Genomic DNA, 105,537 nt, shown 5'->3' with positions numbered 1-105,537 from the left:
GCAACCTCGCCGCCGCCGACCTCGACCAGCTCGCCCGGGCCGTCAGGCGCGGCCTGAAGCAGATCCAGTACCGCCCTCACCTCATCGACGGATGCCTCGCCGCCACCGGCCTGATCATGGACGGCTGAACCATCCTCAGGCCGACATCACGAATTCAAGTTCAGTAGCGGATCGGGTGCTCCTTCGTATTCCCGACCGGCTCGACACCAGCACCGACCGGGACTGCCCTGAGTTGTGAGCGCAGTCATGTTCACTCTCGTCAGCGAGCGAATGCCGAGTTGCTGGGTGGCCGGGCTGGGCAGCGGGACTCTGACGCTGGCGCCCCCAGAGTGGCGGTGCCCCGGGTTATGGGAAGACTACTTCGAAGCCGAGCTGGCAGCCGTCGCCGAGTACGACCGCAGGCGGGCGGAGATCATCGCTCAGGCATGACCGGGTGGGGCAGTTCGCTGTCGAGCCTGGCTGTCTCCTGGCCGGTCCCAAGACGCACAAACCGTGGGTGTGGTGAGCCAGTGCTGGCAGGAGAACCCAGTGGGGCGAGCGGGGGCCAGCGGCTCTGAGCCGACGGGTGAGGTGGTCGTCCACACCGCACACATCGGACCCGATCAAGGCCCCAGTCGAAGAAGCCACCCGCCCACAGCACCACAGCCACCTACCCGAGCGCCGCCAGAGACAGCACATGACCACTACTCAGCGTGACTCGACCGATCTCTGGGCCGCCGCTCACAAGCCACAGCTCGGAATCGCAATCTATCGATCGGAGTCACGCCGGGGTCGCCCGGTGCCGCGATTCCGTCGGACCATCTTATTAGACTCGATGTCGATAAGAATGCCCGAAACCCTTGTCGACGGCACTACCCGCGAGTAGGTTGCGGTTAGTCGCGCCGCCACCAGCAAGGTCAGGAGGCTCCCCATGCCCCGCGCCACCGAGCCCACCCCCGTCCACGACAGCCTCGTGCTGGAGCCCCGGGACGTCCGTTTCGACTGGTCGCGGCTGCCGCTGCACTGGATCCCCGACGAGCCGATGGCCACCCACACCATCAACGTGCTGCACCTGCTGCTGCCGGAGGGCGAGCGCTGGTTCGTCCGGGTCTTCAAGGAGGCCCTGCCGATGATCACGGACGAGCAGCTCCGCGAGGAGGTGCTCGGGTTCATCGGGCAGGAGGCCATCCACGCCGAGGCCCACCAGGAGGTGCTGGAACACCTGCTGGCCCAGGGGCTCGACCCGCAGCCGTACATCCGGCAGGTCAGCTGGTTCTTCCGGCGGGTGCTCGGCGACAAGCCGGGCCTGACGGCCACCCAGCGCCGCGAGAACATCATCGAGCGGGTGGCCGTCGTCGCCGCCGTCGAGCACTTCACCGCCTTCCTGGGCAACTGGGCGCTCAACTCGCCCGGCCTGGACCGCGCCCAGGCCGACCCGACCATGCTCGACCTGCTGCGCTGGCACGGCGCCGAGGAGGTCGAGCACCGCAGCGTCGCCTACGACCTGATGGTCCACCTCGACCCCGGGTACCTCCGCCGGGTCCGCGGCATGGCGGTCTCCGGGCCGCTGCTCGTCCACCTCTGGGTGCGCGGAGTCCGCTTCCTGCTCGCCGCCGACCCCACCCTGCACGGCCGGGTCAAGCCCACCTGGCGGGAGGCCCAGCAGATCGGCCGGCGCGGCCTGCTGCCCGAGTTCGGCCGGATGACCCGCTCGGCGGTCCGCTACTTCAAGCCCGGGTACCACCCGACCCAGGAGGGCTCGTCCAGCCAGGCCCTCAGCTACCTCGCCACCTCGCCGGCCGCCCGCGCCGCCGCTGCCCACTGATCCGGAGCCGTACGGATGGACCTCACCACCCCGCCCCCCGACCTGTACGGGCGTCCGGGCCCCGACCGCTTCCTGCAGCGGGTCACGGCCTTCGGCGACCGGTACCCGCGCGCGATGGGCCGGCCCCTGCTGCGCCGCCGTCCCGGCCTGGCCGCCCCCCGCCCGACCCCGCCGCTCCAACTCGCCGTCACCGGGCACCGGGTGATCGCCACCGAAGTGGTCGAACTGCGCCTCGCCGCCCCCTCCGGCGGCACACTCCCGGCGTGGCAGCCCGGCGCGCGGCTGCTGCTCACGCTCCCCTCGGGCCGCGAGCGCCACTACTCGCTCTGCGGCGACCCGGCCGACCGCGCCACCTACCGGATCGCCGTCCGGCGGGTGGCCGACGGCGGGGGAGGCTCGGCCGAGATCCACGACGACCTGCACGTCGGCGCCCGGCTCACCGCCCGCCACCCGCGCAACGGCTTCGCCTTCTGCGCCGAACCGGCCGTCCTGCTGCTGGCCGGCGGCATCGGCATCACCCCCCTGCTCCCGATGGCCTGCGAGGCCCACCGGCTGGGCCTGGACTGGCGGCTCGTGCACACCGGCCGCAGCGCCGACTCGATGCCCTTCACGGACGAGCTCCGCGCCCTCGACCCCGACCGCGTCACCGTCCTCCCGGACACCGACCGCCCAGGGGCGGAGCCCCCGAGCGCCGCCGACCTGCTCGGGTACGCCCCCGACGGCGCCGCCGTCTACTGCTGCGGCCCGGCCCCCATGCTCGCCGCCGTCCAGGCCGCCTTCGAGGCCTCCCCGGCCAGGGCGCTGCACTTCGAACGCTTCGGCGCCGCCCCGATCCTGGACGGCAGGCCCTTCACCGTCCAGCTCGGCGAGGACGGGCCCCGGCTCGACGTCCCCGCCGACCGCTCCGCGCTGGACGTGGTGCGCGAGCTGCGTCCCGACCTGCCGTACTCCTGCCACCAGGGCTTCTGCGGCACCTGCCGGGTGCAGCTGCGCTCCGGCACCCCCGAGCACCGCGACCGCCGCCTCACCGAGGAGGAACGCGCCGCCGGAGCCCTGCTGCCCTGCGTCTCGCGCGCCCCCGAAGGCGAGACACTGGTCCTCGACCTGTGAGGAGCCCTGACGTGGCATCCGTGAAGTCATTCCCCTTTACCGAGCACGACCTGGACCGCTTCCGGGAGACCCAGCAGCTCGCGTACCACTGCGCCGAGCAGGTGGCCGCCTGGATCGAACCCGGGGTGACGGAGCGCCAGGCCACCGCGAAGCTGCGCCACTGCCTGGTCGCGGCGGGCGTGCAGGACTTCTTCCACGTCCCGTTCGCCTGGTTCGGCGACCGGACGGCCTTCCGGCAGTTCCGCACCCCGCTGCAGTTCTTCGCCGGCGGCCGCAAGCTCGAAGAGGGCATGCCGTACGTGCTCGACTGCGCACCCGTGGTCGACGGCTACACCGCCGACATCGGCTACGGCGGCAAGGTGGGCGACAACCCGGTCTGGGACCGGCTCGCCGCCGACCTCCAGGTCTACCGCGAGCTGATCCTCCGTGAGGTGCGGGCCCGGAAGCCGCTGAACGAGGTGTACGCCGCCGTGGACGCCCAGATCGCCGCGCACGGCTACGACAACCGGCACCAGGTCTACCCGGGCCGGGTGATCGGCCACCAGGTGACCAGGACGACCGCGCGCGGCCCGGCCGGGGTCAACCTGTTCGGCTTCGGCGTCCGCACCCTGCAGACGCTGGGCCGCGAGCTGATCAGCGAGCGGATGCAGGGCCGCTCCCCGCTCTGGGCGGACGGGCGCTCGTCCCGCCACGCGCCGACCCCCGGCCTGTGGGCGGTGGAGCCGCACATCGGCTTCCGCGAGGTGGGGATCAAGTTCGAGGAACTGCTGGTGGTCACCGAGGACGACGCCTACTGGCTCGACGACGACCTGCCGCACGTACGCCGCTGGACGGCCGCCGCAGCGGCTGCCGCCACCACCGCTACCGCTACCACCGCCACCGCCACCGAGGAGGCAGCCCGATGACGATCCGCCGCCGTACCGTCCACTCCGGCGGACTGCCGCTCGCGGTGTTCGAGCAGGGCGACCCGGCCCACCCGACCGTCCTGCTGGTGCACGGCTACCCGGACACCCACGTGGTCTGGGACGACGTCGCCGCCGACCTCGCCGCCGACCACCACGTGGTCCGCTACGACGTCCGAGGGGCGGGCGCCTCGGGTGTCCCCGCCACCCGCGACGGGTACCGGCTGGAGCTCCTGGGAGCCGACCTGTCCGCCGTCGCGGACGCCGTCAGCCCGGACCGGCCGGTGCACGTGGTGGCGCACGACTGGGGCTCCGTGCAGTCCTGGGAGGCCGTCACCGAGCCCGGCGCCGAGCGGCGGATCGCCTCCTTCACCACCATGTCCGGCCCCTCGCTGGACCACCTGGGCTTCTGGCTGCGCCACCGGCTGCGCCGGCCCACCCCCAAGCACCTGCGGCAGCTGCTCGTCCAGGGCGCCCACTCCTGGTACATCACCGCCTTCCACCTGCCGGTGCTCGCCCCCGCCGCCTGGCGGCTCTGGCTGGCCCGTGCCTGGCCCCGGGTGCTGCGCGACCTGGAGGCCGTCAGCCCGCGCCCGGGCCACCCGCAGCCCACCCTCAAGCAGGACGCGGTGCGCGGCATCGAGCTGTACCGGGCCAACATGCGGCCGACGGTCCGCCACCCGCGCGAGCGGCCGACCGAGGTGCCCGTCCAGCTGGTCACGCTGAGCCGGGACCACTACGTGAACGAGTTCCTCTCCGAGGGCCTGGAGCGCTGGGTGCCGCACCTGACCCGGCGCACCGTCCACGCGACCCACTGGTCGGCCCTGCTGGAGAAGGGGCCGGTGGTGGCCGGGCTGGTCCGCGAGTTCACCGCGCGGATCGACGCCGGGCAGACCCAGTCCCCGCAGGACTCCGGGCAGCTGGTGGTCGTCACCGGCGCGGGCAGCGGCATCGGCCGGGCCACCGCGCTCGCCTTCGCCGAACAGGGCGCCCGGGTGGTCATCGCCGACCGCGACCTCCCCGCCGCCGAACGTACCGCCGAGCTCTGCACCCTGGTCGGCGGCCGGGCCCACGCCTACCCGCTGGACGTCAGCGACGGCGCGGCGTTCGACGCCTTCGCCCAGCAGGTCGCCGCCGAGCACGGCGTGCCGGACGTCCTGGTCAACAACGCGGGCGTCGGCCACTCGGGGACCTTCCTGCAGACCACCGAGAAGGAGTGGCAGCGGGTCCTGGACGTCAACCTCTGGGGCGTCATCCACGGCTGCCGGGCCTTCGGCACCATGATGGCCGAGCGCGGCGAGGGCGGACACATCGTCAACCTCGCCTCGGCCGCGGCCTACCTGCCGTCCAAGCTGCTCGCCGCGTACGCGACCAGCAAGGCCGCCGTCCTGATGCTCTCCGACTGCCTGCGCGCCGAGCTGGCCCCGGCCGGGATCGGCGTCTCGGCGATCTGCCCCGGCATCGTCAACACCAACATCACCCGCACCACCACCTTCTCCGGCCTCAGCGCGACCGAACAGTCCGCCAAGCAGCAGAAGGTCTCCAAGCTCTACGCCCGCCGGGGCTTCCCGCCCGAGAAGGTGGCCACCGAGATCCTGCGCGCCGTCCGCACCGGCAAGCCCGTCGTCCCGGTCACCTTCGAGGCCAAGGCCGCCCGCCTCCTCGGCCGCCTCTCCCCGGGGCTGCTCCGGCTGGCGGCCCGGTTCGACGTGGGGTGAGCGGCAGCGCCCGGCGGGGCCTGTGACGGCCTGCCCGGGACGCCCCGCCCGTGGCGGACCTGACCACGGGACCGCCGGAGGTGCTCCCGGCTCGACGGTCCGGGCCCGACTCGCGGGATTTCCTGGACAGGTGTCCATGTAGAGTGGACACCTGTCCAGAAACTCGGCGACGACGGAGTGGGAGCTTCACGGTGGAGACGACAGCTGCGGTCCTGGTCGGCCTGGTGGCCGCCCTGCACGCGTACATCCTGGTGCTGGAGATGTTCCTCTGGGAGAAGAAGCCGGGCCTTGAGCTGCACGGCTTCGACCCGGCACTGGCGCGGGCCACCGCGCCGCTGGCCGCCAACCAGGGCCTCTACAACGGCTTCCTGGCCGCCGGGCTGGTCTGGGGGCTGGTCGCCGCCGATCCGACGGGCTTCCGGGCGCAGGTGTTCTTCCTCGGCTGCGTGGTCGTCGCGGGTCTGTACGGCGCCGCCACCGCGAACCGGCGCATCCTGTTCGTCCAGGCGCTGCCCGGGGCACTGGCGCTCGCCGCCGTCCTGCTGGCCCACCAGTGACCACTGCACCACCGGCCGACCCCAGGGCCGCCCGGACCAGGGCCAAACTGCGCCGGGCACTGCTCGACGAGTGCGAGCAGCACCCGCTGGCGGAGGTCGGCGTCGCCGCCCTGGTGCGGCGGGCCGGGGTCGGCCGCGCGACCTTCTACCTCCACTACGCCGACCTGGAGGCGCTGGCCGTCGACGCCTGCGCCGACGTGGTCCGCGAGGCCGTGGACGCCCTGCACGCCTGGCGCGGCACACCCGACCCGGCCGCCCCGCCGCCCGCCCTGGCCGACTTCTTCGCCGGCCTGGCCCCGCACGCCGGCCTCTACCGCGCCCTGCTGAGCCCGGGCGGCGGCGGGCCGCTCGGCCAGGTGCTGCACCGGGATCTGCGCGCCCGCAGCCGCTCCGAACGCATCCTGGCCGGCGCCCCCGAGCCCGACCTGATCGCCTCGGCCGTGGCCGCCACCTTCGCGGGCGTCCTCGCCGACTGGCTGCACGGCCTCGTCGAGGGCAGCCCCGACCTGATCGCGCACCAGGTCTGGCGCCTGCTCGTCCATCTCCATCGCATCCCGCTGTCCTGACGGGCGGCACGGCTCCCCGCGCCCTGCCGTCGTCCCCCGGAGCCGTCCGCGGACGGTGCCGCACGCCCACCTTCCCGCGCGTCGGAGAGTAGTGGTGCGTGCATCGTTTGGTACTCCTGGTGATCGGAACCTGATCGATCGAGGGAGACAGTGATGGCCAGCGGCACGGTGAAGGTGTTCCACCACGACCACGGGTACGGGGCGATCACGCCGGACGACGGCGGGGCCGAGGTCGCGCTGTACTACGACGCGGTGCTCGGCGACCACGACGCGGTGCTGGTCGAAGGGCGGAAGGTCGAGTACGACCTGCTGGAGGAGGAGGGCCGGCCGGTTGCCGAGCGGGTGCGGGCCCTGTGAGGATGGCCGTCCATGGAGATATCGACTGCCCTGTGGTCCTTCGCCCTCGTCGTGGGGCTGCTCACGCTGACGCCCGGCCTGGACACCGCGCTGATCCTGCGGACGGCCGCGCTCGGTGAGCGGCGGCGGGCCTGGGGTGTGGTGCTCGGCATCCAGACCGGCACGCTGATCTGGGGCACCCTCAGCTCGCTCGGCGTGAGCGCCCTGCTGACGGCCTCCCACCTCGCGTACGAGACGCTGCGCTGGGCCGGGGTGGCGTACCTGCTGTGGATGGGTGCGCGGATGCTGCGCGGGAGCGGCGAGGCTGCGGCTGAGGCGGCCGGTCCGGCGGACTCGGGCGGGCTGTTCGCCGGGTGGCGGCGCGGCACGTTGACCAACCTGCTCAACCCGAAGGTGGGCGTCTTCTACGTCGCCGTGCTGCCGCAGTTCATCCCGGCGGGCGCGCCGCACCTGGCCGTGGGCGTGCTGCTGACCTGCGTGCACGTCGCGGAGGGGCTGCTCTGGTCGGCCGTCCTGGTCGGCTTCGCCCGTACGGTGCGCGGCTGGCTGGAGCGGCCGGCCGCGCGGAGGCTGCTGGACCGGGTGACGGGTGTGGTGATCGTCGGGTTCGGGCTCAGACTCGCCGTCTCGGACTGACCGCCTCGGACCGACCGGCCGTCAGCTCCCGTTCAGCCGGCTGAGGCCGGTGCGGAGTTCGTCGGCGTTCATGCAGGGGGTCATCGTCACGTCGGCGTTGAGGTTCAGCCAGGCCGGTTCGAGGGTGGGGACGATCGCGGCCTCGTCGGGCAGGTCTACCACCAGGAGGGCCGCCCGGCGGCCCATCCGCGCGAAGAAGTAGGCGGCCTCGGGCTTGAGCATCTCCATCATCTTGTCCATGCTGGCTTCGATCGTGCCGTCGGCGATCGCCTGGTTCGCGGTCGCGGTGTCCATCTCGATTTCGATCAGGGTGCGCATCGTGGTCACGCCGCCTCTCCGAGCAACGGTGACCGGCCCGGTGGCACATCCGTGCTGACGGACCGCCGTGAACCGGTCCTGCTACCCCAGCTTCCCGCCGACCGCCACCGCCCGCAATCGGATCACGCGCGCTGGCCCGGCCGGGTGACGGCGGCGCGCAGCGGTCAGGCGGCGTGCGACTTCGCGGCGGAAGCCTCGGGCTCTTCGGCGCGGGCGAGGTCGTGGTGGATCGGCCCCCGGCCGGCCGACAGCGGGAGGCAGCTGCCGCCCCGGCGGTGGGCGACGATCTCGGCGGCGACCGAGACGGCGGTCTCCTCCGGGGTGCGGGCGCCGAGGTCGAGGCCGATGGGGGAGCGGAGCCGGGAGATCTCGGCCTCGGTGAGGCCGACTTCGCGCAGCCGGGCGTTGCGGTCGCGGTGGGTGCGGCGGGAGCCCATCGCGCCGACGTAGCCGACGGGCAGGCGCAGGGCGCGCTCCAGCAGCGGGATGTCGAACTTGGCGTCGTGGGTCAGCACGCAGAGCACGGTGCGGCCGTCGATCCCGGAGGCCTCCGGTCCGGCGACCTGGGAGTCGAGGTAGCGGTGCGGCCAGTCGACCACGACCTCGTCGGCGTCCGGGAAGCGGCGCTCGGTGGCGAAGACCGGGCGGGCGTCGCAGACGGTGACGCGGTAGCCGAGGAACTTGCCGATCCTGACCACCGCCGCCGCGAAGTCGATCGCACCGAAGACGATCATGCGGGGCGCGGGGACGTACGACTCGACGAAGAAGGTGACGGTGCCCTGGCCGGCTTCGTCGCAGGGCCGCCCGTCCAGGCCGAGGACGAGCCGGCCGGTGCGGCCGGCGTCCAGCATGGCGCGGGCCTCGGCGACGGCGGCGCGCTCCAGGGCGCCGGTCGTGGTGGGCGCGGGGGAGAGCGAGCCGTGGTGGCTGTCGGCGGTGACGGCGACGGTCGCGCCGAGCAGGCCGGCCGGGCCGTCGATGACCCGGGCGAGGGCGACGGGCGTGCCGGAGGCGATGTAGGTGATCCCGGCGTCGAGCGCGGGGTCGGCGCCCGGGGTGATCGGCTGGACGAAGACGTCGAGGATGCCGCCGCAGGTCAGACCCACCGCGAAGGCGTCCTCGTCGCTGTAGCCGAAGCGTTCCAGCACCGGCTCGCCGGAGGCGATGGCCTCCTGGCAGAGCTCGTACACCGCGCCCTCGACACACCCGCCGGAGACCGAACCGATCGCCTCACCGGAGGCGTCGACGGCCAGGGCGGCCCCCGGGTCGCGCGGTGCGCTGCCGGAGACGCCGACGACCGTGGCGACCGCGAAGGAGCGCCCGGCCGCGTGCCAGCTCTGTAGCTGTTCGGCGATGTCCTGCATGTCGGGGGCTCCTTACGGGGTACGGAGTGCTGGTGGGTCCGCCGTGGTGCGGGAGCCGGGGCTCCCGCACCACGGCGGGTGGTGCTAGTGGACGCCGAGCAGTTCCTTCACCGGGGTGAGCGCGAAGTAGATCACGAAGACCGCACTCAGGATCCACATCAGCGGGCCGGGCTCGCGCCACTTGCCGGTGCCCGCCTTGATGACGGTGTAGGAGAGGACACCGGCCGCGACACCGGCGGTGATGCTGTAGGTGAACGGCATCAGGACGCAGGTGAGGAAGGCCGGGATGGCGACCTCGCGGTCCGACCAGTCGATGTGCCGGGCCTGGGCCATCATCATCGAGCCGATCACGACCAGGGCGGCGGAGGCGACCTCGACCGGGACGAGTCCGGCGATCGGGGAGAAGAACAGCATCAGGGTGAAGATGCTGCCCGTGACCACCGAGGCGAGGCCCGTCCGGGCGCCGTCGCCGACACCGGTGGCGGACTCGACGAAGACCGTCTGGCCGGACGCACCGGCCAGGCCGCCGATCGCGCCGCCCGCTCCGTCGACCAGCAGCGCCTTGCTCAGACCGGGCATCCGGCCCTGCTTGTCGGCGAGACCCGCCTCGGTGCCGACGCCGATGATGGTGGCCATCGCGTCGAAGAAGCCGGCCAGCACCAGGGTGAAGACCGCGACCGAGGCGCTGATCGCGCCCATGCCCTTGCCGCCGAAGGCGCCGAGGATGTCGACGTGCCCGAAGAGGCCGAAGTCGGGGGCGGCGACGGGGCTGCCCGGCCACTTCGGGACGGAGCTGCTCCAGGTGTGCGCGGGCAGGTTGCCCACGGCCTGGACGATGAACGCGACGACCGTGCCGCCGGTGATGCCGAGCAGGATCGCGCCCCGGACGTTGCGGGCCAGCAGGACGAAGATCGCGAGCAGCGTCAGGCAGAAGATCAGCACGGGCCAGCCGGCCAGGTTGCCGTCGGGGCCCATCGTCACGGGCGGGCCGAAGGGGTCCGGGCCGTGGTGCACGAAGCCGGCCTTGACCAGGCCGATCATCGCGATGAAGAGGCCGATGCCGATGGTGATCGCGTGCTTGATCGGCAGGGGTATGCCGTTCATGATCTTCTCGCGGAGTCCGGAGACCACCAGCAGCACGATCAGCAGCCCGTAGATCACACAGAGGCCCATGGCCTGGGGCCAGGTGGTGTGCGGGACGACGATCGCGGAGACCGCGCCGGACACCCCGAGCCCCGCGGCGGCGGCCAGCGGCACGTTGCCGACGACGCCGAGCAGGATGGTGGTGACGGCGGCGGCGAGGGCGGTCGCGGTGGTCAGCTCGCCGTGGCCGAGCTTGGCACCGGTGACGTCCGCGCCGTTCAGGATGATCGGGTTGAGCAGGATGATGTACGCCATGGCCATGAAGGTCGTGACGCCGCCACGCAGCTCGTTGCCGAACGTGGAACCACGTGCAGAGATCTTGAAGTAGGCGTCCAGCGCGTTCTTCGGCTGTACGGCCACCGGCGGCGTGGGGGCGCCTTCGGCAGCGGGTCTGTCGTCTTCAGTGGTGCCGGTCTCCGTAGAAGTCCGGGTCATGTCCACTCCCAAGGTTCAAAGGGGGTTGGGGTGGGCGAGCCGACCTGATTTGCCTACGTAGGAGTGGGCACAGGGGGACGAAATCGACTCACGTGGTGCACTCAGTGGTGCCGCGGTGCTGGGGGCACCCCCGGCCGAAGGCCGGGGGAGGGTGGTGCGCACCGCTGCAGAGCCCCGGCGTGGGAGAGGCAGCGGGCCTGGTGCACTTGTTTCACTGGCTGTTTTCTCTTGGTGCTGCCCCGGGGCGGCGGGGAAGACGGTCGCCGCCCCGGGGAGGTCTGGCGGGTGGCTAGAGCGTCCCGGTGAGGTGCTCCGGCCGGACGGGGATGCGGTTGAGCGCGATCCCGGTCGCCTGGCGGATGGCCGCGACGATCGAGGGGGTGGCGGACACCGTGGGGGCCTCGCCGACGCCGCGCAGCCCGTACGGGGCGTTCGGGTCGGGCAGCTCCAGGATGTCCACCGGGATCGGCGGGGTGTCCAGGATGGTGGGGATCAGGTAGTCGGTGAAGGACGCGTTGCGCACCTTCCCGTCCTTGACGATGATCTCCTCCATCACGGCCAGGCCGAGCGCCTGGGTGCAGCCGCCCTGGATCTGGCCGACCACCGAGAGCGGGTTGAGCGCCTTGCCGACGTCCTGCGCGGCCGTCAGCTCGACCACCTTGACCAGGCCCAGCTCGACGTCCACGTCGACCACCGCGCGGTTGGCGCAGAAGGTGTACTGGACGTGGCCGAAGCCCTGCCCGGTCTCCTTGTCGAAGGGGACGGTCGGGCGGTGGTGGTGCTCGCGGGTGAGGTCGATCGCCTCGTCGCCCAGCAGGTCGACGATGGAGACCAGCGGGCCACCGGCCTCGGAGATCACCTTGCCGCCGAGCAGGATGATGTCGGTCTGGGTCCAGCCGTAGCGACGGCGGCCCTTCTCGATCAGCGCCGCCTTGACCGCCTCGGCGGCGTACTTCACCGCGCCGCCCGTCATGTACGTCTGACGCGAGGCGGAGGTGGAGCCGGCCGAGCCGACCTCGGTGTTGGCCGGGTGGATGGTGACCTGCTCGACGCCGAGCTCGGTGCGGGCGATCTGGGCGTGCACGGTGATGCCGCCCTGGCCGACCTCGGCCATCGCGGTGTGCACCATGGCGACCGGCTCGCCGCCGATGACCTCCAGGCGGACCCGGGCGGTGGAGTAGTCGTCGAAGCCCTCGGAGAAGCCGACGTTCTTGATGCCGACCGAGTAGCCGACGCCGCGCACGATGCCCTCGCCGTGCGAGGTGTTGGACAGCGCGCCGGGCAGCGTACGGACGTCGAGGTTGTCCAGGTCCAGCGGCGGCGGGAGCGGCCGGTCCTTGACGATCTGCAGCAGCCGGGCGACGGGCGCCGGCGAGTCGATGACCTGGCCGGTGGGCATCGGGTCGCCCTCCGACATGGCGTTCAGCTGGCGCAGCTCGACCGGGTCCATCCCCAGCTCGGCGGCCAGCCGGTCCATCTGGGTCTCGTACCCGAAGCAGGCCTGCACCGCGCCGAAGCCGCGCATCGCGCCGCAGGACGGGTTGTTGCTGTAGAGGGCGATGGCCTCCATCCGCACGTTCGGGATGTTGTACGGGCCGTGGCCCAGCGAGGCGGCGTTGCCGACCACGGCGGGGGAGGCGGAGGCGTACGCGCCGCCGTCCAGCACCAGGCGGGCGTCGGCGTAGACCAGCTTGCCGTCGCGGGTGGCGCCGTGCTCGTAGTACATCTTGGCCGGGTGGCGGTGCACGTGGCCGAAGAAGGATTCGTCGCGGGCGTAGACGATCTTGACGGGCTTGCCGGTGCGCTGGGCGAGCAGGCAGGCGTGGATCTGCATCGACAGGTCCTCGCGGCCGCCGAAGGCGCCGCCGACACCGGCGAGGGTCAGCCGGAGCTTCTCCTCCGGGATGCCGAGCACGGGGGCGACCTGCTGGCGGTCCACGTGCAGCCACTGGGTGGCGACGTAGAGGTCCATGCCGCCGTCCTCGGCGGGCACGGCGAGACCGGACTCCGGGCCGAGGAAGGCCTGGTCCTGCATGCCGACCTCGTAGTGGCCCTTGACCACCACGTCCGCGAGGGCGCGGATCTCGTCGGTCACGCCGCCGCCGTGCACCAGCTTCTGGCTGTGGCAGATGTTGCCGTGGCCGTGCGACTTGAACTCGTGCGGCTCGTGGACGTAGCCGTACGTCTCGGGGTCGAGGCACTGCTCCTCGGTGACGATCGGGTTCAGTACCTCGTACTCGACCTTGATCTTCTTCACCGCGCGGCGGGCCGTCTCGGGGTGGTCGGCCGCGACGATCGCGATCGCCTCACCGTGGTAGCGGACCTTGTCGATGGCCAGGGCCGGCTGGTCCTGGATCTCCAGGCCGTAGAACTTCGTGCCCGGGATGTCCTCGTGCGTCAGCACCGCGTACACGCCGGGCAGCTTGAGCGCCTCGGAGATGTCGACGGAGAGGATGTTGGCGCGCGGGTGCGGCGAGCGCAGCGCCATGCCCCAGAGCATGTCCTCGTGCCACAGGTCGGAGGAGTACGCGAACTCGCCCTTGACCTTCAGCGTGCCGTCCGGGCGCAGCGGCGAGCCGCCGATGCCGTCCGGGCTGCCGGTGCGGATGTCCTGCAGGTTCTTCTGACCCTGGATGGTGCGCGTGCTCATTCGGAGGCACCTGCCTTCTGGCACTTGCGGGCGGAAGCGAGCCGCACCGCGTCCATGATCTTCTCGTAGCCCGTGCAGCGGCACAGGTTGCCCGACAGCGCCTCACGGATGTCCGTGTCGCTGGGCTGGGCGTCCTGCTCCAGCAGGGCGTCGGTCTGCACCAGCAGGCCGGGGGTGCAGAAGCCGCACTGGACGGCGCCGGCGTCGATGAACGCCTGCTGGACGAGGCCGAGCTCGCCGTTCTCGTCCAGGCCCTCGACGGTGCGGACCTCGCGGTCCTGCACCTGGCCGGCCGCGACCAGACAGGAACAGACCGGGGTGCCGTCCAGGTAGACCGTGCAGGAGCCGCACTCGCCCTGCTCGCAGGCGTTCTTGGAGCCCGGCAGGCCGACGCGCTCGCGCAGCACGTAGAGGAGGCTCTCGCCCTCCCAGACGTCGTCCGCCTCCACGGGCTTGCCGTTGGCGGTGAAAGTGACCCTCATGCCGCGCTCCTGATCTGCTTGCTGTAGTCGTTCCACGTCCAGGTGAGCGTGCGGCGGGCCATCACGGCCAGCGAGTGCCGCCGGTACTCGGCGGTGCCGCGGACGTCGTCGATCGGGGAGGCGGCGGCCTTCACCAGCTCGCCGAACTTCTGGATCACCTCGGTGCCCAGCAGGTCGCCCGACTGCCACAGGCCGCGCTCGGCGAGCACGCCCGCGAGGTACTCCTCCGCCTCGACGGCGCGGCGCGGCGTGGGCGCGGCGGAGCCGATGCCGGTGCCGACGGTGCCGTTCTTGGGGTGCAGCGCGAAGCCGAAGGCGCAGACCGCGATGACCATCGCGTTGCGGGTGCCGATCTTCGAGAACTGCTGCGGGCCGTCGGCGACGGGGATGTGGACGCGCCGGATCAGCTCGTCCTTCTCCATCGAGTTCCGCTTCACGCCGACGTAGAAGTCGTCGATGGCGATCAGCCGGGTACCACGGGCCTGGGAGGCGACCTCGACGAAGACGTCACGGCCGGCCGCCAGCAGCGCGGGGTGCGCGTCACCGGCGGGGGAGGCCCCGCCGAGGTTGCCGCCCACGCCGCCACGGTTGCGGATCTGCGGCGAGCCGACCGTGTGGGCCGCCAGCGCCAGGCCGGGCAGCGGTCCGGACAGCTCGTTGATGATCCGGGTGTACGGCACCGAGGCACCGAGCTGCACCACACCGTCGGCGATCTGCCACTCGGACAGCTCAGTGATGCGGTTCAGGTCGAGAATCGCGGATGGCCTGTGCACGTCGAAGTTCATCTCGACCATGACGTCCGTACCGCCCGAGATGGGCAGCGCGGCCGGGTACTCAGCCTTCGCCGCGAGTGCCTCGTCCCAGGTAGCGGGCCGAAGGAACTCCATGCGGGTGTCTCCTCAAGTCGTCGTGTGTCGCCCGGACCTCTGCGGGGCCGGCCCCGCGGGGCCGGGGTGAGAGAGTCCAAACCCTCGGTGTCTCGGACTTTCTCGCCCGTTCGTTGCCCTGGCGTTGAGTCCTGGTCACCGGGGTGTGTCCGGCGGCGTGTGGCCAGTGAACCGCTGTGACCCCGCCCACTGGCAGTCACCGATGGCATGAAGCCCTCACCTCGCTCCCGCCCGGCATCCTGTACGTTCCTCTAAGGCGGACAATTGCCCTGTACAGCGGTTCGTGAACTGCTACCTACGACCGTAATCCGGCCGTGATTCCCGAGCGATGACCCCGTGACCCGGGAGCGTGTTGAGACGTAACACCGAGTGCCTTTCCTCGGGCACACTGTGAGCCCCCCAGCTCACCCGAACCCCCACCAGACAAAGGAGTCTGCGGATGCGTGTCCGTGACCTGCTCGCCCCCGGTGCCCCGCAGCTTCGGCTGCTCGCCGCCGAGGACGAGCTCGACCGGCAGGTCAGCGGTGTCATGACCACGGACCTGCAGGAACCCGGCCGCTACCTGCACGGCGGTGAGCTGGTGCTCACCGGCATGCTGTGGCGGACCGGCCCCGCCGACTCCGAGCGGTTCGTCCGGACCCTGGTGGCGGGCGGGGCCGTCGCGCTGGCGGCCGGCGAGGCCGAGGTCGGCCCGGTGCCCGAGGACCTGGTCGACGCCTGCCGCCGCCACCGGCTGCCGCTGCTCGCCGTCCCCGACGACATCGCCTTCGGCACGGTGGTCGAGTTCATCGGCCGCCAGGTCTCCGCCGACCGGGCCGCCGACCTGGCCGCGCTGGTCGACCGGCACCGGCTGCTGGTCTCGGCGGCCGGCGGCGGCGGCCTGGACGCGGTGCTGGACCTGCTCGGCGGCGACCTGGACCTGGACTGCTGGGTGCTCGCCTCCACCGGCCGGGTGATCGCCGGCCCCGCCGACCGGCTCTCCGCCGAGGACCGCGACCAACTCGTCCGGGCCCACCTCGCCGCGCAGCGCCAGCGCCGCCGCCCGCCGCACCGGGCCCGGCTGGCCTCCGGCTCGTACTCGCTGCTGCCCGCGCCCGCCTCGACCGAGGCCGAGGCCTCGCTCGCCGACTGGATGCTCGCCGTCGCCGGGGACGTCACGGAGTGGACGGGCAAGCGCCAGCAGCTCGCCGAGAACCTGGCCCGCCTGGTCGCCGCCGAGCGGCTCCGCCGGGACGAGGGCCGCCGGCTGCGCCGCCGGATCGCCGAGGAGGTCCTGACGCTGCTTCAGCGGGACGCCGATCCGGCGGAGATCAGCCGCGCGCTGTACGCCTCCTCCGCGATGGCCGCCCGCTACGAGGGCGCCGAGCCGAAGCCGATGGTCACGGAGGGCAGCTGGCTGGTGCTCAGCGCCGAGGGCACCGGCCTGCCCGACGGCGCGGTGCGGATGATCCTGGAGGAAGCCCTCACCGACAGCGCCGACCGCGCGCTGGTGGCCGGCAGCGGTACCGGCGCGGTGGTGGTGCTGCCCGCACCGGACACCGCCGTCCCCGCCGACGCGCTGCGCGAGCTGCTCGCCCCGCTGGAGGCCGGCCTCGGCTCCGAGGGCCGGATCACGCTGGGCGTCTCCGCCCCCGCCCTGGAGGCCGGCGGACTGCGCGGCGCCCTGGAGGAGGCCCGGCATGCCCGCCGGATCGCCGCCGCCCGGGTCGGCCGGGTGTGCGTCGCGGGCCCGGAGGAGCTGGCCTCGCACGTCCTGCTGCTGGCCGCCGTCCCGGACGAGGTCCGCCGGGCCTTCCGCAGCCGGCTGCTGGACCGGGTCATCGGGTACGACATCGAGCACCAGGCCGACCTGGTCCGCACCCTGGAGGCGTTCCTGCGCTCGGACGGCTCCTGGACGCGCTGTGCCGCCCAACTGCATGTCCACGTCAACACCTTGCGGTACCGGATCGGCCGGATCGAGGAGCTGACCGGACGTGACCTCTCCCGGCTGGAGGACCGGGTCGATTTCTACCTCGCCCTTGAACTGGCCTGACAGTGAACTGCCCTGACCTGGGAATTCCCTGACAGTCGGGCCGTTCAAGGCACCGTCTCGCGACTGTTCCTACACGACTGTTGCCCAGTCGTTAGCGCCGCGAGGTTTCGGTGGCGGGTGGGTTTCGCTAGGTTAATCGGATTAGACCAATGTCAGGCATTCCTGCGCCTGAAGCGTCCGGTACCCGGCGGAGCCCAGCCCTGTGAACACGCTGCACCAAGTGCCGCCGCAACGTCCCGCGGCGAATTCCGGGGGGCGCCGCCGAGCGCCTCGCAAGCCGATGGCAGCGCCCCGCCGCAGCGGGCTGCTCCCGGCGCCGCCGGACGACCAGGAGAAGTACTCGTACGTCAAGCGCTACAGCGGTGTCCTGACCCTCTCCTCGCTGCTCGGCTTCGGCTCCGTCTTCTACAGCCAGATCGACACCGCGCGGCACAGCCTGTGGATCTGGGTCTTCTCACCGGTGCTGCTGCTCTCCGTGGTCGGCTTCCTGATCGGCCTCCGGCTGGAGGCCTTCACCCCCAGCTTCGACCTCAAGCGGCACCGCAAACTCGTCCGCGCCTGGCAGCCCGAGCAGTACCCGTCGGTGGACGTCTTCCTGCCGGTCTGCGGCGAGCCCGTCGAGGTGCTGCACAACACCTGGACGTACGTGCAGCTGCTGGCCGACGCCTACCAGGGCCCGCTCACCGCGATCGTCCTGGACGACTCGGACAGCCCCGAACTGGCCGCGATGGCAGCCGACTTCGGCTTCCGCTACCTCGTCCGCCCGAACCGGGGCTGGTTCAAGAAGGCCGGCAACCTGCGGCACGGCTTCGAGAACTCCGACGGCGACGTCGTCCTCATCCTGGACGCCGACTTCGCCCCCCGCCACGATCTGCTGGACGAGCTGCTGCCCTACCTCGACGACGACCCGCGCGCGGCCATCGTCCAGTCGCCCCAGTACTTCCGGGTGCTCGACCAGCAGAACTGGATCGAGCGCGGCGCCGGCGCCGTCCAGGAGCTGTTCTACCGCTCCGTCCAGGTCTCCCGGCAGCGCAGCGACGGCTCGATCTGCGTCGGCTCCTGCGCGGTCTACCGGCGCACCGCGCTGGCCGAGATCGGCGGCACCAGCCTGATCGAGCACTCCGAGGACATGCACACCGGCTTCGACCTGCGGGCCCGCGGCTGGGACCTGCGATACGTCCCGCTCGCGCTGTCCACCGGCGTCTGCCCGGACTCCATCGGCGCCTACTACAACCAGCAGTACCGCTGGTGCATGGCCTCGATGAGCATGCTCGGCAGCATGAAGGACTTCTGGCGGGTCCCGATGCGGTTCGTCAGCCGGCTCTGCTACATGTCCGGCTTCGTCTACTACATCGAGACGGCGCTGCTCACCTTCACCGGCCCGCTGATCGCGCTCGCCCTGCTGCTCTTCTTCCCGGAGCAGCTCCAGGCCACCAACATGTGGTACGTGCTGCCCAGCGTGCTCTACCTGACCGTGGTCTACCCGCTCTGGCACCGCAACCCGTACCGCCTGGAGGCCTGGGCGACCCGGGTGATGTACGGCTGGGCGCACACCTTCGCCATCTGGGACCTGCTGCGCCGCCGTCCGATGGGCTGGCAGCCGTCCGGCTCGTCCAACGCGAAGAACAACAAGACCCGCCGGTTCTGGATCGGCATGTGGGCCTGGAGCCTGCCGACCGCCGTGCTCTGGATCGCGGCGGCGGTGTGGCGGATGTCCACCATGGTCCCGGAGAACTTCGCCCTGATGCTCGGCTCCGGCGTCTTCTACGCCGTCACCGTCGGCCGGGTCCTGGTCCAGCCGCGTACCGACAGCCTCCCCGAGGTGGACCCGGCCGACGCGAGCGTCTACGTCGAGACCGCTCACTCGGTGAGCCGGCACGTCGCGGGCCCGTACCTCGGCAGCCCCTACCTCGCCGACCCCCGGCACGAGGAGCAGCGGCACGAGGAGCAGCGGATCGCCGTCCAGCGCAGCCAGGTGCATCCGGCCGGGGCCGTCCAGGGCGAGGCCCGCGCTGCCGAGGCCCGTGCCGCGGAGGCGCGTGCCGCCTGGGCCTTCCACACCGAGACCCCGTCCGCCGGTGCGACTTCCGCCGGCGCCCCATCCGCCGGGGTCCGTCCCACCGGCGTCCGTTCCGTCGAGACAGTCGAGACAGAGGAGGCGGGCGCGTGAGCCGACCGCAGATCAGTCGGCGTTCCGCCCTGCTGGGTGCGCTCGGCGCCCTCGCCTTCGGCAGCACCACGGCCGCCTGTGCGCCCAGCGCCACCGCGCCGATCGGCGCCGGGGGCAACGGCGCGGCCCCGGCCGGCGCCGCCGCGCCGGGCGGCGCTGCCTCGGCCTCGCCCGCCGCTCCGCGCGTCCCGTACGACATCACCTCGATGCTGATGCCCAAGAAGAAGTTCCTGGGTGCGACCTTCGACGGCGTGCCGCAGTCGCTGGCCCCCGTCGACGCCTTCAGAACCACCGTCGGCAAGGCGCCCAACCTGCTGGTCTACTACCTCGGCTGGGGAGACGAGTTCCAGACCGACCAGACCCAGGCCGTCTGGCAGCACGGGATGCTCCCCTACATCGCCTGGGAGCCGTTCAAGAAGACCCTGGCCGAGATCGGCGCGGGCGGCGAGGACGACTACATCCGCCGCACCGCGCTCGCGATCCGCGACCTGAACGTGCCGGTGGCGATCAGCTTCGGGCACGAGATGAACGGCGGCTGGTACCCCTGGGGCACCAAGGACAGCAACGCCGCCGACTTCGTCACGGCCTGGCGGCGCATCCACGACCGCTTCCAGGACGTCGGCTGCTCCAACGTCATCTGGGTGTGGAGCCCCAACGTGATCAACCCGGTGCCGACGGTCCGGCTGAAGCCGTACTACCCGGGCGACGGCTACGTCGACTGGCTCGGCGTGATCGGCTACTACGCCAAGACCGGGCCGCACACCTTCGGCACGCTCTTCGGGCCGACCCTCAAGGAGATCCGGGCGTTCAGCACCAAGCCCGTGGTGCTGGCCGAGACCGCCTCCGAGCCGACCCCGCGCAAGCCCGCCGACATCGCGGACCTGTTCGCGGGCGTGCTCGCCGACCCCGCCGTGCTCGGGTTCGTCTGGTTCAACCTGCGCAAGGAGACGGACTGGCGGGTCGACAGCGGCCCCGACGCCCTTGCCGCCTTCCGCAGCGCGGCCGCCGACCCGCGTATCGGTTTCGACGTGGAGCACCCCTGATGGACAGCCGTCCCCCGACGACCGAGCCCGCCCCGGGCTCCTGGTTCGTGCCCAAGCAGAAGCAGCAGGCCGCCGACCCCGCCGAGTCCGCCGAGCCCACGGCCGCCGAGCCGGACCCGGACCCGGCCCCGTCGCCGGTCCGGGCTGCGGTCCGGGCTGCGGTCCGGGACGTGGTGGAGCCGCCGGCGGAGTACGAGAACGAGCAGACCATGCAGCTGCGGGCGCTGCCCGAGCCCGTGGCGGAGCCCGACCCCGGCTACGCCTTCGCCGAGCCCGTCCGGCCCGGCTGGACGCTGCCGCCCGTCGCGGACGTCGCCTGGTCGGCCCGGGCCAGCCGGCGCCGCACCTGGATCAGCCGGGGAGTGCTGCTCGCGCTGCTGATCGTCCAGTCGGTGCTGACCCTGCGGCTGCGCAACTCCGCCTTCGAGGACGAGGCGCTCTATCTGTACGCCGGGCACGCCGAGATCGCCCAGCTCTTCCACGGCGCCCCCGACTACGGCGGCTTCGCCGGGTACTTCTCCGGCGCGCCCACGCTCTACCCCGTCCTGGCGGCCGCAGTGGACTCGCTCTGGGGCCTGACCGGCGTCCGCGCGATGAGCCTGCTCTTCATGCTCGTGGCCAACGGCCTGCTCTACTCCTTCACCCGCCGGCTCTTCAACGAGCGGGCCGGGCTCTGCGCGGCCGTCCTCTTCGCGTTCGCCCAGTCCACGCTGTTCCTCGGCAACCTGGCGACGTACGACGCCCTGGCCGTGCTGCTGCTGGCCGCGGCCACCTGGATCGTGGTCCGGGTCGGCCACGGCCACTGGGCCCTGCCGCTGCTCGCCGCCCCGGTGGCGGCGCTGGCGGTCGGCGTCAAGTACGCCGCCGCGCTCTACCTGCCGACCATCGCGCTGCTGCTCCTGCTGGTCGCGTACCAGCGGCACGGCGTGCTCCGGGCGCTGCTGCGCACGGCGCTGTTCACCCTCGGGACGGGCGGCCTGCTCGGCGCGGGCCTGTACGCCTCCGGCTACATGACGGCGATCAGCGGCACCACCACCGCCCGCGCCCACGGCGACACCCCGACGCTGGCGATGATCGAGGACAGCACGCGCTGGGGCGGGCTGCTCTTCGCGGTCGCCTGCGTCGGCACCGTGCTCTACGCCCGCCGGGCCCGGCTCAGCGAGATGCCCGGCTGGCGGCAGGCCGTGCCCGGCGCGCGCTGGCGGCTCGCGCTCGGCGTGCTGCTCAGCGCCACGGCGCTGCTCGCCCCGCTCTACCAGATCCACCTGTCGACCAGCACCTCGCTGCACAAGCACGTCGGCTTCGGCCTGCTCTTCGCCGCCCCGATGGCCGGGGTCGGGATGGCCCGGATGATGGGCGCGCACTTCAAGTTCCCGCAGCTGGCCATCGCGATCAGCGTGATCGCGCTGACCATGGGCATGTCCCAGTCGGCGAAGAACTTCGGCATCTGGCCGGACACCACGTACCTGATCCAGGACCTCTCGAACAAGGTCCAGCCCGGCCAGCGCTGGCTCGGCGAACCGCACGAGGGCCCGGTCTACTACCTCACCGACCTGCACCGCACCGAGTACCAGTACTGGACCTCGGTCTTCTACATCGACTACACCGGCCGCAAGGGCCAGCACCTCTCCGGCGTGGCCGGCTACCGGGCCGCCATCCAGGACGGCTGGTTCGACGGCGTCGTCCTCGACGTCGCCGACGGCATGGGCGACGTGCCCCGCGCCGTCCGCGACGAGATGCGCACCGGCGGCAAGTACCGCCTCTCCAGCGCCCTCCCGTACCGCACCTCGGCGGGCACCGGCCACTTCGAGGTCTGGCTCCGCAGCACCCCGGCCCCGGCACCCGCCCCGGCGCAGGCGGCGGCCGCCCCGGCCCCGGCGCCCGATCCGGCGCAGGCCCCGATGGCGACCCCCACCCCCACCCCCACCCCGGCCCCGACCCCGAAGGCGACCACGACCCGGAAGGCGGCCCCGGCCGCGACACGGCGCTGACGGCCTCGCAACGGCCGCCCCGAACGGGACGCGGCACCCCGAACCCCTACCCCGGACCCCCGGACAGCACCGCGCCCGCCCGGTCGGGACCGGGCGGGCGCGGTGGGTGTGGCCGGAGGGCCGTCAGTGCTGGGCCGGGATGACGCCCGTCAGCCACTTGAAGACGTCGGGGATCATCGGGGCCCAGGTGTCGCTGCTGTGGGCGCCGGTGGTCTCCTGGACGGTGACGGTGGTGGGGGCCTTGGCGGCCGCCTTGACGGCCATCGCGCCCTCGTAGCCGTCGCCCTTGTTGCCGCTCAGGTAGAGGGCGGTGGTCGGCGGGGTCTGGGCGGCCTTCAGGATGTTGAGGGGGTTGGAGATCTCCCGCAGGTGGGGGTCCTTCGCGGTCAGCGAGGCGGACTCGGCGGCGGGGTCGTTGTAGCCGGAGAGGCTGACGCCCGCGCGGTAGCGGTTCGGGTGCTCCACGGCGAGCTTCTCCGCGCAGTGGCCGCCGGCCGAGTAGCCCGCGACGGCCCAGCGGTCGGCGCCCGGGTCCGCCCGGAAGTTGTCGAGCACCATCTGCGGCACGTCACGGGAGAGCCAGGTGTCCGCGTTGACCTTGCCCGGGACGTCGGCGCAGCCGGTGTCCACGGTGTTGCCGAGCAGCTGGGTGCGCGGCGAGATCAGGATGAACGGCGAGACCGTGCCGGCCTGCATCAGCGGCTTCAGCTTCTCGGACACCTTCAGGGTGCCGTACCAGGTGCTGGAGGAGCCGGGCCAGCCCGGGAGCAGCTCGACCACCGGGAAGGTCTTGTCCTTGTACGCCGGGTCGTTGTACTGCGGCGGCAGCCAGACCAGCACCTCGCCGTCGACGCCGGAGAGCCGGCCGTTCAGCTCGGTCCGCTGGACGTCCTTGGGCACCTTGGGGTCGTCCACGCCGGTGAAGGACTGGAGGACCTTGGGCCGGCTGTTGGCGTCGCTGCTGCCCTTGCCCGGGGTGCCGTTGTCCGCCGCGACCACGGGCACCGACCGGATGTGGTTGCCGGTGCCGAGCAGGTCGTCCCAGCTCCCGTAGATCAGGTTGGCGTTGTTGACCATCACGAAGACCATCAGCACGGCGGTGATCTGGGCGAAGAGAATCATGACGAGCCTGGCCAGGAACTGCAGCGGCTTCGGTCCGCGGACCCGCCCCCACAGCAGCAGTGCCACCGCGATGGAGACGGGCACGAGGATCACCGTGCAGATGAGGAAGGGGGTGCCTGTCAGTTGCATCAAGTTCTCGTATCCGGGTTGCCAGCTGTCCGGGCCCCGCTTGCCCGGTACGCGTTTCAATAGGGTCAGACAGATTCGAACGGCAGATCAGTTGCTCTCCACGCTGAGGGGAAGCTGAGAGGAACATCACGTTTCGTGAGAATCGGCTGTACGGCCGGGTCCAGTCTGCCATCCGCCCGGGGGTGTCCGTCGAAGGCCCCCAGGGTCCTCTCGCGGAGCCGGTGAACGGACCCTGTGATTCCGGATCGCCTGTCGCGCCGTCAGGCCGCGCTCACCCGCCCGGCGGTGCGCGGCGGCGCCCCGGCCCCGGGCGTCCGACACTGGTACCACCGAGCGGGCGGACCAGGACGGCGGGTCGAGGACATGAGACGTACCGCACCTCCACGGCCGGTGCGGATCGCCGTCCTCCCGGCCGTCCTGCTGGCCGCGCTGCTGCTCGCGGCGGGGTGCAGCAGCACGGGCGGGCTCCGCGCCGAGCAGGCCCGCAACCGGGCCGCGGCGGGCGCGGGTGCGGGCGGCGCGGTGGACACCCCGCGCTGGAAGATCGCCATGGTGACCCACGCGGGTGCGGGCGACGCCTTCTGGGACACCGTCCGCAAGGGCGCCGAGCAGGCCGCCGCCAAGGACAACATCACCTTCCTGTACTCCAACGACGCGCAGACCCAGAACCAGGTCCAGCTGGTCCAGGCCGCGATCGACCAGCGGGTCGACGGCCTGCTGGTCTCGCTGGCCAAGGGCGACGCGCTGGGGCCGGTGCTGGCCAAGGCCAGGGCGGCGGGCATCCCGCTGATCAGCATCAACTCCGGCGCGGAGTTCTCGGCGGGGTTCGGCGCGCTGACCCACATCGGCCAGGACGAGACCACGGCCGGCCAGGCGGCGGGCACCACGCTGAGCGGCCGGGGCCGCCGGAACGTGCTCTGCGTCATCCACGAGCAGGGCAACGTCGGCCAGGAGCAGCGCTGCGCCGGGGCGAGGAGCGCCTTCGGCGGCCCGCTGCAGACGCTGTACGTGGACGGGGTCAACCTGCCCGACGCCCGGGCGTCGATCGCTGCCAAGCTCCAGGCCGACCCGGCGCTCGACACCGTCCTGACCCTCAGCGCGCCGCTCGCCGCGACCGGTCTGCAGGCGATCCGGGACGCCCGCCGGCCCGTCGAACTGGACACCTTCGACCTGGGCACCCAGGTGGTCACCGGTCTGCAGGCCGGTACGGTCGGCTTCGCCGTGGACCAGCAGCCCTACCTCCAGGGGTACGAGGGCGTCGACCTGCTCTGGCTGTACCGCTCCAACCTGGACGTGCTCGGCGGCGGCAAGCCCGTGCTGACCGGCCCGCAGGTGCTCACCAAGGACGATGCGGCGGCGCTCGCCACGTACGTCGCCCGGGGCACCCGGTGAACGCGCCCGCGGCGCCCGCCGCGCCGGGCCCGCCCGGCCCGCCGGCCTCGTCGGCCGAGCTGGTGACGGACGGCCGTCCGGTGCGAAGGCGCCCGCCCAGGCCCGAGCTGGGGGCGGTGCTGGCGGCGGTGGCCGTCTTCCTGTTCTTCTGCGTCGCCGCGAGCAGCTTCCTGCGGGCCTCCTCGATCGGGACGGTCCTCTACGCCGCGTCGACCATCGGGATCATGGCGGTGCCGGTCGCGCTGCTGATGATCGGCGGCGAGTTCGACCTGTCGGCCGGGGTGCTGGTGACCACCGCCGCGCTGACCTCCTCGATGGTCTCGTACCGGCTCACCGCCGTGACCTGGGTCGGGGTGCTGGTCTCGCTGGCGGTGGCGCTGGCGATCGGCGGGTTCAACGGCTGGGTGCTCGGCCGCACCCGGCTGCCCAGTTTCATCGTCACGCTCGGGACCTTCCTGATGCTGACCGGCGCCAACCTGGGCGTCACCAAGCTGGTGTCCGGCACGGTGAGCACCAAGCCGATCGGCGACATGCAGGGCTTCGCCTCCTGCCACTGGCTGTTCGCCTCGGAGTTCACGGTGGGCGGGCTGACCGTGAAGGCGACGGTCTGGTGGTGGCTCGGGCTGGTCGGGCTGGGCAGCTGGGTGCTGCTGCGGACCCGGTTCGGCAACTGGATCTTCGCGGTCGGCGGCGACCCGGCCGCCGCCCGGGCGGTGGGGGTGCCCGTCGCCCGGACCAAGACCTGCCTCTACCTGGGCGTCGGCTTCTGCGCCTGGGTGCTCGGCCAGCACCTGCTGTTCTCCTTCGACACCGTGCAGTCCGGCGAGGGGGTCGGCAACGAGTTGATCTACATCGTGGCGGCGGTGATCGGCGGCTGCCTGATCACCGGCGGGTACGGCTCGGTGGCCGGGTCGGCGCTCGGGGCGCTGATCTTCGGGATGACCAGCAAGGGCATCGTGTACGCGCAGTGGGACCCGGACTGGTTCAAGTTCTTCCTGGGGGCGATGCTGCTGCTCGCCGCGCTGCTGAACTCCTGGGTCAAGCGGCGGGCGGAGCGGGGGCCGGCCCGATGACGCCGCCGGAGCGCGAGGAGCGGCCGGAGCCGTCGGAGGCCAGGACGCTGCTGGAGCTGACCGGGGTCGGGAAGTCCTACGGCTCGGTGCGGGCGCTCGCCGACGTCTCGCTGGCGGTGCGGGCCGGCGGCATCAGCTGTGTGCTGGGGGACAACGGCGCGGGGAAGTCCACCCTGATCAAGATCATCGCGGGGCTGCACCAGCACGACGAGGGCCGCTACACGATCGGCGGCGGGGAAGTCCGGCTCACCTCGCCCCGGCAGGCGCTGGACCTGGGGATCGCGACCGTCCACCAGGACCTCGCGGTGGTACCGCTGATGCCGGTGTGGCGGAACTTCTTCCTCGGCGCGGAGCTGGGCCGGTTCCGGCTGGACATCCCCCGGATGCGGGCCGTCACCCGGGACGCGCTGGCCCGGATGGGCATCGAGCTCGACGACGTGGACCGGCCGATCGGGACGCTCTCCGGCGGGCAGCGCCAGTGCGTGGCGATCGCCCGGGCGGTGCACTTCGGCGCGAAGGCGCTGGTCCTGGACGAGCCGACGGCGGCACTCGGGGTCAAGCAGTCCGGGGTGGTGCTCAAGTACGTCGCCGCCGCCAGGGCCGCCGGGCTCGGTGTCGTGCTGATCACCCACAATCCGCACCACGCATACCTGGTAGGAGACCACTTCACCCTGCTCAAACGAGGGAGGATGTCCGGGAGCCACCCGCGCGCCGAGATCACCCTCGAACAGCTCACCACCGAGATGGCGGGCGGCTCCGAGCTGGCCGAGCTCTCGCACGAGCTGGCCGGCGGCGAGGCCCGTACCGACCCGGGCGGGGCCCGTACCGACCCGAAGGAGCGTCCGAGCCCGTGACCAGCCCGAACCCCGCCAGCCGGCCCGCCACCCGGCCGGTGACGCTGCCCACCCTGCTCGGCATCGGCCCCCGCGCGGAACGCCGCCGCCGCACCCTGCCGGTCGGCCTGCTGCGGCTGCCCACGGTGGGGATCGACATCGGCGGCACCAAGGTGGTGGCCGGGGTGGTGGACGGCGAGGGCAGGGTGCTGGAGAAGCTCCGCACGGACACCCCGCACAAGAGCCGCAGCCCCAAGGTGGTGGAGGACATCATCGTCGAACTGGTGCTCCAGCTCGCCGACCGCCACGACGTGCACGCGGTGGGCATCGGCGCGGCCGGCTGGGTGGACGCCGAGCGCTCCAAGGTGCTCTTCTCCCCGCACCTGAACTGGCGCAACGAGCCCCTGCAGGAGGCGCTCAGCGCCCGGCTGCGGTTCCCGGTGGTGGTCGAGAACGACGCCAACGCCGCCGCCTGGGCGGAGTGGCGGTTCGGCGCGGGGCGCGGCGAGGACCACATGGTGATGCTCACCCTGGGCACCGGGATCGGCGGCGCGGTGGTCCGTGACGGCTACGTGGACCGGGGCAAGTACGGCCTGGCGGGCGAGTTCGGCCACATGCAGGTGGTGCCCGGCGGGCACCGCTGCCCCTGCGGCAACCGGGGCTGCTGGGAGCAGTACTCCTCCGGCAACGCACTCGTCCGGGAGGCCCGCAGCCTGGTGGCGGAGGAGTCCCCGGTGGTCGAGCCGCTGCTCGCCCGTGCGGGCGGCACGCCGGACGGACTGACCGGTCCGTTGGTCACCGAGGCGGCCCGGGCCGGGGACCCGGTCGCGGTCGAGCTGCTCTATGACATCGGCACCTGGCTGGGCGTCGGCATCGCCAACCTGGCGGCCGCCCTGGACCCCGGGCGCTTCGTCGTCGGCGGCGGTGTCTCCGAGGCGGGCGACCTGCTGATCGTCCCGGCCCAGGAGGCCTTCCGGCGCACCCTCAGCGGACGCGGCTTCCGCCCGGAGGCCCAGATCGTGCACGCGGCCCTCGGCAACGAGGCGGGCCTGGTCGGCGCGGCCGACCTGGCCCGCCAGGTGGCGCGGCGCTTCCGCACCATCAAGCGGCACCGGGTGGAGCGGGCGGCGCTGTCCTGAGCCGCCCGTCACCTGCCGGTCGGGTTCAGGCCCGGAGGCCGTCCTCCCCGGTGTCACCCGCGCCGGGGGTGGGCCGCTCAGGGGCCCGCGTGCGCTCGGCCGCTTCCTTGGCGAGGCGGGCGCGCCGTTGCTCCTCCGCCTCCACGGCCAGGGCCCGGGCGGCGGCCGTGCGGCGGCCGTCGCGGCGCTCGATGGAGTTCGCCGCCCGGAAGACCAGGACCGACACGCCCACCACGACCGTCCCCAGGCCGTAGATGTCGCTCTGCGCCATGGTGTCCGCCTGGCAGCCGTACAGCATGAACCCGTTGCCGATCAGGAAGCCTGTCCATCCCAGCAACCTCAGAAACGCCATGGGTCCTCCTCGGTGCGATCGCACGGGTTCGAAGGGGTGGGAGCCGGCGGGCCGCCCTCAGGAGGCCGGTGGAACGCCCGGCCGGGTGAGGCGGCCGGCCCGGAGCCCGGCCCGGTCGGGAAGGGACTGGTAGAGCGAGTTCCGGCTGACTCCGAGGCGCCTGGCGAGCATCTTGACGCCCCGGGGGTCCCCGAGCTCGGCCAGCGCCGTGAGCGCCTCCGTGCAGACCGGGTCGCCCAGCTCGCGGTCGGTGCTCAGGGCGTACAGCGCCTCGATGCCCCGCGGGTCCTCCAGCGCGTCCAGGAGTGTGGCTGCGGTCACCCGGCTGTGGCCGGCACCGCCGCTCATGGTGGTGTCGAGGGCGAGGTCGTGCAGCAGGTCGGCGCTGCGGGGGTCGCCGGACTCGGCCAGTTCTTTGGCGGCTTCGACGCGGTAGCGGCCGTTGACGGCGGTGTCGAGGGCGAGGGTGTGCAGCAGCGGAAGGCCGCGCGGGTCGCCGAGCTCGACCAGCCACCGGGCTGCCTGTACGCGGTTGCCGAAGGTGGTGTCGAGCATGGCGGCGACGGCGAGGAAGGCGATGGTGCGGACCGGGTCCCGGCTTTCGGCCTTCGCCTCGGCCTCGTCCACCAGGCCGTCCTGGTAGCCGGGGTCGAGGGCGAGCGCGTGCAGCAGTTCGACGCCTCGGGCGTCCCCGAGGTCGGCCAGCGCCCTGGCCGCCCGCGCCCGGCCGCCACGGAAGGCGGTGTCCAGGGCGAGGGCGTGCAGCAGCTCGACACCGCGGGAGTCGCCCAGCTCCGCCAGGGCCTCGGCGGCCTGCACGCTGGCGGGGTTCCCGGCGAGGGCGAGGGTGCGCAGCAGGTCGGCGCTGCGCGGGTCGCCGGAGGCGGCCAGTGCCTTGGCCGCCTCCAGGGACTTGGGGCCCTTGAGGGCGGGGTCGAGTGCGAGGGCGTGCAGCAGGTCGGCGCCACGCGGGTCGCCGAGCCCGGCCAGTGCCTCGGCGGCCCGGACGCGCTGGAGGCCGTCGAGTGTGGCGGCGAGGGCGAGGGCGTGCAGCAGGTCGGCGCCACGCGGGTCGCCGAACCGGACCAGCGCCTCGGCCGCCCGCAGCCGGGCGGTGTCGTCGAGAGTCCTGGTGAGGGCGAGGAGGTGGAGCGACTCGGGGCCGCCGGGGTCGCCGAGCAGGGCCAGCTCCTCGGCCGCCCGGACGCGGTCGGGGCCGTCGACGCCGATGTCGAGGGCCCGGGCGTGCAGCCGGTCGGCGAGGGTGGGGGCATGCCGCCCGGAGCGCCCGGTCGCCCGGAGGGTGAGGTCGGTGACCACCTGGCGTAGACGACTGGGCATCGCTGCTGTCCCTCCGGTCCCGGTGCCACCGCGTGGCGGGATGTGCCGCCTCCAGCGACCTGATGTCAGCTGATGTGAACTGACTCACTAAGAGCATTCACCGTAGCCCATTAATTGGTCAAGGGTCTTCTGGTGAACGAAGTTGACGGACAGTCAGCGAACGGATGAGGCGCCGGGACGGCCGGACATCGGAAGGGGGCGCGCCGATGGCGGAGCTACCGGCGAGTAGTGGCGCAAAGCCGACCCGCGAACCGGTTGTGGCGCAGGAATGACTGTGAAAGAAAAGGGAGTTGACGCTACTTCAGGAGGACGTTGATGCGAACGCCGACCCGCCCGGCCCCGTCGGCCGTCGTGGCCGCCGCCCTGGCCACCGCCCTGGTCTGTGCCGCCGCCGCGCCCGCGCAGGCGAGCGCGGGGCCGGCCAAGGTGCCCGAGGCGGTCGGCTACGGCGGCGCGGTCGCCACCGTCAGCGCGGAGGCCACCGCCGCCGGGATCGAGGTGCTGCGCAAGGGCGGCAACGCGGTGGACGCGGCGGTCGCCACGGCGGCGGCGCTGGGCGTCACCGAGCCGTACTCGGCCGGGATCGGCGGCGGCGGGTACTTCGTCTACTACGACGCCCGCACCGGCCGGGTCTCCACCCTGGACGGCCGGGAGACCGCCTCCCGCACCGCCGACCCCTCGCTCTTCCTGGAGAACGGGCAGCCGCTGGCCTTCGCCGACGCCGTCACCAGCGGCCTCTCGGTCGGGGTGCCCGGCACCGCCGCCACCTGGGACAAGGCACTCAAGCTGTGGGGCACCACCTCGCTCGACCAGGCCCTGAAGCCCGCCGAGCGGATCGCCGACCACGGCTTCACCGTCGACCAGACCTTCCAGGACCAGACCGCCCTGAACCAAGCGCGCTTCCAGGACTTCCCGGCCACCCGAGCGCTCTTCCTCCCCGGCGGGCAACTGCCCGTGGTCGGCAGCACCCTGCGCAACCCCGACCTCGCCGCCACCTACCGCCAGCTGGGCCGCGAGGGCATCCGGACGCTCTACCAGGGCCCGCTGGGCGCCGACATCGCCCGCACCATCGCGAACCCGCCGGTCGACCCGGCCTCCGGCCGCAACGCCCGGCCGGGCAAGGTGGACGCCACCGACCTGGCGGCCTACCAGGTCCGCCGGCAGCAGCCCACCCACGTCGACTACCGGGGCTACGACGTCTACGGCATCGCCCCCTCCTCCTCCGGCGGGACGACCGTCGGAGAGGCGCTCGGCATCCTGGACCACAGCGACCTCGCCTCGCTGGACAGCACCCAGTACTACCAGCACTTCCTGGAGTCCAGCCGGATCGCCTTCGCCGACCGCAACCGCTGGGTCGGCGACCCCGCCGCCGTGGACGTCCCGACGAAGCAGCTGCTCTCGCCCGCCTTCACCGCCGCCCGGGCTTGCCTGCTCGACCCGGGCCACGCCCTGACCAGCCCGCTCGCCCCCGGCGACCCGTACCACCCCACCGCCTGCGGCAGCAGCGGGCCGGCCGTCACCGAGACGTACGAGGGGCCCAGCACCACCCACCTCACGGTGGCCGACCGCTGGGGCGACGTGGTCGCCTACACCCTGACGATCGAGCAGACCGGCGGCAGCGCCATCACCGTCCCCGGGCGGGGCTTCCTGCTCAACAACGAGCTGACGGACTTCTCCTTCGTCCCCAACACCCCCGGCGTGCCCGACCCGAACCTGCCGGGGCCGGGCAAGCGCCCGCGCTCGTCCATCTCGCCGACCATCGTGCTCAGGGACGGCAAGGTCTTCTTCGCGACCGGTTCGCCCGGCGGCGCGACCATCATCACCACCGTGCTCCAGGTGCTGCTCGGCCGGATCGACCGGGGCCTGACGCTGGAACAGGCCATCGCCGCCCCGCGCGCCAGCCAGCGCAACGCCACCACCACGGCCGCCGAACCGGCCTTCCTCGCGCTGCCCGAGGTGTCCGGGCTCCAGGCGCTCGGCCAGTCCTTCGTCAACGGCGGCGAGATCGGCGCCGCCACCGGCGTCGAACGGCTGCCGGACGGCCGCTGGATCGCGGCGGCCGAGCCCGTCCGGCGCGGTGGTGGCTCGGCGGCGGTGGTCCGGAGCAGCCGCTGACTGTCAGTCGTGGGCGGTATGTTCGGGGGCGGGAGTCTCTCGGGGCTCCCGCTCCTCGTCCGCACCACCCGGGAAGGCCGCCAGCCGTGACCGTCCGCATCGCCACCTGGAACATCAACTCCGTCACCGCCCGGCTGCCCAAACTCCTGGAGTGGCTGGAGAGCGCCAAGCCCGACGTGCTCTGCCTCCAGGAGCTCAAGTGCGCCACCGACGCCTTCCCGTTCGAGGCCGTCCGCGAGCTCGGCTACGAGACGGCCGCGCACGGCACCGGCCGGTGGAACGGCGTCGCCATCGTCTCCCGGCTCGGCCTGGACGACGTGGTGCGCGACCTCCCCGGCCAGCCCGGCTACCTCGCCGACGACGCGCTGCTGCCCGAGGTCGAGCCCCGTGCCGTCGCCGCCACCTGCGGGCCCGTCCGGGTCTGGTCGGTCTACGTGCCCAACGGCCGCGAGGTCGACCACGCCCACTACCGCTACAAGCTGGAGTGGCTGGAGGCGCTGCGCAAGGACGTCCTGACGGAGGCGGCGGGCGAGCGCCCGTTCGCGGTGCTCGGTGACTTCAACGTCGCCCCCACCGACGAGGACCTCTTCGACCCGGCCGCCTTCGAGGGCCTCACCCACGTCACCCCCGCCGAGCGCGCCGCGCTGGCCTCCCTGCGGGAGGCCGGCCTCCAGGACGTCGTCCCGCGCCCGCTCAAGTACGACCACCCCTACACCTACTGGGACTACCGCCAGCTGGCCTTCCCGAAGAACCGTGGCATCCGGATCGACCTGACGTACGGCAACAAGCCGTTCGCGGATGCCGTCACCGACAGTTATGTCGACCGGGAGGCGCGCAAGGGCAAGGGCACCTCCGACCACGCGCCCGTGGTGGTCGACCTCGCACTGTGACGGGCCGAGCGGCGTTCGGTTGACCTCGAACGGTCCCGCAGGGTGGCCGGTCCGGGCGGTGGTGCCTACCGTCATGGGTGACAGGGTGTAGCTGTTCGATCACGTGGACGACGGAGTCCCCGGCTGCGCCCGAGAACCTGGAGGTACGCCATGCGCTCCACGCGTACGGCCGCCGCCGCCCTGCTGGGCGCCGCAGCTCTGCTCGTCCTCGCGGCTCCCGCCAACGCCGCACCGGCCAAGGACGCCGAACCGGCCTGGGTCAACCCGTCGGAGGCGGGACCGGGCGAGAGCGTGACGGTCAGCGTCACCTGCGGGAGCAGCTCGGCCAAGACCGTCACCGCCAGCTCGCAGGCGTTCTCCACCGGTTCGGCCACCCTGACGGCCGGTCCGGACGGCCGCTACAGCGGCTCCGTCCGGCTGGCCTCCAAGGAGGAGTTCAGCACGAAGGTGCCCGCCCCGGCGGGCAAGGGCCCCGGCTGGGGCCTCGACGGCAGCTGCCCGAACGGGGACACCTTCACCGGCGCGGTCTCCGTCCTGCTGACGGAGAAGGGCGACGGCGCGAAGGGCGGTGACTGGAAGGGCCGGCCGGACGAGGCCGCCCCGCACGGCGCCGTCAAGACGGGCCTCGGCGGCTCGGTCGGCGGTGGCTCGGGCGAACTGGCCACCGGCGGTGCGTTGGTCGCCGCGGGGGTCGGCGGGTTCTGGCTGCTGCGCCGGCGCTGCTCCTAGGCCACCTTGGAACGGGCCGGTGGCGCCTTTGACGCGCGGATCCGGAGGGTGCGACACCGCGCCCTCCGGATCCGCGTGCTCCGGCCGGCCGCGCCGGCCGGTCAGCGGCCGGTGGAGACCGCCGGGGCGCTGATCCGGGGGGACGGGGTGCGGGCCTCGTCCTGGTGGGCCTTCACGGTGCCGCTGGCCAGCAGGTACTGGGCCACCACATAGGTGGCCATGATCCAGAACTCGTGGCCGGGCAGCTCCTTCCAGTTGGCCAGCTGGGTGGCGATCAGGGTGTCGGAGAGCAGGAACAGTGCCCCGCCCAGGCCCGTCCGCCAGCCGATCCGGGCCGAGGTCACGGCGGTCGAGGCGAGCAGCAGGCTGTAGCCGGCCACCGGGATCTTCAGGTCGCCGAGCCCCGGCCAGAGCTGGCCGATCATCACGGCCCAGGCCGCCGCGTACGCCGCCGCCACCACGGCGGTGCGCCGCCGGTCGTCCAGGGCGCCGCGCTTGACGAACATCGTCACGTAGCAGACGTGCGCCGCCGCGAAGGAGCCCATCCCGGCCAGGAAGGCGGCCTCGTTGCCGGTCTGGAGCAGCACGTCGCCGCCCGCGCTGAGCAGCAGCGCCGGGGTCAGCAGCTTCGGCGCCTTCTCGGCGGTGGCCAGGGTGTGGGCGGCCAGCAGCGGCATCAGCGCGGGCTTGGTGGCGTGCTGGAGCGCGGTGGTGCCGGTGACGATCGCCCCGAGGTGGGCGGCCGAGGTCGCGGCGTAGGCGGAGAGCAGGCCGCGCGCGGCGCGCAGGCGTCGGGTGATGGTCATGCGGGGGTGCCCTCCGGGCGGTCGGTGGGGGCCGGCTGCCAGCCCGGGCCCTTGGTGAGGTGGTGCAGGCGGTCGCGCCAGCTGGTGGCCCGGGCGAGGTCCCGGGCGATCGAGGTGTATTCGTGGGTGGCGACCCGCAGCGGGTTGAAGGTGTCCAGGTTCTTCGTCAGCCCGTACACCGGCTTGGTGGTCTCGGCGGTGAAGGAGCCGAACAGCCGGTCGAAGACGATCAGGATGCCGCCGAAGTTGCGGTCCAGGTAACCGCCCTGTGAGGCGTGGTGCACCCGGTGGTGCGAGGGGGTGTTGAAGAGGAACTCGACCGGGCGGGGCAGCCGGTCGATCCGCTCGGTGTGGATCCAGAACTGGTACACCAGGTTGGCCGAGGAGCAGAACGCCAGCGCGGCCGGATGGACGCCGAGCAGGATCATCGGCACGTAGAAGACCCAGGTGGTGGCGCTCGTCCAGGGCTGGCGCAGCGCGGTCGAGAGGTTGTAGTTCTTGCTGGAGTGGTGCACCACGTGGCAGGCCCAGAGCACGCGGACCACGTGGTGGCCGCGGTGCGACCAGTAGTAGCAGAAGTCCTGCGCCAGCAGCATCAGCGGCACCGTCCACCACAGCACCGGCACCCGCAGCGGCGTCAGCTCGTACAGCCCGGAGTAGATCAGCGCGATCGGGATCTTCCAGCCGGCGTCGAACAGCAGGCTGCCGATGCCCATGGAGAGGCTGGTCGCGGTGTCCTTGGCGGTGTAACCCTGTTCCTCCTCGTCCGGGTGGAAGCGGTAGGAGACCACTTCCAGGACGGTGAGCAGCACAAAGGCGGGTATCGACCAGAGCACCACGTTGGGCAGGTTCGGCATGACCGTGACGATAGGCGACGGCGGGCGGGGTGCGGAAGGGGTTGTTACTGGTGCGTAGCCCAATTCTCGCGACCGGCACCCGGGAGCCGCGCCCGAGGGTGCCACGGACGGGCTCGCCCACCGTCTAGTCTGGTGGACGACATGGAGCAGCAGGAGTACGCCACCGGCCCCGGGGAGGGGTCCGGTGGCGCGGCAGGCGGGCGCGGGGCGGGGGCGGGGCAGCTCACCGCCTACGCGTGCGCCGCCGTGCACCCCGAACCGCAGGGGTTGGCCCGGCGGCTCGCCGAGGCCGATCCGGAGACGGCCCACGACCTGTTCACCGCCGCCTTCGGCCTCTACGGCGCCCGGCACTTCGGCGGCGCCCCGGCCGTCGGCCGCGCCGTCCCGGCCGGCACGAGCTGGTGGCACGGCCCGACCGTGCACCTGTCGGCGGCGCTGCGGCTGCGGGAGTGCCGACAGGTCCGGGGCCTGCGCCGGGCCGCTCCGGTCGAGCCCGGCCCCCCGGCGGGCGGCACGCCCCGGGGGCGCCACCGCAAGCCCGAGCGCTCGCCCGGCTCCACCCCGCACGAGATCGCGGTCGAACGCCGCACCGCCGCCCGGCTGCTGGCGGCCCATCCGCTGGTCACCGCCGCGGGGCCGCACGGCGCCGGGTTCCCGCTGATCAGCCGGCACGCCGACTGGCTCGCCGAGCGCTTCCTGACCCTGCTCGGCTACCCGCTCACCATCGGCCACTCGTACGCCCGGCTGCACAAGGCCGGGCTGCCGGGGCGCGCCCTGGACGGCTTCACCCCCGCCGGGTACGCCTGCCTGGTGCGCGCGCTGCCCGCGCTCGCCGACGGGCGGACGGCCGAGCTGGACGAGCCCGGTGTCCGCCGGCTGCTGACGGACTGGCGGGTGCTGACGCCCGGGGGCGACGGCGTCCCGCCGGTGGACCGCGAGCTGGCCCGGGCGCTCGGCCCGCTGGCCGCGCCGCCCGCCGGGACGCCCGGGCTGGCCGTCCGGCGGCGCCTCGCCGAGACGCCGGTGGTGCTGCTGGACGAGCTGACCCCGCCCGAGCGCCGCTGGCTGCTGGAGAACCAGCAGGCGGAGGCGGAGCTGTTCGCCGACTTCCTGGGCCTGGAGGCGGAGATCAGGGCCGAGGGGATGGCCCTGCTGGACCCGGCCGACGAACTCACCGACCTGGCACTGCCGGGCTCCGGGACGCTCGCGCAGGCGGCGCTGCTACTGGTGGAACGGCTGGTGGAAGAGCTGCGCCCGCTGCCCGAGGAGGCGGCGCCGCCGGCCGTCCCGCCGGCCGTGCTGATCTCGGACGCCCTGATAGACGGTGCGCTCGGCGACATCACCGACGAGTACGGCCTCAAGGCGGGCTGGAGCCGGGACTACCTGGCCGACCTGACGGCCTTCCGCCGTGACGCGCTGGACCTGCTGCACCGGATGCAGCTGATCGCCCCGGCCGGCCGGGCCTGGGTGCTGCGGGCACCGGCCGCGCGGTACGCCCCGCAGGCCGAGCTGCACCCGGCACCGGGTTCCGGGCGGCACTCCCGGCGCGAGCCGGCCTACCGGGCGGCTACGCCCGCGGCGACGGTGCTGTCCTGACCGACGGTCTCGATGGTGGCGGCGACCCCGAGGCTGCCGAGCGCGATCGAGGCGGCGACGGCGGCGCAGGCGAGGACGCGGCGGTGCCGTTGCGGGAGCGGGAAGCGCTCCGGCTGCGGGGCCGGCGGGCCCGTGCTGGGTAGGGCGTTCATGACAGACAGCTTTCCAGGGTGGCGTTAAACGACGACTACGCGCGGGTGAAGTCTGGATGGGGGCTGGGCGTCGGGACATCTGCGCAGGTCGCGGACGTCCGGGCAGGGCGGGGCCGGGGTGGCGGCGGTCGGGGGACACCCAGGGTCGGCGGGGCGCGGAGCCGCGTGCCCGGGCGAGCGTGGCGGGCGGGACGCTCGTACGGACATCGGTGCGGGCTCTCTCGACGGTTCTGGTGCGACGGCTCCGGGCCGCCGGTTCCGGACCGGGACGGACCACCGGGGTGGACCGGGGCGGTACGTCCGGCCGGGCGGCTGGTGCGGCTGCCAGCATGCCACTGATCTGACTGTCTGTAATGCTGGGTTGCGGTCGGTGACGATCCGGAGTGAGGTCGTGTGCGGTGCCTTCGGCCAGGCGCGGCAAGGGCTCCGGGGTCCGGCGCGGCCGGCCGCGATTCACTCGGACGGGGGAGGCGCGGGCGTACGCCGGTCGGCCATCGCGTCGCCGACGGCGACCCGGGCGGCCTCCCGCAGCCCGTGCGCGGCGTGGAACCTCGGCGGCGCGGCGCGCCGGAGCGGCCGCACCCGCCCGGGCGTCCCGTGGACGCGGCGCCGGGCCCGGTCCTACCGTGGAGACCGGCAGGTCGCCGCGCCGTACCGAGTGGAACGGATGGGCAGGATGGACGAGTTGGAGTACCACCGATGTCCGCAGGCCCGCAGCGGGCCGCCCGGCATCGTCAAGGCCCTGCCCGCCGAGTGGTTCGTCCCGCACGGCACCAACGCCGAGATGCGCTGGGACACCCTCCCGGGCGCGGGCCCCGACACCCCCGTCGAGCGGTTCTTCGTCCGCAACCACACCAGCACCCCGCTGATCGACCCGGACGGCTGGCGGCTGCGGGTGTTCGGCAGCGGACTGCGCGGCCCGGCCGTCGAGTTCGGCCTCGCGGAGCTCCGGCGCCTGCCGGAGACCGCCCTCAGCGCCGTCATCGAGTGCGCCGGAAACGGCCGCCGCTTCTACGCCACCCAGCAGCGCCAGGCCGTCCCCGGCACGCCCTGGGAGCTCGGCGGGATCGGCGCGGCCCGCTGGCGCGGCGTCCGGCTGGCCGAGGTGCTGCGCCGGGCCGGGATCGTCCCCGGGGCGGTGGACGTGCTGCCCGTCGGCCTCGACCCCGAGTACCTCGGGGAGGACGGCACCAACTACGGCCACGTGCGCCGGCCGCTGCCGGTCGCCAAGGCGATGGACGACGTGCTCCTGGCGTACGAGATGAACGGCGGGCCGCTGCTCCCCGACCACGGCGCGCCCGTCCGGCTGGTCGTCCCCGGCTGGGCCGGGATCGCCTCGATCAAGTGGGTCGGCAGCCTGGAGGTCTCCACCGAACCGCTGCACTCGCCCTGGGACACCGACTTCTACCGGCTCTTCGGCCCGGCCCACCCGCCGGGCGGCAGCGCCCCGCTCACCTGCCAGGTGGTGAAGAGCGCCTTCGAGCTGGCCCGCGGCGCGGTCCTCGAACCCGGCCGCCGCCACCGGCTCTACGGCCGCTCCTGGTCGGGCCGGGCCGCCGTCCGGCAGGTCCGGGTCAGCACCGACGGCGGCGTGCTCTGGCACCGCGCCCACCTGTGGGACGACCCGCACCCCGGCACCTGGACCAGGTGGAGCTTCGACTGGCGGCCCGAGCGGCCCGGCCCGTACGAGCTGCGGGCCCGGGCCACCGACGACCTGGGCGGCACCCAGCCGGACACGGCGGAGTTCAACCGCGAGGGGTACCTCTTCGGCGCGGTGGTGGGGCACCCCGTCCGGGTCGGGTAGCGGCTCCGCCCGCCATCTGGCGGTCGGTCTAAGGAGCGAGGACGAGCCGGACGACCTCCTCCAGGCGGTGGCGGGCGTCGTCCAGAGTGGTCCGGCCCGTCACCCAGGCCGTCAGCTCGCCCTGCCAGGCGTGGCCGACGATGTGGCGGACGAGGTCGCCGCCGGGGGAGGGGTGCTGGGCCATCAGGGTGTCCAGCGCGGCCCGGTCGGCCCGGGCCATCCCCTGCAGGGCCTCGCTGGCGAACGGGTCGGTGGACGCGGAGACCGCCACCCGCAGCCGGGCCAGCTGGGGCTGCCGCTGGTAGGCCCGCATCCCGTGCCGGACGAACCGGACCACCCGGTCGGTGCTGGTCGGCCCGCCGCGCGGGCCGCGCTGCTCCGCCGTCAGGTCGGCCAGCAGCAGCCGGTGCCAGTCGGCGATGGCGGCGGCGAGCAGGTGGTCCTTGGAGGAGAAGTACCGGTAGGCCGTCCCGAGCGCGACCCCGGACCGTTCGCAGACCTGTTTCATCTGCAGTCTCTCGACGCCGCTCTCGTTCACGAGTGCGAGCGCGGCGGCGATCAGGCTCCGGCGGCGTTCCAGCTGACGGGGCGACATCGCCTCGACGGGCCGTGGTGAGAGGTCAACCCTGGTCACCCTGCTCATGATACGTGCCGGTCACCCCGCTGCGAATGACGCGTTCGCGGTCCGGGCGGTGCCCGCCGGGCACCGCCCGCGGCGGTCAGGCCTGTTGGCGGAGCAGGGCCTCCTGGACGGCCGAGGCGACCAGTTCGCCCGAGCGGTCGTAGAACTCGCCGAGGGCCAGGCCGCGGCCGTCGCCGGCCGAGGGGCTGCGCTGGGCGAACAGCAGCCACTCGTCCGCGCGGAACGGGCGGTGGAACCACATCGCGTGGTCCAGCGAGGCCAGTTGGACCCGGGGCGCGGCGGCCTGCCCGGCCCGGTCGCCCTGCAGGTGGAGGGCGGTGGTCGAGGCCAGCGTCAGGTCGGAGAGGTAGGTCAGTGCGCAGACCTGGAGCAGCGGGTCGTCCTGCGGGAGCGGGGTGCCCGTCCGGAGCCAGACGAACTGCTGTGGCACGCCGGGCAGTTCGGCCGGCATGCCGGGTGCGTCGGCGGGGACGAAGCGCATCTGGAGGGTCCGCAGGGCGGAGGCCCGCTCGGGGTCCTGCGGGGCGGTCCGCCGCCAGTCCGCGAACGGGTCCGGCAGGTCCTCGGGCGCGGGCACCGGCGGCATGGCCCGGTGCCGCTGCGGGGTGGCCTCGGGCACCTTGAAGGAGGCCGAGAGGGTGAAGATTACCTCGTCCCGCTGCACCGCCGTCACCCGGCGGGTGGCGTACGAGAACCCGTCCCGGACCCGGTCCACCTGGTAGTCGATCGGCTTGCGTGGGTCGCCGGGGCGGAGGAAGTAGCTGTGCAGCGAGTGCACCAGCCGCCCGGGGGTCATCGTCCGCCCGGCGGCGGTGAGGGCCTGCGCGGCGACCTGGCCGCCGAAGGCGCGCAGCGGCGCACCGGCGTGGCAGTGGCCACGGAACAGGTTCTTGTCCAGCTCCTCGATCCGCAGCAGGTCGACGAATGATCCGGCCTCGGCCTGCTCGGGAGATTCCTGTCTGATCGCGTCGTTCACCTGTTCATAGTGGCAGACGGCGGGTGGTTGCCGGTGTGATCTGGATTACGGGAACCCGGTGGAACGAGTTCCAGAAACCGGATCGCCGAAATCAGCCCTGTCGGTCGCCCGCCCTAAGGTTCTCGGCATGACGCAAGCCGTACAGACGTACGCATATCTCCGGTCCTCCGCCGTCCGCGAGGGCACCGGCGGCCGCAGCCTCGCCCTGGAGACCTCGGGCGGGGCCACCCCGGCCGGCCCGGCGGCCCACCCGCGCTTCTTCGGCGGATTCCTGACCGCCCCCGCGACGGCCGCCGCCGCGCTGCTCGCCGTCGCCGACGTGGCCGCCGCCCGGTACTACCAGCCGCAGCTGCGCGCCTCGCTCGACCCGGTGGTCACCGCCAACGGCGACCGGCTGCGCTTCGAGTCGTTCTCGGGCTGCTGCGGCGTGTACGCCCGCCTCGACGTGCTCGCCGACGGCCTGGACGGCGGCGAGATCGGCCACGGCACCACCAACGTCGACGTCAACAACCCGCTCCGCGAGGCGCTCAGCCGGATCGGCGCGGCCGACCCGCTGCACCTGGCGGTCGGCCCGCAGACGCTGGAGGTGACCACCCTGGACGGCCCGGTGGTCGAGAAGAAGGTCCCGCTGCCGGGCCGTTGGCTGCGCGGCTTCGCCGAGACCCAGGTGCTGGCCGCCGCCTTCGACCTGCGCGCCGAGGTGCCGGCCGCCGAGGCCGTCCGCTTCCTGCGCTCGCTGCCGCGCGGCACCGGGCGCTCCGTGCAGTGGGCCGTCCCGGCCGGCCGTACGCTGCGCCCGACCAGCAGGCCCGCCCCCGGCGCGGTCTGCCTGCCCGGCCCCGAGCGGCTGGCGGCCCTGCAGCGGGTGCTGCGGTACGCGCTGGCCCTGCGGGTGTACGGGCCGCCCGCCGGCCAGGCGGCGACGGCCGCCGCGTGGGAGGTGGTGCTGCCCGGGATGCGGCTGACACTCACGCTGTCGCCGGACGCCTCGCGCGGCTTCTCCGGCGAGGGCGGGGTGCTCGACGCGCTCGCCTCCGCGGACGCGGCGGCCGACGCCGAGCTCGTCGCGGTGCTGCTCGCCTGGGAGCCCCGGGTCGACCCGGCCGAACTCGCCGAGCAGGCCGGGCTGACCGTCCAGCGGGTGCGGGCGGCACTGACCCGGCTGGGGACGTCCGGTCAGATCGGCTACGACACCGCCGAGGCCGCGTACTTCCACCGGCAGCTGCCCTACGACTCCGGGCGCGCCGAGGCGCAGAACCCGCGGCTGCGGGCGGCCCGCGCCCTGGTCGCGGCCGGCGCGGTGCGGCCGGAGGAGGGCGGCGGCGCGCTGGTGACGGTCGGCGACCACGTGCAGCGGGTGCGGCGCGCGGCGGACGGGGCGCTGAGCTGCACCTGCCTGTGGTGGGCCAAGTACCGGGGCGGGCGCGGGCCGTGCAAGCACGCGCTGGCCACGGACCTGGCGGGCGGCGGCACCGAGGCGGCGGACCTGGCGGGCGGCGGCGCGGGGGCGGCGCGATGAACCTGGTCGAGCTGGTCCGGGCGGAGGACGTCGACGCGGTGGTGCGCGAGCTGGCCCGGCTGACACCGGACCAGCGCCGGGCCTTCCTGCCCGGGCTGAAGGCGATCCGCAAGGAGATCCGCGACTCCAGGAGCTGGCCGCCGCCCGACATCCGTCCGGTCTCGATCGCCGGCCTGGGGTGCCACACCTCGCCCTCGGGCGCGGCCGGCTGGATCGGCGGCCCCGGCTTCGGCTGGAGCGAGGTGTGGCGCCACCCCGCCCTGCTGGCCGTGATCGAGAGCCAACCGCCGGAGTGGCAGCACGAGGTCGTGGCCCGGCTGGCCGACCGGCGGACCGGGGCCTGGTGGGGGGAGTACCGGCTGCTGGAGCACCTGGTCCGCACCACCGGGTGCCCGGTGCCGACCACGGACGCCTTCGTGACGCAGTGGCTGCGCGACCGCTCGGCCGGCCGGCGCGACCGGATCGCCCACCTGACCGGCGGGGTGGAGGGCGACTACCTGTGGCAGCGGCTCTCCGGCGACTCCTTCGTGCCGCTGCTGGTGCCCCGGCTGTTCGAGATCGCCGACATCGGGACGGAGCTGGACCGCGCCTGGCTCGACCGGCCGACCGGTGGCGGCTGGCCCGCCTGCCTGGCGCGGCTGGCCGGGCAGGGCGTACTGGACCGCACCGAGCTGATCGACCGCTGCCTGGCCCGGCTGGTGCGCGGCGGCCGGGTGAGCGACCAGCGGTTCTTCCTGAAGGTGCTCCAGGCCCTCGCGCCCACGCCGCAGGAGTACACGGCCCGGGTCCGGAGCTGTCTGGCGCTGCTTGGCGGGCTGTCCACCGTCGCGGCCCACGCCCAGCAGGTGCTCGGCGAGCTGGACGACGCGGGGCTGCTGGCGCCCGGCCTGCTCGCCGAGGCCTCCGCGACGGTGCTGTTCCGGACCGAGAAGAAGCTCGTCCGCGCCCAGCTGGCCCGCCTGGACAAGGCCGCCGGGCGTGACCCGGCACAGGCCGGGCCGCTGGTCCTCGCGGCGGCGGACGCCTTCGGCCACCCCGACCAGGAGGTGCAGGAGCGCGCGCTCAAGGTGACCGCCCGTCATCTGGCGTCGGCGGGCGAGGCGGTGCTCCGGCAGCTGCGGGAGGCCGCCGGGGCGCTCGACCCGGCGCACGCCGGGCGGGCCGGGGAGCTGTTCGGCGCGGAGGTCCGCACCGAGGTGTACGAGGAGCTGCTGCCGACCGTGCCGCAGCCCCGGCCGGTCCCCGGCCCGCTGGGCAGCCCGGCGGAGACGGCCGAGGAGCTCGGCGCTGTGCTGGCGGGCGGCGACGTGCCGGTGGCGGCCTTCGAACGGGTGCTGGACGGCCTGGTGCGGCACGCCTACCGGAGCCGCAAGGACCTCACCGACGCGCTCCTGCCGGTGCTGGCGGCCCACCCCTACGAGCGGCCCGGCTGGGAGGACTGCGGGCCGCGCGACCTGCTCCAGGTCGCGCGGGCCGCCACCTCCGGGCACCTGAAGACGGGTGTGCTGCGCCGGGGCGTCCACACCTCGCCGTTCGGGCACCTGCTCGCGGGGCGGCTGGAGGAGGCGGCCGGGCAGATCATCGCCCGCCGGACGCCGTTCCTGCTGGCCACGCCGACCTCGCAGACGGGCGCGCTCTCGGCCGCCGTCCTGGTGGAGCGCCTCGCCGGGTACGAGGCGCTGGACGCCCCCGCCGGGCCCGCCGACCTGGCGCAGGCCCTGCTGCGGGTCCGGCCCACCGAGGACCCCGAGGTGCTGGCCGCCGCCGGCCGGCTCGGCTCCGAGGCCGGGCGGCGCACCGCGCGCTGGCTCCGGGACGGCGGGCTGCCGCGCCAGCCGTCCACCCGGGTGCGCTTCGTGCCGGTGGAGGAGCCCGGCCTCCAGCCCTACGAGGTGCACATCCTGCGCGAGGTCGCGCAGACCATGGTGGCGCAGCCCGGTGTCGTCCTGGACGAGCCGCTGGCGGCCGACGCCATGCACCTGCTGGGGCCGCAGACCCACTCGGCGGCCCGGCTGTTCGAGTACTCGCGCCACCTGCCGACGCTGCACTGGCTGGCGGCCCTCCCGGGCCACCGGGAGGAGCTGGCCGCCCGGGCCCTGGACTGCTTCGCGGCCACCGAGCGGCCGGGCCCCGGGCTGCTGCTGCCCTACCTCGCGGAGGCGGACGGCCCGGCCGGCCTCGCCGTGCACCTCGCGGTCGGGTACGGGCTGGGCGCCCGCTCCCCGGCCGACCGGGCCGCCGCGACGGACGCCCTGCTGGTGCTCGCCGCCCGGGGCGACCTGGACGGCGGGCTGCTCGGGCGGGAGCTCGGCGTGTTGGTGCCGCTGGGCACGGTCAAGCCGAACCGGCTGCTGGAGGCGCTCCGGGCACTCGCCGCGGCCGGGGCGTACGGCACGGTGTGGTCGGTGCTGGCGGGCGCGCTGCCCGGCCTGCTGGCCGGCACCCCGGTGCGGGGCGCCGGCGACCTGCTGGTGCTCGCCGCCGACTGTGCGCGGCGGAGCGGGGCGCGGGGGGCGGTCGCGGAGGTGACGGAGGCCGCCGGGCGCGGCGGGGCGAGCCGGGTGGTGAAGGCGGCGAAGGCCTTGCGGGACGTCCTGGCGGACGGCCGCTGAGGCTTCGCCGCGGGGCGGGGGCGGTGACCCCGCCGCTGGCGGTTGCTCCCTGCGTCAGACGGTGACGTCGTCGTCCTCGGAGCGGCGCTTCGCGGTCGCCGGGGCCGCGAGGTCCGGGACGAGCAGTTCGGCGCCCTTGGGGACGGCTGCCGCCGCGCGCCACCAGAGTTTCAGCGGCGGCGGGTCGGCGGGTTCGAACGGTTCGCCCGGGCGGGGGACGGCGAGGGTGGCGGCCAGGGCCTGGGCGGCCGCGACCGACCGCTCGGCGGGCTCCTCCCACGGGTGCGGGGCCAGGTTGAAGGTGCACCAGTGGATCGGCAGGAGCACCTCGCCGCCGAGGTCCAGGTGGGCCCGGACGCCCTCCTCCGGCGTCATGTGCACCTCGGGCCAGAAGTCGCTGTACGCGCCGATCTGCATCATCGTCGCGTCGAACGGCCCGAGCCGGCCCCCGATCTCGGCGAAGCCGGGGAAGTAGCCGGTGTCGCCGCTGTGGAAGACCCGGTGCTCGGGCCCGGCCACCACCCAGGAGGCCCAGAGCAGGTGGGTGCTGGTGCGCGGACCCCGGCTGCAGTAGTGCCGGGCCGGGGTGGCCGTCAGGGTGAGCCCGCCGATCACCCCGGACTCCCACCAGTCCAGCTCGACGATCCGCCCGGCCGGGACGCCCCAGTGCTCCAGGTGGGCGCCGACGCCCAGGGGCACGGCGAAGACGGCGCCGGTGCCGAGCAGGGTCCGGACGGTCGGCATGTCCAGGTGGTCGTAGTGGTCGTGCGAGATGACCACCACGTCCACCGGGCCCAGCTCGTCCAGCCGGATCGGCACCGGGTGCAGCCGCTTGGGGCCGGTCCAGGCGAAGGGCGAGCAGCGCTCGCTCCAGACCGGGTCGAACAGCACCCGGCGGCCGTCCAGCTCGGCGAGCACGGTGGCGTGGCCGAGCCAGGTCAGCCGCAGGCCGGAGGCGGGCGGCCGGGCCAGCTCGATCGGCGCGAGCCGGTGCAGCGGGACGGCGGTGGCGGGGAGGCGGCGGGCGCGGTTGGCGGTCAGCTGGGAGCGGGTGATCTCCAGCGGGGAGCGTTCGTACACCAGGCGGCGGGTGGGCACCGGGTTCTGGAAGGCGCCGTCGGCGAAGTTCGGCGAGCGCTCGATCCGGGCCAGCCGCTCGCCGGCCGGTTCGGCGCCGAAGGCGTCCGTCCGTACCCGGCGCCAGGCGGTACCGGTGGCGCAGCCGAGCTGGTCGGTCAGCGAGGTGACCCGGGAGCTCCAGGGGACGGGACTGGGCACGGAACCTCCAGGTGGGGACTGTCCGTACGGCGGGGTCGCCGCGGTCGACGGGCGTGTCCTTCCCAGCGAGCGCGGCGCGGACACCGGCGTCCCGGAGGCTGTCCCGGGGCACAGGGCACGCGAAGAACGCGTACGGCAGCGTCAGATACCCGCTGCCGTACGACAATCATCTCCACGGGACACTACCGGCCCCGGGACGGCCGGACCCGGTGGAAGCGCGCGGGGGAGCGCCGTTCGGCGTACCCGGACGGTGCCTCAGGCACGGTGCCTCAGGCACGGCGCCCGCCCGGGGGGAGGGCCGCTACGCGGCGTAGAAGCGGGTGATGGTCTCGGCCACGCAGTGCGGCTTGGGGCTCGCCTCGCTGGAGATGGTGAAACGGACCAGGGCCTGGACGCCGCCCGGGACCTCGTCGGCCGCCAGCAGTTCGGCCCGCGCCCGGACGGCCGTGCCGACCGGGACGGGGGCGGGGAAGCGGACCTTCTCGGAGCCGTAGTTGAGGGCCATCCGGATGCCCTCCACGCCGTAGCACTCCTTGGCCAGCACCGGGATCAGCGAGAGCGTCAGATAGCCGTGGGCGATGGTGCCGCCGAACTGGCTCTCCTTGGCGCGCTCCGGGTCCACGTGGATCCACTGGTGGTCGCCGGTGGCTTCGGCGAACAGGTTCACCCGCTCCTGGTCGATGGTGTGCCACTGGCTGGTGCCGAGCTCAGTGCCGACGGCTGCGGTCAGCTCGGCGAGGGAGGCGAAGGTCGTCACAACGTGCTCCTGGGGGGATGCGCCTGGCAGGACTCCGGGAGAGTATGCCTACTCGCCGGTCACCTGTCAGTGGGGGCGCCCGGTGCCCAGCTGCGCGCCGTGCGCGCAGGTGTGCAGCTCCCGGCCGCTGACCAGCTCCGGAGTGAGCAGGACGAAGACCTGCCGCTCCCCGTCGATCCACGGGCGCGGGCCGGTGAGCAGCAGGTGCTCGTGCAGCGCGGGGTCGCGGACCACCTCGGCCCGGCCGTGCACCAGCACGCTCCAGCCCGTCCGGGTGGCCGGGTCCAGCCGGTCGGCCTGGAAGGCGGCCACCGTGCCGTCCAGCGCCCGGACCACAGTGCCGCCGGCCCGCAGGGCGAGCACCAGCCGCCCGTCGGGCCCGACCTCGAAGGCCACCGGCAGCACGGCCGGCAGCGCGTGCTCGGTGTACACCACGCGACCCACCGGCACGGTGCCGAGCAGGCGCAGGCAGTCCGCCTCGCTCAGGGTCTGCACCCGGTTGTCACGGTCCATGCCCTTGATGCTGCCGCCCGGCCCCGGGGACGACTAGGGCCCATGGTCCCGGATCCGGGCGATCCGGGACCCGCCCGCGCTGACCTGGCCCGGTTCGCGCTGGATCGCGGCAGCGATAGCTTGTCCGGCGTACGGGGCAGAACCGACCCGGTGGAGCTAGGGAGGGGCGGGTGCGGATGAGCGGCGGCATCGAGCTGGTGGTGATCGGGGCGGACGGCGGTCCGGAGCGGGGCCATGCCGGGTCGGCCAGGGCGGCGGACGGCGCGCGGCTGCTCGCGGACGCGCTGCCGGGCCGGTCCTTCGACGCGGGGACCAGGGGCTGCCGGGTGACGCTGGTGCCGCCCGACGCGGACGCCAACGCGATGCTCACCGCGCTGCGCGCGGCCTCCCAGCGGCCGGCCCGCTGGCTGGTGGTCTGCCTGCTGGGCCAGCTGGCGGCCGACCCGCGCGGTAGACGGCTGGCCCTGGTGACGGGCGGGAGCACGGCGGACAACGCGTACCGGCGCGGGCTGGCCTGGGACTGGGTGGTCTCCACCATGGTCCACGGCGACCAGGAGGAGACCCTGCTGCTGGTGGACGCCCTGGCCGACCGGGAGGCGTGGGCGGCGCTGGAGCGCGGCGGCGAGGACGGCGCCGGTGAACTGCTGGCGCACTCCCGGGTGCCGCTCTGGGGCCGGGTGGGCCGGTTCCAGCCGGGCCGGCGCGGCCGGGACGCCGTACTGCCGGGCGGCGAGGGGTCGTTCAGCTGGGCACTCGGGCGGGTGCTGGAACAGGGCGTCCCCGGCGCACCCGCCGCCGTCGGCCCCGAGGAACTCCAGCCCGCCGTGGCGGCGGAGCTCGAACGCGCGGGCACGGACGGGGCACGCCTGCTGGTGCCCGGACCCGGCGGTGGCGGACGGCTGCTGATGCGCAATCGGGCCTCGGTCCGGGGCGCATTGGCCGGATTGTCGCTTTCCGAGGAACTGTTGGCAGTTCTGTGGCGCGAAAGTGCCCCAACCGATCCGCCTTCCGCGTAAGGTCAAGAGGCCCGAGGTGTTGCCGGGACGGGGCTGGTTGGCGAAGAATCGATGCCCCCGAAGGCCGCACGGCGGGACGGCGGTTTTCTTCTGGCGACCACGGCCGAGGGCGGGGGGTCGGTCGCGACGAGGTGGGGCTATGCGGCAGCGCGGAATTCTGGTGCGCTCTGGGGTGGTTGGCGTCGGCGGACTGTTTCTGCTGACGTTCCTGACCGCCTGCAGCGGCGACGGTCCGGCCGGTTCCGCCGATCGCCTCGCGGCATCCGGCGCCACCGGCCAGGCGGCTCCGGTCACTCCTTCGGGTGGTTCGGGTACGGGCGCGATCGCTCCGACCCAGGGGCCCGAGGGGGCCGTGGGGCGGGTGGTGCTGATGGCGTATCAGAGCTGGTGGGATGCCCAGACCGATGCCTTCAGCCGGTCGGGCTCGGACGGATCCCAGCTCCGGGCGCTCTCCACCGGACTGGCCCTGAGCGGTGCGCTGGCGAGCCTGCACCAACTGCATGAGGCCAAGCTGGTGATGACTGGTGCGCCGCGCAACTCCCCAGTGGTCAAGACCCTCAATCCTATTGCTGATCCCCAGACTTCGGTGATCGAGGACTGCCTCGACGTGACGGACTGGCACCAGGCGGACTCAGTGACCAAAGCGCCGAAAGATCCGCCGCAGCGTCTCACCCGCTACATCGCCACTGTTTCGCTCCGCAAATCGGATGGCCGTTGGATGATCGTCGACTTCAAACGCGAGGTGGGCCGAACATGCTGAAGTCTGGTGTGCGAACGATGATTCGGATCGCGCTACTGCTCGCAATGACCACCGCCACGATCTCGCCCGCAATCGCCGACGGCGGCCCCACGGGCGGTGTGAATCCGTGTGCGGTGAACGATATCTGCATCGGCATCGTCGAGCCGGGCGGCAACCCGAGCCATGTGCCGGTCGGCCCCGGCGGCGGGGGCGGCAGCGGCGGTGACGGGGTGCAGATGTGCAGTTGGAACCTGCAGCAGTGGCCCTGCTGGGACAACGACCTCGGCTGGTTCAACACCTCCGACGGCTGCTACTACCAGCGTTCCGACCCGCAGCCGCCGGCCGGCGACCCCTCCTGGGGCGGGCACGATCCGGCCAGTGGGGCGGTCTACGAGGTGAACTGCCGGCTCGTCGGCGGCGGGCTCACGCCCAAACCGCCGATGTTCTTCGCCTCCCCGCCCGGCGGTGCGCCGCCGCCGGACGACCCGGTCGCGCTCGGCCGGCAGGCCGCCGACATGATCCGGCTCGCCGCGCCCGTGGTGCACGCCGCCCCCGGTGGCACCGCCCTGGTCGGCGCGCCGGTCTGGCTCTGGTATGACCGGACGGTCGGCAGCGCCGGGCCGCAGAGCGCCACCGTCCGGGGACGCCAGATCAGTGTCACGGCCACCGCCGTGCTGAAGAACGTGCACTGGGACACCGGCGACGGTTCGCCGGGCCTCGACTGCGCCACCTCCGGCACCGCCTACACCCCCGGCGCGCCGGCGAACGCGACCGACTGCTCCTACCTCTACAAGACCGGCTCGGCGCTCCAGTCGGACCACATGTTCTACCTGACCGCCGTGGCGACCTGGCACATCACCGCCACGGTGGCGGGCCGGCAGGACCAGGTCCTGGGATTCGACTACCAGGTCCCCGCCGACCGGCCGCTGCCGCTGCGCGTCGGTGAACTCCAGGTCCTGAACAACTGACCGTCCGCCACCCGTCCAGCCCCCGTACGAAAGGCCGAAGCCCGGTGGAGAACCGAACCTTCCCGTCGCCGAGCCCCGGCACCGCCACCCTTGCCCAGGAACCGGTGCGGGCGGCACCGCACACACCCCCGCGCACCCTGCGCGCCCGCCGCCGCAGGCCCGCCGTGCTCGCCATGGCGGTGGCGCTGATCGCGGCGGGCGGGCTCGGCGGCGCCGTGCTCTACAACAGCACCGGGCAGCGGATCGCCGTGCTGGCGCTGGCCCGTGACGTACCGATGGGGCAGGCGCTGACCGCCGACGACCTCGTCGTCGCCCGGATCGCCGGGGACCCGGCGCTGCGCCCGCTGGACGCCAGGGACCACGACCGCACCATCGGCCTGCGCGCCACCACCGACCTGCGGCGCGGCGCCCTGCTGCTGAACGCGGACGTCACCTCGGCCCCGGTCGTGGGGGCCGGTCAGGTGGTCGTCGGCCTGGCGGCCAAGCACAGCCAGCTCCCGGCCACCCGGCTGCAGCCCGGCCTGCGGGTGCTGGTGGTCTCCACCTCCGACGCGTCCGGACAGGGCGGCACGACCAGGACGCCCGAGACCCTGGCGGCCACCGTGGTCACCCTCGGCAGGGTGGACAGCGACGGCGGCCAGGTGGTCGACGTCGCGGTCGGCCCCGGCGACGGCGCCCGGCTCGCGGGGTGGGTGGCGGCGGGCCGGTTCCAGGTCATCCTGGCCCCGCGCGGGGGCGACACCCCGGCCGCCCAGCCCTCCTCCCCGTCCTCGCCGAGCGGGTCCGGATCCCCGTCGCCCTCCGGCTCCGGCTCCCCGTCGGCCGGGGGTGGCAACTGATGGCGGTCGTCGCGGTGGTCGGCGGCCCCGGCGCGCCCGGGGCCACCACCTCGGCGCTGGCCCTGCTGCTCGCCTGGCCGTTGCAGCCGGGCCGCCGGATCCTGCTGGTCGAGTGCGACCCGGACGGCGGAGCGGTGCTGGCCGGCGCGCTGGAGGGCCGGGTCGAGGCGGTGTACGGGCTGCGCAACCTGGCCGTCGCGGACCGTCGCGGCCTGCTCGCCCAGACCCTCTGGGAGCAGCTGATCGACCTCTCCCCGGAGGGCAACGGCGAGCGGCTGCTGCTGCCCGGCCTGACCGACCCGGCCCAGGCGCCCGGCCTCGCGTACACCTGGGAGCCGCTGATGGAGACGCTGCACGGGCTCGAACCGCAGGGCTACGACGTGATCCTGGACCTCGGGCGCTCCGGCGCGGCCGGCCCCGGCGCGGTGCTCGCCCGGCGGGCCGACGTGGTGGCCGTCGCGCTGCGCAGCACGCTGCGCGGGCTGAGCGCCGTCCGGCCCCGGCTCGCCGCACTGCGGGACGACCTGGAGGCCGCCGGGACGGGTTCGGACGCGCTGGGGCTGCTGATGGTCGCCGAGGGGCCCTACCCGGTCGCGGAGGTGTCCCGGCAGTTCGGGGTGCCGGCGCTCGGGCTGCTGCCGTACGCACCGCGCACCGCGCGGGTGCTCTCCGACGGCGGGGACACCACCGACCGGCGGTTCGTACGGTCGGAGTTGATGCGGACGGCGCGGTCGGCGGCCGACCAGATCCAGCTGCTGGTCCGGCGCCGCCGCCAGCGCCTCGCGCCGGCCGTCCCGCCCGCCGCCGGGCCCGTCGCGCCGGTGCCCCAGGTCTTCGCCGAGCACGCGCCGCCGGCGCCGGCGCCGATACCGGACTCGCACCCGCTGGCCTACCCGCAGTACCCGGCCCCCGCCGACCCCCGGCAGCCGTACCCCGGGCAGCCGTACCCCCAGCCTCCCCACCCCGAACCGCAGTACCCCGCGCCGCAGGTGCCCCAGCCGGCCGCCCCGGCGCCGTTCCCGGGCCAGCCGCCGCACCCGCAGCAGCAGATCACCTACGGGGAGGTGCTCCGTGCGCGGTAGCCCGCTGCACCAGGGCCCGGCGCAGCCCGGCGGCCCGGCGGCGCTGCCCTGGGCCGCCGCCGCGCAGCCGGTGATCCCGGCCGCCGCGCCCGTCGGCCAGTTCGCCCCCGGCCAGTTCACCCCCGGTCCGGTCCGGGCGGTGCCCGCGCTGCAGCCCGTCGGCGTCCGGCCCGCCGTGGACCAGCAGGTCGCGCGCGAGCTGAAGCGGCAGGTCGCGGCCGAACTGCACCAGCAGCTCTCCCGGTTGGCGGACGGCTCCGGCCTGGAGGCGGACCGGGCGACCCGCCGCCAGCGCGGCCGCGCGCTGATCGAGGAGGCTGTCGCCCGCTGGTCCGACGCGTACGCCCAGACCCACGGCATCCCGCCCACCCGGGACCAGGACCGGGCGCTCTCGGAGGCCGTCTACGACCTGCTGTTCCGGGCCGGGCGGCTCCAGCCGTACCTGGACGACCCGGAGATCGAGAACATCCTGATCAACGGCTGCGACGACGTCTGGATCTCCCGCGTCCACCAACCCCTGCGCCAGGTACCGCCGGTGGCCGACACGGACGAGGAACTCGTCGAACTGCTCCAGGACCTGGCCCGCCAGCACGGCGGCGGCGAGCGCAGCCTCTCCACCGCCAGCCCGACGCTGGCCCTGCGGCTGGAGGGCGGCATGCGGCTCCAGGCGCTCACCGAGGTGACGCCCCGCCCGTACGTGGCGATCCGCCGCCACCGGGTCGCCTCGGCGACCCTCACCGACCTGGTCGGGCTCGGCACCGTGGACTCGACCCTGGCGGCCTTCCTGGCCTCGGCGATCCGGGCCCGGAAGAACGTGATGATCACCGGGACGCAGGGCGTCGGCAAGACCAGCCTGCTGCGCGCGATGGCCGGCGAGATCCCGCCGGACGAGCGGATCGGCACCCTGGAGTCCGAGTTCGAGCTCTGGCTGCACACCCTGGGGCATCTGAAGCAGGTCGTCCCGATGGAGGCCCGCGAGGGCAACGGCGAACGGGTGGACGGCCGTTCGGCGGGCGAGCTGACGATCGGCGAGCTCATCCCGGCGGCGCTGCGGATGACCCTCTCCCGGATCATCGTCGGCGAGGTCCGCTCCGCCGAGGTCGTCCCGATGCTGCGGGTGATGACCAACGGCGAGGGCGGCTCGATGTGCACCCTGCACGCCCGCGCCCCGCACATGGTGGTCGACCGGATCGCCGAACTCTGCCTGGAGTACGGCGCCCACATGACCGACAGCCTCGCCTACCGGCTCACCGCCAACGCCGTCGACCTCATCGTGCACGTCGCGATGGTCGACGAGACGGCCGTCGGCGGCCGCCGCCACCGCTTCGTCTCGCACGTCCTGGAGATCACCGGCCTCGGTGAGAGCGGACGCCCGGCGCTGAACACCGTCTTCGGCCCGCGCCCGGACCTCGGCGAGCCGCGCGCCGTCCCGCACACCCCGCCGCAGTGCCTGGACGACCTCCGGCGGGCGGGTTTCGACGCGGGGATGCTCCAGTCCCCGTACGGGAGTTGGAGCACGCCGCTGGCGTTGCGGATCGGTGGGGTGCGCTGATGCTGCTGTTCGTCCTGTGCGGACTGCTGGTCACCGGCGGCGCCGTCGCCCTGGTGGCCGGGCTGGTCGGCACCACCGGCCCCGAGCCCGAGCGCAACCCGCTGGCCGGCCGTCTGCACACCTTCTGGTACGGCGCGCCCGGCACGGCCGCCCCGCAGGTCGCCCGGCTGCGCCGGATCCAGACCGCGCTGGCGCTGGCGGGTGCGCCGCTGGCCTGGCTGTTCACCCGGATCCCGCTCACCGCCCTGCTCGTCCCGCTGGCGGTCTTCGGCCTGCCCTGGCTGTTCGACGCGACCCGCTCGGACACCCGGCGGATCGAGCGGCTGGAGGCGCTCGCCGAGTGGACCCAGCGGCTCGCCGACGTGCTGCTGCTCGGCGTCGGCCTGAACCAGGCGATCCTGACCAGCCGCCGGACGGCCCCGCCCGCCCTGGACGGCGAGATCGCCGAGCTCGCCGCCCGGCTCCAGTCCCGCTGGCGTCCCGAGGACGCACTGCGCGCCTTCGCCGACGGGCTGGCCGACCCGACCGCCGACAAGGTGCTCGCCGCGCTGGTGCTCCGGGCCGGCGACAGCGGCCCGGGCCTGGCCCGCGCGCTCGCGGACATGGCCGACTCGGTCCGGGAGGAGGTCCGCCAGCGCCGCACCATCGAGGCGGACCGCGCCAAGCACCGCACCACCATCCGCTGGCTGGTCACCATCATCCTGCTGGTGATCACCGTCGGGTCGTTCAACGACCGCTACACCGCGCCCTACTCCACCTTCACCGGTCAGGTGGTGCTCGGCGTGGTGTCGGCCGCCTTCGTCCTGGTGATCGCCTGGATGCGTTCGCTCGCCAGCCACACCCCGCCGCCGCGCCTGCTGGAGCCGGACCGCCGCAGCAAGGCCGGACCGCTGCCGGACTCCGTGCCCGCCGACGAGAACGAGCCGTTGGCCAAGGAGGCCCGATGATCTCCCCCTGGGCCGTACTGGCCGGCGCCGCCGCCGCCGGCGGCCTGGCCCTGCTCGCCGCCGAACTCCGCCCGGCGCCACCGGACCTGGGCCAGGCACTGGACCGGCTGCACCGCGCACCGGCCGACCACGCCGACGACCGGGACCACCGGCTCGCCTGGTACGACCGGTTCGGCCAGAGCTCGCTCCGGCTGCCCGGCGCCCGGATCCCGGACCAGCAGCTGGCCCTGATCGGCCGGACACCGGCCCGGTTCATGGCGCACAAGCTGCTCTTCGCGCTGCTCGGACTGCTGCTGCCGGGCTACGCCTCCGCGCTGGCGGTGCTCACCGGCACCGCGCTGCCGGTGGCGCTGCCGCTGGTGCTCGGCCCGGCGCTGGCGGTGCTCGGCTGGCTCGTCCCCGACGCCATCGTCAGCGGCGAGGCCAAGGAGGCGAAAGCGGAGTACCTGCACGGCATCGCCTCGTACCTCGAACTCGTCGCCCTGGAGCGCGCCGCCGACCTCGGACCGGCGGAGGCGCTGCGCCGGGCCGCCGCCGTCGGGCGGGGCACCGTCTTCCGGCGGATCCGGGACGCGCTGGAGCGGGCCGCCACCGACCGGCTGCCGCCGTGGGACGGGCTGGACGCGCTCGCCGAGGAGCTCGGGCTCACCCCGCTCCAGGACGTCGCGGACATCATGCGGATCTCCGGCACCGACGGCGCCGCCGTCTACGACACGCTCCGGGCCCGGGCCAAGGGCCTGCGCGGCGAACTGCTCGCGGCCGACCTGGCCCGGGCCAACACCGACAGCGAGCGGATGGTCGCGCCCGGCTCGCTGCTCACCCTGCTGATGACCGTGCTGATCGTCTTCCCGGCGCTCTACCAGATGCTCAACGTCGTCTGACCCCTCAGATCCCATTCCTCCCGGAGGACCCGTCATGACCCGCTCGCGGAACCTGCTCGCCGCCCTGCTCCTGCCGCTGCTGCTGCCCGTACGCTTCGGCGTACTGCTGCTCCACTACCGGATCGGCCGGGCGAAGACGGCCCGCGCGGCGGGGGACCGGGGCGCGATCAGCATCGAACTCGCCCTCGCCGTGGTCGCGCTGGTCACCATCGCGATCGGGGTGGTGTTCGCGATCAACTCGCTGGGCGGCAAGGTCACCAAGCAGGTCACCGACCTCCCGGCCGCACCCCCCTCCCAGTGATCCGTGGCGTCCTGGACCGGCTCGCCCGCGACCGGGGAGCGATGGCGATCAGCCTCGCCATCGTCTTCCCGGCCGTGCTGACCGTGGTCCTGCTCGTGGTGCAGACCGCGCTCTGGTGGTACGCCAGCCAGGTGGCGCTGACGGCTGCCCGGGAGGGCGCCGACGCGGGCCGGATCGTGGGCGGCAGCCGGCCTGCGGCCGACCGGCGGGTCGCGGACTTCCTGCAGCGGTTCGGCAGTCTCGCCGAGCCGGCCGGGACGGACATGTCCGGCACCGACGGCACCACCTTCCACATCAGCGTCACCGTCAAGCCGTTGAGCATCCTGCCGCTGCCGGCGATGCCGGACGTCACCCGGCACGTGGACGCGCCGATCGAGAAGTTCGTCCCGCAGGGAGGGCAGCCGTGAGCAGGGCGGGGGCGGCGCGACGGCCGCCCGACTCGGGCAGCGTCGCCGTCGAGGCGGCGATCCTCGTCCCGGCGGTGGTCGCACTGGCGCTGATCGTCGCCGGAGTCGGGCGTATTCAGACCACCGGCGGGGTAGTTGATGCGGCAGCCCGTGCAGGAGCCCGGGCCGCCTCGCTGGCCCGTACCCCGGAGGGTGCCCAGCAGGCGGCCGAGGACGCCGCGCGGGGCGTGTTCAGCGAGCAGCACGTACCGTGCACCGACCTCCAGATCACCCAACCCTCGTCGGACCCGGTGACGGTGAACAACGGGGCGCTTCAGACCGTCGACGTCAGAGTGGTCTGCACGGTCCGGCTCGGGTGGCTGCTGGTGGACGGCATGCCGGGCAGCAAGACCTTGAAGGGCGAGTTCAGCTCGGTGATCGACCGGTACCGGAGCGCCGGGTGAACGACCGGCAGGGGGAGGGGAAGTGATGCTACGCCGAGGAACCGGGCGCGGAGCACCGGACGTGGGGGCGGTCTCGGTCTTCGTGGCGATCTCGATCGCCGGCCTGATGGGGTTCGCCGTCATCGTGCTGGACAACTGCGGCCGGCTGCGGGACATGGAGTACAACGACTCCATCGCCCAGGAGGGGGCCAGGGTCGCCGGGCAGCAGCTCGACGAGACGGCGCTGCTCCAGGGCGACTACCGGGTCGACCAGAGCCAGAACATCGCGCAGGACGCGGCCAACGCCTACACGGAGCAGAAGTACGGCCTCCCCTGCCAGGTGACCTTCAAGGACGACCACACCGTCGAAGTCACCATCAGCAAGAGGTACCACACCGTCCTGCTCGGGTGGGACCTCCCCGCGTCCGGGCACGGGACGGCCACCCTGGTGCACGGAGTCACGAAAGCGGAGAACGGCTGATGGCCGCGCCACGAGCAAAAGACCACGCCCACGCCGCCCGCAAGGGCGCGCCCGTCCCACCCGCCCCGCCCGGGCGCAGGCCGGTGCCGCTGAAGGCGCACCGCGGCCGGCGCACGGCCGGCTCGCTGGCCGCCGCGTTCGGCGCGCTGCTGCTGCTGGGCGCGCTGCTGGCCGGGCTGCCCGCGCTGCTGCTGTACGGGACCACCGCCGTGCTCCGGATGGGCGGTGCGAGCAGCGGCGGGTTCCTGGAGCTGCTCACCAGCCCGGACGACGGGCGGCTGTTCCTCTGGGCGCTGGTCGCGGTCGGCTGGGTGGCGTGGCTCTGCTTCGCGACGGCCGTACTGCTGGAGATCCCGGCCCAGTTGCGCGGCCGTACGGCCCGGCGGCTCCCCGCCTTCGGCTGGAGCCAGCGGCTGGCCGCCGGGCTGGTCGGCTCGGTCATCGCGCTGCTGCCGGTGGCCGGATCGGCGTTCGCCGCCGTGCCCGAGCGGGCGCCCGCCGTGTCGGCTCCGGCCCAGCTGGCCGCGAGCCCGCAGTACGCGGCGCTCCCGGCCGCCCAGGCCGCGCCCGCCTTGGCGCCCGCCGCCGCCGCGCAGCCGACCTACACCGTCCGGGACACCCGCCCGGCCGACAGCCTCTGGTCCATCGCCGAGCGCCAACTCGGTTCCGGTGACCGGTGGACGGAGATCGCCAAGCTCAACAACGGCCGCCAGATGGACGATTCGGGCGACCGCTTCGACGCGGACCGCTCCATCCAGCCCGGCTGGAAGCTGCTGATGCCCTCGGACGCCAAGCCCGACGCCGAGGCGGGCCCGGTCACCGCCGCACCCCAGCCGCCCGCCGCCACCCCGGCGCCGGGCGCGGCCGGGCGGCAGGCCACCGTGCGGTCCGGCGACACCCTCTCGGCCATCGCCGAACGGGAGATGGGCAGTTCGCAGGACTGGCCGCAGCTGTTCGAGGCCAACAAGGGCGTCCGGGGGCCGGACGGCGAGCAGCTGACCGACCCGGACGTGCTGGTCCCGGGGATGGTGCTCACCGTCCCCGGCACCGCGCCCGCGCCTGCTCCGCCCGTGGTCGCACCGCCCGTGGTGGCGCCCCCGGTGACGGCTCCGCCCGTGGTGGCGCCCCCGTCGCCCGCGCCGGTGGTGACCCCCGCTCCGGTGCCCTCGGCGGGCAGCGCGCCGATCGGCCGGGCTCCGTCCTCCGAGCCGGCGGACTCCGCCCCGCCCGCGAAGCCCAGCGTGCCCGCCAAGCCCACCGCGCCCGCCAAGCCCACCACCCCCGCGAAGGCCACCGCCCCCGCCGCCGCCACCGCGCCGAGCGGTGACTACACCGTCGCGCTCGCCGCCTCCACGGTCGGCGTCCTGCTGGCCGCCGTCATGATCGGCGCGGTGTCGCGCCGCCGTGGCGACCAGCAGCGGGCTCGCCGCCCCCGGCACCGGATCGCGCTGCCGGCGCAGCCCGCGGCCGCCTTCGAGGCAGAGCTGAAGGTCCGTCAGAGTGCGGCCGGAATGGACCTGCTGGACCGCGCGCTGCGTACGCTGGCGCGCAACACCGTGCGCTCCGGCAAGCGCCTGCCCGCGCTGGTCGCGGTCCGGGTCACTCCGGGCCGGACGGTCGAACTGCACCTCTCCGCCCCGGCCGCGCCCGTTGCGCCGTTCCGGGCCGCGCACGCCCCGAACGTCTGGTGGTGCCCGGAGGACTCCTCCGAGCTGCTCTCCGCCTCGCAGGCGGCCAAGAGCTCGGCGCCGTACCCGGCCCTGGTCACCCTCGGCTGCGCGCCCGACGGTTCGGTGGTGCTCGCCGACCTGGAGACCGTCCGGCTGATGCACCTCTCCGGCCATCCGGACGACGCCCGCGACGTCCTGCGCACGCTGGCGGTCGAGCTGGCGCACAGCCCGCTCGCCGACCGGCTGCACCTGCACCTGGTCGGGATCCCGGACGACCCGGCGATCAGCGGCCCGGCCGCCGAGCGCGTGCACCGGTACGACACCCTCCAGGAGGCGCTGACCGCCCTCGGCCCGCGCACCGCCCGCGCCCGCGCCACACTCGTCGCGGCGGAGGCGACCAGCCCCCGCGAGGCGCGCAGCCGAGGCCACGCGGACGAATCCTGGGTCCCCGAGATCGTGCTCTCCGTCCAGCCGCCCAGCGGCAACCTCCCCGCCGAGCTCGGCCGCCTGCTGGACGGGACCCCGCGCACCTGCCTGGCCGTGGTCGCCCGCGCCCCCGAGCGCGGCAGCGGCCCGGTGGCGCGCTGGACGCTGCCCAGCACCGGCCTCGCCACCATCCCCGGCCTGCACCTCGGCGTGGAGCTGCAACGCCTGAACCAGGAGCAGTACGACCAGTGGGGCGAACTGCTGCGCAGCTCCGGCGACAGCACCCAGCACCCGGCGCCGGACTGGACCCTGGACGGGCCGGGCGCCGACGCCGACACGGACGAACTGCCGCTGCCCGAACCGGTCCTGGTCTCGGTGGGCGCGCGCCGCGAGGACCCGGCGGTCCAGCCGGTCACCGCCCGGGTGATCGGTACGGGCGCCAGCCCGTTCGCGGGCATCAGCCCGGTGGCCACGCCCGAGCAGCGGTCGGTCCGGCTGAACGCCAACAGCCGCGGGCTGCACGCGGCCAAGAACCCGGAGCCGCCCGAGACCGCGCAGGCCCCGGCGGCTCCCCAGGCACCCGCGCCCCTGGCCGGGCCGCCCGCGGTACCGGCCGTCTCGCTCGTCCGGCCGCTGCCTCCCGTCCCGCCCGCCGCGGCGCCCGCCCCGGCGCCCGCCGCGCCGCCGGTCGAGCCCAACCCGACCCACGACCCGGCGCCCGCCCCCGACGGGCCGGGAGCCCCGGCCGCGCAGACCCGGCCGACGGAGAGCCTGCCGACCGCCCCGCCGGCCCCGGTCACCGCCGCCTCGGTCCGGACGGACAGCGACGACCTGCTCGCCATCCTCCGCTCCCCGGAGGCCCACTCGGCCCGGACGGCGCCCCGCATCCGGCTGCTCGGCCCGGTGGACATCCTGGGCGCCTCAGGGGCGGCGAACCCGGAGGCCGTACCCCGGCTCACCGAACTCGCCGTGCTGCTCGCCCTGCGTCCGGGCGTCGACCACGACGCCCTCGACCGCGCGCTGCACCCGGGCGCGGCCCACCTCGACCCGCACCTGGCGGAGGACCGCCCGCCGACCCCGCTGCCGGGCCGGATCGCCGAACTCGTCTCCTGGTTCGGCAGTTCCGCCGACGGCCGGGCCTTCCTGACCGGCGAGTCCGCCGACGCCCCGGACGGCTACGCGTTCGCCCCGACCGTCACCTGCGACTGGGACGAGTTCCGCAGCCTGTACCGGCGCGGCATGCGCAGCACCAGCAGCACCGCCGACGCCGCCCTCGCGCACGCCCTCGCGCTGGTCCGCGGCGCGCCCTTCGCCGAGGCCCCGGCCCAGGCGTACGGCTGGGCCGAGCCCGAACGCCAGGACATGCTCGCCGCGATCGTCGACACCGCGCACGAACTCGCCGCCCGCAGGCTCCAGTACGGCGACCACCGCAGCGCCGAGGCCGCCATCTTCCGCGGCCTCGCCGTCGCCCCGGACGTCGAACTCCTGCACCGCGACCTGTTCTACGCCTACGCCTCGGCCGGCGCCCGCGACCAACTCGTCCGCGCGGTCAACCGCCTGGACGCGCTCAGCCGCCGCACCGGCCGCGCCCTCGACCCGGACACGGTGGCCCTGCTCCGCGACCTGCTGACGGGGGGCTGACCGCCCTGGCACCATGTACGATCCGCGAATCCGTGAGCACTGCAGGCCGATCATGATCACTGTCCGAGCACATCCGGGTGATCATGAGCAGGGGTCCGAACCGTTCGAATGGATTCATCCGATGCGGTGGGTTCGTGTCAGGCTGGCGGCGGTCACCCACAGGTCTTCGGACGGGAGTTGACGAATGGCCAAGCGTGCCGCTGCCAAAGAGCCCTCGGCAGCCCGCCGGATCGCGGAGACACTGCGTGGTGAGATCCTCGACGGCCGGATCGCCGCCGGCGAGGCGCTCCCGACGGTGCGTGAGCTTTCGGTCCGCTTCGAAGCCAAGGGGGCGGTCATCCGAAAGGCCCTCCAACTGCTGCGGGCAGAGGGGAACGTGAAGCCAGGCACGGCCGGGAGGTTGTACACGCCTGGTCTCGATACGCACTGGATGTACGGCGGCGACTTTGACCGTTTCGCCGCTGTTGCCCAGCCGGACCGGCATCCCCCGCACGACCACCCGTAGGCCGACGGATTGGTGCTGCCCGAGGGCCTGTTCCCGGATCGCTCATGATCGCTCGACACGGCGACCGTCGGCGAGTGCTCACCGCGCAGATACCCGCAGGTCACAACACCGAGATTGCTCACGGAATCGTGGACCCTACACACCAGTAACCTCAACTTCGTGCCGGGCCGGACCGTGCCCAACCACGTCACCACGCCGCTCGGCGCCGACGGCGCCTTCGACGTCCACAACTCCAGCGGTGACACCCAGGTCGTCGCCGACCTGTTCGGCTATTTCCACCCGTAGCCGGCAGGTCGGCCGGTCACGCACCGCGCGGCACGGGCCGGACCGGCCCGTGCCGCGCGGTCTTTCAGCTCCTGCCGTGTCGAGAGCTCCTGCCGTGTCGAGGCGGAGCCCTGTGTCCCGGGTCACGCGGGCCGTGTCAGGTGCAGTGCCGCGGCGCCTGCCGCCACGCCCGCCGACCGGCCACCCCCGGCGCGGGCGGGTCCGCCGGCCAGCCGCAACCGGCTCTGACCGGCCGCGACGGGCCCGGTCACCGATGGCCGGTCGGTTGGCCTGTCCGCCGGCCGGCCCCCCGGCCAGGATCGGTACCGCCGCTCAACGACATCCCCGGTGTCATGTCCGTGACCGAGATCCGTCCGAGGAGACCTTGATGAAGCCCCTCCGCACCACCGTCGTCGCCGCGACCCTGACCCTGGCCGCGCTGCTCGGCGCCGCCCCGGCCCAGGCCGACGTACCGGCCGCCCAGGGCCTGCTGCAGGCCGGGGCCGCCAAGGGCGTCGCCGACGGGTACCCCGCCGTGGTCGGCCTGGTCCGCAACGGCGACACCACGCAGTACGTCAGCGCCGGGGTGAAGGACGTCGGCACCCGTACCCCCGCCGACCCGAAGGCGCAGTTCCGGATCGGCAGCAACACCAAGGCCTTCACCTCGACCGTGCTGCTCCAGCTGGAGGCCGAGGGCCGGCTCTCCCTCGACGACACGGTGGCCAAGTGGCTGCCCGGCGCGGTCAACGCCAACGGCTACGACGGCTCCAGGATCACCGTCCGCGAGCTGCTCAACCACACCTCCGGCCTGCCGGACTACGCCAACGGGGCCTTCGGCCTCCAGTACGCGCTCAACACCCAGCCCAACCAGCGCTGGGCCCCGCAGGCCCTGGTGGACCTCGCGCTCAAGCAGGCCCCCGTCGGCGCGCCGGGCCAGCGGTGGAGCTACGCCAACACCAACTACGTGCTGGCGGGCATGGTCATCCAGGCCGTCACCGGCAACGACGCGGCCGCCGAGATCCAGAGCCGGATCATCACACCGCTCGGCCTCACCGGCACCAGTTTCCCGACCAGCGACCCGACCCTGCACGGCAACTACCTGCACGGGTACCAGTACCCGGTCGGGTTCCCCTTCCTGATGCTCGACGAGACCGTCTCGGACGTGCAGATCTACGGTGCCGCCGGTGCGATGGTCTCCACCGCGGACGACCTGGCCACCTTCGACCGGGCCCTGCTGACCGGCAAGCTGCTGCCGCCCGCCCAGGAGGCCGAACTCAAGACCACGGTGCCGATGGGCGGTTCCGCCGTCGCCGGGTACGGCCTCGGCATCGCCCATGTACAGATGGCCTGCGGCCAGTGGGCCTGGACCCACACCGGTGCTGTGCTCGGCTACTACAGCACCTGGTACAGCAGCGATGACGGCAGCAAGCAGGCCGTCCTGGCGAACACCGAATTCCACATGATCGACTCACCCGCCACCAGGGGCCAGGTCGACACCGGCACCGCCCAGGCCAACGCCTTCTGCGCGCTCTGACCCGCCCCACCCCCTGAAAGGACCGTACGATGAGCTCCCTCCTGCCCACCCGGCGCCACCTGAGGACGGCCCTGGTCGCCGCCGCGCTGACCGTCTCCGCCCTGCTCGGCACCGCCCCCGCGCACGCGGACACCACCCCCGCCCCGCCCGCGCTGAGCGACGGCTTCGGGCTGACCCAGGTCGGCTCGCCCGAGGTGCACTCGGCCACCGACTTCACCATCACGGTGACCACCCCGCAGCTCTCCGGCACCCACAAGATCCGGATCTTCCTGCCCGCCGGCTACGCGGCCGACCCGGGCAAGCGCTGGCCGGTGGCGTACTTCCTGCACGGCGCCGGCGGCGGTCCGGACGACGCCGGGGCCGTTCCCGCCCTGCACAACGACGGGATGATCACCGTGACGCCGGACGCCGGCCTCAAGGGCTGGTACGCCAACTGGGCCATGCAGAACACCGTGGTCGGCGCGGCGAACTGGCGGACCTTCCACCTCGACCAGGTGGTGCCCTTCATCGACGCCAACCTCCGGACCATCCCGGACCGCGGCCACCGGGCCCTGATCGGCCTCTCGATGGGTGGCTACGGCGCGCTGCGCTACGCCGAGAACCGGCCCGACCTGTTCGGACACACCGTCGCGCTCTCAGGGGGCATCGACTTCGGCATGGGAGTGATCCGGGGCGCGGTGCTCGGCACCGAGCTGAACGTGACGGGCGCCTGGTGCGCCGTCAGCACCTCCAGCCCGGCGGGCACCGGCCAGTGCACCGGCTACGGGCCGGTGGTGGACAGCGACGCGATCTTCGGCTCGCCGTACCCCGTCTTCAACGCCGACCACATCTGGAACGAGGTCAACCCCGCCGGCCTGGCGAACCTGGCCAAGCTCGCGAACACCGACGTCTCGCTCTACACCGGCAACGTCGGCCCGATCGACTTCTTCACCGAGGGCGCCTCGAACACCGTGAAGAGCCGCCTCGACCAGCTCGGCATCCCGAGCCGGTACGTCGACTACACCAACGGCGCGAGCCTCTCGCCCAGCTGCGACGGCGGCCACGACTACGGCTGCTGGGCGCCGGCCATCGCCGACTACATCCCGCACCTGAAGTCCGCCTTCGCCGCCGCGGGCTGACCGGGACCACCACGCGGTGCCGCCGACCCGTGGGGGGCCGGCGGCACCGCCGTACGCGCACCTGTACGCGTACTCGTACGCGTCCGTGGACCCGCCCGGCCGGGCGGGTCCGCTTCCGGGGTTCCGGGAGCCGGCCGGGCACACAGCCAACCTGAAGGCGGGTTCAGCGTGGTATGCGATCCTGTCGGCCATGACGACAGGTTCGACGGGCCAACTCCAGCAGAACAGACCGACCGCCCCCGCCAGGCACGCGCTGAGCAAGGTGCCGGAGGTGACCGCGCTCTTCTGGATCATCAAGGTGCTGACCACCGGCATGGGTGAGACGACTTCGGACTACCTGGCGAACCAGCTGCTCAGCCCGCCGGTCGCGGTCTGCCTGGCGGGCGTCGCGCTGGCGGCCGCGCTCGCGCTGCAGTTCTCCGTCCGCCGGTACGTGGCCTGGATCTACTGGACGGCCATCGTCATGGTCAGCGTGTTCGGCACGATGGCCGCCGACGTCCTGCACGTCGGGCTGGGCGTCCCCTATGCCGCGTCGACCACGTTCTTCGTGATCGTGCTGGCCGCCGTTCTCGGGCTCTGGTACGCGACCGAGCGGACCCTCTCGATCCACAGCATCCACACCCGCCGCCGCGAGCTGTTCTACTGGGCCACCGTCATGACGACCTTCGCGCTCGGCACCGCCGCCGGGGACCTGACGGCGGTGCCCCTGCACCTGGGGTACTTCTCCTCGGGCGTGATGTTCGCCGTCCTGTTCGCCGTGCCCGCGCTGGGCTTCTGGCTGCTCCGGCTGAACGCGATCACCGCCTTCTGGTTCGCGTACATCGTCACCCGCCCGCTCGGCGCCTCCTTCGCGGACTGGGCCGGGGTCCCGCACGCCCGGGGCGGCCTGGCGCTCGGCACCGGGCCGGTCAGCCTGGGGCTCGCCGTGGTGATCCTCGTCCTGGTCGGCTACCTGGCGGTCAGCCGCAAGGACGTCGCGACCGCTCCGCAGCACTCCGCACGCTAGGCGGCCGGGCCGGGGCCGGCGGCCCTGGAGGAGCGGTCGGGCCGAGGCGGACAGAACGGCCCGGGGCGGGTGCCCCGGGCCGGGCCGTCCGCACGGGCGGAAAGTCCTTGCCGGCCGGCCCGTGATCGTAGGATTCCCGGTATGACAGAGCCCGCCTACCCGGCCAAGCCACGCCCCGGCGACCGCGTCGCCGTCCTCTCGCCCGCGTCCGGTCTGCCCGAGGTGCTGCCGCTGCCGTTCGAGCTCGGGCTGCGCAGGCTGGTGGAGGAGTACGGCCTGGTACCGGTGGAGTACCCGACCACCCGCCGGCTGGGCGCGACCGCCGGGGAGCGGGCCGCCGACCTGCACGCGGCCTTCGCCGACCCACAGATCAAGGCGATCGTCACCAGCATCGGCGGCGATGACCAGATCACCGTGCTCCCGCACCTGGACGCGGAGCTGATCCGGGCCAACCCCAAGCCGTTCTTCGGCTTCAGCGACAACACCAACCTGCTGATGTACCTGAGCAACCTCGGCATCGTCGGGTACCACGGCGCCAGTGTGATGACCCAGTTCGGCCGGCCCGGCGCGATGCACCCGCTGACCGAGGCCTCCGCCCGCGCGGCGCTCTTCACCTCCGGCGAGTTCGAGCTGACGCCCTCCCCGGAGACCAACGACGTGGAACGCCGCTGGGAGGACCCGGAAACCTTCGAGTCCGCACCCGTGATGGAGCCCGCCGGCGGCTGGTCCTGGCACAACGCCGACCGGGTGGTCGAGGGCGCCGCCTGGGGCGGCTGCGTGGAGGTGCTGGCCCAGCTGCTGATGGCCGACCGGGAGATCCGCCCGGCGGACGAGTACGCGGGCGGGGTGCTCTTCCTGGAGACCTCGGAGATGCTGCCCGGCGCGGAGGAGGTGTACCGCGTCCTGCGCAGCATGGGCGAGCGCGGGCTGCTGCGCCAGTTCCCGGCCCTCCTGATGGGACGGGCCCGGGCCTGGTCCTTCGACAAGCCGAACGACGCCGCCGGCCGCGAGCGCTACCGCGCCGGCCAGCGGGCGGCCGTACTGCGGGCACTGGCCGAGTACGCGCCGGACACCATGGCGGTCTTCGACGTCGACCTCGGCCACACCGACCCGCAGGTGGTGATCCCGTACGGCGGCCTGGTCCGGGTCGACGGCCCGGCACGGCGGATCGCCGTCGTCTACTGATCCCGCCGGTCCGGGCCGCCGGGCGGAGCCCGGCCCCGGCCTGGAACAGCCGAGGGAAGACCCCGTAAGGTGGCGAAATCGAGCGTGGTGTCCGACACCACAGCGGACAGGTGTACGTCGCGCAGGCGGCGGGGCGGGGCGGTGACCGGCGGTGGCTGACGTGACATCGACCTCCGGGGGCGCTGAGTGGTACTCAGCGGGGGCGGAGGAGACGACCGTGCTGCCGCCGTACCAGGAGACGTTGCCGGCGGTGGAGCGCACCGCCGTCCTGCCGCGCATCGCGGACGGCTTCGAGCCGCCGGTCGCGCCCCCTGTACCCGTGCCCGTACCTGTGCCGTCCTCCCCGGTCAGCCCGCCGCGCCCGCCCGCCCAGCCGCCGGCCCAGCCGGCCACCCCGCCCCGGCCGCCCGTGCGGCCGGTCGTCACGGCTGCGACCGTCCCTGCCGCGCCGGGCGCCGCGCAGACCGCGGCACAGGCCGCGGCGCAGGCCCCGGCGGGGATGGCCGGGGGACCGCGCGGCCGGATCCTGGTGGTCGAGGGCGGATACGGCGGCCCCGGCCGTCGGCCGTGGGGACGGGCGGGGGCGGGGCACGCGCCGGTGCTGTCCGCGATGCTGGCGGCGGTCTCGCCGCAGATCCTGCTCGCCGCCGACGCCGTGGACGCCGTCCACCTGCCCGGCGCCACCGACCCGCAGAGCGTGCTCGCCCACCTGCGGGCGGCCGCGCGGCACCCCGGACCGCTCCTGATCCACCTCGGCGGCCATCTGGTCACCGACCGGCGGGCCGAGTACCTCTACCTGACGCTGCGCGACACCAAGGGTGGCTCACTGCGGCAGGACGCGCTGCCCTGGCAGGCCGTCGCCGAGGAACTGCGGCACCGGCCGGCCGAGTGGGGCACCCTGGTGGTGGCCGACCTGAGCGCCGACCAGGCCGCCTGGCCGCAGCTGCAGAGTTCGATCTCGCCGCTGAAGGACGGCCTCCCGCTCTGGGCGGTGGTCAGCCCCGACCCGGACCGGGTCGGCACCTTCACCCGCGCCCTGATCGAGGCCCTGCACGGCGGGCGCCCGGGGGAGGGGCCCGTCCTGTCGCCGGAGCAGCTGCGCGGGCAGGTGCACTCGGTGCTGCGGCCCGACGTGATCCTGTTCTCCTCGTACCCGGCCGACCGGCCGGTGTTCCGCAACACCGCCCGGGTGCTGGCCGAGGACAACCCGGAGCCCAAGCCGTGGGACGGCCCGCGGCCGTCGGCGGTCATGCCCAAGCCGGCCAACCGGACGGCGCGTCAGCGCCCGGTGGCGAAGCGGGTGCTGCTCTCGAAGGACGCTGGTCCCGGTGGTGGCGTCGGTGTCGGTTCCGGTGCCGGCGCTCCGGCCCGGCGGCCGGGTGACCCGGTCACGCTGCTCAAGCCCGGCGTGCCGCCGACCCCGCCGCGCCCGCCGCGGCCGGTGTCGCTGCTGAAGCGGACCGGTGCGACGGGTGGCGCCGCCGTGCCCGCCCCGGCGGCGGGGACCGAGCGGGTCGCGACCCCGACGGTGAGTTTCACCAAGTCCGTTACCGCCCAGGACACCTCTGCCCAGCTCGCTCCTGCCCAGCCCGCCGCCGAGCCCGTCGGCGCCCGGGTCAGCTTTGCCAAGGCCGCCGCCACCCAAGCCACCACCACCCCGCCGCCCGCCGGTGCCCGGGTCAGCTTCGGCAAGGCCGCCGCCCAGCAGGCCGCGCGGTCCGTGCCGGAGCCCCGGCCCGAGGCGGAGCAGGGCGTCAGCCTCGCCAAGCGGCTCCCCGCCGCCGAAGCGGCCGCTCCCGCGCAGCCGGTGTCCGAGCCGGTCGACTACCGCGAGGCGATCGGCCGGATCGTCCGCTGCGCCGACGCGGGCGAACACGACACGGCCATCGAACTCGTACTGGAGCTGGAGCAGTCGGCCGTGGCCGCGCACGGTCCGCTCGCGCCGGAGGTGCTCCAGGTGCGGCAGGTCCGCGCCCACGTCTCGCGGCTCGCGGGTCTGCCGGCGCTCGCCGCCCTGCTCTACCGCGAGGTCGCCCTGACGCTGCTCCGCTCCGAGGGGCCGGAGCACCCGGAGACCCAGCGGGCCGCGACCAACGCCGAGGCGTGCTGGCGGGCCGTCCCCGACCGGGCCGAGGCGATCCGGCTGGCGCCGGAGATCATCGAACTCCGCGCCCACCTGCCCGGTCCGGACGGCCGCAAGCTCCGCGCCTCGGAGCGTTACCTCAAGCAGCTGGTGGCGGCCCAGTCGGAGTCGGCCCGGTAGGAGCCGGCGCGGTAGGAGTGGGCCCGGCCGGCCGGAGTCGGGGCGGCGGATCGGCTCGTGCCCGGCCGGCAGACGGACAGGTGCCCGGCCCCACCTCCCTGCGGAGGCGGGACCGGGCACCCGGTCGACTCGACTTCAGTGGACGACTACCGACTACCGGCCGGCGATCGCGTGCACGAAGCGCGCGCCGTCGATGGTGCCGAGGCCCGACGAGAGGTCGTAGCCCTTGGCGGCCTGGTAGCCCGTGACACCGTTCCAGCCGTTGTCACCGGCGGTGACGTCGGTGATGCCGCTCCACTGCGAGGGCAGCGCGCTGAGGCCGTACATCCGCCAGTTGAGCTGGCCGAGACGGTAGCCGGCCAGCTGGTCGGCGAGCGCGACGACGCCGGAGAAGATCGGCGTGGCCTCGCTGGTGCCACCGGTGAGGTGCCAGCCGACGGCCTTCGGGTCGTACGACTCGTACGTCCAGGCCGCGCCGTCGACCGCCGCGCTCATGCTGATGTCGGGGGTGCCGCGGTGGTTGCCGGTGACGTTGGCAACGCCCCACTGGTACCACGGACGGTCGAAGACGCCGGAGACGCCACCGCCGCCGGCGCCGTAGGCGTCGTGCCACACCGCGTCGGGCGCGGTGCGGTTGCCGTTGTTGTCCAGGGTCAGCTGGGTGCCGCCGACCGAGGTGACCAGCGGGTCCGAGGACGGCCAGGAGTTGACCTTGTACGGGTACAGGTTGCTGCTGTTGTCCGAGTCCGTCGCGCCGTTGTCGCCGGAGGCGGCGAGCACGGTCACGTTGTGCGCGGCCGCGTCCTTGAAGGCGTACCGCAGGTCCGTCAGGGACTTGAAGTCGCCCTTGTCGAAGCCGGGGAAGGTGTTCTCGGTGGCGCCGAAGCTCTGCGAGATGACGTCGCCCTTGCCGGACTTGATCATCGCCTTCTCGGCGTCCATCATCTCGGGCAGGCCGGTGACGCCCTCGGTCTCGGCGACGCCGGTCTCGACCAGGACGATGTGCGCGTCCGGGGCGATGGCGTGGGCGTACTCGACGTCCAGCGTGGTCTCGCCGGCCCAGCCGGTGTGGTCCGGGTTGGTCGGGTCGAAGGGCGGGACGTTGCCCCACTGCTTGACCTCGACGTTGGTGTCCTTGATGCCCCACTGCTTGTCGAAGGTCTCAAGGTCGTGCTGGATGGTCGGCGAGCCGAAGGAGTCGACGATGACGATCGTCCGGCCCTTGCCCGTGACACCCTGCTGGTAGAGCGGGGAGAGGTTGTAGGCGGTGCGGTACTGCAGCGGCGAGTAGCAGTGGATGCCGATCTGGGCAACACAGTCTGAGGTCGATATCGGCGCCTGGCGCGAGGTGGCGCTGATGTGCCCGCTGGACGCCGGACGCACGTGAACGGTGGGGACACCGATCTGGTGACCCGCCAGAGCCGTGGTCTGGACGGTGACGCTCGCGCCGGTCAGGGCGGTGGCCCCGACGGCGAGCAGCGCCAGCGCGCGGGTGGTCGTGGAGCGTCGGGGGCCCGCGGTGACGGGGGTGCGACCCATGGAACTCCTTCGGAAAGGGCTGAACCGATCGTGACGATCGGCCCCGCAATCCCATCGGCAGCAGCACGATCATTCCATAGTCATATCGGAGTACCCCGGCATGGCCCGTATCGACTACTGGAAAAGGTAATGGCCACCCCAGGGTTGAGTAAACTCTCTGCTGGGGCGGCCATCTGACGGTACGCCAGATTCATTCTGGCTGTAGGGTCAGCGTGCGCCGCCGTTCACGTACAGCGTCTGGCCGCTGACGTACGACGCGTCCTCGCTCACCAGGAAGGTCACCACGGCGGCGACCTCCTCGGGCTGCCCGACCCGGCGCAGCGGGGTGCGGTCGGCGACCTGGCTCTGGTGCTCCTCCGGTGTGGCGCCCACCCGTTCGGCCGTGGTGGCGGTCATCGGGGTGGCGATGTAGCCCGGTGCGACGGCGTTGACGTTGATGTTGAACGGACCGAGTTCGATCGCCAGGGTGGCGGTCAGACCCTGGATGCCGGCCTTGGCGGCGGCGTAGTTGGCCTGGCCCCGGTTGCCGAGCGCCGAGCGCGAGCTGAGCGAGACGATCTTGCCGTACTTCTGCTTGACCATGTAACCCTGCGCCACATGGCTGCAGTTGTAGGCGCTGGTCAGGTTGACGGTCAGGACGGTGTCCCAGTCCGCCTTCGCCATCTTGAAGAACAGGTTGTCCCGGGTGATCCCGGCGTTGTTGACCAGGATGTGGAGTGCGCCCAACTCCTCCACCACGGTGGCGAACACCGCCGCCACCGCGTCGTAGTCGGCCACGTCGCAGCCGTACGCCCGCGCCGTCCCGCCCTTGGCGGTGATCGCGTCCACGGTGGCCTGCGCCCGCTCGGCGGTGAGGTCGACCACGGCGACCGCCGCGCCCTCCTCCGCGAGGCGGCGCGCGGTCGCGGCGCCGATGCCCTGCGCGGCGCCGGTGACGACGGCGACCTTGCCTGCGAAACGAGTCATTGCCTGCTTCTCCCTGAAGTCTCTGGATGTCGAACGCGCCGGATCCGCCGCAACGTCCTGCTGTGACTGCTGTGACTGCTGTGCCTGATAAGCCTGTTGGACTTGCCGGACCTGCTACGGCCGCCGTGCCCGGGGTGCCCGCCGCGTCGGCGCGGTCACGCGCTCTCGACGATGACGGCGGTGCCCTGGCCCACGCCCACGCACATGGTGGCCAGGCCGCGCCGGGCGCCGGTGCGGCGCATCCGGTGCAGCAGGGTGGTGAGGATCCGGGCGCCGGAGCTGCCGAGCGGGTGGCCCAGCGCGAGGGCTCCGCCGGACGGGTTCACCAACTCCTGGTCCAGGCCCAGTTCGTCCAGGCTGGCCAGCGTCTGGGCGGCGAACGCCTCGTTCAGCTCGGCCTCCTGGACGTCCTCGATCCGCAGGCCGAGCCGGTCCAGCAGCCTGCGGGTGGCGGGCACCGGGCCGACGCCCATGACATCCGGGTGCACACCCGCCGAGGCGCCGCCGACGTACCGGCCGAGCGGCTCCAACTCCAGCTCCCGCAGGGCGTCCTCGCTCACCAGCAGCAGCCCGGCCGCGCCGTCGTTCATCGGCGAGGAGTTGCCGGCGGTGACGGTGCCGCCGGCCCGGAAGACCGGCTTCAGCTGGGCGAGCCGCGCCAGCGTGGTGTCCTCGCGGATCGACTCGTCCTGGTCGACGGTCACCCCGTCCGGCCGGACCACCGGCAGCAGCTCCGCGTCGAAGTGCCCGTCCTTGCGGGCCGCCGCCGCCCGCTGGTGGCTGCGCAGCGCGAACTCGTCCTGCCGCTCGCGGCCGATCCCGTACCGGCCGGCCACCTCCTCGGCGGTCTCGCCCATGCTGAGCAGGCCGTGCAGGTCCTTCATCAGCGGGTTGACCAGCCGCCAGCCGAGCCGGGTGTCGTGCGTCTCCATCTTGTGCGGCATGGCCTCGTCGGGGCGGGCGAGCACGAACGGCGCGCGGCTCATCGACTCGCAGCCACCCGCGATCACGATTTCCGCCTCGCCCGAGCCGATCGCCCGGGCGGCGCTGGTGACGGCGTCCATGCCGGACGCGCAGAGCCGGTTGACGGTGACGCCGGGGACGGTGACGGGCAGCCCGGCGAGCAGTACGGCCATCCGGGCGATGTTGCGGTTGTCCTCGCCCGCCTGGTTGGCCGCACCCCAGTACACCTCGTCGATCCGGGCCGGGTCGAGCTGCGGCACCCGCTCCAGCAGGCCGCGCAGCACGGCGGCCGAGAGGTCGTCGGGCCGGACGGTGGACAGCGCGCCGCGCAGCCGTCCGATCGGGGTGCGGCGGGCGGCGGCGAAGTAGACAGGACGCACTTTGTCAGTCTCCTTTACATCTGTTGCTGACTGTTGGTCAGAACGCGTTGACGCCGGTCAGGGATCGCCCGATCAGCAGCTTCTGGATCTGGCTGGTGCCCTCGTACAGGGTCATCACCCGCGCGTCGCGCAGGTACTTGCCGACGGGGTACTCGTCGATGTAGCCGTACCCGCCGAAGACCTGGAGCGCGTTGTTGGCGGCCCGGACGGCGGCCTCGCTGGCGAACAGCTTGGCGACGGAGGACTCGGTGGCGAACGGCAGCCCGCGCTCGATCAGGTCGGCCACCCGCCAGGTGAGCAGCCGGGCCGCTTCGACGTCCACCGCGATGTCCGAGATGAGCTCCTGCACCAGCTGGTACGAGGCGATCGGCTTCCCGAACTGCTCGCGCTCGGTGGCGTAGCCGACCGCCGCCTCCAGGCAGCCGCGGGCGATGCCGACGCAGCCGGCCGCGACCGACATCCGGCCCTTGGCGAGCGCGGCCATCGCCACCGTGAAGCCCTTGCCCTCGGGGCCGAGCCGGGCGCTGTCCGGCACCCGGACGCCGTCGAACACCAGCTCCGCCGTCGCCTGGCCGCGCAGCCCGAGCTTGCCGTGGATCTCGCGCCGCCCGAAGCCGGGTGCGTCGGTGGGGACGAGGAAGGCGCTGACGCCCTTGTGGCCGCGCTTGTCGGGGTCGTCGCCGCCCGTCCGGGCGAAGACCAGCGCCACGTCGGCCCAGGTCCCGTTGGTGATGAACATCTTGCTGCCGCTGATCAGCCAGTCCTCGCCGTCGCGGACAGCGCGGGTGCTGAGGTTGGCGGCGTCCGAGCCGGTGCCGGGCTCGGTGAGCGCGAAGCAGGCGAGCGCCTCGCCGGAGGTGAGCCGGGGCAGCCAGTGCCGCTTCTGCTCCTCGGTGCCGTACGCGTTGACCGACTTGGCGACCAGACCGAGCGAGACCGAGACGATGCCGCGCACCGAGGAGTCACCCCGGCCGAGCTCCTCCAGCACCAGGCAGTACGCCAGGTGGTCACCGCCGCTGCCGCCGTACTCCTCGGGGATGGTCAGGCCGAGGAAGCCGACCTTGCCGAGTCTGCCGATGACCGACCGGTCCACCGACTCGGCGCGGTCCCACTCGGCGGCGTACGGCACGATCTCGCGGTCGGTGAAGGCGGCGGCCAACGCCCGTACGGCGGTCTGCTCCTCGGAGAGCTCCAGATCCATGGCGTCGGACACCCCGTCTCGGTAAGGTGGGTCTCGTTAAACTAGCGCTGCAAGTTTTACCCGGACTGTAGCCCGCCGGGCCGGGGTCTGGGAAGAGTGCCCCGACGGCGACTGCGAGAATGACCGACGAACATCCGTACGAGTCCGGTCGTCGCTACGGCCATGACCAGTGGCACCGACTTCGAGGGAGAGGGAGCCGACGATGGCGCGCCCGCGCACCCCGCTGCTCAGCCGCGACCGCATCGTCGGCGCCGCGCTGGCCCTGGTCGACGCGGAAGGGCTGGACGCGCTCTCCACCCGCCGCCTCGCCGCCGGACTCTCGGTCAGCGGACCCTCGCTGTACAACCACTTCGCCACCAAGGACGAACTGCTCGACGCGGTGGTCGACAGCGTGATGGGCGAGGTCGACCTGTCGATGTTCGACGCCGTCGCCGACTGGCGCACCGCCCTGCGCGACTGGGCCCGCTCCTACCGGGCCGCCCTCGCCGCACACCCCAACATCGTGCCGGTGCTGGCGCAGGGCCCCGGGCGGCGTCCGAACGCGCTGCGCCTGGCCGACGCCGTGTTCGGCTGCCTGGTCGAGGCCGGGTGGCCGCGCGGCCAGGCCACCCGGATCGGCGCGCTGATGCGCTACTTCATCACCGGCTCGGCGCTCGGCTCCTTCGCGGCCGGTTTCCCCGAGGATGCCGAGGTCTACGCCGCCCGGTACCCGCACCTCACCGAGGCCCACCTCCTCGCCGAGCACCGGCGCAGCATCGACGAGGGTGCCTTCGAGACCGGCCTGGAGGCCCTGCTGGACGGTCTCGACCTGCGCTACCGGCGCACGGCCGGATCGGACTGAGCGGATCGGACCGACCGGATCGGACTGAGCGGATCAGGCCGACCGGATCGCCTCGCGCAGCTCGGCCGCCGGGTCGCCCTCGTGGTAGATCCGCTCGCTCAGCTCGATGTTGTCCAGGAACTCCTGGTACCGCACGGCGTAGCCCACGTGCATCAGCGGCTCCGCCAGCTCCAGCGCCCGCCCGGGGTCGGACCCGGGCAGCCGCTCGGCCCAGGCGGCCGTCCAGATCTCCCGCACCCGGGCCCAGCGCTGCTCGGACAGGAACGCGCGCGGCCGCAGCCCGTCGAAGGCCGGGTGGCCCAGGCAGCTGTCCGAGAAGTCCACGATCACGGTGCCGTGCCCGTCGGAGCGCCAGTTGCCCGGGTGGAAGTCACCGTGCAGCACAGTCTCCGGCAGCCCGCACCCCGCCAACTCATCGACTATGGCGGGCAGTTGATCCGCCAGTCGCTCCACCTGCGCCAGCTCGGCCGCCGACAGCCCCCGCACCGCCTCGCCCGCCAGCAGCTCGCGCAGCCGCCCGGCCAGTACCTTCGGAGTGCGGTCGGGCAGTGTCGTCCCGGCGGCCCGTCCGGCGCCCTGCGCCGCGAGGGCCGCCTGTGCGCCGACCAGCCGTTCGACCGCCGTCAGCATCGAGTCCTCGGGCACGCCCCAGCAGTCCTCCCCGGGGACGTGGTCCAGCAGCACCCGCCGGGCGGCGGAGTCGGCGGCCAGCACGGCCGGCACCAACGTCGCGTCCGCCGACCCGAACAGCCCGATCACCTCGGCCTCGCAGGCCCCGAACGGCGGTGTCGTCTTCAACCACGCGGGCCCGTCGGCCGTCGGCACCCGGTACAGCCCCGACAGGTTCCAGGTCTTCACCTGCTCGACCGGCCCGGTCACGGGCCGCCCGGCCGACCGCAGCGCGGCCTCCGCCCACCCCAGCGCGGACCGCAGCCCGGCCGCCGTGGCCCAGTCGGCGCGCAGCGCGTCCTCGGCCAGCACCGCCGCGGAGTCCGCGAGTCGGACGGCCGGCCGGCGCAGCGCCGCCGCGTGGTAGGTGACATGACCGCCCTGGCCGTCCGCTCCGCCCTCGACCGAGACCAGCCGCAGCACCAGCACGGGTACGCCGACCAGCGTCTCCAACTCCGCCGCCACCGGCCCCACATCGTGCCAACGCGAGCTCCGCACCGGGAACGGCCCCACCACCCCGAGCCGTTCGTCCTCCCACGTCACCACTGCCGACACCGTACGCCCCGCCGTCTGATCCACCTGCGCAGTCTCGGGTCGGCCCGTTCGGTGCGCAAGCGAATTACGGGTTGCCGGACTCACCTGGCCGCGCGGGCCGGACGGCCCCGCCCGCGCGCTCAGGCCTCCCGGGCGGTCACGGCTCCCGTGCGACGAAGGCCGGCCGCACCTGCAGGTCCACCGGGTCGTAGTAGCGGTGGTACACCGGGGTCAGGCCGCCCGAGACCGGCGGGACGATCCAACTCCAGTCGGCGGGTGTCGGGCGGCCCAGGCGCTCCTCCTGGGCGATGTGCCGGAGGAAGCGCTCGGACTCGGTGTGGTGGTCGGCCATCGTGACCCCCGCCTCCTGGAAGGAGTGCAGGACGGCCACGTTGAGCTCGACCAGCGCGCGGTCCCGCCAGAGCGTCCGCTCGGAGGAGGTGTCCAGGCCGAGCCGGTCCGCGACCTCGCCCAGCAGGTTGTAGCGGTCGGCGTCGGCCAGGTTGCGGGCGCCGATCTCGGTGCCCATGTACCAGCCGTTGAACGGCGCGGCGGGGTAATGGACGCCGCCGATCTCCAGGGTCATGTCGCTGATCGCGGGCACCGCGTACCAGCGCAGTCCGAGGCCGGCGAACCAGTCGTGCTCGGGGTGGAGCAGCGGCACCTCCAGGGTGGCGTCCTCCGGGAGCTGGTACCAGCGCGGCTCGGCGCCCGGCCGCTCCCGGACGAGCAGCGGGAGCACCTCGAACGGGTCCTCGCCACCCTTCCATCCCAACTCTCTTGCTCTGGCCGTCAGTTCTGCTCCCGCCGGGTCGCCCGTCCAGCCGCCCCCCGGCCGGGGGTGGCCCGCGTACCGGATCAGCTGCTGGTTGAGGATCCGGGGCGCGGGACGGCCCGGCCGGTCGGGGGCGAAGACCGAGATCACCGGCCGGATCCGGCCTCCGTTGGTGGCCGTCCGCAGGTGCTCGAAGCACTCCTCGGCGATCGCGTCGGCCGAGTCGACGTGCCGCAGGTCGCGCACCACCAGGCTCCGCCAGTACAGCCGCCCGATGCACCGCGCCGAGTTGCGCCACGCCACCCTTGCCCCGAAGGCGAGTTCGGCCACCGTGTGCCGGTACGTGCCGGTCTGCTCGATCTCGGCCAGCACCTGGCGCACCCTCGGCGCCGGATCGCCCGCGCCGGTCCGCTCCTGGTGGAACTGCCGGACGAACGCCACGGCTTGTTCCGCCACCGACCCCTGTTCGGGTGCGGCCGGTGTGGGTGTGGGCGCGGGCGGTTCGGGGCGGCCGGGCGCGGGTGGTTCGGGCGCAGGCTGGTGCGCGTACGGGCAGGCCCCGGCGATGGTCGTCCTGCGGGTGCTGGTGCGAAGCCGATTGAAGATCAAGGACACATCCCTCCCGCCGTCATGAGTACCGGAGGTGCCCGCCCGCGCGCGCAGAGTGAGCGATTCGCCCCCGGTCCCGTCCGATCGGCGCTAGGGTGCGCGCGGAAGCGCCCGGGCCGGGCCTCCGATGGGAGGCCCGGCCCGGGTTCGGCCGACTGGTCCGGCCGGCTGGTCCGGCCTGCTGATCCGGCGCTGGTCCGGTCAGACCGGGACGGCGAGGGAGAGGCCGAACCGGCCCGCCTCGTCCGTCCACCACTCCGCCAACCGCATTCCGGCCGCAGCCAGTTCGTCGGCGATCCGGGTGTGGCTGAACTTCGCGGAGATCTCCGTGCGGAGCTCCTCGCCCTCGTCGAAGTGCACCGGGAGGCCGAGTTCGCGGATCTTGACGGTCTGGGCCCGGCGGGAGCGGAGCCGCATCTCGATCCATTCCCGCTTCGCGTCCCAGAGCGCGACGTGGTCGAACTGGTCCGGGTCGAAGTCCGCCCCGAGCTCGCGGTTCAGCACGGTCAGCACGTTCTTGTTGAAGGCGGCCGTGACCCCGGCCGCGTCGTCGTACGCGGCGACCAGCACCCCGGCCTCCTTCACCAGGTCGGTGCCGAGCAGGACGGCGTCGCCCGGCTCCAGCCCGGCCCGCAGCGAGGCGAGGAACCCGGCCCGCTCGTCCGGCAGCAGGTTGCCGAGCGTGCCGCCGAGGAAGGCCACCAGCCGGGGGCCGCCCGCGCCGTCGGAGAGCCCGAGGCCGTGGGTGAAGTCCGAGACCACGGCCCGGACGGCGAGCTTCGGGTACTGCGCGGTCAGCGATTCGGCCGCCGACTCCAGCGCACTTTCGCTGACGTCCACCGGGACGTACTCCGCCAGCGTCCCCAGTTCGCTCAGCGCGTCCAGCAGCAGCCGGGTCTTCTCCGAGGAGCCGGAGCCCAGTTCGACCAGGGTCCGGGCCCGGGTGATCGCCGCGATCTCGCGGGACCGGGCGGTGAGGATCTCCCGCTCGGCGCGGGTCGGGTAGTACTCGGGCAGCCGGGTGATCTCCTCGAACAGCTCGCTGCCCCGGGCGTCGTAGAACCACTTCGGCGGCAGCCATTTGGGATACGCGGTCAGCCCCTGCTGCACGTCGTGCCGGAGCGCCTGCCCGAAGTGGTCGGCGGGCAGCAGGCGGGTGAGATCGTAGGTGCTCACGGGGGGTTGTCCTCTCAAGGGATCAGGGGTTTGACGGTTGTGCCCTCGGCGGTGGCCAGCAGCAGACTCCGGTCGGGCAGCCGGATCCAGCCGGGCTCCTCGTCGCCGGGCTCGGAGGCGACCAGCACGGACCCTTCGGTGGTCCGGTGGCAGAGGGTGTCGCCCCAGCTGGTGGCGGCGATCGAAGTCCCGTCGGTCAGCAGCAGGTTGAGCCGGGCGTCACTGTGCTCGGCGACCGTCAGGACGGTGTCGGCCAGCGCCTCGCCGGGCGCCGCACCGGCCCGCAGCCGGTGCAGCACCAGGGCCCAGACCAGGGCCGAGTCGCTGCGGGCCTCCAGTCCGAGCAGTTCCTCGGCGGGCAGCCCGGCGGCCAGTGCGCCGAGCCGGCCCGGCCAGCCGGGCAGCGCGCCGTTGTGGCTGAACAGCCACCGGTCCGCACCGAACGGCGCCGCCGCGGCCTCGCCCGCCGCGCACCCCTCGGTGGCGGAGCGGACGGCGGCCAGCAGGGCCCGGGTCCGCACCACCCGGGCGAGGTCGGCGAATCCGCCGTCCGCCCAGATCGGCCCGGCCCGCCGGTAGCGGGCCGGCACCGGGTCGCCGTCCGCGTACCAGCCGACCCCGAACCCGTCGGCGTTCACCGTCCCGTGCCGCTGCGCGCGCGGCGCCCAGGACTGCCGGTAGAGGCCGAGCGGCGGGTCCAGCACCAGCTGCCGGATCGGCACCGGTGCGCCCAGATAGGCGAGGTGACGGCACATCAGTCCCCGTCCACGGTGCGCGCGGTGCGGAATCCAGCGAAGATCTGCCGCCGGACCGGGTAGTCCCAGTTGCGGAAGGTGCCCCGGCAGGCGACGGGGGCGACGGCGAAGCAGCCACCGCGCAGGACTTTGTACTCCGGCCCGAAGAAGACCTCCGAGTACTCGCGGTACGGCCAGGCCCGGAAGCCCGGGTAGGGGTGGAAGTCGCTCGCCGTCCACTCCCACACGTCGCCCATCAACTGCCGTGCCCCGTACGGTGACTCGCCCGCCGGGTAGCTGCCGACGGGGGACGGCTGGAGGTGGCGCTGGGCCAGGTTGGCGTGCTCGGGGCCCGGCTCGGCGTCGCCCCAGGGGTAGCGGCGGGAGCGGCCGGAGCCGGGGTCGTGCCGGGCGGCCTTCTCCCACTCGGCCTCGGTGGGCAGCCGCCGCCCGGCCCAGCGGGCGTACGCGTCCGCCTCGTACCAGCTGACGTGCAGCACCGGTTCGTCGCCCGGTACCGGTTCCACCGTCCCGAAGCGGCGGCGCAGCCACTGGCCGCCGTCCCGGCTCCAGAACAGCGGCGCGGTCAACTCGGCCCGGCAGCGGTACTCCCAGCCCTCGGGAGTCCACCAGCGGCTGTCCCGGTAGCCGCCGTCGGCGATGAACCGCTGGTAGGCGGCGTTGCTCACCGGTGTGGTGTCGAGCCGGAAGGCGGGCACGTCCACCTGGTGTGCGGGGCGCTCGTTGTCCAGGGCCCACGGCTCGGTGTCGGTGCCCATGGTGAACGGCCCGGCCGGGACGAGGACCTCGGCGGGCAGCTCGGCGGACGGCCCGGCGGGGGGCGCCGGGGCGAACAACGCGGCGCCGCTCCGCCGGAGTTGGTGGGTGATCAGCATCGTCTCGTCGTGCTGCTGCTCGTGCTGGGCGATCAGCCCGAACGCGAAGCCGTCCCGCAGCAGCGGCGTCCCTTCGAGCGGGCTGGCGGCGAGCAGGTCGAGCACCCGGCCGCGCACCTCGTGCGCGTAGGCGCGGGCCTGGCCGGGCGGGAGCAGCGGCAGGCTCGGCCGCTCGGAGCGCGGGTGCTCGAAGGCGTCGTACAGCGGGTCGATCTCGGGGTGCATCGGGTCGCGCCCGCCGACGTTGCGCAGCAGCCAGAGTTCCTCCTGGTTGCCGATGTGGGCGAGGTCCCAGACCAGTGGTGACATCAGCGGGGAGTGCTGGGCCGTCAGGTCCTCGTCCTCGACGCAGTCGGTGAGGCCGGCGGTGCGGTCGCGGGCGGCGAGCAGTTCGGCGGCGATCCGGTCCCGCAGGGCCTCGGCGGACTGCGTGCCGGACAGCCGGTCGGTGGTGTCGGTCATCGTGCGGCCTCCGGGGAGACGGGGTCGGCTCCGGCCCGCAGCGCGTCCAGCTGGTCGTCGGCGGGGCAGCGGCCCCGGGCGGGGTAGCGCTCGGCGAACTCGGTGAGTGCGGTGCGCAGCCGGTGCGAGCCGGGGCGGCGGGCGAGGGCCTGGTCGGCGGCGCCGAAGCAGGCGAGGGCGGCCCGGCGCAGCTGCGGGTCGGTGAGGGCGAGGGTGGCGGCCCGGTGCCACAGCTCGGCGCGCGGCGGGCGGAGCCCGTCCGGGGTGCCGAGCGGCTCCAGCGCCGCCAGTGCGGTGTCGGCGGCCGCCTGGTCGTCCAGCAGGGCGCTGACCAGGGCCAGCGGGGCCAGCCAGCCGTCGCCGGGCTGCGCGTCGATCATGCGCAGCTCCAGGTGTCCGCGCGGGCGCACCGGGGGGAAGAGCGTGGTGCGGTGGTAGTCCAGGTCGGCGAGCGAGGGCCGGCGTTCGCCCGCGCCGCGCAGCCAGTCCCGGAAGGTCAGCCCGGCCGGGGCCGTCCACGGGCGGCCGTCCGGGCGGCGCACGCAGAGCACCTCGGCGTCCAGCACGTAGCGGGCCCAGCTCTCGCGCGGGTCGGTCGTGGCGGCCGGGGCGAGGGTGCGGCTCGGGTCCATCCGGGACCAGATCAGCTGGCGGGTGGAGCGGTAGCCGGTCGGCCGGCCGTCCAGCAGCGGGGAGTTGGCGAACGCGGCGACCAGCACCGGCCCGAGCAGGTGGGTCAGCCGCCAGCGGTCGGCCAGCGCGTGCGGGCCGGTGTCGGCACCTGCGTCCACGTTGACCTGCACGGAGGCGGTACCGGTCATCATGATCCGGCCCCACGGCCCGGCCCGGTCGAAGAACTTCTCCATGGCCAGGTAGCGCGGGTGGTCCAGCTGCATCCGGCGCTCTCGGGGGAGCGGGTCGGTACCGGTGCCGGTGAGGCGCAGGCCCTGGGTGGCGAGGGCGGCGCGCAGTCCGGCCTGGTCGAGCAGGAGGGCCTCGGCGCAGTCGGCCGGGTCTTCGGCGGGCGGGGAGCTGAGCTCTACCTGCCCGCCGGGTTCGCGGGTGAGCCGGGCGCCCGCCGGGAGGAGCGGGGGGTCGGCGTGCTCGCCGTCCGGCGGGGTGGCGCCTGCGGCCGGGGCGGCCTTCGCGGCCTCGGGCAGCAGTGCCAGTGCGTCGGTGACGCGGTGCGGTTCGACCACCGCCTCGGGACATCGGGTGTCGTGGACGAACCACTCGGCCTCCACGCCGATCAGCCGGGGCGGGCCGATCTTGAAACAGATGCCGAGCAGATGGTCCTCGGCGGTCGATTCGGTCAGCGGCGTCACGCTCGGTGGTGCCGAGCGGGGCGCCGACTGCGGGGCGGGTGTCTGATTCGGGCGAACGGGTATCACCGGACTCACCATCTCTCGGTTCGCGATTGCGGCCCGGTCTTTCCTGCTCAGTCTGCTACGAACCAAACATGTGCGCTGCTCACGGGATTTCCGTGCAGGTCAGAGGGTGTCAACGGAGCGTCAAACGGGTGAGCGCGGTCCGTAGCAGCGGTGCGGGGAGGGCGTAGTTGAGCCGGAGGCACCCGGCCCACTCGGCCCCGAAGTCCGTACCGGACGACAGTTCGACGTCACGTTCCGTGAGGAGGACCTCGCGGGCCCCGACCGCCGGCAGTCCGAGCGCGACGGCGTCCAGCCAGAGCAGGTACGAGGCCTCCGGGCGGGACAGCACCGCCTCCGGCAGCGCGCCGACCACCAGCTCGCGGTTGGCCGCCAGCCGGTCGAGCAGCGTGTCCAGCCAGCGGCCGCCGTGCCGCAACGCCGCCTGCTGGACGACCTGCTCCAGCAGCCCGCCCTCCCACAGGCCGTACTCCGCCATCCGGGTGGTCAGCCGCTGGCGCAGGGCGGGGTCGGGCACGAGTGCGAAGCAGCTCGGGATGCCGGAGGTGTTGAAGGTCTTGCCGACCGAGTTCAGCGTCACGGTGTGCCGGGCGAGCTCCCCGGCGACGGACACCGCGACGGGCTGGCGCAGCCCGAGGTCCGGGTGGACCAGGTCGCCGTGCACCTCGTCCGAGACCAGCAGCCCGCCGGCCTCGGCGGCCTGCTCCGCCAGCCCCCGGATCTCCCGCCGGGTCCAGACCCGTCCGGACGGGTTGTGCGGGCTGCTCAGCAGGACGAGACCGGCCCCGGCGAAGTCCTCGACGGGCAGCCGGTAGCCGTCGGCGTCCCGTGCCAGCCGCACCGTCCGGTACGGCAGCCCCGCCGACCGGCAGAGCTGTTCGAAGCCGCCCCACTCGGGTGTCGGGAAGACCACCGGCCGCCGGGGCCCGGCCAGGCCCAGCAGCAGCCGCAGCGCGGTGCGCGGGCCGAACGGCAGCAGCAGCACCCACTCCGGGTCCACCGCCACCCCGTGCCGCTCCCGGTACCAGTCGGCCACCAGCCCGCGCCCGCCCGGATCGCACACGGTGTACCCGTACGCGGGGTGCCGGGCCCGCTCGGCGAGGGCCGCGCCGATCTCCGGTGGTCCGGGCAGGTCCAGGTCGGCCAGCCCCAGGGCGATCCGCCCCTGGCCGGCCCGGGCCCACTTGCTGCTGCCGGTGCCGCTGCGGTCGAACGATTCCATCCCGTCACCCTTCCCCGTGCGGCCCCTCCCGCACCATGCGGGCTCGGCCGGGCCGGACCTGAGGGCCCCGCTGATGCTGGGCATGCGGAGCTACCGGCCGGGCGCCCGCCCTGCTCCGCCCGGACCGGGTGGTGCGGCGGGTCACCGCACTGATCCCGGACGTGCAGGCCGAGATCGTCCAGGAGGCCGGCCACGGCCTCAACCTGGAACGCCCCGAGCTGGTCAACGAACGCCTGCTGCGCTTCATCGACGGCGGTCGGTCGCAGCCGGCGGGGTGACCGTGGTTCGATTCGACCGGGCCACGGCAGCCGACGGGCCGGCGGCCTGTCCCCGGGTACCCGGCTCCGCCGCAGTTCAACGTCAACAAGGAGGGATTCCCGTGTTCGTGGTGCGAAGGCCCGGCCTGGCCGTAGCGGTCGACACCGATCTGCCGGTGTTCTCCTACCCGCGCGTGGGTGAGGTCGTCACCGGGTTCGGGGCTCTGCCGAACCCCCGGCTCGACTCCGCCCGCGCGGTGGTCGAGCTCCAGCAGAACCGTGGCGGAGCGCTGTTCCGGGCGCTGCTCGGCGGGGAGTTCGTCCCAGGGGACGGGGGAGAGCTCGCCGTCCGGGTCGCCAGCGGTGCCGCCGGTTCGGCGGGGCATCCCCCCGGGCTGCTCGGCGGTGGGCTGGCGCCCGGCCTGCCACAGGAGTTCGCGGATCCGGTGGCGGACGGCATCGCGGACGACGTCCGGCTGGGTGGCGCACCGTCCGGAGTGCTCTTGATAGACAGGGGAGGCTTCGACCGCGAGTCCTCCCCGCTGCTGTTCATGGCGGCCGGCCGGTTGCTGCTGCGGATGCTGCTGGCGATCTCACGGGGAACGAGCCCCGAACCGGTCGCCGAGTTCTGGGCCGAGCGGCGCGGCGCGCTGCCGGCGTGGCCGCCGACGCCGGACCCGTCCCGGCGCGGCTGACTTCCCCGCCCCACCGGAACGGGTGATCAGGGGGCTGACGGGTTCGCCCGGGAGGAGGACGGGCCGGCGTCCGCCGCCTTGGACGTGGCCACCGGCGAGGGCACTCCTGGGAGAGCACACCAGGTCGGCGCCCTTGTGAGCGGAGTCTTCTCAGCTCAGCTGCTCGGCCAGCGCGAGGATGATTCCGCTCGGCCCGCGGAGATAGCAGAGCAGGTAGCTGTCCTCGAAGCGCGTCACTTCGCCGACGAGTGTGGCGCCGTGTGGGCGGAGGCGGGCGAGGGTGTCCTCGATGTCGTCGACGGCGAACATGACGCGGTGCAGGCCCAGCGTGTTCGCCGGGGTGATCTCCGGCTTGGAGGTGACCGCCTCCGGGGTGTGATACTTCGCCAGTTCGAGTCGGCCCGGGGCGTCCGGGATCCGCATCATCGCGATCTCGCTTCGCATGTCGTCGAGCCCGGCGACGCTTCCCGCCCAGCTTCCTTCGATCGGCATCCTGCCTTCCAGCTCCATGCCGAGTTCGGTGAAGAAGGCGACTGCGGCGTCGAGGTCGGCGACGACGATGCCGACATTGTCCATGCGCTGAATCGTCATGTCCCCGAGGATAGGGGCCGGGTGCGATGCCGTCGGCTCGGTCGGCCGTGTCGCCGGTCACCGCTCGTTCTTACGGCTGCCGGGGTCGAGCGATGGCGCCGTCACCTTCGGGAAGTCGCGCTCGCCGTGCTCCCGACCGGGCATCCACAGGCTGGACTGCCAGGCGGCGAGGGCACCGCTCACCAGCAGGGCGGCCGATCCCTGGACGGCGTCGTAGCTGCGGTCAAGGCCGGCGACTTCGGCGCCGTCCGACCGTGCAGGCCGGTGCGGCCCCGTTGACCCGACCCCGGGGTAGCGGGGCCTGCCATGCGGTCGGAAGAGCGCCCGGCGGGTCAGCCGGAGAGTCTCCGCTCCAGCGGGGTGCGGAAGCGCGGGGTGATCCGGGTGGGGCCGAGCCAGGAGCTGAGGCGGTGGAGCTCGGCGTCGATCGCCGTCTCGGCGTCCGGGCCGACCGGTTCGAGGAGGTGGCGGGCGAGTTCGCCGTCGGCGCGCTGGGCCCAGCCGCCGACGATCCGGCCGTTCCACCAGAGCGTCGGCCCGATGTTGCCGGAGCGGTCGAAGAGTTCCTCCCGGTGCTCGGTGGGGAGGTACCAGTCGCGCTGCTGCCAGCCCATCGGGGTCGGGTCCAGCCCGGGGAGTACGGCCGCCCACGGTTCGGGCGCGGTGACCGGCTCGGTGTCGTCGGGCAGTACGAAGCCCTCGCCGCCCGTCAGGTCGGCCGGGACGGCTGCGCAGGCCGCCAGGGCCGTCCGTACCTCGCGCAGGCCCCAGCCCGTCCACCACCGCAGGTCCTCGACGGTGGCGGGGCCGTAGGCGGCGAGCCAGCGCGCGGCCAGTTCGGCCTGGGCCCGGGCGACGGGCAGCTCCGGCAGGGCGGGCCGCAGTGCCCAGTAGTGCTGGCCGCTGAGCCAGCTCCCCGCCGGGCGGCCGCGCACGATCGAGCCCTCCATGCCCAGTACCCGCAGCAGCCGGACCCCGACGGTCTGCTTCGCCTCGTACGCCTTGCCGGCCGACATCGTCCTGGCCTCGCGCAACTCGGGTACTTCGGAGCCCAGTTGGGCGGAGGTGGCCTGTCCGGCGGCGGCCAGCGCGGCGAGCGTGCGCCGCTCGACCCGGGCCAGCCACGCCTCGTCGAAGCCGCCCTCGGCCGCGAAGGCGACCAGGCCGCGGCGTTCGCGTTCGGCGACCTTGCCGGTGGTGGAGGACTGGACGAGCGGCGCGATGTCCGTGGGCACGACGAACAGGGTGCGCCGCATGCCGTGCATCCGCACCAGCGTGCCGTCCTCGTAGAGCGCCTGCTCCAGGGCGGCGCTGCCGGGCCGGGCGAGGCGGGCGGCGGTGGAGAGGACGACGCTCGCGGGGTCGCTGGAGTGCAGCGCGAGCACCGCCTCCGCGACCTGCTCGGGGGTGTCGGCCCGGTGGGCCGGGGCGAGCAGGTGGCGGCGGCCGAGCCGGGCCCGGCGCTGCTCGTCGTCGATCTTCGGGCGGGCTCTCATCCTGTGCCTCCTGGTCGGTTCGCACCGAGCATACGAGCACGGTCCGTCAGGTCCGGCCGTCCAGGCCGAAGGCGGTGTTGACCAGTGCGACATGGGTGAACGCCTGCGGGGTGTTGCCCAGTTGGCGCCCGGCGAGCGGGTCCCACTCCTCGGAGAGCAGCCCGAGGTCGTTGCCGAGCGCCAGGACCCGCCCGAACAGCTCCCGGGCCTCGCCGGCCCGCCCGGTCAGTGCGAGGGCGTCGGCGAGCCAGAACGAGCAGGCCAGGAAGGCCCCCTCCGTCCCGGGCAGCCCGTCCCCGTCCCCGTCCGCGCCCCGCGGTCCGGTGGGGTAGCGCCGGACGAAGCCGCCGTGGTCCAGCCCGTCCCGGACGGCGTCGACGGTGCGGACCACCCTCGGGTCGTCCGGCGGGAGGAAGCCGGTCTTCGCGACGAACAGTGTCGCGGCGTCCAACTCCCGTCCGCCGTAGTGCTGGACGAAGACGCCGCGGACCGGGTCGTAGCCGTTCGCGCAGACGTCCGCGTGCACCGCGTCGCGCAGCGCCCGCCAGCGGTCCAGCGGCGCGGGCAGGCCGGTGCTCTCGGCCATCCGGACGGCCCGGTCCGCGGCGACCCAGGTCATCACCTTGGAGTGCACGAAGTGCCGCCGCTCGCCCCGGATCTCCCAGAGGCCCTCGTCGGGCTGCCGCCAGTGCTCCTCCAGGAAGGCCATCAGGGCGAGCAGCAGCCGCCAGACCTTGCGCTCCATCGGCAGGCCGGCCCGCAGTGCCAGCTCCAGGGTGTCCACCACCTCGCCGTAGACGTCGAGTTGGCGTTGGTGAACGGCGGCGTTGCCGAATCGGACGGGTGCCGAGCCCTGGTAGCCAGGCAGCCAGGGCGCCGAGGTCTCGGGCAGGCCGCGCTCGCCCGCGACCCCGTACACCACCTGCACGTCGCCCGGGTCGCCCGCGACGGCCCGCAGCAGCCAGCTGTGCCAGGCGGCGGCCTCCTCGCGGTAGCCGCTGCGCAGCAGGGCGGCGAGGGTGAGGCTGGAGTCGCGCAGCCAGCAGAAGCGGTAGTCCCAGTTGCGCATCCCGCCGATCCGCTCGGGCAGCGAGGTGGTGGGGGCCGCGACGATGCCGCCGGTGGGCTCGTAGGTCAGCGCCTTGAGGGTGATCAGCGAGCGGACCACCTGCTGCCGCCACTCGCCCCGGTACCGGCAGCCGTCCGCCCACTGCTCCCAGCGTTCGACCGTGCGCAGCAGTGCCTGCTCGGGGTCGGTGCGGGGCGTGCCGTGCAGGTGGGAGGGCAGCCAGCTGAGGACGAAGGGCACCCGCTCGCCCGCGCGGACGGTGAAGTCCGAACTGGTGGCGCCCGATTCGCCGTAGGTGTGCACGCCGGACGGGACGCGCAGCCAGGCGGAGTCGGGGCCCGCGACGGCGACCCGGTGGTGGTCGGTGCGGCGCACCCAGGGCACGATCCGGCCGTTGTTGAAGCGCAGCCGCAGATCGCCGCGCATCGGCACCTCGCCGCGCAGCCCCTCGACGATCCGGATCAGTTGCGGGGCGCGCTCGCGGTGCGGCATGAAGTCGGTGATCCGCACGTCCCCGGTGCCGGTGCGCCACACCGACTCCAGGACGAGGGTGTCGCCCCGGTACCGCCGTTCGGTGCACGGGCCGGCGCCGACGGGGGCGAGCCGCCAGCCGCCGTGCCGGTCGTCGCCGAGCAGCCCGGCGAAGCAGCTGGGGGAGTCGAAACGCGGCAGGCAGAGCCAGTCGACCGAGCCGTCCCGGCCGATCAGGGCGGCGGTCTGGAGGTCTCCGACGAGGGCGTAGTCCTCGATGAGTTGTCCGGTCATCGCCCCTCATTCTGCGCCGGGCACGGCGACCGGCGCAGATCGGCCGGGAGCGACCGGCCGTACCGGGAGCGCCGACCGCGCGCCGCCGGACGCCGACCGCGCGCGCCGCCGGACGAGGCACGGCCACGGCCGTCCGGCCGGGCGGACGGCGGTATTCCGTTTCCCGGTCCCAGCGGTTGCGGGCCTGCTCCGTTGGTAGGAAGATCTTTATCGCCTGTTGTCTCCGCCAGATCCGGAAGGGGGCCGTGATGCAGCGACCGAACTGGGTGCCCGCCGGAACCGACCTGGACAAGCCCAACGCCGCCCGGGTCTACGACTACTACCTCGGTGGTTCGCACAACTTCGAGGCCGACCGCCAGATGGCCCGCAAGGCGATGGAGCTCTGGCCCGAACTGCCGACCATCATGCGGTCCAACCGGGCGTTCCTGCGCCGCGCGGTCCAGTTCCTGGCGGAGCGGGGCACCACGCGCTTCCTGGACATCGGCTCGGGCATCCCGACCTTCGGCGCCGTCCACGAGGTGGCCCGGGCGATCCGGCCCGAGGCCCGGGTGGTCTACGTCGACCGGGACCCGGTCGCCGTCGCGCACAGCAGGCTGCTGCTGCGGGACGACCCGCACAGTGTGGTGGTCGAGGCGGACCTGCGCTCGGTGCCGGACCTGCTGGGCCGCCCCGAGGTGGTCGACCTGCTGGGTGCGGGCGAGCCCGTCGCGCTGATGCTGGTCGCCGTGCTGCACTTCGTGACGGACGCCGAGGAGCCCGGCAGGCTGGTCGGGGCACTGCGGGACGCACTGCCGCCCGGCAGCGCGCTGGTGCTCTGCCACGCCTCCCAGGAGGGCCGCCCGGACCAGGTCGGTCCGCACCAGGAGCTCTACCGGCTGACTCCGACCCCCCTGACCATGCGCAGCCGGCAGCAGATCACCGACTTCTTCGACGGCTTCGAGCTGGTCGAGCCCGGCGTGGTCTACCTGCCCCAGTGGCGCCCGGACTACCCGGAGTCGGTGGGTCCGCACCCCGAGCGGATGACCGGCATGGTGGGCGTCGGACTCCTCCCGTGAGTACCGGGACCCCGGTCGGGGACAGGGACGCCGTCCGGTTCCACCAGGAGTGGGCGCGGCTGCTGGAGGACGGGCACGGCGTCGCGGTGCACCCCGGCATCCTGGGGCGGCTGGTCTCCCGGACGGCGGGCCTGCTGCACCGGGCCCAGCGGGACGAGCCGTTCGAGTCCGCGCTCGCCGCCGAGGCGGGCGCGCTGCTGGTGGACGCCCACTTCACCGACCCGGTGGTGCTGGCCCGGGCGGTGGAGCTGCTGCACGAGCACCCCGTGGCGGACGAGCGCGGCCCGGCGCTGTGCGGCGCCTTCGCGGCCGGCTGGGCCGCCGCGCTGCGCGAGCGGACGTTGCGCGAGCAGGAGTCGATCCGGCTGGCGGCGGACAGCGCGCGGCAGGAGGTGGAGAAGGCGCTCCGGGCCTCGGAGAACCGGTTCCGCGCGCTGTTCGAGAGCGCCGCGATCGGCATCGGCATCGGGGACGTCGACGGCAACATCCTGGCGGTCAACCGGGCGCTGCAGGAGATCTTCGGAGCCGGCCCGGAGGACCTCCAGGGCCACCGGGTGAACGAGCTGGTGCACCCCGAGGACACCCCGGGCGTCTGGGACGCGTACGAGGAGCTGATCACCGGAAAGCGCGACTACCTCCAGTTCGACAAGCCGTACTACCGCCGCGACGGCGAGGTGGTCTGGACGCACCTGACCGTCTCGCTGATCCGCGACGACGAGGGCAGGCCGCAGTACCAGGTGGCGATGCTGGAGGACATCACCGACCGGTACCGCCTCCAGGAGCGGCTGCGCCACCAGGCCACCCACGACCCGCTGACCGGCCTGCCGAACCGGGTCGCCTTCTTCGAACGCCTGGAGAAGCTCTTCGAGGAGCCGGAACCGGGTGCCAGGTTCGGCCTCTGCTACGTGGACCTGGACGGCTTCAAGGTGGTCAACGACTCGCTCGGCCACGAGACCGGCGACCAGCTGCTGGCGGCCGTGGCGGCCCGGCTGGAGTCCGTGCTGACGCCGCTGGGGCACCTGGTGGCGCGGCTGGGCGGCGACGAGTTCGTCGTCCTGCTGGAGAACTGCCGGGGTGAGCAGGAGGCGGTGGCCGCCGCGAAGACGGTGCTGGCCGCGCTGGCCAAGCCGGTGGTGATCGGTGACCACCGGCTGGCGGTCGGCGCCAGCATCGGCGTGCTGGAGCGCCGGGTGGCGACCACCACCCCGGGCGCCGCCGTCCGGGCCGCCGACCTGACGCTCTACCGGGCCAAGGAGGCCGGGCGCGGGCGCTGGACGCTGTTCGACCCGAAGGAGAACGCGCGGGCGGTGAGCCGGTACGCGGTGTCGGTGCGGATGCCCGCCGCGCTGGACCGGGGCGAGTTCTTCATCGACTACCAGCCGCTCTGCTCGCTGGGCGACGACTCGCTGGTCGCGGTCGAGGCGCTGGTGCGCTGGCGGCACCCGCAGCTGGGGGTGCTCGGCCCGGAGGAGTTCATCGCCACCGCCGAGGAGACCGGCCTGATCATGCCGCTCGGGCGCTGGGTGCTGGAGCAGGCGTGCGGTCAGGCGGCCGACTGGGTACGGCGGTTCGGCTCGGCGGCCCCGCAGATGAACGTCAACCTGGCGGTCCGTCAGGCCCGTAACGTCGGCCTGGTGCAGGACATCGACCGGATCCTGCGCTCCACCGGCCTCGATCCGGCCAAGCTCCAGCTGGAGATCACCGAGAGCACCGTGGTCGGCCCCGAGGACGAGGCCCTGAAGGCGCTGCACGCGGTGGTCGACATGGGCGTCTCGCTCGCCATCGACGACTTCGGTACCGGCTGGTCCAACCTCGCCTACCTGCGGGACCTGCCGGTCTCCGGGCTGAAGATCGCCGGCTCCTTCGTCGGCGACCTGCACGACCCGGCCAAGGACACCCACCTGGGCTGGCGGATCGTCAGCGGCCTGGTCTCGCTGGCGCACACCCTCGGACTGACCGTCACCGCCGAGGGCGTGGAGAGCGGCGCGGACGCCGACCGGCTGCGGCTGATGGGCTGCGACTGGGCCCAGGGCTGGCACTTCGGCCGCCCGGTGCGGCCGGCCGAGATCGCCCGGCGGATCTCGGCGAGCAGGGAGGCCGGCGCGAGCGGCGCGGGGAGGGCACCCGGCCCGTCCGGGACGCCGGGCGTGGGTGGGGCATCCGGCTCGGGCGGGGCACTCGGCGGAGAAATACGGAAATAACCGGACAAACCACTTGACTTGAGTCGAGGGCGCGTCCGATGATGAGGCCCTGGCACCGATTCGGAGAGCCTCGCCCGTTCAGGGCGATCCGCTCCCGGCCGGACTGAACGTTTGCCAGTTGCTGTTTAGCTGATGTGTCGGCGCTTCGGCGCACGCGGGGTTCCGGGGGAGTAGTCGAGAAGCCCGCAGCACCGGGGATCGCTCTCCGTTCCACGGGGCCTCCGCCCTGCGCCTTGCCGCGCGCGGCCCCGTTCGCCCGGGCCACACCTGGTCACCGGTGTGCCCGCCGCCTCCCGAGAGGCCGCCCGCGATGAGCACCACTCTGCCTCCCCACGTCCTCTCCCACGCCACCCGTGACGGACGCCCGATGCGCCGCGCCACCGACCACCTGGACCCCAGGCCGCCGATGCGCCGCGCCACCGACGGCTACGCCACCACGCACTCCGTCACCCTGGTCGTCCCGGCCCGCAACGAGGCGCACAACATCCCCTGGGTGTTCGAGCAGATCCCGCGCTGCGTGAACGAGGTCATCCTGGTGGACGGCTCCTCCACGGACGCCACCCTGACGATGGCCGAGCACTGCCTGCCCACCGTCCGCAGCGTCCAGCAGAGCGGCCCCGGCAAGGGCAGCGCCCTGCGCACCGGCTTCGAGGCCGCCACCGGCGAGTACATCGTGATGATGGACGCCGACGGGTCGATGTGGCCCGGCGAGATCCCGCACTACCTGCACTTCCTGGACAACGGCTACGACTTCGTGAAGGGCTCGCGCTGCATCGCCGGCGGCGGATCGCTGGACTTCACCCGGGTCCGCGCGCTCGGCAACCGGGCGCTGCTCATGGTGGTCAACCGGCTCTACCACGCCCGGCTGACCGACCTCTGCTACGGCTTCTGCGCCTTCCGGCGCAGCTTCCTGGACCAACTGGACCTGCGCTCCTCGGGCTTCGAGATCGAGGCCGAGATGATCGCGCGCGCCCTCCGCTCGGGCCTACGGATCGCCGAGGTGCCGAGCCTCGAACTTCCCCGCCGCAGTGGCCGCTCGCACCTCCACGCCGTCTCCGACGGCCGTCGGGTGCTGCGGACCTTGCTCGCCGAGCGCCCCGGCGCCCGGTCCGCGGCGCTCCACGCCGTGGGGGAGCGATGATGAATGGCTCCGACCGGCGCACCGCAGCGGCCTGCCCCTGCCCTGCCGCCCGCGACTCGCTCTACACCCCCGTCCGGGTGGCCGAACTGGACCTGGACGAGCCGAGTGAGTTGCGCTCACCCGGCGGCCTCGGACCGGCAAACCCGGACGGCGGCGTGTTGGCGTTGGTGCGGCTGCACGGACACCCGCTCGGCTTGGTCAAGGCCACCGGAGCACCCGGCGACACCGCCGGACTGCGCCGGGCGCTGGTCGATGCCGCCTACCGGGAACTCCACGTTCCCGCCCTGTCCACCGCGACACCCGCGGCGCGCCGAAGTCGGGTCGGCCGCGCCCGGGTGCCGGCGGGAGCCCCCCTGGTCAGCGTGGTGGTCTGCACCCGCGACCGGGCGGGGAGGCTGCGACAGTGCCTCGACTCCCTGCTGCGGACCGGCTATCCGCGGGTCGAGGTCATCGTCGTGGACAGCGCGCCCTCCGACGACACCACCGAGCAGCTGATCCGCTCCCAGTACCGGGACCGGGTCCGCTACCTGCGCGAGGCGGCCCCGGGCGTGGCCCGGGCCCGCAACCGCGGCCTGGCCGTGGCCCGCGGCGAGATCTGCGCCTTCGCGGACGACGACCTGATCGTCGACGCCGGCTGGGTCTCCGCCCTCGCGGAGCCCTTCACGGCCGACGACCGGGTCGCCTGCGTCACCGGACTGGTGCTGCCGGCCGAGCTCGACACCGAGGCGCAGATCGCGCTGGAGCGGTACGGGGCCTACTCCCGGGGCTTCGCCGCCCGCAGCTGGTCGCTCCGCGAGCGCCCGGACGACCCGCTGCTGCGGTTCTCCGTCGGGCGGTTCGGCTCGGGCGCCAACATGGCCTTCCGGACGGGCGTGCTGCGCGGCATCGGCGGCTTCGACCCGGCCACCGGCACCGGCACCCCCGCGCGCGGCGGCGAGGAACTGCTCGCCTTCTTCCGCGTCCTGAACGGCGGCCACACCGTGGCCTACCAGCCCGAGGCGATCGTCTGGCACCCCCACCCGCGCACGGCGGAGGACCTGACCGCCCACATCTTCAACTTCGGTGTCGGCTTCGGCGCCTACCTGGCCGCCGCGGTCTCGCACCAGCCCGGCCTGCTGGCCGCCCTGCTGCGGCGGCTCCCGCGCGGCCTGCGCCAGTGGCTCGGCATCCGCCGCCGGGCCCGTTCGGGCTCCGGATCCGGCTGCGGCCGCGAGGAGTCCTTCGCGCGCTTCAACCGGCTCGAATTCCGGGGCCTGCTGTACGGCCCGTTCAGCTACCTGTTCAGCGTCTGGTACCAGCGCAAGGTCCGGACCGGAGAGTAGTCCGTGATGACCAGTCCCGCCTACCACCCGGCGGCACCCGCCCGGATCGTCGAACTCGACCTGGCGCGGCCCGGCGAGCTCCGCTCGCCCGGCGGCGCGGCCGCGGCCCCCACCGGCCGGGTCCTCGCACTGGTCCGCCGGCACGGCCGTCCGCTGGGCCTGGTCACGGCCACCGGGACTCCCGGTGACCCGGCCGGGCTCCGGCGGGACCTGGTCGAGGCCGGCCGCCGGCTGGACGTCCCGGTCGCGCCTGCCGTACCCGCCGTGCCCGCGTCCGCCGCGCCTGCCGCACCCGTGCCGGGCGCCGAGCGGCCGCTGGTCAGCATCATCATCTGCACCCGCGACCGCGAGGACATGCTGCCGCAGGCCCTCGACGCCCTGCTGCGGACCGGCTATCCGCGCGCGGAGGTCCTGGTGGTCGACAACGCACCGACGAACGACGCCACCCGGGAACTGATCCGCACCCGCTACCCCGGCCGGGTCCGCTACCTGCGCGAGCCCGTACCGGGCCTGGCGCGGGCCCGGAACTGCGGCCTGGCGGCGGCGCACGGCGAGATCTGCGCCTTCACCGACGACGACGTGATCGTCGACCCCGGCTGGGTGGCCGCCCTGGTCGGCCTGTTCGTGGCCGACGACCGGGTCGGCTGCGTCACCGGGCTGGTGCTGCCCGCCGAGCTGGACACCGAGGCACAGGCCGTGTTCGAACGGTACGGCGGCTTCTCCAAGGGGTTCGCCACCCGGCGCTGGTCGCTCCGCGAACGTCCGGCCGACCCGCTGTTCCCGTTCGTGACCAGCCGGTTCGGCACCGGCGCCAACATGGCCTTCCGGACGGGCGTGCTGCGCGGCATCGGCGGCTTCGACCCGGCCACCGGCACCGGCACCCCCACCCGGGGCGGCGAGGACCTGCTGTCCTTCCTCTACGTCCTCACCAGCGGCCACACCGTGGCCTACCAGCCGGAGGCGCTCGTCTGGCACCGCCACCGCCGCAGCATGGAGGCGCTGACCGCCCAGATCTACGGTTTCGGCGTCGGTTTCGGCGCCTACCTCACCGCCGCCGTCTCGCACCGGCCCGGCCTGCTGGCCGGACTGCTCAAGCGGCTGCCGCGCGGTCTGTGGCAGTGGCGGGCCGTCCGGCGGGGCCGGATCCGGTCCGCCCCCGCCGCCGGCGGCGAGGCGCTGGCGCAGCTCGGCCGGACGGAGCTGCGCGGGCTGGTGCGCGGCCCGTTCAGCTACCTGTTCAGCGTCTGGCAGCAGCACACCCTGCGAGCCGGGGGGCAGCTGTGATGGCCGGTCTGCTCTCCCGCCCGGTGGCCCCGGACTGGCCGTGCCCCTGCCCGCAGGCGCTGCCCTGCCAGTGCTCGTACCTCACCCTGCTGAGGGCCCGCGCCCGGGCGCTGCGGCTGCGGGCGGCCGGTGAGCCGCTGCTGCGCAACGGCCACCTGCTGGCTGCCAGTTCGGTGGTGGCGGCGGGCCTCGGCTCGGTCTTCTGGATCTTCGCCACCCGCTGGTACAGCGCCGACACCGTCGGGCGCAGCTACGCCGCGCTGTCGGCGGCGGCGCTGCTGTCCGCGCTCGGCAGGTTCAACCTCGACAACGTCCTGGTGCGCTTCCTGCCCGCCGCCGGGCGGCACACCCGCCGCCTGGTCCTGCAGTGCTACGGCGTCAGCGCCGTCTGCAGCGCCCTGGCGGCCGTGGTCTTCCTGCTGCTGATCCCCTGGATCGCACCGGGCCTCGGCTTCCTGCGCAGCCCGGTGCTGGCCCTGGCCTTCGTCGCGGCCACCGCCGGGTTCTCGGTCTTCGTCCTGCAGGACGGCGCGCTCACCGGGCTGCGCCGGGCCGGCTGGGTGCTCGGCGAGAACTCCATCTTCGCGGTGGCCAAGGCCACCGCGCTCGCGCTCTGCGCCGCCCTGGCGGTGGGCACCGGCATCCTGGTCTCCTGGTCCGCCGGGCTGCTCGTCTCGATCGTGGTGACCAACGTGGTGCTGTTCCGGCACGCGGTGCCCGCCCACCAGCGGGCCGACCGCACCGGGGCACCCCGGCCCACCCGGATCATGCGCTACGCCGGCGCCGACTACCTGGGCAACCTCTCCGGCATCGCCGCCGCCAGCGTGGTGCCGCTGCTGGTGCTCAACCAACTGGGCGCCGAGCAGAATGCCTACTACTCGCTCGCCTGGATCGTCGGCGACACCCTCTACCTGGCCGCGTTCAGCATGGGCAGCTCGCTGGTCGTCGAGGCGGCCCGGGCCCCCGAGCGCCTCGCCGAGCACGCCCGCCGGATGCTCTGGCACTCCGGCCGCCTGCTGCTGGTGGCGGTCGTCGTGGTGGTGGCCGGGGCGCCGTGGATCCTCAGCCTGTTCGGTCCGGGCTACGCGGCCCACGGCACCGTCGTGCTGCGCCTGATGACCCTGTCGGCGCTGCCCAACGTGGTGCTCAGCGTGGCCATCGGCGTCGCCCGGGTGCGCCGCGCCCTGGGCTGGCTGATCGGCCTGCAACTGGCCTTCGCCGCCGTCCTGGTCGTCCTGGTGGTCTGGCTGCTGCCCGGCTTCGGCCTGACCGGCGTCGGCCTGGCCTGGCTGCTCACCTCCTGCGCACTCGCCGTCCCCCTGCTGCTGACGCTGCCGCGCTGGCTGCCCGCACCCACCCGGAGGCCGGAATGACCACCGTCGAAAGCACCACCGCCCGGACCACCGCGCCCACGGTGTCCGTCGTGATCTGCACCTACACCCTGGACCGGTGGGACGACCTGTGCGCCGCCGTCGACTCGATCCGGGCCCAGCACCTGCCGCCCACCGAACTGCTGGTCGTGGTCGACCACTGCCCCGAACTCGCCCGGGAGATCGGGCGGCGCTTCCCGGGCGTCCGGGTCGTCCACAGCCGCCAGAAGCACGGCGTCTCCGGCGCCCGGAACACCGGCGTGGAGAGCGCGGTCGGCGAGGTGGTCGCCTTCCTGGACGACGACGCGGTGGCCGACCCGGACTGGACCGCCCGCCTGCTGGCCCCCTACCGCGACCCCGCGGTGCTCGGCGTCGGCGGCCAGGTCGACTCCTGGTGGGAGACCGGCCGGCCCGGCTGGTTCCCGCCCGAGTTCGACTGGGTGGTCGGCTGCTCCTACCCCGGATCCCCTGAAGAGACCTCCGCCGTCAGGAACTTCATCGGCGCCAACATGTCCTTCCGGCGCGCCGAGGTGCTCGCGGCCGGCAACTTCCGCAGCGACCTCGGCCGGATCGGCACCAGCCCGTACGGCTGCGAGGAGACCGAGCTGTGCCTGCGGATCTCCGCCCGCAACCCCGGCGGCGTGCTGCGCTACGAGCCCGCCGTCGTCGTCCGCCAGCACGTCCCGCCGGCCCGCACCACCTGGGCGTACTTCAGCTCCCGCTGCTACGCCGAGGGCCGCTCGAAGGCGCTGGTGGCGCGGTACTCCGGGACCCGGACGGGGCTGTCCAGCGAACGCCGCTACCTGCGCCGGACGATGCCCGCCGCCGTCCTGCGCTGCCTGCGCCATGCCGAGTTCCGGGCCGCCGGAGCGCTCTGCGCCGGGGTGGGCCTGACGGTGACCGGGTACGCGCTCGGCCGGCTCGGCCGGGGTGCCGGGGGCGGTCCGGGCTCCGTCGGCACCGGCTCCGCCGCCGGGGAGCCCGATGAGGGACCGGCCGGTGCCGCCAGGCGGCCCACCAGGAGGCGGACATGAAGGCCGTGCCCGTCTTCCTCTACCACTCGGTGTCGGACAACCCGCCGTCCTGGATCGCGCCGTACACCGTCGCGCCCCGGGTCTTCCGCGAGCAGCTCGACCGGATCGCCGACAGCGGCCTGTCCGTGGTGCCGCTGCGCCGGCTGCTGGCCGCCATCCACGGCGGACCGCCGCTGCCGGAGCGGGCCGCGGTGCTGACCTTCGACGACGGGTTCGCCGACTTCTACTGGACGGTCGCCCCGCTGCTCTCCGACCGGGGGCTGCCCGCCACCCTCTACGTCACGGTGGGTGCCGTCCACCCGCCCGGCGGCCACCCCAGCGGCAGCCTGCTGCCGCCCGCGCCGATGCTGAACTGGCGTCAGATCAGCACCCTGGACGCCACGGGCGTCGAGATCGGCGGCCACTCGCAGACCCACCCCCAGCTGGACACCGTCTACGGCCAGAAGTGCGCCGACGAGATCAGCGGCTGCAAACAGCGGCTGGAGGAGGCGCTCGGGCACGAGGCGACCGCCTTCGCCTACCCGCACGGGTACTCCAGCCCCGCCGTGCTGCGCCGGGTGCGCGAGGCCGGGTGGACCTCGGCCACGGCGGTCGAGAACAAGTTCAGCTCCGCCGCCGACAACCCGCTCCGGATCTGCCGGCTGATGGTCCGCAGCGACACGTCCGAGCAGACCTTCCAGAACTGGACGAGGGGTCTCGGCGCGCGGGTCGCACCGATATCGGAGAGCCTCTATACCAGGTACTGGCGCGGCTACCGCCGCCTGCGCGCGGCGATCGGCAGCCCGGTGGGCGGACCGCCGCAGAGCTGACCCCGACCCGAACGGGGAGCAGCACAGGCCAGAGGAGGCCGACCGATGGTGGATCAGCAGATCGCCGCCGAGATCCCGTACCCCGCCGTACCCGCGCCCGCCCCGCGCGCCGCCGCACCGCACGGCCGGGCGGGCCTGCTCGTCCGCGCCGCCCTGCCGGCCGCCCTGGGCTGCTGGCTCTTCGCACTGACCGGGACCCGGCTGGGCCGGATGGGTGATCTGGGCCTGCTCCAGGCACTCCCCGCGGTCTACTGGCTCGCGCCCGCCCTGCTCACCGTCGGCTTCGTCGCGGCCCTGCGCGACCGGCGGCTCCCGCAGTACTGGCTCGCCGCCTACGTGCTGGGCCTGATCGCCGTCATCCACGCGACGCCCAGCCTGCTGTACCCCACCCTGCGCTACGGGTGGGCCTGGAAGCACATCGCGATCATCGACGCGATGCTCCGGCACAACGGCACCGTCCCGAACGCCGGCAACCTCGACCTCTACAACCAGTGGCCCGGCTTCTTCCAGCTGAACGCGCTGGTGCTGCGGGTGACCGGACTGCACTCGGCGCTCGGGTACGCCTCCTGGTACCCGGTGATCGCCAACGTGCTGCTGATGGGCCCGCTGCTGCTGATCTACCGCACCTTCACCCAGGACCGCCGCCTGATCTGGGGCGGGGTCTGGCTGTACTTCGCGACCTCGTGGATCGGGCAGGACTACTTCTCCCCGCAGGCTTTCGCGTACTTCCTCTGCCTGACCGTGCTCGCGCTGGTCCTGCGCCAGCTGGCGGCGGCCCGCGCGGCGGCGGCGCTGTCACCCTCCGCGTCCGCGTCTGCATCCGCGTCTGCGTCCACGTCTGCGTCCACGTCCGCTTCCGCGTCCCTGCCACCGTCACCGTCGGCGGCCGGGGGGCGGCCCCCCGCCGAGCGCGGGGCCCGGGCGCTGTCCTGGGTCACCGACGTCCCGGCCCGCGGTGGCTGGCGGCCGGCGCCGTTCCTGATGCTGCTGGTACTGATCGCCGCGATCGTCTGCTCGCACCCGCTGACCCCGCTGATGCTGATCAGCATCCTGCTGCTGCTTGCACTGCCGCGCCGCAACCGCCGGGTCGTCCTGCCGGTGCTGGCACTGGCGACCGCCCTCACCCTGGCCTGGGACGCGACCGTCGCGCGCCCGTACATCTCCTCCAACATCCACCAGCTGGTCGCGGCCCTGGCCAGCCCCGACAACAACGCGCTGCCCGGGCTGTCCCGGCTCGGCACCCCGGCCCGTGACCAGGTGCTGGCCTCCTGGGTGGACCGGGGGCTGACGGCCACGGTGCTCCTGCTGGCGGCGGCGGCCGTGGTCCGGCACCGCTGGGTCCGCCGCACCCCGCTGCCGCTGCTCCTGCTGGGTCCGCTGCCGCTGCTGCTCAGCAACAACTACGGCGGCGAGATGGTCTTCCGCGCCTACCTCTTCGCCCTCCCGGCCGCCGCCTTCCTGACCGCCACCCTGCTGGTGCCGACCGGCCCGCGCCCCGGCGCCCGTTTCGTCCGCTGGAGCCGGACGGGAGTGTGGTGCGTCTGCGCCCTCGCGATGGGCGCACTGCTGACGGGCCTGTACTTCGGCTACTACAGCAAGGAGACGATGAACTACTTCACGCCCCAGGAGGTCGCCGCCTCGCAGTACGTGGCGCAGACGGCCCCACCGGGCTCGCGGATCGTCTCCGTCACCGCCGACGTCCCGGGCGGCGAACTGCGCTACGACGAGCACCAGTGGGTGGTGCTGGCCCAGGACCCGCTCGCCGAGCGGCACGAACTGCTGACCGACCCGCAGGCCGTCCTGCTCTCCCGGCTGAACGACCCGGCCGTGACCGGCCCCGCCTATCTGATCCTGAGCCGCGCGCAGGCCGCCGAGTGCCGGCTGACCGGCGTCTTCCCCGACGGGACGGTCGACCGGGTCAAGGCCGTGGCGGAGAGCTCGCCGAGCTTCCGGCCGGTGTTCGGCAACCAGGACGCGGTGGTCTACCTCTACCAGCCCCCGACGCTGGGGAGCACCCAGCCATGACGACCGGGACAGCCGTCACCTCCTGGGCGCCGACCACACCGCGCCTGCTGCTCGCCCTGTCCGGCTGGGCCGCGCTGCTCGCCACCGGCCTCACGCCCGCCAACCCGGTACGGGTCCTGGTGACCGCCGTCTTCGTGCTCGGCTGCCCCGGCACGGCCGCGATGCTGCTGGCCAGGCCCACCGCCGCCGGGCTGGCCCGGCAGGCCGGACCGGTCGCCGCCGGCACCGTCGCCCTCGCGCTGAGCGGCGCGCTCGCGACGGTGACGGCCACGGCCCTGTTCCTCACGGACTCCTTCACCACCGGCCGCGCCCTGCTCGTGCTGGCCGGCCTCACCACGCTCCTCGCGCTCGTCCCGCGCCGCCACCGCCCCGGCCGGGAGCAGGCCGACCGGGAGGACACCGACCGGGTTGGTGGCGACCGGGTTGGTGGCGACTTGGCTGGTGGCGACCTGGCTGGTGGCGACCGGGAACAGGCCGATCGGCAGGACGCCGCCCGGGACAGCGCCCGTCAGGAACGGGCCGACCGGCAACACGCCGACGCCGCGCCGCGTCGTCGCCCCCCGGACGGGAGAGCGCTGGGCCGCAGCGCCGCACGGCTGGCGGGCGCCGGCCTGCTGTTGCTGGCCGCGGCCTGTGGGGGAGCCGCCGGCCGGGGCACCGGGAGCGGCACCGGCACTGCGGCTCCTCGGAGTCCGGCGTCCGGCAGCGCCGAAGACAGCCCGACCAGTCCGGGCGGCGGTCAGGGCGGTAGTTCGAGCGGCGGTCCGAACGGCGTGGCCGCGCCCGCCGCGCCCGGACCGTGGCACCAGGTGTTCCGGGACGACTTCAACGGCTCCACGCTGAACCGAGCCGACTGGGCCACCTGCTTCGACTGGAACGACCAGGGCTGCACCAACGCGGGCAACAACGAGCAGGAGTGGTACCAGCCGGGCCAGGTCTCGGTGGCGGGCGGCGCGCTGACCCTGACCGCCGAACGGCGGACGACGGCGGGCAGCGACGGCAACTCCTACCCCTGGGCCTCCGGCATGGTCACCACCGGCCGCGACTCGTGGACCGGCACCCCCCGCCACACCTACACGTACGGCTACTACGCCGCCGCGCTCCAGGTCCCGCTGGACGCGGCCGGCATGTTCCCGGCCTTCTGGCTGATCCCCGCCGACACCCGGTCCACCCCGCCGGAACTGGACGTGGCCGAGTTCATCAACACCAACCAGCGCGTCGACATGAACCTGCACTGGCGCACCGCCGACGGCGGCGACACCCACGTCGGCCAGACCACCGGCCCGGCCGACTACGCCTCCGGGTTCCACGTCTTCGCGATGGACTGGGAGCCGAACGCCGTCACCTGGTACGTCGACGGCGTGCAGCGGTTCCAGGTGACCAAGCCGGCCATGATCCCGAACGTCCCGATGGAGCTGGTGATCAACCTCGCGGTCGGCTTCCAGGAACAGCCGCCCGCCTCCGTCGCCTCCGCCCAACTGCACGTCGACTGGGTGGGGGTCTGGCAGCACTGACCTTTCCGGACCGACCGTCCGCACCGGTCCGGTCCGGTCCGATCCGGATCGCACCGCACTGCACTGCACCGCACTGCACCGGCCCGGACCGGCCCGGATTCTGGAGGAGGCGAGCCCCGTGACGCGTTCCCGGCCCGAGTTGGACCACCAGGTGCCCGTCCTGCTGGTGAAGGTCGGTCACTACCCGCAGTCGCACAGCGCGGTAGGGGCCGTCCGCTCGCTCGGCCGGCTCGGCGTCCCGGCGTACGCGATCGTGGAGGACCGGCTGACCCCGACCGCGCTCTCCCGCTACCTGACGGGTGCTTTCGTCCGTCCGAGCACCGGCTGCGAACCCCCCGAGCAACTGGTCACGATGATCGCAGCCGTGGGCCGGGCGATCGGCCGCCGCAGCGTGGTGGTACCCACCGACGACGAGGCGGCCGTACTGCTCGCCGAGCACACCGAGCAGCTCTCCCCGTACTTCCTGCTGCCCCCGGCACCCCCGGCGCTGCCCCGGCGGCTGGCCGACAAGGGCGGGCTGCACGCGCTCTGCCGGGCCGCCGACGTGCCCACCCCGCAGGCCTGCGCACCGCGCGACCACGCGGAGCTGGTGGCCACCGCGCGGAACTGGGGGTACCCGCTGGTGCTCAAGAACCTGGCGCCGTTCACCCGGCTGAGCCGCCCGGTGGTCGGGCACACCACGGTGGTCCGCGACGAACGGGAGCTGCTGGCCGCCTGCCCGCCCGACGTGCGGCCCTCGGTGCTGCTCCAGGAGTACCTGCCGCCGGAACACTCCGAGGACTGGATCACCCACCTGTGCTGCGGGCCCGGCGGCGAACCGCTGGCCGTCTTCACCGGCCTCAAACTGCGCTCCTGGCCACCGGGCGCCGGGGTCACCACCCGGGCCTGCGCGCTGCCCAACCGCGAGCTGGCGGAGCTGGCCGCCCGGCTGTGCCGGAGCACTGGCTACAGCGGCACCGCCGACCTGGACTGGCGGCTGGACCTGCGGGACGGCAGGTACAAGCTGGTCGACTTCAACCCGCGGACCGGCGCGCAGTTCCGGCTGTTCGAGACCGTGGACGGGATCGACGTGGTGCGGGCCCTGCACCTGTCGCTCACCGGCCGCCCGGTGCCGCAGGGCCGCCAGCTGCGCCGCAGCTACGGCGTGGGGCAGCTGGACCTGCTCGCCGTCCTGGCGGCGGTCCGCCGGCAGCGGCGCCCGCCGCGCGACCTCCGTCCGCGCCGGAGCACCGAGCGGGCCTGGCTCTGCGCCGACGACCCCGTGCCGTTCGCCGCCGAAGCCGCCCGCTTCGGCGGCCGGGCGGCGCGGCACGCCGTCCGACTGGCCGCCGCGCGGTGGTGTCCTGGCGGCCCGCCCTCGCCGGGCGGCTGACTGCGTGTCGAGGCCCGTTGCCTAGGTCCCCTGACCCATGTTCGGTCAGGGGACCTGGGGCAGCGGAGCGGCCTGCTCGGCGGGGTCCGGTCCGGCGGTCCTGCTCAGGGGGTTCGGCTCAGCGGGCTCCGGTGGTGGCGACCGCGTCGCTGATCTTGCGGGCCGCGAAGCCGGTACCGCAGACGAAGCGCATCACCGGTCCGAACGTGTCGGCGGCGGACAGCCCGGTGAAGTACACCCCCGGTACCGAGGACTCGAAGGACCCGGAGAGCCGGGGCGCTCCCTCGACGGTGCGGCGCAGCGCCCGGCGCAGCCTGACGTCCAGCAGGTCGAGCCGTTCGACGTCCACGTGGTAGCCGGTGGCGGCCAGCACGTGGTCGGCCTCCAGCGCCTCGGTCGGCCCGCGCAGCCGGAGCCGGACCCGCCCGTCGAGCTCCTCGGCGGTGCGCAGCGCGTGCCCGGTCAGCAGCGGCAGCCGGCCCTCCACCCGCTCGCGCAGCCACCAGGCTCCGGCCGGCCCGAGCACCGTGCGCACCAACCGCACCCGGGTGCTGTCCGGCAGGTGCCGGAAGGCCCAGGGCAGCCGGCTGTAGCTGAGCAGCGGCCAGCCGTCGCCCAGCGTCGAGCTCGGGTGGACCGCCCGTGACCGCAGTGACCGTTCGCCCACCTGGTCCGACTCGGGCGGTGTGCCGAACAGCACCTGCCCGGTCCTGGCCACCACGGTCGGCTCGGCTCCGGCCTCGTGCAGCAGCGCGGCGCTCTCCAGCGCCGACTGCCCGGCGCCGACCACGGCGACCCGCTGCCCGGCGAACTTCGCCAGGTCCGCATGGTCGGCGGAGTGCGAGGCCAGGCCCGCTCCGTACAGCCCGGCCAGCTCGGCGGGCACCCGGGGGTACGGCCGCAGGCCGGTCGCCAGCACGACCGCGCGGCTGCCGAACTCCTCGCCGGTGTCCAGCCGGACCCGGAGCCCGGACGGCCCGGACTCGATCCCGAGCACCGAGCTGCGCTCCAGCTCGGGGACACACTGCTGCTGGAACCACTGGCCGTAACGGACGAACTCGGCGATCGGTATCGGATACCGGTCGCCGACCCGCGCCTGCCCTTCGGCGGCCCGGAAGTCGTTGAAGCCGTAGCGGGCGGTCGGATCGGAGATCGAGGAGGCGCGCGGCGTGGACTTCAGGAACATGCCGACGGGCATCCGCGACCGCCAGCTGTCCATCGGCTCGCCCAGCACCCGTACGGGCACATGTCGCCCTTTCAGATGGGCCGCGACGGCGAGCCCGTACGGGCCCGCTCCCACTACGGTCACCGGCATCACGGCCATCGGACGGCCTCCTTGGCACCTCGTGCTGAAGCGTGTTCCGAAACGGTTCGAAGCGTTTTGAAACCTTATTTTGAAATCTCACTGTGGGTGATGTCACAGCGGCTGGTCCGGATCTGCCGGTACCGCCTCCCACCAGCTGTTTTGTTCGTGTACACGACTATCTGTGCGGTGCATCGTCGCGGAACGTCACCGCCCGGAGCTTGCCGACGGCCGTCCCGTCCCGCAGGCTCCAGCACTGAGAGTCCGCGACCTCCCCTGCCGGAGCGAGCGGACTCCGGTCCGTCCGTGGGGGGTACGAAAGGGTCCTCTCCACAGCATGCCCAAGCACTCGAAGCACCGCCACAGCACGCCTTCCGCCACCGCCGGGCTGCCGGCCAAGCGCCCCGCCCGCCGTCGGCTCGCCGCCCTCGGGCTGATCACCCTGGCCGCCACGGGCGGCGCCACCGCCGCATGGGCGGCCCCCGCCCGCGCCGCCGAGCCGGTGACCGTGGACTCCCTCACCGTCGCCGCCGCCTCGCCCGCAGCCGGCGCGCCGCTGAAGGCCACGGCCAAGCTGCACTCCACGCAGCGCCTCCGGGTCCAGGCCCTGACCGTCGCCGTCCGCTCGGCCACCGGCGCCAACTACGACTTCGGCGGCGCGGCCGCGACCACGCTGACCTCGAAGCAGCAGACCTTCAGCCCGCAGAGCCGCACCTTCCCGGCCGGCAAGTACACCTACTTCGTCGCGTACGAGGCGAACAACGTCTGGCACCCGCTGTCCCCGGTGCACACGTTCACCGCCAGCGCCTCGGTCACGCCGACGCCTGTCCCGACACCTGCCCCGGCCCCGGCCCCGACGCCGACGCCGGCCCCTGCCCCGACGCCGGCCCCGACGCCGACGCCGGCCCCTGCCCCGACGCCGGCCCCGACGCCGACGCCCAAGCCGACCCTGACCCCGACGCCGGCTCCCACGCCGACACTGGCTCCGACGCCCACGCCGACGCCCGCTCCGGCTCCGAGTTCCGGAGGCCCGGCCGGGATCGCCGGCAGCTGGAAGCCGGTCTTCGCCGACGAGTTCAACGGCAGCTCGGTCGACTCCGGCAAGTGGACCGCGAACTGGTTCGGCTGCGCGACCTGCACCACCGTCCCGGTGAACAGCTACGAGAAGGCCGCCTACGCGCCCTCCCAGGCCACGGTCAGCGGCGGCAGCCTGCACCTGACGGCCGTCCAGCAGCCCACCACGGTGAACGGCACGACCTTCCCGTACCGCTCCGGCATGGTCCAGAGCAACGGCAAGGCCCAGTTCACCTACGGCGCGTTCGAGGCCCGGATCTACCTGCCCGCCTCCGGCTCGCAGATCGCCAACTGGCCCGCCTTCTGGACCGACGGCCAGAACTGGCCGGCCGACGGCGAGATGGACGTGATGGAGGGCCTCGGCGGCAGCGCCTGCTACCACTACCACTCCCCGTCCGGCGGCCCCGGCAACTGCGCCCCCGGCAACTACAGCGGCTGGCACACCTACGGCGCGGACTGGGAGCCCGGGTCGGTCACGTACTACTACGACGGCGTGAAGGTCGGCCAGATCACCAGCGGCGTCTCCTCCTCCCCGCAGTACCTGATCCTCAACAACGCGGTCTACGGCGACAACCTGACCGTCGCCCCGGCCGACATGCAGGTCGACTACGTCCGGGTCTGGCAGCACTGACCCGCCTGCCCCGATCGGACGTCGGCCCCGACCGCTTCAGGGCGGATTCTTGGGGTCCTCGCAACACCTGATGATCTATGTGGTCGTCAGTAGATCACGCAGGCGCTCGGCTGGAGTTCTCCAGCCGAGCGTTT

At 73.8% G+C, this 105,537-nt stretch carries 91 protein-coding genes and 2 pseudogenes; 59 read left to right on the top strand and 34 right to left on the bottom strand.

Translation table 11 applies throughout. The features are described 5' to 3' along the window. From ABD330_RS32505 to ABD330_RS20390, 9 genes and pseudogenes are all read left to right on the top strand, one after another. Positions 1–128: pseudogene (locus ABD330_RS32505) on the top strand (IS630 family transposase); the annotation flags it as partial. Between the two features lie 782 nt (positions 129–910). Continuing rightward, positions 911–1,804, top strand: a complete 894-nt coding sequence (locus ABD330_RS20425; protein WP_344467152.1) for a metal-dependent hydrolase — start codon at positions 911–913, stop codon at positions 1,802–1,804. A 15-nt stretch (positions 1,805–1,819) separates the two neighbouring features. After that, positions 1,820–2,914 (top strand): PDR/VanB family oxidoreductase, encoded by a 1,095-nt coding sequence (locus ABD330_RS20420; protein WP_344467150.1) that lies wholly within the window; start codon positions 1,820–1,822, stop codon positions 2,912–2,914. An 11-nt stretch (positions 2,915–2,925) separates the two neighbouring features. Next, positions 2,926–3,819 (top strand): M24 family metallopeptidase, encoded by an 894-nt coding sequence (locus ABD330_RS20415; RefSeq protein WP_344467148.1) that lies wholly within the window; start codon positions 2,926–2,928, stop codon positions 3,817–3,819. Then, a complete protein-coding gene (locus ABD330_RS20410; RefSeq protein ID WP_344467146.1) occupies positions 3,816–5,534 on the top strand; it encodes an SDR family oxidoreductase in 1,719 nt (572 codons plus the stop codon). The genes ABD330_RS20415 and ABD330_RS20410 overlap by 4 nt, the downstream gene beginning before the upstream one ends. Positions 5,535–5,725: 191 nt before the next feature. Then, a complete protein-coding gene (locus tag ABD330_RS20405; RefSeq protein ID WP_344467144.1) occupies positions 5,726–6,091 on the top strand; it encodes a DUF1304 domain-containing protein in 366 nt (121 codons plus the stop codon). After that, a complete protein-coding gene (locus ABD330_RS20400; protein WP_344467142.1) occupies positions 6,088–6,657 on the top strand; it encodes a TetR/AcrR family transcriptional regulator in 570 nt (189 codons plus the stop codon). The genes ABD330_RS20405 and ABD330_RS20400 overlap by 4 nt, the downstream gene beginning before the upstream one ends. Before the next feature lie 153 nt (positions 6,658–6,810). Then, on the top strand, positions 6,811–7,014 hold the full coding sequence (locus tag ABD330_RS20395; protein WP_344467139.1) for a cold-shock protein: 204 nt from the start codon (positions 6,811–6,813) through the stop codon (positions 7,012–7,014). A gap of 12 nt (positions 7,015–7,026) precedes the next feature. Beyond that, positions 7,027–7,650 (top strand): LysE family translocator, encoded by a 624-nt coding sequence (locus tag ABD330_RS20390; RefSeq protein WP_344467137.1) that lies wholly within the window; start codon positions 7,027–7,029, stop codon positions 7,648–7,650. Positions 7,651–7,671: 21 nt separating this feature from the next. Here the strand turns inward: ABD330_RS20390 and ABD330_RS20385 are convergent, their stop codons facing one another. The 6 genes from ABD330_RS20385 to ABD330_RS20360 form a co-directional block, all read right to left on the bottom strand. Continuing rightward, positions 7,672–7,977 (bottom strand): hypothetical protein, encoded by a 306-nt coding sequence (locus tag ABD330_RS20385; protein WP_425555592.1) that lies wholly within the window; start codon positions 7,975–7,977, stop codon positions 7,672–7,674. A 155-nt stretch (positions 7,978–8,132) separates the two neighbouring features. Next, positions 8,133–9,332, bottom strand: coding sequence for an XdhC family protein (locus ABD330_RS20380; RefSeq protein ID WP_344467135.1), 1,200 nt, complete (start codon positions 9,330–9,332; stop codon positions 8,133–8,135). Between the two features lie 84 nt (positions 9,333–9,416). Next, positions 9,417–10,910 (bottom strand): NCS2 family permease, encoded by a 1,494-nt coding sequence (locus ABD330_RS20375; RefSeq protein WP_344467132.1) that lies wholly within the window; start codon positions 10,908–10,910, stop codon positions 9,417–9,419. 289 nt (positions 10,911–11,199) lie between these two features. Next, positions 11,200–13,560 (bottom strand): xanthine dehydrogenase subunit D, encoded by a 2,361-nt coding sequence (gene pucD, locus ABD330_RS20370; RefSeq protein ID WP_344467130.1) that lies wholly within the window; start codon positions 13,558–13,560, stop codon positions 11,200–11,202. After that, the gene (locus ABD330_RS20365) at positions 13,557–14,042 is read right to left on the bottom strand and encodes a (2Fe-2S)-binding protein (protein WP_344467128.1); all 486 of its coding nucleotides are present in this window, start codon (positions 14,040–14,042) and stop codon (positions 13,557–13,559) included. Before ABD330_RS20365 ends, pucD begins: the two co-directional genes overlap by 4 nt. After that, positions 14,039–14,929 carry an FAD binding domain-containing protein gene (locus ABD330_RS20360; RefSeq protein WP_344467126.1) on the bottom strand — a complete coding sequence of 297 codons (891 nt, stop codon included), beginning with the start codon at positions 14,927–14,929 and terminating at the stop codon, positions 14,039–14,041. Before ABD330_RS20360 ends, ABD330_RS20365 begins: the two co-directional genes overlap by 4 nt. A gap of 439 nt (positions 14,930–15,368) precedes the next feature. Here ABD330_RS20360 and ABD330_RS20355 point away from each other — a divergent pair, with 439 nt between their 5' ends. The 4 genes and pseudogenes from ABD330_RS20355 (at position 15,369) to ABD330_RS20340 (ending at position 22,165) form a co-directional block, all read left to right on the top strand. Next, positions 15,369–16,961 (top strand): PucR family transcriptional regulator, encoded by a 1,593-nt coding sequence (locus tag ABD330_RS20355; RefSeq protein ID WP_344467124.1) that lies wholly within the window; start codon positions 15,369–15,371, stop codon positions 16,959–16,961. A gap of 280 nt (positions 16,962–17,241) precedes the next feature. Then, positions 17,242–18,765: pseudogene (locus ABD330_RS20350) on the top strand (glycosyltransferase family 2 protein); the annotation flags it as partial. Between the two features lie 362 nt (positions 18,766–19,127). Then, positions 19,128–20,174, top strand: a complete 1,047-nt coding sequence (locus tag ABD330_RS20345) for a glycoside hydrolase family 26 protein (RefSeq protein ID WP_344467122.1) — start codon at positions 19,128–19,130, stop codon at positions 20,172–20,174. Beyond that, complete coding sequence (locus ABD330_RS20340; RefSeq protein ID WP_344467120.1) at positions 20,174–22,165, top strand: ArnT family glycosyltransferase; 1,992 nt, start codon at positions 20,174–20,176, stop codon at positions 22,163–22,165. Before ABD330_RS20345 ends, ABD330_RS20340 begins: the two co-directional genes overlap by 1 nt. A gap of 123 nt (positions 22,166–22,288) precedes the next feature. Here ABD330_RS20340 and ABD330_RS20335 read toward each other — a convergent pair whose 3' ends face one another. After that, entirely contained in the window at positions 22,289–23,416 is a 1,128-nt protein-coding gene (locus tag ABD330_RS20335) for an alpha/beta hydrolase (RefSeq protein WP_344467118.1), read from the bottom strand. Positions 23,417–23,779: 363 nt separating this feature from the next. Here ABD330_RS20335 and ABD330_RS20330 point away from each other — a divergent pair, with 363 nt between their 5' ends. Genes ABD330_RS20330 through ABD330_RS20315 form a run of 4 tightly spaced genes read left to right on the top strand, consistent with a single transcriptional unit; the run spans position 23,780 to position 27,853 of the window. After that, entirely contained in the window at positions 23,780–24,808 is a 1,029-nt protein-coding gene (locus ABD330_RS20330; RefSeq protein WP_344467116.1) for a substrate-binding domain-containing protein, read from the top strand. A 59-nt stretch (positions 24,809–24,867) separates the two neighbouring features. Then, positions 24,868–25,881, top strand: a complete 1,014-nt coding sequence (locus tag ABD330_RS20325) for an ABC transporter permease (protein WP_344467164.1) — start codon at positions 24,868–24,870, stop codon at positions 25,879–25,881. After that, on the top strand, positions 25,878–26,735 hold the full coding sequence (locus ABD330_RS20320) for an ATP-binding cassette domain-containing protein (RefSeq protein ID WP_344467115.1): 858 nt from the start codon (positions 25,878–25,880) through the stop codon (positions 26,733–26,735). Before ABD330_RS20325 ends, ABD330_RS20320 begins: the two co-directional genes overlap by 4 nt. Next, positions 26,732–27,853 carry an ROK family glucokinase gene (locus tag ABD330_RS20315; RefSeq protein ID WP_425555591.1) on the top strand — a complete coding sequence of 374 codons (1,122 nt, stop codon included), beginning with the start codon at positions 26,732–26,734 and terminating at the stop codon, positions 27,851–27,853. The genes ABD330_RS20320 and ABD330_RS20315 overlap by 4 nt, the downstream gene beginning before the upstream one ends. 25 nt (positions 27,854–27,878) lie before the next feature. Here ABD330_RS20315 and ABD330_RS20310 read toward each other — a convergent pair whose 3' ends face one another. Beyond that, complete coding sequence (locus ABD330_RS20310) at positions 27,879–28,205, bottom strand: hypothetical protein (protein ID WP_344467113.1); 327 nt, start codon at positions 28,203–28,205, stop codon at positions 27,879–27,881. A gap of 57 nt (positions 28,206–28,262) precedes the next feature. Further along, a complete protein-coding gene (locus ABD330_RS20305; protein WP_344467111.1) occupies positions 28,263–29,546 on the bottom strand; it encodes a HEAT repeat domain-containing protein in 1,284 nt (427 codons plus the stop codon). A gap of 315 nt (positions 29,547–29,861) precedes the next feature. On the opposite strand from ABD330_RS20305, the gene ggt reads away from it, so the two are divergent. From ggt to ABD330_RS20290, 3 genes are all read left to right on the top strand, one after another. Next, entirely contained in the window at positions 29,862–31,661 is a 1,800-nt protein-coding gene (ggt, locus tag ABD330_RS20300) for a gamma-glutamyltransferase (RefSeq protein WP_344467109.1), read from the top strand. Positions 31,662–31,747: 86 nt separating this feature from the next. After that, positions 31,748–32,551 (top strand): exodeoxyribonuclease III, encoded by an 804-nt coding sequence (locus ABD330_RS20295; RefSeq protein ID WP_344467107.1) that lies wholly within the window; start codon positions 31,748–31,750, stop codon positions 32,549–32,551. 150 nt (positions 32,552–32,701) lie between these two features. Continuing rightward, positions 32,702–33,280 carry a hypothetical protein gene (locus tag ABD330_RS20290; RefSeq protein ID WP_344467105.1) on the top strand — a complete coding sequence of 193 codons (579 nt, stop codon included), beginning with the start codon at positions 32,702–32,704 and terminating at the stop codon, positions 33,278–33,280. A gap of 101 nt (positions 33,281–33,381) precedes the next feature. On the opposite strand, the gene ABD330_RS20285 is transcribed toward ABD330_RS20290, so the two are convergent. Together ABD330_RS20285 and ABD330_RS20280 are read right to left on the bottom strand one after the other, a co-directional pair. Continuing rightward, a complete protein-coding gene (locus tag ABD330_RS20285; RefSeq protein WP_344467103.1) occupies positions 33,382–34,086 on the bottom strand; it encodes a lysoplasmalogenase in 705 nt (234 codons plus the stop codon). After that, positions 34,083–34,943, bottom strand: coding sequence for a sterol desaturase family protein (locus tag ABD330_RS20280; protein ID WP_344467101.1), 861 nt, complete (start codon positions 34,941–34,943; stop codon positions 34,083–34,085). Before ABD330_RS20280 ends, ABD330_RS20285 begins: the two co-directional genes overlap by 4 nt. A gap of 141 nt (positions 34,944–35,084) precedes the next feature. Here ABD330_RS20280 and ABD330_RS20275 point away from each other — a divergent pair, with 141 nt between their 5' ends. After that, a complete protein-coding gene (locus ABD330_RS20275; RefSeq protein ID WP_344467160.1) occupies positions 35,085–36,539 on the top strand; it encodes a DUF2398 family protein in 1,455 nt (484 codons plus the stop codon). Here ABD330_RS20275 and ABD330_RS20270 read toward each other — a convergent pair. After that, positions 36,500–36,691 carry a hypothetical protein gene (locus ABD330_RS20270; RefSeq protein WP_344467099.1) on the bottom strand — a complete coding sequence of 64 codons (192 nt, stop codon included), beginning with the start codon at positions 36,689–36,691 and terminating at the stop codon, positions 36,500–36,502. The two genes, ABD330_RS20275 and ABD330_RS20270, sit on opposite strands and share 40 nt — an antisense overlap. 453 nt (positions 36,692–37,144) lie before the next feature. Further along, positions 37,145–37,273: a hypothetical protein gene (locus tag ABD330_RS20265; RefSeq protein WP_344467097.1), complete on the bottom strand. Its 129-nt coding sequence runs from the start codon at positions 37,271–37,273 to the stop codon at positions 37,145–37,147. 94 nt (positions 37,274–37,367) lie between these two features. Between ABD330_RS20265 and ABD330_RS20260 the strand changes: the two genes are divergently transcribed. Continuing rightward, the gene (locus ABD330_RS20260; RefSeq protein ID WP_344467095.1) at positions 37,368–38,495 is read left to right on the top strand and encodes a sulfite oxidase; all 1,128 of its coding nucleotides are present in this window, start codon (positions 37,368–37,370) and stop codon (positions 38,493–38,495) included. Between the two features lie 28 nt (positions 38,496–38,523). On the opposite strand, the gene ABD330_RS20255 is transcribed toward ABD330_RS20260, so the two are convergent. Both ABD330_RS20255 and ABD330_RS20250 read right to left on the bottom strand, forming a co-directional pair. Beyond that, on the bottom strand, positions 38,524–39,129 hold the full coding sequence (locus ABD330_RS20255; protein WP_344467093.1) for a TetR/AcrR family transcriptional regulator: 606 nt from the start codon (positions 39,127–39,129) through the stop codon (positions 38,524–38,526). An 85-nt stretch (positions 39,130–39,214) separates the two neighbouring features. Continuing rightward, positions 39,215–40,114, bottom strand: coding sequence for an acyl-CoA thioesterase (locus tag ABD330_RS20250; RefSeq protein WP_344467091.1), 900 nt, complete (start codon positions 40,112–40,114; stop codon positions 39,215–39,217). 127 nt (positions 40,115–40,241) lie between these two features. On the opposite strand from ABD330_RS20250, the gene ABD330_RS20245 reads away from it, so the two are divergent. Next, positions 40,242–41,633, top strand: coding sequence for an SWIM zinc finger family protein (locus tag ABD330_RS20245; RefSeq protein ID WP_344467089.1), 1,392 nt, complete (start codon positions 40,242–40,244; stop codon positions 41,631–41,633). After that, complete coding sequence (locus tag ABD330_RS20240; protein ID WP_344467087.1) at positions 41,630–44,245, top strand: DUF6493 family protein; 2,616 nt, start codon at positions 41,630–41,632, stop codon at positions 44,243–44,245. The genes ABD330_RS20245 and ABD330_RS20240 overlap by 4 nt, the downstream gene beginning before the upstream one ends. 54 nt (positions 44,246–44,299) lie before the next feature. On the opposite strand, the gene ABD330_RS20235 is transcribed toward ABD330_RS20240, so the two are convergent. From ABD330_RS20235 to ABD330_RS20225, 3 genes are all read right to left on the bottom strand, one after another. Next, on the bottom strand, positions 44,300–45,484 hold the full coding sequence (locus ABD330_RS20235; protein ID WP_344467158.1) for an MBL fold metallo-hydrolase: 1,185 nt from the start codon (positions 45,482–45,484) through the stop codon (positions 44,300–44,302). Positions 45,485–45,824: 340 nt separating this feature from the next. After that, a complete protein-coding gene (locus tag ABD330_RS20230; RefSeq protein WP_344467085.1) occupies positions 45,825–46,280 on the bottom strand; it encodes a MaoC family dehydratase in 456 nt (151 codons plus the stop codon). A 66-nt stretch (positions 46,281–46,346) separates the two neighbouring features. Then, positions 46,347–46,793 carry a pyridoxamine 5'-phosphate oxidase family protein gene (locus tag ABD330_RS20225; protein ID WP_344467083.1) on the bottom strand — a complete coding sequence of 149 codons (447 nt, stop codon included), beginning with the start codon at positions 46,791–46,793 and terminating at the stop codon, positions 46,347–46,349. Positions 46,794–46,969: 176 nt separating this feature from the next. On the opposite strand from ABD330_RS20225, the gene ABD330_RS20220 reads away from it, so the two are divergent. The 20 genes from ABD330_RS20220 to ABD330_RS20125 all read left to right on the top strand — a co-directional run bounded on the left by ABD330_RS20220 (position 46,970) and on the right by ABD330_RS20125 (position 68,040). Beyond that, entirely contained in the window at positions 46,970–47,809 is an 840-nt protein-coding gene (locus ABD330_RS20220) for a hypothetical protein (protein WP_344467081.1), read from the top strand. A 139-nt stretch (positions 47,810–47,948) separates the two neighbouring features. After that, complete coding sequence (locus ABD330_RS20215) at positions 47,949–48,569, top strand: hypothetical protein (RefSeq protein ID WP_344467079.1); 621 nt, start codon at positions 47,949–47,951, stop codon at positions 48,567–48,569. A gap of 44 nt (positions 48,570–48,613) precedes the next feature. Then, complete coding sequence (locus ABD330_RS20210; RefSeq protein WP_344467077.1) at positions 48,614–49,516, top strand: hypothetical protein; 903 nt, start codon at positions 48,614–48,616, stop codon at positions 49,514–49,516. Positions 49,517–49,560: 44 nt separating this feature from the next. Next, positions 49,561–50,355, top strand: a complete 795-nt coding sequence (locus ABD330_RS20205) for an SAF domain-containing protein (protein WP_344467075.1) — start codon at positions 49,561–49,563, stop codon at positions 50,353–50,355. Then, a complete protein-coding gene (locus ABD330_RS20200; protein ID WP_344467073.1) occupies positions 50,355–51,437 on the top strand; it encodes a CpaE-like family protein in 1,083 nt (360 codons plus the stop codon). The genes ABD330_RS20205 and ABD330_RS20200 overlap by 1 nt, the downstream gene beginning before the upstream one ends. Continuing rightward, positions 51,427–52,989 (top strand): TadA family conjugal transfer-associated ATPase, encoded by a 1,563-nt coding sequence (locus tag ABD330_RS20195; RefSeq protein WP_344467071.1) that lies wholly within the window; start codon positions 51,427–51,429, stop codon positions 52,987–52,989. The genes ABD330_RS20200 and ABD330_RS20195 overlap by 11 nt, the downstream gene beginning before the upstream one ends. Beyond that, positions 52,989–53,936: a type II secretion system F family protein gene (locus ABD330_RS20190; RefSeq protein ID WP_344467069.1), complete on the top strand. Its 948-nt coding sequence runs from the start codon at positions 52,989–52,991 to the stop codon at positions 53,934–53,936. Before ABD330_RS20195 ends, ABD330_RS20190 begins: the two co-directional genes overlap by 1 nt. Continuing rightward, positions 53,933–54,817 (top strand): hypothetical protein, encoded by an 885-nt coding sequence (locus tag ABD330_RS20185; protein WP_344467067.1) that lies wholly within the window; start codon positions 53,933–53,935, stop codon positions 54,815–54,817. Before ABD330_RS20190 ends, ABD330_RS20185 begins: the two co-directional genes overlap by 4 nt. A 34-nt stretch (positions 54,818–54,851) precedes the next feature. Next, entirely contained in the window at positions 54,852–55,118 is a 267-nt protein-coding gene (locus ABD330_RS20180) for a hypothetical protein (protein ID WP_344467065.1), read from the top strand. After that, on the top strand, positions 55,115–55,525 hold the full coding sequence (locus tag ABD330_RS20175; protein WP_344467063.1) for a TadE/TadG family type IV pilus assembly protein: 411 nt from the start codon (positions 55,115–55,117) through the stop codon (positions 55,523–55,525). The genes ABD330_RS20180 and ABD330_RS20175 overlap by 4 nt, the downstream gene beginning before the upstream one ends. Next, positions 55,522–55,968 carry a TadE/TadG family type IV pilus assembly protein gene (locus ABD330_RS20170; protein ID WP_344467061.1) on the top strand — a complete coding sequence of 149 codons (447 nt, stop codon included), beginning with the start codon at positions 55,522–55,524 and terminating at the stop codon, positions 55,966–55,968. The genes ABD330_RS20175 and ABD330_RS20170 overlap by 4 nt, the downstream gene beginning before the upstream one ends. A gap of 25 nt (positions 55,969–55,993) precedes the next feature. Continuing rightward, positions 55,994–56,428, top strand: coding sequence for a hypothetical protein (locus ABD330_RS20165; RefSeq protein WP_344467059.1), 435 nt, complete (start codon positions 55,994–55,996; stop codon positions 56,426–56,428). Further along, on the top strand, positions 56,428–60,165 hold the full coding sequence (locus ABD330_RS20160) for a LysM peptidoglycan-binding domain-containing protein (protein ID WP_344467057.1): 3,738 nt from the start codon (positions 56,428–56,430) through the stop codon (positions 60,163–60,165). The genes ABD330_RS20165 and ABD330_RS20160 overlap by 1 nt, the downstream gene beginning before the upstream one ends. 184 nt (positions 60,166–60,349) lie before the next feature. Further along, complete coding sequence (locus ABD330_RS20155) at positions 60,350–60,670, top strand: GntR family transcriptional regulator (RefSeq protein ID WP_344467055.1); 321 nt, start codon at positions 60,350–60,352, stop codon at positions 60,668–60,670. A gap of 159 nt (positions 60,671–60,829) precedes the next feature. Further along, on the top strand, positions 60,830–60,955 hold the full coding sequence (locus ABD330_RS20150) for a hypothetical protein (RefSeq protein WP_344467053.1): 126 nt from the start codon (positions 60,830–60,832) through the stop codon (positions 60,953–60,955). A 367-nt stretch (positions 60,956–61,322) separates the two neighbouring features. After that, positions 61,323–62,468 (top strand): serine hydrolase domain-containing protein, encoded by a 1,146-nt coding sequence (locus ABD330_RS20145; protein WP_344467051.1) that lies wholly within the window; start codon positions 61,323–61,325, stop codon positions 62,466–62,468. A gap of 29 nt (positions 62,469–62,497) precedes the next feature. Then, complete coding sequence (locus ABD330_RS20140; RefSeq protein ID WP_344467048.1) at positions 62,498–63,586, top strand: alpha/beta hydrolase; 1,089 nt, start codon at positions 62,498–62,500, stop codon at positions 63,584–63,586. Positions 63,587–63,776: 190 nt separating this feature from the next. Next, the gene (locus ABD330_RS20135; RefSeq protein ID WP_344467046.1) at positions 63,777–64,592 is read left to right on the top strand and encodes a COG4705 family protein; all 816 of its coding nucleotides are present in this window, start codon (positions 63,777–63,779) and stop codon (positions 64,590–64,592) included. A 141-nt stretch (positions 64,593–64,733) separates the two neighbouring features. After that, positions 64,734–65,777, top strand: coding sequence for a S66 family peptidase (locus ABD330_RS20130; RefSeq protein WP_344467044.1), 1,044 nt, complete (start codon positions 64,734–64,736; stop codon positions 65,775–65,777). Between the two features lie 217 nt (positions 65,778–65,994). Next, complete coding sequence (locus ABD330_RS20125; protein ID WP_344467042.1) at positions 65,995–68,040, top strand: hypothetical protein; 2,046 nt, start codon at positions 65,995–65,997, stop codon at positions 68,038–68,040. 153 nt (positions 68,041–68,193) lie between these two features. Here the strand turns inward: ABD330_RS20125 and ABD330_RS20120 are convergent, their stop codons facing one another. The 4 genes from ABD330_RS20120 to ABD330_RS20105 form a co-directional block, all read right to left on the bottom strand. After that, the gene (locus tag ABD330_RS20120) at positions 68,194–69,579 is read right to left on the bottom strand and encodes a S53 family peptidase (protein WP_344467040.1); all 1,386 of its coding nucleotides are present in this window, start codon (positions 69,577–69,579) and stop codon (positions 68,194–68,196) included. 207 nt (positions 69,580–69,786) lie between these two features. Further along, on the bottom strand, positions 69,787–70,545 hold the full coding sequence (gene fabG / locus ABD330_RS20115; protein WP_344467038.1) for a 3-oxoacyl-ACP reductase FabG: 759 nt from the start codon (positions 70,543–70,545) through the stop codon (positions 69,787–69,789). A 155-nt stretch (positions 70,546–70,700) separates the two neighbouring features. Further along, positions 70,701–71,888, bottom strand: a complete 1,188-nt coding sequence (locus ABD330_RS20110; RefSeq protein ID WP_344467036.1) for a thiolase family protein — start codon at positions 71,886–71,888, stop codon at positions 70,701–70,703. A gap of 37 nt (positions 71,889–71,925) precedes the next feature. Next, entirely contained in the window at positions 71,926–73,089 is a 1,164-nt protein-coding gene (locus ABD330_RS20105) for an acyl-CoA dehydrogenase family protein (RefSeq protein ID WP_344467156.1), read from the bottom strand. Between the two features lie 202 nt (positions 73,090–73,291). Between ABD330_RS20105 and ABD330_RS20100 the strand changes: the two genes are divergently transcribed. Further along, entirely contained in the window at positions 73,292–73,930 is a 639-nt protein-coding gene (locus tag ABD330_RS20100; protein WP_344467034.1) for a TetR/AcrR family transcriptional regulator, read from the top strand. A gap of 33 nt (positions 73,931–73,963) precedes the next feature. Here ABD330_RS20100 and ABD330_RS20095 read toward each other — a convergent pair whose 3' ends face one another. The 7 genes from ABD330_RS20095 to ABD330_RS20065 form a co-directional block, all read right to left on the bottom strand. Next, complete coding sequence (locus ABD330_RS20095; protein ID WP_344467032.1) at positions 73,964–75,145, bottom strand: aminoglycoside phosphotransferase family protein; 1,182 nt, start codon at positions 75,143–75,145, stop codon at positions 73,964–73,966. A gap of 145 nt (positions 75,146–75,290) precedes the next feature. Then, positions 75,291–76,364 carry a nitric oxide synthase oxygenase gene (locus ABD330_RS20090; RefSeq protein WP_344467154.1) on the bottom strand — a complete coding sequence of 358 codons (1,074 nt, stop codon included), beginning with the start codon at positions 76,362–76,364 and terminating at the stop codon, positions 75,291–75,293. Between the two features lie 354 nt (positions 76,365–76,718). After that, on the bottom strand, positions 76,719–77,693 hold the full coding sequence (gene egtD, locus ABD330_RS20085; protein ID WP_344467030.1) for an L-histidine N(alpha)-methyltransferase: 975 nt from the start codon (positions 77,691–77,693) through the stop codon (positions 76,719–76,721). 14 nt (positions 77,694–77,707) lie between these two features. Continuing rightward, positions 77,708–78,448 (bottom strand): ergothioneine biosynthesis protein EgtC, encoded by a 741-nt coding sequence (gene egtC / locus ABD330_RS20080; RefSeq protein ID WP_344467028.1) that lies wholly within the window; start codon positions 78,446–78,448, stop codon positions 77,708–77,710. Beyond that, positions 78,448–79,785, bottom strand: a complete 1,338-nt coding sequence (egtB, locus tag ABD330_RS20075) for an ergothioneine biosynthesis protein EgtB (protein ID WP_344467026.1) — start codon at positions 79,783–79,785, stop codon at positions 78,448–78,450. Before egtB ends, egtC begins: the two co-directional genes overlap by 1 nt. Further along, positions 79,782–81,188, bottom strand: coding sequence for an ergothioneine biosynthesis glutamate--cysteine ligase EgtA (gene egtA / locus ABD330_RS20070; RefSeq protein ID WP_425555589.1), 1,407 nt, complete (start codon positions 81,186–81,188; stop codon positions 79,782–79,784). Before egtA ends, egtB begins: the two co-directional genes overlap by 4 nt. Positions 81,189–81,285: 97 nt before the next feature. After that, positions 81,286–82,395, bottom strand: a complete 1,110-nt coding sequence (locus ABD330_RS20065) for an aminotransferase class I/II-fold pyridoxal phosphate-dependent enzyme (protein WP_344467022.1) — start codon at positions 82,393–82,395, stop codon at positions 81,286–81,288. A 131-nt stretch (positions 82,396–82,526) separates the two neighbouring features. Here ABD330_RS20065 and ABD330_RS20060 point away from each other — a divergent pair, with 131 nt between their 5' ends. Both ABD330_RS20060 and ABD330_RS20055 read left to right on the top strand, forming a co-directional pair. Then, on the top strand, positions 82,527–82,673 hold the full coding sequence (locus ABD330_RS20060) for an alpha/beta fold hydrolase (RefSeq protein ID WP_344467020.1): 147 nt from the start codon (positions 82,527–82,529) through the stop codon (positions 82,671–82,673). A gap of 101 nt (positions 82,674–82,774) precedes the next feature. Further along, positions 82,775–83,347 (top strand): hypothetical protein, encoded by a 573-nt coding sequence (locus ABD330_RS20055; protein WP_344467018.1) that lies wholly within the window; start codon positions 82,775–82,777, stop codon positions 83,345–83,347. A gap of 150 nt (positions 83,348–83,497) precedes the next feature. Here the strand turns inward: ABD330_RS20055 and ABD330_RS20050 are convergent, their stop codons facing one another. The 4 genes from ABD330_RS20050 to ABD330_RS20035 all read right to left on the bottom strand — a co-directional run bounded on the left by ABD330_RS20050 (position 83,498) and on the right by ABD330_RS20035 (position 87,268). Next, positions 83,498–83,938 carry a VOC family protein gene (locus ABD330_RS20050; protein WP_344467016.1) on the bottom strand — a complete coding sequence of 147 codons (441 nt, stop codon included), beginning with the start codon at positions 83,936–83,938 and terminating at the stop codon, positions 83,498–83,500. A gap of 57 nt (positions 83,939–83,995) precedes the next feature. After that, complete coding sequence (locus tag ABD330_RS20045) at positions 83,996–84,121, bottom strand: hypothetical protein (protein ID WP_344467014.1); 126 nt, start codon at positions 84,119–84,121, stop codon at positions 83,996–83,998. A gap of 149 nt (positions 84,122–84,270) precedes the next feature. Then, positions 84,271–85,434 (bottom strand): winged helix DNA-binding domain-containing protein, encoded by a 1,164-nt coding sequence (locus ABD330_RS20040; protein ID WP_344467012.1) that lies wholly within the window; start codon positions 85,432–85,434, stop codon positions 84,271–84,273. Between the two features lie 46 nt (positions 85,435–85,480). Beyond that, positions 85,481–87,268, bottom strand: a complete 1,788-nt coding sequence (locus ABD330_RS20035) for a glycoside hydrolase family 15 protein (protein WP_344467010.1) — start codon at positions 87,266–87,268, stop codon at positions 85,481–85,483. Positions 87,269–87,516: 248 nt separating this feature from the next. On the opposite strand from ABD330_RS20035, the gene ABD330_RS20030 reads away from it, so the two are divergent. From ABD330_RS20030 to ABD330_RS19980, 11 genes are all read left to right on the top strand, one after another. Continuing rightward, positions 87,517–88,323 carry an SAM-dependent methyltransferase gene (locus ABD330_RS20030; RefSeq protein ID WP_344467008.1) on the top strand — a complete coding sequence of 269 codons (807 nt, stop codon included), beginning with the start codon at positions 87,517–87,519 and terminating at the stop codon, positions 88,321–88,323. Beyond that, a complete protein-coding gene (locus ABD330_RS20025) occupies positions 88,320–90,524 on the top strand; it encodes a putative bifunctional diguanylate cyclase/phosphodiesterase (RefSeq protein WP_344467005.1) in 2,205 nt (734 codons plus the stop codon). The genes ABD330_RS20030 and ABD330_RS20025 overlap by 4 nt, the downstream gene beginning before the upstream one ends. A gap of 310 nt (positions 90,525–90,834) precedes the next feature. After that, complete coding sequence (locus tag ABD330_RS20020) at positions 90,835–91,665, top strand: glycosyltransferase family 2 protein (protein WP_344467003.1); 831 nt, start codon at positions 90,835–90,837, stop codon at positions 91,663–91,665. Next, positions 91,665–92,987 (top strand): glycosyltransferase family 2 protein, encoded by a 1,323-nt coding sequence (locus ABD330_RS20015; protein WP_344467001.1) that lies wholly within the window; start codon positions 91,665–91,667, stop codon positions 92,985–92,987. Before ABD330_RS20020 ends, ABD330_RS20015 begins: the two co-directional genes overlap by 1 nt. A 6-nt stretch (positions 92,988–92,993) precedes the next feature. Then, positions 92,994–94,271: a glycosyltransferase family 2 protein gene (locus ABD330_RS20010; RefSeq protein ID WP_344466999.1), complete on the top strand. Its 1,278-nt coding sequence runs from the start codon at positions 92,994–92,996 to the stop codon at positions 94,269–94,271. Continuing rightward, positions 94,271–95,644 carry a lipopolysaccharide biosynthesis protein gene (locus ABD330_RS20005; protein WP_344466997.1) on the top strand — a complete coding sequence of 458 codons (1,374 nt, stop codon included), beginning with the start codon at positions 94,271–94,273 and terminating at the stop codon, positions 95,642–95,644. Before ABD330_RS20010 ends, ABD330_RS20005 begins: the two co-directional genes overlap by 1 nt. Beyond that, entirely contained in the window at positions 95,641–96,675 is a 1,035-nt protein-coding gene (locus ABD330_RS20000; protein ID WP_344466994.1) for a glycosyltransferase family 2 protein, read from the top strand. Before ABD330_RS20005 ends, ABD330_RS20000 begins: the two co-directional genes overlap by 4 nt. After that, positions 96,672–97,484, top strand: coding sequence for a polysaccharide deacetylase family protein (locus tag ABD330_RS19995; RefSeq protein ID WP_344466992.1), 813 nt, complete (start codon positions 96,672–96,674; stop codon positions 97,482–97,484). Before ABD330_RS20000 ends, ABD330_RS19995 begins: the two co-directional genes overlap by 4 nt. Before the next feature lie 45 nt (positions 97,485–97,529). Continuing rightward, on the top strand, positions 97,530–99,509 hold the full coding sequence (locus ABD330_RS19990; RefSeq protein ID WP_344466989.1) for a glycosyltransferase: 1,980 nt from the start codon (positions 97,530–97,532) through the stop codon (positions 99,507–99,509). Then, complete coding sequence (locus ABD330_RS19985) at positions 99,506–101,023, top strand: family 16 glycosylhydrolase (RefSeq protein WP_344466986.1); 1,518 nt, start codon at positions 99,506–99,508, stop codon at positions 101,021–101,023. The genes ABD330_RS19990 and ABD330_RS19985 overlap by 4 nt, the downstream gene beginning before the upstream one ends. Before the next feature lie 118 nt (positions 101,024–101,141). Beyond that, entirely contained in the window at positions 101,142–102,395 is a 1,254-nt protein-coding gene (locus tag ABD330_RS19980; RefSeq protein ID WP_344466984.1) for a carboxylate--amine ligase, read from the top strand. A 118-nt stretch (positions 102,396–102,513) separates the two neighbouring features. Here the strand turns inward: ABD330_RS19980 and ABD330_RS19975 are convergent, their stop codons facing one another. Further along, positions 102,514–103,719, bottom strand: coding sequence for an FAD-dependent oxidoreductase (locus ABD330_RS19975; protein ID WP_344466981.1), 1,206 nt, complete (start codon positions 103,717–103,719; stop codon positions 102,514–102,516). A gap of 316 nt (positions 103,720–104,035) precedes the next feature. Between ABD330_RS19975 and ABD330_RS19970 the strand changes: the two genes are divergently transcribed. Further along, complete coding sequence (locus ABD330_RS19970; protein WP_344466979.1) at positions 104,036–105,403, top strand: glycoside hydrolase family 16 protein; 1,368 nt, start codon at positions 104,036–104,038, stop codon at positions 105,401–105,403. The last annotated feature ends 134 nt before the right edge of the window (positions 105,404–105,537 follow it).

The sequence above is a fragment of the Kitasatospora kazusensis genome, from assembly GCF_039529945.1.
Lineage (GTDB): Bacteria > Actinomycetota > Actinomycetes > Streptomycetales > Streptomycetaceae > Kitasatospora > Kitasatospora kazusensis.
Note: the sequence above shows the minus strand (reverse complement) of the source record. Positions and strands in the feature narration are given on the sequence as shown.

What these genes read in the sequence shown, in the direction of transcription:
- ABD330_RS20190 (WP_344467069.1), top strand. Translation starts at nt 52,989, where the DNA reads ATGCTGCTGTTCGTCCTGTGCGGACTGCTGGTCACCGGCGGCGCCGTC.
- ABD330_RS20335 (WP_344467118.1), bottom strand. Translation starts at nt 23,416, where the DNA reads ATGCAACTGACAGGCACCCCCTTCCTCATCTGCACGGTGATCCTCGTG.
- ABD330_RS20010 (WP_344466999.1), top strand. Translation starts at nt 92,994, where the DNA reads ATGACCAGTCCCGCCTACCACCCGGCGGCACCCGCCCGGATCGTCGAA.
- ABD330_RS20285 (WP_344467103.1), bottom strand. Translation starts at nt 34,086, where the DNA reads ATGACCATCACCCGACGCCTGCGCGCCGCGCGCGGCCTGCTCTCCGCC.
- ABD330_RS20330 (WP_344467116.1), top strand. Translation starts at nt 23,780, where the DNA reads ATGAGACGTACCGCACCTCCACGGCCGGTGCGGATCGCCGTCCTCCCG.
- egtB (WP_344467026.1), bottom strand. Translation starts at nt 79,785, where the DNA reads ATGACCGACACCACCGACCGGCTGTCCGGCACGCAGTCCGCCGAGGCC.
- ABD330_RS20320 (WP_344467115.1), top strand. Translation starts at nt 25,878, where the DNA reads ATGACGCCGCCGGAGCGCGAGGAGCGGCCGGAGCCGTCGGAGGCCAGG.
- ABD330_RS20030 (WP_344467008.1), top strand. Translation starts at nt 87,517, where the DNA reads ATGCAGCGACCGAACTGGGTGCCCGCCGGAACCGACCTGGACAAGCCC.
- ABD330_RS20015 (WP_344467001.1), top strand. Translation starts at nt 91,665, where the DNA reads ATGAATGGCTCCGACCGGCGCACCGCAGCGGCCTGCCCCTGCCCTGCC.
- ABD330_RS20380 (WP_344467135.1), bottom strand. Translation starts at nt 9,332, where the DNA reads ATGCAGGACATCGCCGAACAGCTACAGAGCTGGCACGCGGCCGGGCGC.
- ABD330_RS20270 (WP_344467099.1), bottom strand. Translation starts at nt 36,691, where the DNA reads ATGAACGCCCTACCCAGCACGGGCCCGCCGGCCCCGCAGCCGGAGCGC.
- ABD330_RS20390 (WP_344467137.1), top strand. Translation starts at nt 7,027, where the DNA reads ATGGAGATATCGACTGCCCTGTGGTCCTTCGCCCTCGTCGTGGGGCTG.
- ABD330_RS20050 (WP_344467016.1), bottom strand. Translation starts at nt 83,938, where the DNA reads ATGACGATTCAGCGCATGGACAATGTCGGCATCGTCGTCGCCGACCTC.
- ABD330_RS20420 (WP_344467150.1), top strand. Translation starts at nt 1,820, where the DNA reads ATGGACCTCACCACCCCGCCCCCCGACCTGTACGGGCGTCCGGGCCCC.
- ABD330_RS20425 (WP_344467152.1), top strand. Translation starts at nt 911, where the DNA reads ATGCCCCGCGCCACCGAGCCCACCCCCGTCCACGACAGCCTCGTGCTG.
- ABD330_RS20305 (WP_344467111.1), bottom strand. Translation starts at nt 29,546, where the DNA reads ATGCCCAGTCGTCTACGCCAGGTGGTCACCGACCTCACCCTCCGGGCG.
- ABD330_RS20360 (WP_344467126.1), bottom strand. Translation starts at nt 14,929, where the DNA reads ATGGAGTTCCTTCGGCCCGCTACCTGGGACGAGGCACTCGCGGCGAAG.
- ABD330_RS20240 (WP_344467087.1), top strand. Translation starts at nt 41,630, where the DNA reads ATGAACCTGGTCGAGCTGGTCCGGGCGGAGGACGTCGACGCGGTGGTG.
- ABD330_RS20135 (WP_344467046.1), top strand. Translation starts at nt 63,777, where the DNA reads ATGACGACAGGTTCGACGGGCCAACTCCAGCAGAACAGACCGACCGCC.
- ABD330_RS20280 (WP_344467101.1), bottom strand. Translation starts at nt 34,943, where the DNA reads ATGCCGAACCTGCCCAACGTGGTGCTCTGGTCGATACCCGCCTTTGTG.
- ABD330_RS20005 (WP_344466997.1), top strand. Translation starts at nt 94,271, where the DNA reads ATGGCCGGTCTGCTCTCCCGCCCGGTGGCCCCGGACTGGCCGTGCCCC.
- pucD (WP_344467130.1), bottom strand. Translation starts at nt 13,560, where the DNA reads ATGAGCACGCGCACCATCCAGGGTCAGAAGAACCTGCAGGACATCCGC.
- ABD330_RS20140 (WP_344467048.1), top strand. Translation starts at nt 62,498, where the DNA reads ATGAGCTCCCTCCTGCCCACCCGGCGCCACCTGAGGACGGCCCTGGTC.
- ABD330_RS20260 (WP_344467095.1), top strand. Translation starts at nt 37,368, where the DNA reads ATGGACGAGTTGGAGTACCACCGATGTCCGCAGGCCCGCAGCGGGCCG.
- egtA (WP_425555589.1), bottom strand. Translation starts at nt 81,188, where the DNA reads ATGGTGAGTCCGGTGATACCCGTTCGCCCGAATCAGACACCCGCCCCG.
- ABD330_RS20120 (WP_344467040.1), bottom strand. Translation starts at nt 69,579, where the DNA reads ATGGGTCGCACCCCCGTCACCGCGGGCCCCCGACGCTCCACGACCACC.
- ABD330_RS20220 (WP_344467081.1), top strand. Translation starts at nt 46,970, where the DNA reads ATGAGCGGCGGCATCGAGCTGGTGGTGATCGGGGCGGACGGCGGTCCG.
- ABD330_RS20375 (WP_344467132.1), bottom strand. Translation starts at nt 10,910, where the DNA reads ATGACCCGGACTTCTACGGAGACCGGCACCACTGAAGACGACAGACCC.
- ABD330_RS20020 (WP_344467003.1), top strand. Translation starts at nt 90,835, where the DNA reads ATGAGCACCACTCTGCCTCCCCACGTCCTCTCCCACGCCACCCGTGAC.
- ABD330_RS20180 (WP_344467065.1), top strand. Translation starts at nt 54,852, where the DNA reads ATGACCCGCTCGCGGAACCTGCTCGCCGCCCTGCTCCTGCCGCTGCTG.
- ABD330_RS20210 (WP_344467077.1), top strand. Translation starts at nt 48,614, where the DNA reads ATGACCACCGCCACGATCTCGCCCGCAATCGCCGACGGCGGCCCCACG.
- ggt (WP_344467109.1), top strand. Translation starts at nt 29,862, where the DNA reads ATGCGAACGCCGACCCGCCCGGCCCCGTCGGCCGTCGTGGCCGCCGCC.
- ABD330_RS20000 (WP_344466994.1), top strand. Translation starts at nt 95,641, where the DNA reads ATGACCACCGTCGAAAGCACCACCGCCCGGACCACCGCGCCCACGGTG.
- ABD330_RS20365 (WP_344467128.1), bottom strand. Translation starts at nt 14,042, where the DNA reads ATGAGGGTCACTTTCACCGCCAACGGCAAGCCCGTGGAGGCGGACGAC.
- ABD330_RS19990 (WP_344466989.1), top strand. Translation starts at nt 97,530, where the DNA reads ATGGTGGATCAGCAGATCGCCGCCGAGATCCCGTACCCCGCCGTACCC.
- ABD330_RS19985 (WP_344466986.1), top strand. Translation starts at nt 99,506, where the DNA reads ATGACGACCGGGACAGCCGTCACCTCCTGGGCGCCGACCACACCGCGC.
- ABD330_RS20310 (WP_344467113.1), bottom strand. Translation starts at nt 28,205, where the DNA reads ATGGCGTTTCTGAGGTTGCTGGGATGGACAGGCTTCCTGATCGGCAAC.
- ABD330_RS19970 (WP_344466979.1), top strand. Translation starts at nt 104,036, where the DNA reads ATGCCCAAGCACTCGAAGCACCGCCACAGCACGCCTTCCGCCACCGCC.
- ABD330_RS20100 (WP_344467034.1), top strand. Translation starts at nt 73,292, where the DNA reads ATGGCGCGCCCGCGCACCCCGCTGCTCAGCCGCGACCGCATCGTCGGC.
- ABD330_RS20245 (WP_344467089.1), top strand. Translation starts at nt 40,242, where the DNA reads ATGACGCAAGCCGTACAGACGTACGCATATCTCCGGTCCTCCGCCGTC.
- ABD330_RS20185 (WP_344467067.1), top strand. Translation starts at nt 53,933, where the DNA reads ATGATCTCCCCCTGGGCCGTACTGGCCGGCGCCGCCGCCGCCGGCGGC.
- ABD330_RS19975 (WP_344466981.1), bottom strand. Translation starts at nt 103,719, where the DNA reads ATGGCCGTGATGCCGGTGACCGTAGTGGGAGCGGGCCCGTACGGGCTC.
- ABD330_RS20275 (WP_344467160.1), top strand. Translation starts at nt 35,085, where the DNA reads ATGGAGCAGCAGGAGTACGCCACCGGCCCCGGGGAGGGGTCCGGTGGC.
- egtC (WP_344467028.1), bottom strand. Translation starts at nt 78,448, where the DNA reads ATGTGCCGTCACCTCGCCTATCTGGGCGCACCGGTGCCGATCCGGCAG.
- ABD330_RS20355 (WP_344467124.1), top strand. Translation starts at nt 15,369, where the DNA reads ATGCGTGTCCGTGACCTGCTCGCCCCCGGTGCCCCGCAGCTTCGGCTG.
- ABD330_RS20410 (WP_344467146.1), top strand. Translation starts at nt 3,816, where the DNA reads ATGACGATCCGCCGCCGTACCGTCCACTCCGGCGGACTGCCGCTCGCG.
- ABD330_RS20130 (WP_344467044.1), top strand. Translation starts at nt 64,734, where the DNA reads ATGACAGAGCCCGCCTACCCGGCCAAGCCACGCCCCGGCGACCGCGTC.
- ABD330_RS19995 (WP_344466992.1), top strand. Translation starts at nt 96,672, where the DNA reads ATGAAGGCCGTGCCCGTCTTCCTCTACCACTCGGTGTCGGACAACCCG.
- ABD330_RS20340 (WP_344467120.1), top strand. Translation starts at nt 20,174, where the DNA reads ATGGACAGCCGTCCCCCGACGACCGAGCCCGCCCCGGGCTCCTGGTTC.
- ABD330_RS20155 (WP_344467055.1), top strand. Translation starts at nt 60,350, where the DNA reads ATGGCCAAGCGTGCCGCTGCCAAAGAGCCCTCGGCAGCCCGCCGGATC.
- ABD330_RS20040 (WP_344467012.1), bottom strand. Translation starts at nt 85,434, where the DNA reads ATGAGAGCCCGCCCGAAGATCGACGACGAGCAGCGCCGGGCCCGGCTC.
- ABD330_RS20200 (WP_344467073.1), top strand. Translation starts at nt 50,355, where the DNA reads ATGGCGGTCGTCGCGGTGGTCGGCGGCCCCGGCGCGCCCGGGGCCACC.
- ABD330_RS20035 (WP_344467010.1), bottom strand. Translation starts at nt 87,268, where the DNA reads ATGACCGGACAACTCATCGAGGACTACGCCCTCGTCGGAGACCTCCAG.
- ABD330_RS20065 (WP_344467022.1), bottom strand. Translation starts at nt 82,395, where the DNA reads ATGGAATCGTTCGACCGCAGCGGCACCGGCAGCAGCAAGTGGGCCCGG.
- ABD330_RS20225 (WP_344467083.1), bottom strand. Translation starts at nt 46,793, where the DNA reads ATGGACCGTGACAACCGGGTGCAGACCCTGAGCGAGGCGGACTGCCTG.
- ABD330_RS20145 (WP_344467051.1), top strand. Translation starts at nt 61,323, where the DNA reads ATGAAGCCCCTCCGCACCACCGTCGTCGCCGCGACCCTGACCCTGGCC.
- ABD330_RS20160 (WP_344467057.1), top strand. Translation starts at nt 56,428, where the DNA reads ATGGCCGCGCCACGAGCAAAAGACCACGCCCACGCCGCCCGCAAGGGC.
- fabG (WP_344467038.1), bottom strand. Translation starts at nt 70,545, where the DNA reads ATGACTCGTTTCGCAGGCAAGGTCGCCGTCGTCACCGGCGCCGCGCAG.
- ABD330_RS20395 (WP_344467139.1), top strand. Translation starts at nt 6,811, where the DNA reads ATGGCCAGCGGCACGGTGAAGGTGTTCCACCACGACCACGGGTACGGG.
- ABD330_RS20105 (WP_344467156.1), bottom strand. Translation starts at nt 73,089, where the DNA reads ATGGATCTGGAGCTCTCCGAGGAGCAGACCGCCGTACGGGCGTTGGCC.
- ABD330_RS20165 (WP_344467059.1), top strand. Translation starts at nt 55,994, where the DNA reads ATGCTACGCCGAGGAACCGGGCGCGGAGCACCGGACGTGGGGGCGGTC.
- ABD330_RS20290 (WP_344467105.1), top strand. Translation starts at nt 32,702, where the DNA reads ATGCGCTCCACGCGTACGGCCGCCGCCGCCCTGCTGGGCGCCGCAGCT.
- ABD330_RS20215 (WP_344467079.1), top strand. Translation starts at nt 47,949, where the DNA reads ATGCGGCAGCGCGGAATTCTGGTGCGCTCTGGGGTGGTTGGCGTCGGC.